The following is a 115,343-nucleotide window of genomic DNA, read 5'->3' as shown; positions in this document are numbered from 1 at the left end:
TGAGGTTTAGGAGTCGCATAGGCATAAATTGTTTTAAAATCATCAATTCCACAAAACTCACAAAACTTCTTTAGTTGCCATACCATAAAAAACCTCGCTGATGTATTCGGCTTAGTTTTCTCTAAGGCTATTTCTAATGCTTGAGCAGACATTGGTAAATCTTGAGGCAGTTTTTTTAAATGCCTCATATAATGAGTTTCCCAAGTCCGAATCCCTCGTCTATTTTGCTCGTGAGTTTTCCAAAATTCACGCTCATATTCTTGAATTAGTTCACCAATGAGTTTTCCAGAATTCTTCTGAGTTGGTAATTCTATCTTTTGTGCCTGTTTACCCAGTAACTCCGGTGTCCATTGGAATTGTTTTGTAATTAACGATAAATCCAATTCTCGTGCTTTCAAAACAGCCATTTTTACCCCGGCATCATTAGCAGGAAATCCGCAAGAAATGGTATATTGCTTATTAGGACTACCTTGTTTACCTACATCCCCAGGTCTACAAGGAAAAGTACCTTGTAAAGCAATACTTTTAGGGCTGCTAAGTTTCAATTTAATCTTGATTCTATCTAGACTTAAAGCTGCATTTGCCTGCTGTACGGAGTGTTTAATTCGCAGGTATTCCCGTTCTACCTTGGCCAATTCATCAGTTTGTTTAGCTTTCCATTGCTTCCATTTAGACGGTTCCCACTTGTCAATTGGTGTACCATCCCACTCAGATGTACGTAGATCAAAAGTAATTGCAGGCATAAGCTAGTCTCAAACACCGTCTTGGTTTGAAGATAGCTAATAACAGCCAAGAAGTAAAGTTTAATGTGCTTTCTAGTGATGTGATAATTGCCTGTGGTGTGGGTGCTGGTACTGCTTCCGAAATTGCCTTAGCCATCAAGGGGAATAAACCAATAATTTTGTTGAATAATGACCCACAAAGCCAAGCTTTCTTTCACAATTTATCGCAAATTTATACGGAATCCCTGGCAGCCATACTGGAGTCAAGAGAAAGAAATATGAACAAGATGATGAAAATGAACAACAGGTGTCTTTTACCATTTATGATGGTGGCGATCGCTAGCCTCAGCAGTTGTAGTTCAAACCCCAGCAACACAACAAATACAATATCCCCAAAACCTGCACCAAGCATGGCTCAACTACGAGCCAAAACCAATAACATTGAACCTAAAGCCGTCTCTGGTAAAACAGTAAACGTTACTCTTTATACTAGTGATGTCCAATGTCAAGAATTTGTGCCACAAAAAGTTACTGTACCTGCCACCCAATCTGTGACTAACGCTGTGGGTAAAATCATTAAGGAACAAGATACCGCCGACTTTAACCTATCCGGTTATCGTGTCAGAGTCAGGAACGGCATTGCCACAGTTGATTTAAGACTCTCACCCCAATCAAAGCGACAATTCGTCTCACTCTCTAGCTGCGAACAATTTGCCTTATTTGGCAGCCTCCGTAAAACCTTAACCAGTAATTCTCAATGGAAGATTAAAGAAGTGCGCTTCACCGAACAAGGCGAAGATATTGTACTTTAGTTATTGGTCATCGGTCATTAGTTCTTCCCCCTGCTTCTTCTCTAGCCACTGTTCAATAAGTTCCGTCACAATATCGCTCATTTGTCGCTCTTGGGACGCTGCTGCTGCTTTAAGTTGGCGATGTACTTGCTTTGGTAAATAAATAGTTGTCCGGGTATAAGCTGGGTCAGTGCTTTTGCTTTGGGAAGTCGGTTTATCTGGCGTTGACTGTGGCTGGTCTCGCTGTTGACGGCTGCGGGCAGCATCAATTAAATCATCGAAACGGCTGGTTTTTTTCTGATTATTCAAGGCATCCTACCCAATTAAGAATTATAAATTACGAATCAGTCTAATATTTCCTTTCCCACCTCGGCGTAGCATCGCCAAGCAATTTGGGCATAAGGGTCTTTAACCGCGTTGACTGGAACCCCTTCTAAAGCAGCACGTTGGAACACCGCCAAGCGACGAATTCCTGACTTAAATACAGGCAGTTCCGCATTTAAAAGAGTTGTTCTCGCTTCCTCCCCGGTTTTATTGGGATTTGGAGGTACAATATTAAGCAATATTTTATACTTAATTTTAAATTTACTAAGTAAATTAACTAGATTGAAAGTCGCAGCTAAAGCGATCGCATCTGGTGTTGTTGGTATAACTAATAAATCGCATCCTTTAGCCAAAGTTTTGAGTTCTTCTGTGTCTGGACGGGCTGGCGTGTCGATCACTATATGCTCATAAAGCCCCGCTAAACCGACCGCCTGCTTCTCATCAGCCACCTTAAAAGGTAAAGAACCTCGATTTGACCAATCTAACGCACTGCGGTTTAAATCACCATCCACCAACAGTGTGTCTGCTTTCATCTGGAGGTAAGTGGCTAAGTGCAACGCAGTCGTAGATTTACCGACACCGCCTTTAAACGCCGCTACAGTAATAATCATTTTTTATACATAAATAATACACGTTATCATAACTCGACATCTAAATGTCTGGACATTCTATTTATTTGTCGACATTTAAATGTTTGAAAATTTAAAAATTTAGATGTTTATTTATTGATATATCAGTAGTCGTAAAATATATATGCTTATATTTCATGTATAAAAATAAAGTACACAAATTATTCTAAGCAAACAGAGGGATAAACGTATAAAATATTTTAAGTGCTAGATACGTACTTTGAAGCCTGATTTCTGGTGGCAAAAAATTAAAATTGCACTTGCCACGACTGGTGTTTTTCTGGACTGCAAATGTCATATTTACATCTGTCATAAGCTAAGGTACTCATTTCTACCTTCAGTAGGGTTAATCTCCCTGGCTCAATTTATAGGATTTTGTGAGTGAGGTGAGTTTAGTAACCTCAGTAAAATTCAATACACAGGAACCGGAGATTACCATGACTTACGCTACCGATGAACGCACCCAAAGAGCCATAGAACAGTTTCGTGGCTTTGATATTGACACCCAACTAGCTCTACTGTGGTATGGCTATCTTGACCTCAAGGAACAGTTAGATTCAGAAACAAATCAACCTTCCGTACAAGATACAGCTGCGGCTTTATACGATCAGATTCGAGCCTTACCACAAGAACAACAATTACAAGCCCAACGGGATATCGCTAGTGGTGGAAACACAGATATTAGCCGCACCTACAATGCCTTGCACTCTAGCCCCAAAATAGAATTGTGGCTCAGACTCGCACGCGGTATGGAAAGCGGTGAGATTATTCAAGTCCCATCAGACTATGAACTACCCCTAGAAACCAAAAGCTTTGTTGATACAGTTAAAGCCTTAGACTTCTCACAACGCATCGATTTTACCCGCAGCATCGTTTTAGAGTGGGGCGCAAAATAGCATAACCGCAAGGGGAACCCAGTTCCCCATTTTTTAACTTCAATACTTCTCCCCCTGCTCCCCTCTGCTTCTTCCCAATCCCCATTTTGTAAAGGCATATTGCGTGAATAGACAGGTAACACCAAAAAGCTCTACAATCTGACTGATTGCGGTAAATCTACCTATTGCCCAATCAACCCAAGCATAGTAAAGATTTTCTAGCGATTCCGCTAGACGGGAAAATCACGCTATTAATATAAGTAAGTCTTAGTTAGAGAGTGACAACCAATGGACGTAAAACTAATTTTAGTTGGTTTAACCGTTATATTTACTATTTCGTGCCTATTCTTTGGGACGAAAAATGGGTTCTATGATTCAGATAACTATCATGGCAATGGCTCTGCCCATTGAAAGAAATCTGGTTGCTGAAAGTAAGCGATCAGAATTTCGGTTCCTTACAGATGCAAGAGGCAAATTCCCTGATTCCCCAGTTTAATGGCTCCCGGTTATCCAACTTTTACGAACCAGTCCGCGTTCGCAAAAGGTGTCCATCCCAATCAAAAATCCACATTCTTCAGCTTTAGGGGCGCACTACCAAAACTACCCCCAAGCTACAAAACCAAAATCTTCGTGAATCTTGGTTTTTCGGATAGGTCAATGATGAGGTTGGAGGGGAGCAGAACATGAGGAATAATTTGTCCGCATATTCCAATATTGAGACAGGGGAAGCAGCAACTGAACTAGAATGTTTTCCCTACAGCGTTCAGCACAATGATGAAGGTGTATGTTTATTAGTGCGGATGGGGCCACATCGCATCCTGTTGGATTGTGGTTTAGCGGATATTTCATCTATCCAAAAGAGTTTAACTCCATCGGTAAAGCGGGGTAATCCACCTTCACCAGCAGATTTAGTCTTGGTTACCCATGCTCACCCAGATCATGCTAGAGGCTTGCTAGCACTGCATCAAGCTTTCCCTAATTTACCTATATATGGTAGCGAAGTAACAAGCAAGCTGCTGCCTTTGAATTGGTTAGACCACAATCCCCAAGAAATTCCCCAACTGTGTCACGCCCTGCCGTTGCGATCGCCTGTAGAACTACAAGATGGATTAGTTGCCGAAATCTTCCCCTGTGGACACTTGCCAGGAGCCGTGGCAATCCTCCTCACATACACCACAGAACAGCGCTCTTACAAATTACTATATACAGGGGATTTCTTCCTATCTAACTCTCGCTTAGTGGAAGGTTTGCGGTTAGAAGAATTACGGGGTATAGATTTAAATGTGTTGATTATAGAAGGGACTTACGGCACATCCAGACACCCCCACCGCCGCAACCAAGAAAACCAACTAGCCGAGAGAATTAATCGCGCCATTAGCGATCGCTATTCTGTTGTCCTCCCTACCCCCGCCTTAGGCTTAGGACAAGAACTGTTGATGTTGTTGCGCTCCCATCACCATTTCACCGGCCGGGATTTAGATATTTGGGTTGATGGCGCTGTGGCTATTGGCTGTGATGCTTACTTGGAACTCCTACCCCACCTACCAGCATCAGTCCAAAACTTCGCCCGTCATCAACCCTTATTTTGGGATGAGCGGGTGCGTCCCCGTGTGCGGCGTTTGCAAGCCGAAAACCGCAGCATAGTAGGTAAATCGCCTTGTATTGTCCTGACAGATTCCACATCTGATTTAGAACAGTACTGTCAACCGGAAACTGGGCCTTGGCTCATCTTATTGCCAGAAAAAATTGATATAAAAGTTAATAAAAAATACTCAGCCCCCACCACAGTAGAAAGTTATCTGCTAGCTCAACACAGTGATGGGCCTGGCACTACCCAATTAATTCATAATTTACGTCCCCAGCACGTCGTTTTCGTTCACGGTTCCCCTGCGTACCTAGCAGATTTAACCTGCTTAGAAGAGTTGCAGAACCGCTATCACATCCATTCACCGGCGGCTGAGACAATGGTAGAACTACTCATTGGCGAAACCTTTTTACAACCAGCCCCCCCAGAAACAAATTATGAAGGCGAACTGACAGAGTTAGGGACAGTCATCACCATCAGCATCCCCGAAGCCATTACCGCCGATCCCCGGTGGCGACAGTTCGCCGACACTGGTTTAATCGAAGCCCGTTGGCAAGGGGAAGAACTGGTATTACGGGGATTAACCCAAAGAGAACTACTCAATCAAAATAGCGATCGCAACATCCCCCCCGAAATTGATTGCTGCGGCACTTGTCGCCATCAAAGAGGACAGCGCTGCTGGAACCCTTCCTCTCCCCTATATAACTTTAGAGTGACTTTAGAAGGTCACTGTCCGGCTTTTGAGCGATTATCCAATGGTGAATAGGGGGGTATAGGAGTATAAAGGGAATGCCTCGCTTGTAAAGGTGAAACTCTTGCTGTGACTAGGTATAGGGGTTAGGAGAAAAACCGTATTTATGAGGTATCTTGATTTAATTATTAGTTGTTTCCCCTACACCCTTACACCCTTATACCCCTACACCCCTATCTACTAAATAACGAATCCTGAGTAGGACGTGTTACTCAGGATTCAGTATGTGGTCTGTATTAAGTAGGGAGCGGGGAGAGGGATTGGATTCAGGTGGTAAGCCTCCCCCTAGCTCCCTGCCCCCCTTGCCTCTTACTCAGGATTAGAATCGGGATAATGGTTACGGATACGCTCGGCATCTGGGCAATCTTCAGTTGTGAGGGGTTCTATATTACCGCGTGGAACTGAAGCTAATTTTTGAGTAACAGCGCCGATGCTTTCGAGACGAACCATCTCTTCCCAAGAGCAAACTTCGTCTTCTTCGTCTGTTTCATAGCGTAGGGTTACTAAGTCTCCCTCTATATCGAGGATGCGGGCGCGCTCTATCCAGCGTTGCTGGTCCCGCAAGAATACACATACCTCCCGCCCGTCGCAACACAGTTGATAAATCTTGCGGTGTAGCATGTACTGCTTCTGCCTTTTTAAACAACGTAGTTAAACCTTGAAAAATCTGGGTTTTACCCCAATTAAATAACACCCTTAGGAGTTGAGAAACCTGGTTCAGAATCAGTGTGTCTTTTGACCATGCCCAGATACTTACTGATAATTTTCGGTTCTGGGAGAATATTTAGTCATAAACTTGTGGTTACTGCACCAAAATTCTATCTCTTTCAGGGTGATTCAGCTAATGTTTGTTTCATAGAAATCAAACATTTCTGGTGTCTTCCTCACCAAGTGAATGGGTTCCGGTAAGTTCTTTCTACCATTATGTAATAATAAATACTCCAAAACAAGCGATGATTCCGGTTGTTTAATTTGCCTACTTGTAATCATTAGCATTGCTGAGAAGCCTGGGGATTCGGCTTGACGTTTACCCCTACGTATTTGATCTTAACTCATTCTCAGGCTGACCTTCATGGTTTTCAACAACAAAGCCCCAATAGTTATGAGTTGAAGATTTTTATTTTATCCAGTAGCCTATTCTGCCTGTAAGAATTTGGTAGTCTTAGGGAGATTTGAAGCGTGAGAGAGATTCTATAAGGCGTTGGGAAGATGCTTCTCGTTTAATGGTTCCTGCACGAACGGCATCATACAAAGATGCTAGAGATGGCACATCTTCCGGCTGATAGCACCTAGTAGCCAGCACTTGATTGAGTAGACCCTCAGATTCAACACTGAGATAACCAGTTTGAAAAGCAGATTCAACAAGTGCGCGAATCATCTTGTTTGGGGTTGAGTAAGCATTTGGTCACCTCCAGTGTGGAACACTTTGGACTCTACCTAAATGATATAAAACAGCAATTATTAGTGATCCTCGTCAGTATTTGCTGTGATTTGGATCACATTCAAGAAAATCTAAGATACATATAATAATTACATCTTGACTCCAAAGGGTATTTGCTGAAAGAGTTATAGAAAGACACTGCTACTTAGATATTAAAATTAATAACGTAAATTTACTTAAAGGAAAAATAAAAAAGCTACTAAATAATAATTAATATTTAATTACATATCCCCTCCTGTCCTATTTCACAAAAAATTGGCGAAAATCCTCATCTTGGTTGCTCAATTGCACCCAATGTAGATTTAAAGACCGCAATTTTTCTACTAAGCGATCGCAAGCCGGGCGTTCAGTTGCATAATGTCCAGCGTCGATGAGAATTAAACCGCGATCGCGGCTTTCTTGAAACTGATGGAACTTGCAGTCAGAAGTCAGATAAGCTTCCGCACCAGTTTCGGCTACCGCCGAAATAAAACCCGCACCCGAACCACCCAACACAGCCACCCGTGAAATTATCTGCTGTAAATCCGCAGTGGGGGAAAAAATTAAATCAGGAGGAGCCAGGCGGGTTTGAATTACAGTCAATAACTCTTGTAAATTTAAAAATGGATCTAGTAACCCGACACGCCCATAACCTAGCCCCCCTTGGGTTGGGACGATGGGAGCAACATCCTTGAGTCCCAAAATTTGCGCCAAAACATCAGCCGTACCATCTTCTACTTGGTCAAAATTGGTGTGAGCGCTGTAAATACCGATATTTTTGGTAAAGGCTAACCTTGCCATATCGGCGATCGCTTCACCACGACGTAGAGATTTGGGAGGGCTGAAAATCAAAGGATGATGGGCAAAAATCAGATTAGCTTGGAGTGCGATCGCTTCCTCCATTACCGCCAAAGTTGGTGTTAGACAAACCAAAACTCTAGCCTCTTCGTGCAGTATTCCAGGTTCAATTTGCCAGCCGCAATTATCCCAACTTTCACACCAAGCCGGATTCGCCCAAGATTCAAACCAAGTAATTAAATCCGCAATTTTCATCAGTGTCTCTGTGGTTGAATATTTAATTTTAATGCTAATTGCTCACGCATCTCCTCAAAAGGCTGATTCCACACAGGAGAAGCATTCCAACTCCATGCTGGGACTGGAATCAATTTGTCTTGGGCCAGATGAGTAAATAATCGATATTCATCTTCTGGTTCGCGGGAGAAAGTAAAAGGATTACGAAAACCTGTTGCACACAACTTATAAGATTGGGAATTACCTTGATGAATCCGTTGCCGCAATTCTTCACTTTTATCTAACAAGTAGTCAAGGAAAATCAAACTAAAAGGCTCTATTGTTACACGATGAATTGGATCTTTTTGTACCCACCTTGCCCAATCAAATCCATAGGTAAAATCATGGACATAGCGAAATCTAATTTCATTCTTGCCGCCAAATAGTTCTGTTAAAGATACCATCTTTTGTCCAAAACTTTCTAGAAAATCAACAGCACCATCGTTTTCTAATAAAGCTAGTCTTAACATACTACTAACCATAAAATCAAAATCCCAGAAAATATTTCCTGGGAAATTTTTTAACTGAGCGTAGATTATGATTTCTAATGTCTTAATTAGGGCATTAATTATTTGATAATTTGTAGTTTCTTGCGTGATTTTCTGCCCCAATTCCACGAAGCTAGTTATCATTCTTTTTTGGGGATTCAAGGTTAATAAATCAACTGAAGCTTGGGTTAGTATTTCATCGAGTAATTGAAAGTTATTAATCGGTGCTATGTGCTGCTGCATCGTTATCAAACTAGCCTAAACGGCTATAAATAAATATTATTTTATATCTGTAATTACATGATGTGAAAAGATATTAAATAAATTTAACTTTCATATTGACCAAATTGGTAATTGGTAATTGGTGATTATGTGGGTTTCAAGCACCCACTGATTACAATTGCGAATTGCGAATTGGTTTGACATATCCCTAAATCTTAAGCACAGTTGGGGATCTGATCAATTTTGGCTATTGCGAGATATGCACAACTAATTCTCTGACATGACTGTGCTGACGATGTTCCCAAACATATATTCCCTGCCAAGTTCCCAACACCAAATGACCACGATTTATCGGAATATTTTCAGAAGTGTGAGTCAAAGCCGTGCGGATATGTGCCGGCATATCATCAGCACCTTCAGCATCATGAATATATTTCCCAGATTCTGGCACAAGTTTAGCCATATAATTAGCTAAATCCACAAGTACATCTGGGTCAGCATTTTCTTGAATCACTAAACTGGCAGAAGTATGGCGCAAAAATAAAGTACAAAGTCCAGTTTCCACACCAGATTCTGCAACGATAGATTCAATTTTGGCAGTAATATTGTGGAATGATTTACCGTTCGTAGAAACTCTCAGGAGTTTTTGGTAGTGAGTCATAGTTATAGATATTTTTATGAGACTAGAAATAATTAATAATAGCTTGAGCGATCGCCACATTTCCATCCTTAGCAATTGGTTGAGTTTGCTTTGGTGGTTGCAGAGGTTGTTGGAGAAAATTCCAATTACCTTGGAAGAATTCTTCTGGAGTTAAAATTTGATGGGAATTGTAATTGGCTATACCCTCTAATAACAAAGCAGCCTCCGCAAAATCATCGCGGGGAATAGTTACCAGGGGTGCATCTAGTAGAGTTGCTTCCGCAAATGTGCTAAAACCAGGCTTAGAAACAACACGCCCACAAATAGGCATAAAATCGACGGGGCGATATTTGCGGTCTTGGATTTTGATTAAATTAGGTAAGTTAGGGGCAGAATTATCAAAAACGATAAATTGCCAATCGGGAAAATTCTTCAGGTTCTCGTAGGGAATTTGTTGTAAACCCAGACCACCGAAGGTAAGTAAGATAGTTTTATTTTTGGGTGCAGTGATACCCCAAAGAGAACGGATTTCCTCAACAGAGTAACGGGGAGAACCACCAGTTAAGCCCACATCTGTAATCTTGGGGAAAGCTTGTAAAGGTTCGTGGAAGGGTAGACGAAATAACCTATCACATTGAGAATAACACCCACTAATCCAATCAGCGATCGCTACAAACTCCCCTCCCCAACTACGGTAGATAAAATCCCAGCCGAAATTACTCATCATCCAGCAAGGAATACCTGCGGCTTTAGCAAACAAAGGTGTGAGAAAAGGAATATCAGCCAATATTAAATCCACACGATTTTGGCGGATGAAATTTACTTCCGAAGCAATCAGGGAATTTTGCTGCTTTTTAATTTCCAACAACTTCGCCAAAGTTGCATCCTTATCCATCTTGAGGCTATCCGACTGCACCACACCCAAATCAAAAGCACGCTGACGATGGATAAAATCACCTTCTATATAGCACTCCAATAACCACCGAGGCGCAGTAGTCACCATAATTAAGAGAACTTCTGGACACAACTTTTGAATTGTCGCCGCGACGGAGGCTGTGCGAGTAGCATGACCAAAGCCGTGGTTTGTGATGGCTACATATAAGATCGGGCGTTTCATAAAATTATAGTTAGTAGCATTGCTTATGGAAAAAATGGTTTGCTTCCGGCTTACCAGGGGTTGAAGGGTGTTGACACCCCTTGTTTGTCTGATGTATCTTCAAAGTATATACATCAGTCAAACGATTATTGAAAAGATTTTGCGGCGGAAACACAAAATCGGGCGTATAAATCGCTAATGCAGCGTTGGGAGAAAATTATGACAACAGTTGTAGCTAAATGGGGAAACAGTTTAGCGGTTAGGATTCCTAGATCGATAGCTGAACAAGCACACGTAACTGAAGGAACAGATATCAATTTTAGTGTTGAAGGTAATAGCATAGTAATTACACCAAAGAGACGAAAAAAATATACGCTTGATGAGTTACTTGAAGGGATGACCCCTGATAATTTTCATCCAGAATTTGAAACAGGTGACGCTGTGGGGAATGAAGCTTGGTAGTGAAGCCGCCTTACTTTCCCAATAGAGGAGACATTGTTAAATTAGAGTTTGGCTCTGCACAACAGTTCACGGCTGAATCAATTCAGCGTGTATTTACCCTTCGTAATTCTGGAATGTCATTTGATGATATTGCCATAACACTAAATAACGAGCTACAACAACAAGGGCGTGAGCAAACTGGCTATCGCCCTGTTCTTGTTATATCTCCAATTAAGTACAATCAAATGGCTTCTTTAGTTTTAGCTTGTCCTATAACTACTAACGCAAAGGGGCTTAGGTTTGAAGTTCCCCTTATTGAAGGAATGAAAACAAAAGGGGTTGTGTTAGCAGATCAAATTAAAACACTAGATTGGAAAGCTAGAAAAGTAAAATTTGTTGAAAGTGTAACAGAAGATTTAATAGAAGAAGTACAAGCAAAACTCGAAACATTAATTTTATAGAAAAAACAATTGTGTTAATCCAAATAGCAAGAAAGCATTCTACTGTGTTTTTTACTGTCTACTTTCTTGACCAATAACTAATGACTAGACTGAAAACCTAGCTATAGCTTCAACTAATTGGTCTATTTCTGATTCCAGTGTTAAATAATGAACAGTTACCCGGATACAACTTGGGTCGGCAATGGTTCGGGTTAATATCTTTTGGGAATCGAGAAATTGCACCAGCTTGAGGGATGGGGTTTGGTGGAGTTGGAAAGAAACAATACCAGTTTCCGGTGGTGTATCACGTAAACATTTGACATTGGGTATCGCCGCCAAACTGCGCCACAGGTATTCGCTGTTGTGACAAATTTGCGCGTAACGTTCCTGTGGTGTTCCCCATCGCTGATGAGTGGCGATCGCTTCCTTTAACCCCAGGTATAATGGATAAGCTAGGGTAGATACTTCATACCTGCGCCCGTCTGGCTTCCAGCTTACAGGTTGGGCTTGGTTATCCACAATAATTCCATACAAACCGATGAATGTCGGGTTGAGGCTTTCTCTCACCTCTGGTCGCACATACAAACCGCCCACACCCTCAGGGCCGCATAACCATTTGTGACCAGTAAAAGCATAAAAATCTACCCCCAACTCGGTTAAATTCAGAGGTAACGCCCCAACAGACTGGGCAGCATCGACTAATAGTAAAGAGTTATTATTTCTGCATACCTCAACAATTTTATCCAAAGGTAGTACCTGTCCAGTATTCCAAAAGACATGACTAAGTACTACCAAGCGAGTATTTTTGCGGAGGTGCTGGGCGATAATTGTTGTCGGTTCGCCCTCATTTAACGTAGATTTGAGGGGACAAGTAGTAACTTCCACCCCAAAGCGGCGACTAATTTCTTGGGTAGCAGCAATTACCCCTGGGTGTTCGCAGTCCGATAGTAAAATATGGTCGCCGGCTTGCCAAGGGATGCCCCAAAGAGCGATATTACAGCCAACAGTGACATTATCTGTAAAAGTAATCGTATCAGAAGAGGCGTTTAATTCCGAGGCGATCGCTTCCCTCACAGCTTGAGTTTGTCTGGTTATCCAATTACCCGCCTCAGTCCCAAAAGGGCCGATTTGTTGGATATAAGTGAGAGATTGGGTAATAATATCCATTGCCCCTTGAGGCATCGGCCCCTGTCCACCATAGTTAAAATAGGTCTTATTAGCTAAAGCCGGGAACTGTTCCCGATGGCTGTGCAACCTAGTCTGTAAAGTAGAAATAGAAGTCATAGACAAATTAGAATTCAAAATAGTCATTAGTCCATAGTCTATAGTCAATAGTCCCCAATCCCCAATCCCCAATCCCCAATCCCCAATCCCCAATCCCCAAATGAATGCTAATTAATGCTGAACACTTGCTGCAATACCAACGCTGTAAACGCCGTCCTATTTTAGATATTCACGCTGATAGAAGCCAACGGGATGCGCCTAGTGAATTGTTGCTGAAATTGCAACAAGATAAATATGCTCATCAACACAGTATCTTGGCTAAATTTGCATATCATCAGCCAGAATATCCCAAAAGGAATTGGGAAGCAGGTCAAGCCGCCACCATAGAATTGATGCAGCGTGGAGTTGAGTATATTTATCAGGGAGTATTGTTAGCTAATTACAACGAGTTAATAGATACGGATGATACAAGATATACCTGCTTGAGTCGTCCCGATTTGTTAATCAAACAACCCGGACAGTCCAAATTTGGTGATTGGGTATATGAACCAGTGGATATAGAATTGGGTAAGCGTCCCAAACAAGAATATCAAGTAGTAACAGCCTTCCATACCCAAATTTTGGCAAAAGTACAGGAAGTTCAGCCAAAGAATGCTTGGTTGATGTTACGGGGTAAAGAGACACCGTATGCAGTAGATTTATTTAAATGGATACCCCAAATGCAGGGGATTTTACAAGAATTTACTCAAGACCTAGAATCGGAGACTGCGCCAGAAGTATTTATTGCCCGTCAAAAGTGTAATCTTTGTCTTTGGCACAGTCAATGTTATGCGATCGCTCAATCTGAACAACACCTCTCCTTGTTACCAGGCGTAACACCCATCCGTTACACCCAACTGCAAAACCTTGACATCACCAGTGTAGAATCTCTCGCCCATACCAGCCCAAATATTTTAGAAAATCTCGTAGGTTTTGATACTCAAGTTGCAGCCAAGTTAGTAGTACAAGCCCAATCAGTCGTAGAAGGACAACCACTTCTTTTACCCTTCCCACCACCCAAGGGAAATCTGGTAGTCAACTCACCCGTAGAAATATACTTTGATATTGAAGCGCAGCCAGACTTAAATTTAGATTATCTGTTAGGGGTTTTGGTCGTTAACAAACAAACCAACACCGAACAATTTTATTCTTTCGTTGCTGAAAAACCATCAGAAGAAGAATTAATTTGGCGACAGTTTCTAGACTTAGTGTGGCAATATCCCGAAGCCCCAATTTATCATTTTTGTGTGTACGAATTAGATACAGTTAAACGCCTAGCCAAGCTATACCGTACACCTTACACCTCAGTCAGCCCAGTATTATATAGATTTGTCGATATTTATGAACACCTCACCCAAAGTGTGGCTTTACCTATAGAAAGTTATGCCTTAAAAGCCATCGCGCGGTGGATGGGTTTCGAGTGGCGTGATAAAGAAGCTAGTGGTGCTAAGTGTATATATTGGTATGATCAGTGGTTAGAAACAGGCGATCGCGCCTTATTGGAAATCATTATCCGCTATAACGAAGACGACTGCCGAGCCACCCGCAAAGTTAAAGATTGGCTCGTCAACTTTGTTCAAGACAAGTATCATTTACGACGTGTGGGTTAAAAATTGGGAGTCAGGAGTTTCATTGTGTCTTAGTGGTAAAAAGAATCAACCACTAAGAGAAAAAGACCAAGCAAGAAAATATGAAAATAATTAGAAAAAACTTAAATTGGCGAACATTTATTTTTTTTACCATTGGAATTTTAATTACCAGCTTATTCTTTACAAATTTAGTTACAGACGCTGTAGAAATTAGTAGTATAGAATTTATTGGGCAAGCTACCTTACCAAAAAGACTATCTTTTCAAAATACCCCGTTAGGTGGGCTATCAGGTATCACCTATGATTATAGTAATGACCTTTATTATGCTATTTCCGATGATAGGGGACAAAAAGCACCAACGCGCTTCTACACCTTCAAAATTGATTTAAGTCAAGGTAAATTACAAGATAGTAGCGTTGTCCCTGTAGGTGTGACAACTTTATTAAATGAAAATGGTCAACCCTTTGTCCCTGGGGAAACAGATACAGAAGGAATTGCTGTCACTAAAGCAGAAACAGTATTCGTTTCTTCTGAGGGTGATGTGGGGAATTTAACTAATCCTTTTATCAAAGAATTTCCTTTATCATCAGGTAAGGTAAGTAGAAGTCTACCCATCCTCAAGAAGTTTTTACCGGATAAAAATGGTAAACAAGGTATTCGTAATAATTTAGCATTTGAAAGTTTAACAATTACACCTAATAACAAATACTTATTTACAGCTACGGAAAATGCTTTAATTCAAGATGGGGAAGCAGCACAACCTAACATTGGTAGCCCTTGCAGAATTTTGCAATATAACTTACGAAATAATCAACCAGAAAAAGAATTTCTCTACTCAACAGAACCCATATCACCTTTTTTAAATTTAACAGGTAAATTCGCCAGTGGATTAACCGATTTAATAGCATTGGATAATCATGGACACTTTGTGAGTATAGAACGTTCCTTTGCTGGTTTAGGATTTGGTGTTGCTTTATTTAAAGTTTCTCTCTCAGGTGCTGATAACATCCAAAAGATAAATAGCTTATTAACAATAAACTCTAAAAGCATCAAGCCAGTTGAGAAAGAATTACTCTTAGATTTAAGAACCTTAGATGTAGCACTAGATAACATAGAAGGCTTAACCATTGGGCCTTGGCTACCTAATGGACAAAAAGCGTTAATCCTCATTAGTGATAATAATTTTAATTCCATACAACGCAGCCAAATCCTCGCCTTCCAACTCAAAATAGAATCACCTTTTATCAGCTTATTACGGCGAATAGTAGCAAATTTTAAACTTTAAATTTCTATAAAAGACCAAACCACGAACCTAACAAAACTTTTTATTGTCAAATTCTGACCCTAATATTAGCTGTTGTCAGTAAAATTACTGTTGATTCTTGATAAATTTATTCATGCAAATCAGGGATTAAGTGAATTTCCTCATTTCTTTTGCTGAGTTATTATGTAACATAATATTTAGGAAATTTTCCATAAGATTTTGCAAAATTTTCGATAAACAAAAAACTAATTTTTAGCAGATATAGGTATATCAATAAAATCCTAAAATTTACCAAAGTTAAAGTTAAGTTTTCATTCAATAAAGCAGTTAATAGATAACCTCAAATTACCAGTTATGGTAAACCCAAAAACAGAACCAGATGTTTATATTGGAAAATTTCTAAATAATCGTTATCTAATCATAGATTTGATTGGTAAAGGGGGAATGGGGCGAGTTTATTTAGCCGAAGATGCAGCTAAAGGTGGGAAGAAAGTTGCATTAAAAATTCTCATGTTGAATTTAGTGAATCAGCATATATCTCAACGTTTTGCTAGGGAAATTTTTATTGGCGCACAATTAGGACGTAAAAGTAAAAATATCGTCCGTGTTTTAAGTTACGGTGTGACCGATGAAAAAACTCCTTTTTATGTAATGGAGTATCTCCAAGGAAAAAACTTAAAACAGATATTAAAACTTAAGCCGTTAACAATAGAAAAATTTTTAGATATTTGTTATCAAATTTGTGTGGGTCTAAAATGCGCTCACCAAGGCATTCTTCTCAAAGGTGAGATATATCCAATTGTACATAGAGATATTAAACCTGAAAATATATTTATTACGGAAAATAATAAACAAAATGAGAATGTAAAAATTCTTGATTTTGGCATTGCTAAGTTTTTAACAGAACGCAGTGGGATGACACTCACCGATTCATTTATCGGTAGTTTACCTTATTGCTCACCAGAACACATGGAAGGACGTAAACTACTTGATGTACGTTCTGATATTTATAGTTTAGGCGTGCTAATGTTTGAAATGCTCACAGCTAAACATCCATTTCAAACACAAAGTAATTCATTTGGTAATTGGTATCAAGCCCACAGATTTCAAACTCCACCTACACTTGGGGAAGTAAATAACCAATTAAAAATACCTGAAGAATTACAAGATTTAGTAATATGTTGTTTAGCCAAAGAAGTAGGCGATCGCCCACAAAATGTTCAGGAAATAATCCAAGTATTAGAACAAGTTAAACAGCAAACTGAAAATCGTAATTCTAGTAGTAATGATATTTGGGAAACCCTACCCACAGTTCAATTAGTACCTGTAACTTCTATTACTGAAAAAGAATGTTTACAGAAAACTTGGCCAAAAAGCAAACCAGTAGATTTGATTGGATTTCCCCATCTTCTCCATACAACTCAAGGTCTGATACCAACCTTTTGGGCAATGCTGCCGAAACAGGAAATAGCACAATTCTTATCCAAGAATAATAGCATTGAATTTATTAATAAAATGAATGTTTACCCAATGATATTGTGGGTAACATTACTATATGATGTTCAGCTATCTTTAATTAGATGGCTATCTTATTTTATTGATTTGCAAGAAAATAGAGGACAGAGAATAGTTAAAGCTTTAGCAGACACAGGATATTATCATCTGTTATTTTTTGCGATAGAAGAACCAACTGCTTGCGCTCAAGTGGTCACCTTAACCCTCACCGCTCAACAGCGTCAACAACTAACAGATTGGTTAACAGTTAAACAAAATATCAAATCTAATGAATTAGTTTCGGCTGAACAAGCTAGAAAAATATTGAAAACAGAATATGAAAAAATAAAGCTGGAAATATTGGAGAGTTTAGCGGTTAATACACCACAAGAACAAATGGAAATTAAGAGTTGGCTGACTAAACTAATAGATAAAGTCTTACAACTTTTTAAATATCAGTCATAAAACCAACACTTGACATTTTAAATTGTCAAAAGCGGGCATAGGAGAGGTTGTCAAAGTGAATCAAAGTGCGTTTACATCTCCACACACTACAGGACTACTGGCCAATCGTTATCAACTGCAAAAGTTGATTGGTATAGGCGGTATGGGCGAAGTTTTCTTAGCAACTGATATTCTCTTAGGAGGCGCGCCTGTTGCAATTAAATTTTTGACTCAAACTGTATGTGATCCTAAAATTCAAAAAGACTTTGCCCGCGAAGCACTCATGAGTGCAGCTCTCAGCCAAAAAAGCTTACATATTGTGAGGGCTTATGATTATGGTGTCAGTGACACAGGGAAACCATTTTATGTCATGGAATACCTCAACGGCAAAAGTTTAAAAGACTTAATTCCCTTACCTTTAAATCAGTTTGTCCATCTCACACGCCAGATTTGTTTGGGCTTACAGTGCGCCCATCAAGGTATTCAAATTGAGGGTAAGGTTTATCCCTTAGTACATCGAGATATTAAGCCAGCAAATATATTAGTTATTCCCGATCCAATCTTAGGACAATTAGTAAAAATCCTCGATTTTGGTATTGCTAAATTTTTAAATCATACAGTTACATTAAGTACAAATAGGGGATTTCATGGGACTCTACCCTACTGTTCTCCAGAGCAATTAGATGGTGAAAAATTAGATGGTCGTTCTGATATATATAGCTTGGGTGTGATCATGTTTGAAATGCTCACCGGAGCGAAACCTTGGCAACCAGAAACTGATTTATTTGGTGCTTGGTATAAAGCTCATAACTTTGAACAACCAAGAGCGATCTCCGAGGTAAAACCCCAATTAAAAATACCGCAACAACTCAACGATTTAATTATGGCTTGTCTGGAAAAAAAAGCCAGCGATCGCCCACAAAACGTAGGAGAAATATTGCAAATTATTGATGCCTTAGAACAGTCTAAATGTGCTGGATTACCTACAAATATAAGCCCTCCATCATATCCCCAATTAACATTAGCTTCTGAGGTAATAAGGGCATTAGAACAACAATGTAAAGAACTTACTTGGCCTCAAGATAAACCCAAAAAAGAGATTGTTTTCCCTCTACCATTAAACACACACCAAAAAAACCTATCCACACTCTGGCTGATGTTACCAACAAAAGAAATTCAGCAGCGTGCCAATTCTAAAATTTATAACCGTTTTATCTTTGTTACATCACCCCACCCCATGCTTTTGTGGGTGACATTACTCTACAACCAAGAACAAGAACCAAAGTGGCTACCTTGCTACCTGGATATGCAACATCCCCTCAATCGCACATTAGTACTATCCTTAGTTGAAAATGAGAGCTACCCCCTAATTTGCTTCACCCTAGAACCACCCCACAGATGTATTCAAGTCCTCAGCAGTAACATTGAAACCAGTCAACGGCAAAAGTTAAAAATTTGGGTAGAACAAAGTCAAAAACTTCCACCAACTTCTCAACCTCAGACTAGTAAAAACCTGCTCAGGCAGCAGTATAAAGAAATTCAAGCCCATATGCTTCAGCATTTGTCATCTACACGTCAGATGGAAAAATTAGCCAAGGGATGAAGTTAAGATTTATGCACCCAGATTTTCTGTTGAGACTGGGTGTAGGGGTTTTAAACATTTATACTCCCATACCCCTATACCCTTGATCTTTTTCATGCGTAAATCCTAGAAGTTCAAATCTGAGCTAAAAAGGAAATTTCATAAATAAGGTTGACAAATCCTTGGAGGTTCGTCATAATAGGGAAGTTGCCAATTAAGGGACTGTAGTTCAATTGGTTAGAGCACCGCCCTGTCACGGCGGAAGTTGCGGGTTCGAGCCCCGTCAGTCCCGTTCTAAGTTGTAATTAATGATAGCTGAGTCCTGAGTAATATAGGTATGGGACGCAGGTAATTAACTTTTCTGTAGAGTCCGTGTTTCCTAGATTGATCTCAGGACTCAGAAGCTTAAGTATTAAGCTAAATTTAATCATGCTTTGCGAGAGAGAGAAATACTGTGACTGTTAGAGTCAGAATCGCCCCTAGTCCAACAGGGAATTTACACATTGGTACAGCTAGAACAGCCGTATTTAACTGGCTGTTTGCCCGCCACCACGGCGGCACATTTATTTTACGAATTGAAGACACAGATTTAGAGCGATCGCGTCCCGAATACACGGAAAATATCATGACGGGATTGCGTTGGTTAGGGTTGAATTGGGATGAGGGGCCATTTTTCCAATCCCAACGCCTCGACCTTTATCAAAAAGCCGTAAAACAACTTTTAGATCAGGGTTTAGCCTATCGCTGCTACACCACATCAGAAGAACTAGAAGCCCTACGAGAAGGGCAAAAAGCTAAAGGTGAAGCCCCGCGTTACGACAACCGTCACCGCCACCTTACCCCAGAACAAGAAGCCGAATTTAAAGCCCAAGGACGCAGTTTTGTCATCCGCTTTAAAATCGATGATGAGCGAGAAATCGTCTGGAATGACTTAGTACGGGGTAAGATGTCTTGGCGAGGCAGTGATTTAGGCGGTGATATGGTCATCGCCCGTGCTTCCGAAAATGATACTGGTCAGCCGTTATATAATTTCGTTGTGGTGATTGATGACATCGATATGCAAATCAGTCATGTCATCCGGGGAGAAGACCACATTGCCAATACAGCCAAGCAAATTCTGCTATACGAAGCCTTTGGGGCAAAAATCCCAGAGTTCGCCCATACTCCCCTAATTTTAAATATGGAAGGGCGTAAGCTCTCCAAGCGGGATGGAGTGACTTCCATTTCTGACTTTAAGCAAATGGGTTTCACATCCGAAGGTTTAGTCAACTACATGACCTTGCTTGGTTGGTCGCCACCAGATTCTACCCAAGAAATATTTACCTTAGAAGCAGCCGCCAAAGAATTTACTTTTGAGCGGGTGAATAAAGCCGGGGCAAAATTTGACTGGGCGAAACTAGATTGGTTGAACAGTCAATATATTCACAATACCCCAGTTGATCAGTTGACTGATTTACTCATTCCCTATTGGGAAGCGGCTGGATATTCATTGGCTGGGGGACGCGATCGCCCTTGGTTAGAACAGTTGGTGGGTTTACTTAGCGCCAGCTTGACCCGGTTAACCGATGCGGTAGATATGAGCAAACTGTTTTTTACTGAGACAGTGGAATTGAGCGAAGAAGGTAGCAAACAATTGCAGCAAGAAGGTTCTAAAGCCGTGCTTGAGGCAATTATCGCCGCCTTGGAGACTCAAGCGCAACTCACAGAAACGGCTGCCCAAGACATAATTAAGCAGGTGGTGAAAGGTCAAAATGTGAAGAAAGGTTTAGTCATGCGATCGCTCAGAGTCGCCCTCACCGGTGATGTGCATGGCCCAGACTTAATTCAATCTTGGTTGCTCTTGAATCAGATTGGCTTGGATAAGCCACGCTTGAATCAGGCGATCGCAGTTAGCTAGAACGTAATGTGGTGGGCAATGCCCACCCTACGAGATAAATTACTCAGCACTGAGATTTAAAGCTTTATACTAAAAGCGGCAACAGCTAACGCGCCCCAGCCAAGCAAAAAAGCGACACCACCAAGGGGAGTGATCGCCCCTAAGATTTTAATTCCAGTTAAACTGAGGGCATACAGGCTGCCAGAAAAAATTGCTATACCGATGATGAATAACCACCCACTAGCTAATAAGGTAGTGGGTGGGGTTGGGGTACGACTGATGAGGAGAGCGACTAGCAAAAGCGCGAGGGCATGATACATTTGGTAGCGAGCGCCAGTGTCGAAGATTTCCAGCGATCGCTCACTAATTCTTTCCCGCAGGGCATGGGAAGCGAAAGCCCCGGCGGCAACGGACAAACCGCCTAAAATGGCAGCTATGCTAACAAAAATCTGCGTCATTAGATGGGGAATTAGACATCAAAATGATATGATACCGAGCCTTCCTCATTGACCTGAAAATTAGCGTTGAATTCTTTAGCTTTATAATCTAAATATTCTCTAGCAACGGTTGCAGGTAGTTGTGACTGCATCGCAAAACCTAAAACTGTGATGCGTCCTTGATTTTCTTGGATCATGTGATAAAAAACAGACTGTAGGCGATCGCTTAATTGTTGTTGAAGAGCCTTTTGGGAATTTTTGTTTTGTAAATACATTCCCACACCCAACCATATCCCCAAAATCATCGTCGGTACGCCGAAAATTACACCTTGGGTAGCAGTATTATCCAGGGCATGAAGAGCATCCCTGTTCACATACTCCTGTACCATCTCCTCATTTTCGCCCGTGGCGATGGGCTTGAGCATCGTATTTCTTTGAATTATCGCAGAGACAGATACCGTCAAAAACATGAATCCGAGTGTTAATAGCCAACCTGTAGCTAACTTTTCAGCAGTCTTCATGTTTCACTCCAGATTTACACTTTGTTTGTGATTTTAACCTCACTTTGCCAAAGGTTCCAGTAACAATTCAAAATTCAAAATTAAAGAGATTTGGTGTAATCTTTCCCTACTCCAACCCAGACTAGTGTAAACAACAATACAAAATTTCCTTCCATCCCATCACATTTATTGCCCAAATCACATTCATATTTGGACTTTTATTTAGCACTTCTAACTCATCAACGACTGTAGCACCTCTAGTTAGTTCGCTCGTAATTTCCACATCGACGAAGTATTTTCCTTGACGTGTAACAATATCTGGATCAAGCGCAACTGCGATCGCCACAGGATCAGCTAAGGTGAGACCAACAGCACCTTGCTCTCTCATGGCAACATCCAAGGCTGTCCTGTTACACTCCATCGCCAAACGCGCCCTTTCCGTGCCGAAATTCATCACTGTTTCTACTTCTGCAAAAGTCAACGCCGCATCGTGACGGCTCAACTCCCAACCGACCATTTCCATCGGCATTCCACTATGAAAGACAATCTTAGCGGCTTCTGGGTCTACCCAAATGTTATATTCAGCCGCAGGTGTGACATTACCCACTGTATTCGCTGCACCACCCATAATCACGCAACGCTGCACTAGTTGGGCAATCTCCGGCGCTTTGAGTAGTGCAGTAGCAATATTTGTCAACGGCCCCAGGGTCACCAGGGTAATTTCACCAGGGTATTGTTTGATAATGTCAATAATTACATCAGTGGCGTGTGCTGATTCTGGCTTGCTTTTTGGCTCAGGGTAGTACATATTACCCATACCATCTTTGCCGTGAAACCAATCAGCATAAAGAGATTCCCGTAGTATTGGCTTGGTGCAGCCGACATATACAGGTGTAGAGGCGTTGCATACTTGAATTGTGTATAAGGCGTTTTTGACTCCTTGCTCAACGGGGACATTTCCGTTGACGATTGTTACCGCCACAATTTCAACGTCCGGCCAATGATGCGCCATGATGAGGGCTACAGCATCATCTGAGGCGGTATCTGTGTCGATGATAAACTTACGCATTGGGGAATGGGGAATGGGTAATGGGCAGAGGGGCAGGGTGCAGGGGGAAAAGGGAAAATCTTTTTATCACCTCCCCTGCTTCTTCCCCAGTTTCCAATATCTAATTTAAGAACGTGTTGCTTCTAATATGCGGGAGAAGTAGAAACGAGTTTTAGTGAACTCTTTTCTTTGAATAGCAAAGCCGTTGCTTTCTAATATTTTGATGACATCAGCTTCACGGTGTAGATAGGCGCGGGTGGTTTTACTTGGGCCAGGAAAGAAACTGCCAATTTTCTTGAGTAAAGTCAAGGCGCAGGTTTTGGGTGCAAAACTGAGAATGATTCTAGACTGTGCCAAAGAACAGAGGTGAGAAATCATTTCATCAGCTTTTTCTTGGGGGTAGTGAATGAGTACATCCAAGCAAATAACAGTGTGATAACTACCACTCAAGGATTCCAAATCCTGCACAGCAAAAGTGGGATTTTCGGCATTTCCCAAGGTTTCTAAGGCTCTCTGCTTGCCTTCTTCCACCATTTTCTCGGAAATGTCGCTGGCGTAGACTTTAGCCCCTTCTGTCGCTAGGGGAATGCTGAGACTACCCACGCCACAGCCAGCATCACAAATGGATAACTCCGCTAAATTGCCGTCATTTTTTAGCCAGCCGATGACACTATCCACCGTTTGCTGATGACCATTGCGGATGTCGAGTTGGACTTTGTTGACTTCGCCATCGCCATAAATGCGTTTCCATCGGTCAAACCCCGTGGAATTGAAATACTCACGAACAATGGTTTTATCGTCGGCTGCGTTCATAAACTTCGATTGTTAAGGGTTCCCAATGCTTAAAATTATCATTCATAGGAACCGCCAAGAGCGATCGCTTTCACAGATTTTTTGCAATGTTGACTACAATAGCACTCGTAAAAATTGCATTTAACGAGGCAGAACGTCATCTAAACGAAGTTGCAGACCAGGCAAAAGCGGTGAGTTAATTGTTTGATTTAGTCGGTATTGTTGCTGAGTATAAGTATCTTCAACCAGCTGACAAACAGTAAATGTAGGTTGTTTAGGTTTACCAATAAACGTTACACCGCCCAAGCCTCGATAATCGACAATCCAATATTCAGGAATTCCTAAGAGGGCATATTCCTCAACCTTCCGAGCATAGTCAGTTTCCCAGTTGGTACTAACAACTTCCACCACCAGTTTAATTGAGCGTCCCGTTGTAATTACAGGTTCTCGTGTCCAAAGGGGTTCACGGTCGAGAACAGTTTCATCGAGGACTACAATATCAGGACGACGAGCTGTAGCTGTATCTGCGAAGGGATAAATTAAACAAGTGCGAGGAATAAACCAAGGGAGTTGTTCTGAGACGAGGTAGATCCCAATTTGGGTTGCCAACTTGCCACTCACCGTTTCGTGGGGGCCAGTGGGTTCCATATCAATTAATTCTCCATCTGCTAATTCATAACGGGGATTGTCTCGGTATTGACAGAGAAAATCTTCACAAGTAAGTGTTTTTGGGGAGATATGTGTCATGATGTCAATCTCCTGAGACCAAGTCCTATTAATTATAAGTTATACCAATTTGAAAAAAGAATGCGACAAATCAAACATCTGTAGAGACGCGATTCATCGCGTCTTCTTCACCCCGCAATTCATCGCGTCTTTACCCAATGATGTGTTGCAATCATCAATTGAGTTGGTATTATAAGCAATCATCAAAACAGCCCGCCCACTCCATAAAACAAGGAATGAACGGGCAACAAAAACAATTATGTTAGCGGTAGCTAGTGCTAAGTTCTAAACACCTGCGCCAGTAGCTTGACCACCTAATCTTTGTTGAATTTTGCTCTTAGCGGCTTTAAATTCGGTAGCCCATTGCTCAGTTTGTTCAGAACTGAGGTTGTTGCGAATAGCAGCAAACAAGGTGCTTTCTTCTTGACGGACGTGATCCATGACAATATCAGCCAATTGTCTAACTCTATCCTTGAATTCAGGAGCAGAGGGGCTGATAGCCTTGATTTGCTCTAACAGGCGCTTCATTTCCGATTGTTCGTCGTACAGTTCTTGGGTGTCGCCTTCACCGTAGAAAGAACGCACTCTGGGGTAGAGGACTTCTTCTTCTGCTTCGGCATGAGCAGTTAAATCCTTGTAGATTTGACCAAAATACTCTTGGATTTTTTGAGGATCATTGCTTTGTTGTAGTTCAGTAAACAAAATATTTACTTTGTTGTGATCCATGCGGATCACATCTTGGATATTCATATCTTGCTTATCAGAACCTTGGGTAACTGCGCTACCAACTGCACCACTAAATGCAGCGATCGCATCTTGAACTCGTCCCCAAATACCTTGATCTGCGTCTTGTCCGGTGAGTTCACGAACGCCCAAAATTTCTAAAATACCTTTGAGTTGTTCTTGGTGAGCGCGGTTCTCAAAGTTAACTGTGTTTAGGGGGCCAATAGCAGCCAGCACATCAGCACCCACTTTTTGGGCTGCTTTGTGAACCAGCAAACCGCTCATAACTTGTTTGTGCTTCAGCAACTCATGTTGAGCTACTTTTTCAAAGAAATTTAGTTGGGAACCTTGCATTAATTGGCGAACTTGGTCAACCATTTCGCGGACTGTTTGTCTTGGTTCTTTTTGTATACCATATTGAACAATGACAGTCTCTATAATGCCTAAGTTTTTCCGGTCATCTTCTAGAAAATCACGAATGCGATTAGAGATTTCATTATCAGTTGATTCTCTTAAAAATCTTTCCTGATTTTCAATTATTAACTCTTGAAGAAGCTTGGCATCTGCTAATTTCTCAGCAATAGCATTACGCTTTGTATCATCTAAAGTTGATACCATTCTATGTTCTCCTCAGAAAAGTAGTCGGATTCTTAACTTCTCTCAGAGTGACATAGTTCTTTGTGGACTTTCCTCCTTCCTTTGAACGATTAGCTACGTAACTCAAGATAGAAAACAAAGATTTTCTTTAGAGAAGAATACACTTCTACTTCTAGGCAGACAACAATTCAATATTTACTCCATCTCTAGATAGATAAAAATTTTATTTGAGTTGTCTAAATTGACTCAAGGATATTTAAATTTTGGGAGATTAAATAATAATGCCGGATTCCACCGGGTTAGGAGAACAAGCGCTGAATAAAGCAGCAGAAATTGGGCTTTCTAGCCAATTAGATGAAGTAGATAACTTGGATGTAAGTATCAAAACTGATCCACTAAAACTAGTTCAGGGACAGGTGGATACAGTCGAGATTAATGGTGAAGGTTTGGTTATGCAGAAAGACCTCCGAGTGGAGGAAATGAAAATGCAGGTCAATAGTGTTGCTATTAATCCTTTAAGTGCCGCATTTGGCAAGATTGAACTTACTAAACCTACAGTTGGCAGTGCGCGGGTTGTTTTAACAGAAGCAGATATTAACCGCGCCTTTAATTCTGAGTTTATTATCTCCAAAATTCAAAGTCAGAAAATCCATATTAATGGGCAACTAAAAACAGTCACACCTCAACAAATAGACTTTCGCTTACCCGGTGAGGGAAAAGTTTCCTTAAATGCCAGTATATTGTTAGAAGAAAATAGCGAACCGCAGCAAGTTGCCTTTACAGCCGAACCCCATATTAGCGCTAATGGCACAACAGTAACGCTGGAGAATGTCACCTATGGTAACAGTGAAGAAATCTCACCAGAGTTGACACAATCTTTAGTAAAACAAACGAGCGAAATTTTAAACTTAAGCAACTTCGATTTAGAAGGAATGAGCTTGCGAGTGCAGCAATTAGCAGCAGAAACAGGCAAGCTCACCTTGCAAGCCGAAGCTTATGTAGAACAAATACCCACAGATGAAAACTAGGATATTTAACTATGGAAACAACAGAAACAACTTCCTCTGGTTCCTCCGCTTCCTCTCCATTTCCGAATATTCCCCCAGTGATTGAAACGGACGATCGCGAATATCGTGATACAGGTGTCCCCAGTACAGTAGCGATCGCCGGACACCCTCTACATCCCCTCAGTGTAATTTTCCCCATAGCCTTCTTAGCAGCCGCCTTGGGTAGCGATTTCGGCTATTGGTTAACCCGCGATTACTTCTGGGCGAGGGCTTCTGTATGGTTAATTGGACTGGGTTTAGGTGGAGGTGCGATCGCCGCCGCCATAGGGTTAAGTGACTTCTTGAAAATTGAACGTGTCCGCAAACGTAACGCAGGTTGGGCGCACCTGATCCTCAACGTCTCTCTTCTCGTTCTGTCACTAGTAAATTTCCTCCTCCGCTTAGGCGACGCTGAAGCCAGAATCCTTCCTTGGGGCTTATTAATTTCCGTAATTGTCGGTACTCTAACAAGCATTTCCGGTTGGTTTGGTGCAGAACTCTCCTATCGCCACAAAATTGGCGTAGTTGGTGCAGGTAGTAGAAGATATCCCTAAATAAAAGTCACTACTCCCACTTGAAAATTTTCAGGGCTAAAATCTTGCTATTTAGCCTGAAAAATCCCTCATCCATCAACACAGCTTAAAAAACACCATCATCCTGTCTCTGCTCATTGTGGTAGCGATGGGCTTTTTATTAGCCTACTCACCAGTGGTTTAATAACTACTGGCGTGGCAAGGCTAAAATAGTGCAATAACAGAAGTGCTATCCGCCTTTATCTACGTGCATCTGCGTTTAATTACATCCAAGTCTATTGCATCATTTTAGTCGTGTCAGTCCACTACAGTGCATCTGTATTTTCTAAAATATATTGGTATTCTTGGTTGTGCCTCACTCAAACAACTGAAAAACATAGATTATGCAAAAAAGGGTTAAGGTTAAACCTAATTCCAAACAACAAAAAATTGCCGAGCAAGATGATGGGAGCCTAACTGTACATTTAAAATCCCCACCAGTAGATGGTAAAGCTAATGAAGAGTTAATCAAACTTTTAGCTGAAAAATTTGATGTGCCGAAATCCCACATCACAATTAAATCTGGTTTATCTTCCAAGCAAAAACTGATTGAGATTGAGACAGATATTTAGTGTAAATAGGTCTAGATAAGAGATAATAAAATTTAGCTATGAGTTAGTATCGATTTTCTCCAATAAGGTAACGAATACTAACTCAGTAATCCAAAATACATCTAGTGTTCTTAATTACGAATTACTTTAGCTAGTTAATAATCGTAACATAATTGTGGTTCATGAGTAATATTAATATATCCAGGTTGGGCTTTAACTCTGTCTATCCAAGCTTGAATAGCTGGAAATGGCGTTAAATCAAAACCACCTTCATCCGCGACATGGGTATAGGCAAATAAGGCAATATCAGCAATTGTGTAACGCTCATCTACGAAAAAATTATGGCATTTCAAATGATTTTCCATCACCTTGAGAGCTGCATAACCAGGTTCCCGTTTTTCTTCTAAAGCTGTACGATATTCTTCCACTTTACCTAAAATAGAAACCCAAAAACGAGATGTAGCAATATATGGTTCATGGCTATATTGTTCAAAAAATAACCACTGCATTACCTGGGCTTTTAAATAGCGGTCGTAAGGTAAAAATTCTGTATATTCGCTCAGGTAAAGCAATATAGCATTTGATTCTGCTAAATACTTCCCTGGTGCAACTTCTAAAACTGGTATTCTCCCGTTAGAATTTTTACTTAAAAATTCTGGTGTGCGACTCTCTCCCTTTAAAATATTCACTTCTGTTCGTTCAAATGGTATGCCCATTTGTGTTAATAGAAGCCGGACTTTATAGCCATTGCCTGAGGGTAAAAAATCGTACAAATGTAAGTTTTCCATGTAAAGATTATGATGCAGAATATATGGCAAATTTAGGTCTAAAATACAATATCTTACAAAATTATTTTCAAAGAACAGGATGATTCTCTGATTTATAATTTCCACATATTTAGTTATTAATTATCCGAAAAAATAAAAATAATAGTATTAATTAATTCTGAATTTAAGTGTTTTATTTGATGCAACAAGATAAAATTGAAATATGTGTGGAAGATTTACTTTAACCCAGTCACCAGAAGCATTAGCTGAGTTTTTTCATATCCAGCCACTCCTGGATTTAGAAGCTCAATATAACATTGCACCTACGCAAACTGTGGTGACAGTTTTACATAACCCTGAAAGTAATAAACGTGAATTTCAACGATTACGCTGGGGTTTGATACCTTCATGGGCTAAAGATCCAGCGATCGCCTCGAAGCTAATCAACGCCAGAGCCGAAACTCTTGCCGAAAAACCTTCTTTTCGTTCAGCATTTAAGCAGCGACGCTGTTTAGTAGTGGCTGATGGTTTTTTTGAATGGCAAAAACAGCAAGGTAAAAAACAACCCTTTTATTTCCGCCTGCAACACAGTCAACCCTTTGGCTTTGCGGGATTATGGGAGAAATGGCGAACACCTGCTGGTGAAGAAATTACCTCTTGTACAATCGTCACAACAGCAGCCAACGAACTACTGCAACCAATTCATGACCGAATGCCAGTCATCCTCGCTCCCCAAGATTACGATTTGTGGTTAGATCCGCAAGAGCAAAAGCCCCAAGCATTACAACACTTATTATCCCCCTATCCAGCCTCACAAATGACCGCCTACCCAGTGAGTACCTTAGTCAATAGTCCAAAACACAACAACCCAGAATGTATTATCCCCATCCCAGAGCAGAATAGCTCCCCAAATCAGTTAAATTAGCTTTAGGTACGGGATTAGGGGAAGCACAGACATAAGTTCCCCCACATAGCGGTACAACCATAGAAAAAAATATGCCAAGAACACAAAAAAACGATAACTTTGTTGACAAATCCTTTACTGTGATGGCGGATATTATTCTCAAGATACTGCCAACTAATAAAAAAGCTAAAGAAGCCTTTGTCTATTACCGAGATGGGATGTCAGCTCAAGCAGAAGGCGAATATGCCGAAGCACTCGAATATTACGAAGAAGCCCTCACACTAGAAGAAGACACCAACGATCGCGGTTATATTCTCTACAACATGGGGCTAATTTATGCTAGCAACGGCGACCATGATAAAGCTCTAGAACTATATCACCAGGCGATCGAACTGAATCCCCGCCTACCCCAAGCCTTAAACAACATCGCCGTAATTTACCATTACCAAGGCGAAAAAGCCAAAGAAACTGGAGATCACGACGGTGGTGAAGCGCTGTTTGACCAAGCCGCAGACTACTGGATTCGTGCCATTCGCATGGCTCCAAATAACTATATAGAAGCCCAAAACTGGCTAAAAACCACTGGACGGATGCAAATAGATGTATTCTTTTAGTCGTTAGTCATTAGTTCTTGACCACTGACCACTGACCACTGACAAAATATGATCGACCGCGAACAAGTCCGCAAAGTAGCTCTACTTGCCCGTTTAGAATTGACCCCCGAAGAAGAAGAGCAATTTACCACTCAGCTTGGAAGTATTTTAGATTACGTCGAGCAGCTCAATGAACTAGATGTGAGTAATGTACCGCCTACAGCGCGGGCAATTGATGTCAGCAATATCACCAGAGAAGATAACCTGCAACCTTATGCTGACAGAGAAGCTATCCTCAGCAGTGCGCCTGAACAAGAAGGGGAATTTTTTAAAGTACCAAAAATCCTCAATGCCGAGTAATCCACAGTTAAAAAAAGTTCTTACTTTAGTTAGAAGTCAGCGTATCTAGTAAGGGTTATTTTGCTTACTAGCAGTAGTAGTAATTCACTTTTTGGGAACTCTCAAGCTACAAGGTAATAATCTGAAAATTTCAGACTTATTGGCTGCAAGTTCGAGAGATTCCCAATTTACTTAATTTCTGCAAAATAATTCATAATCTGGCTCGCCAAAAGAATTACAAATTTTTCATCCCTGAGTTTCTAGTATTGCGGAGTTAATTTATTCATAATAACAACAACAACACGTTCGCCTTTATGGCATGAAAAACAAGGGAGAAAAACAATTATGGGGCTATTTGACCAAATTCTCGGCGCTGTTAGCAATCCCAATCAACAAGGCAGTTTAGGTCAACTGGGAAACATCATTAACACTGTCAATCAACTAAGTAATCAAACTGGCACAAATCCTTCGACAATGCAATCTGTCGTGGGTGTAGTAGGTAACTATGTACGTTCCGCTTTACAACAAAAGCAAGCCACAGAAGGTAATGAAGCAACCCAAGCATTAGTTAATGAATATGCCGGTACCTCTTCTAATCCTCAGGCAGTTAATTCTCTATTTTCTCCTAACATACAACAACAGGTAGCACAGGTAGCATCCCAACACACAGGTTTAGATGCTGGTACAATTCAGCAACTATTGCCAGTCATAGTACCTTTAGTATTGAATTTTTTGCAATCCGGCGCTAACGCTCAACATCCTCAAGGTGCTGGAAATTCTGTTTTAAATTCTTTCTTGGATGCAGATGGAGACGGTGATGTAGATATCGCTGATGCTATGCAGTTAATGAGCCGATATGTTGGTAGATAGTAAAATTAGTGGATTTGTCAGAGACAATTTATCAAGTAAATCTAAGTAGGGTTTTCTGAGTGTATAATAATACAAGTTTATCCAAACTCTACTTAATTCTTGATTCATGAGAATTGAAAAGCCCCTGGAAAACATATCTTATCAATCAAGGTCTTTTATACAATTTTCCTACTTTTGATAGTATTAACTATTCTTTTGATAGAGTTTTCAGTAAAAAGTAGTCAGTACCATCTTAAGTGTTAATTTGATATTTATTATATGAATAAATCACAAGATAAAGAGAAAAAATATTTCCTCGAATATCTCTCTCTGGCACCAGTTCTTGCTGTTATATCCATATCAGTTGCCTTTTCTACATGGGCAATTTTTAACTATATTTTTCCCGATCTTCTTTTCCATCCTCTACCATAAGGAGTTTTAGGGAAACACCTTCCCTAATAAATTTTGTATATGTCTTCCCAAAAGTTTTCTGACGCTCATCAGCATAATTTACATAGTCGTATTCCAGCAGAAATTAATTTTATTGCCTGAGAAAATTTTAGTTTTTCTCACAAGTGTATCTGTAACCTAATTTTTCAATCATCCAATCTTCACCTTATAAAGATATTTTGTGAGCTTCAGGTAATTTCCACCAAGGAAGTTGAGGGTATTCGTGATGTTCCTTGTGGTAGCCGAAGTGATAACAAGTAACAAAAGACCAAAAAAGAGGTAATGGGATACTGCGCGCACAATGGGGGTTAGTATAACCACCTTCTAGCTTTTTATGAGGCAAAAATGTACCAAAATAAAATAGTTGTACTGAACTTAAAATAGAAGGTATCATCCAAAATATAATTAAATTATTTTCTGGTATATGCACCAGATTTTTAAGTCCATGAAAAATCATCACTAATCCGAAAATTTGCGTCCATCGCCAATAAGACTTCATAAAATGTAGATACCAAAGAAAGAAGTTTTGGGGATGACCATTGTAATAATCAGGGTCTAAATCAGTACCAGGATGTCCGTGGTGTAACCAATGTTTTTTCAATAAATCTTTATAAGGGAGTAGTCCATACAAGATTAGAGTGAGCTTACCTATAAAATTATTTATTCTGGGATTTTTGGGATAAACTACGCCGTGCATGGCATCATGAGCAGTAATAAATAAACCTGTATATAAGAAGGTCTGCCAAAGCATGGCTATACCTAATAAGCTCTTATGAATTATGGATGTATCTATTGAGAGTAATAAGATTAAACTAATTGCCCATAAAAATAAGATAAAGCAGGCAATAAATATACCCTTATTAATATTTTTATCATCTCTGATTGTCGATGACAATAACACCAGTTTTTCTGAATGCAGAGATGATGGTTGACACTGAACCATGCTCTTACCCCGTTATACCTTTTAATGAATTACCAGTGGAATTTTGCAAGTATTAAAGGTAATGATTTTACTTTTAACTTCGTTTAGTTTGAAGTTAAAAATCAAGTTTTTACTCACTTTTTGGCAAAATTAACAGTTACCAAAAAATTATTTATTTATCTTGCATTTCCTAGTATTACACAATATTAACAATTTGTTACATTCTGAGGGTGGAAAATTTTTCTGGTACAATTCTCTATCTGGAGTCTTATATAAAGTTTGGCTAATTGTGTTCCATCTGCTTGCTCTAGTTGGTAATGGGTAATCGCTAAGAGAGAATTGTTTTTCCCATTACTCATCCCACAGATGTTACAAGCATTCAAATTGTTATGAGAATTTAAAAGGGAATATTAGATTTCCCTCACCCTTCAGACTACGGCGGAAAAGCAAGTCCTATTTAACCTGAAGATGTAGTGTCCTGTAAGGTAGGGGTTGACTACAGACAATATTTATACATAAATTTTTCTGTAGTGGTACATAAATGCTCATTTAAATGAGACAAGGTTTGTTCAGCGATCGCTCTGGGTACACCTCCATAGTATGCTTGAGCGATCGCACCTGTAATACAGGCGATGGTATCGCTATCACCACCAAGGGAAACGGCATTGCGAATTGCATCTTCAAAGTCCGAGGATTCTAAAAAGGCAATAATCGCTGGGGGAACGGAACCTGGACAGGTAGCATCATATTGGTAGGCAGGTCTGATTTGTTCTAGAGTTTGGTCTAGGTTGTAACCAAAGTTACTTTGAATGTAGGATTTAATCTCTGCTTTATCCCAGCCTGTCCTAGCGAGGAAGATGGCGGATGCTGTAGCTTGTGCGCCTTTTATCCCTTCTGGGTGGTTATGGGTAACTTCTGCACTACCTTTAGCTTGTTGCAAGACAGTGTTTAAATCTGGGAAGGCAAAGGCAATAGGACTGACGCGCATAGCTGCACCATTACCAAAACTATTGTATGGTTGGGTGCTGTTAGATTTAGCCCAGTTACTAAAGTTCCGTCCATAGCCGGCATATAGGTAGCGACGATAGTACCACTTAAATTGGTCAATGTATTTACTGCTCGGAGGAAATTGATCAGTGTTGAGGATCACATCTGCTACCGCCACAGTTAGCACCGTATCATCAGTGAAGCGACTCTGCCTGCTAAACAAGGGAAAATCTTTCGTTTTGATACTGTTTCCCTCATAAACTGAACCAATGATGTCACCTGCGATCGCACCCAACATATTATCTTTCACTTAGTAATCTTAGGCTGGTTTTTTAGGTGCAATATAGACTACCTCGTTAACTCACCTAAGTAATTCCTCAGAATTACTTTATCACCATCTTTATCTTTTTGCTTTTCGTTGTTGAGCTTTCATGGTCGGATTCATCCACATTTCTAAACGGCTCAGAACTTGAGAAGCTAAAAGTGTTAAACATAAATAAACTATAGCGACAGCCGCATAAATTTCAAAAGCACGATAGTTGTCTGCAACAATCAATTGCCCTTTGCGGAATAACTCTTCAAATCCAATTACAGCAACTAAGCTCGTATCTTTTAACAAACTGATAAACTCATTACCCAAAGGTGGTAACATTCGCCGGAAGGCTTGGGGAAAAATTACCAAACGCATTGTCAACCAAGGATTTAAACCTAAGGATTTAGCTGCTTCTGTTTGTCCAGTTTCTATTGATTGAATACCAGCACGGACAATTTCAGCAATGTAGGCGGCTGCATTTACACTTAAGGCAATAACTCCAGCCACCCAACGGTCAAAGTTAAAGGTAAAACCAAGTTGTTGAGCAAGTGCTGGTATTCCAAAATAAATCATAAAAATTTGGACTAGCAGAGGTGTTCCCCGGAAAAAATCTACGTAAGCTCTAGCGAATAAACGTGCAGGGGTAAACTGGGAAAGACGAGTCAGGGCAATTAAAGTACCACAGATTAAACCCAATACCGTAGATAAAATTGTCAGTTGTATGGTGACTAATGCACCTTGTAATAAAGTCGGGAGAAACTGTAATATGAGGTTAATTGAGCCAGATTTATGAGTATTAGTTTGATTTTCATAGAGTGATTTATCTGGTAATGATGGGGGTTCTACCTTAAACCATTTTTGGTAAATTTGGGAATATGAACCATCTGCTAGCACCCGATTTAAACCATCATTAATTAGTGCTAAATAAGGTGAATTTTGGGCTGTAGCGATACCATAATATTCTTCTGTTAGCAACTTTTCGACAACTTTAATTCCTTGTAAATTGCCTGTGTTAATGGCATATAAAGTTACAGGCGCATCATTGATGACTGCATCTACATTGTTATTAAGTAATTCTTGTAGAGCTAGGGGGGCAGAATCAAAGCTACGAATTTGCGCCCCTGGAATACTTTTGGCTTTTCCTGCGCCAGTTGTGCCAATCTGCACGGCGATTTTTTTATTTTTGAGACTGTCAAAGCCTGTAATATCTTCATTGCTGGAGCGAATAGCGATCGCTAACCCTGCTTTAAAATAAGGACGAGAGAACGCAACGGTTTCTGCCCGTTCGGCGGTGATGGTGATGGAACTAATCGCCGCGTCTACAGTTCTACTTTGCAAGGCGGGGATAATCCCATCAAAAGGCAGACTTTGGAAATTTACTTTCAAATTAGCAGCAGAGGCGATCGCATTCATCAAATCTATAGAAAAACCCTGTAAATTTCCCCCTTGTGCTGTAAACTCAAAAGGTGGAAAGGCTGGTTCTGTTGCTATCCGTAGAGTTTTTCCCTGACTTAAATTGCCACTACAACCAGTCAGAAACAAACAAATTAAGCTCAACACCAGACACCAACGTCCAAAAACCCGCTTACTCATCCAACTTCTCCCCTGTTATAACAATGGTGATTATCAGACATTTTGATGAGATATGTCAGTTAACAGAAATTGGTGTTGGGAATTGGCAGCATCAGGAAATGGCCCTGATTGGCTGTGTGTAGTAGAAGTGACCCCTGAAAGCATACCGCAACTTGAGGCTGTAATTTCTCAATTATCCCTACCATCATTTACATACATTCCGGTGCATGACCATGACTGTTATCACCTGTTTGTAAATGAATCTCATGCCGAAGCATTTAAGGCAAACTTAGAAGGAAAAAACCCGGTAAATATCTGGATTTACCACTCCATAGAAATTCATAGTCATATCATCAAGATTGAATGTGGATATGGCGGCTACCCAGACAGTGTTTACCACACCATAGAAACATCTTTTTTACTAGATTTATGTAACAACCCAAATATTGCGATCGCACAATGGCATCTATACGCTGGTGGTATGGGTTATGATTACATCACCGTTAAAGCAGGTAAAACCTCTGGGGAACTCCAGCAGTACATAATTGGTTAAAGATATTCACGCAAGAAATCAAAGGGATCATCTTCCCAGCAAGGTTCGGGTATCATCAACTGCAAATTAACATTGATATCAGCTTCCAGTTCATCTATATCATCTCTATCAAACATTTCTAATAAAGCCTTCCAGTCGCGTTCCTTCAGAGAAGTAAATACTGGAGCGTAAATCTGAGGATTGATTGGATAATTCACAAACAAAATCTGAGTTGAAGGGTGCAAAGAATAGGTTTGAAGACTGGTAAGCATTCATATTCTAGCTTGAACCAGGATATTCTCATATATGCAAATTTTCGTAGTAGATTGCACCTATTACATGATGAAGCAGTCAACAGTTAACTGTCAACTGTCAACTAATTCCAGACCAAACACTTCTGCAAAAGCCTGGACAACATGAACTCGTACTTCCTCACAAGTAATTCCTGGTATCCATTGGGCTAAACTGCCAACAGGCTTATCAGTAATGCCACAAGGGACTATTCGGCTAAAGCCTGTCATATCAGGACAGACATTTAAAGCAAAACCGTGCATGGTAATCCAACGACTAACTTTAATGCCGATGGCTGCAACTTTCCTCCCTTCTAACCAAACCCCAGTCAAAGATGGCAGGCGATCGCCTTTTAAGTCGTAAACTGCTAGTACACGGATGATAACTTCTTCTAATTGTCGCAAGTACCAGTGCAAATCTTGGCGATGGCGGTGCAGATTTAAAATCGGATACCCCACTAATTGACCTGGACAGTGGTAAGTAACTTCTCCGCCCCGTTCAATTCGATGTATCTCAAACTCACTTTGATTAGGGTCAAATTTGAGAAATTCTAGACTACTGCCTTGCCCCAAAGTGTAGACTGGCGGATGTTCCAGTAATATCAGTACATCCTCTAGATTAGGGTAATCGATGCGTTGGCGCAAGAGCGATCGCTGCCATGCGTGAGCTGCCAAATATGGCATTAATCCTTTGTTATATAACAAACAATTGTTCTCTGGGGGTTTATTACTACGGATCATGCCAAAAATCAACAGGTTTTACAACTAAATATATTTCAACTCACAGCTTCTGAGTCAACAATTGTCAAGCTTTGCAAAGGATTTTAAAGGAACATCAAGGGAATCAGCCATCGCAAATACAAAGTGCTAGTTTGAATATATAACCACATCAGGTGTTGGGAGGAATTCTCTACAATAAGCATCATGCCAAGTTCAAAAGAACAAATACACTGGCTGATGAATCTAAAACGAGTGATTTGCATCTACAGCAGTTGTGTAATCCATCATCAAGAGAGCAAACTTCTTTTAACAAACCAAAAGTAACTACTATCAAGTTATGTAAAGTTTGTTTTGATGAAGCAGGAAGTCAAAACAGCCATTGCTTATAATACCTTATTTGAGAAAGATATGTGCTTATCCAATTGTCTAGCGAACATTTGGTAACTCAGAAATCAGGTAAAAGATGCAGAAAACTTTAGAACAAGCTAGCCGTATATAAGAAAGTTCACATTTGGTATTGGTGCAATAAATAGAACTTACCGCAGTCTCTTTTCATACAAAAACACCATCACATCAAATATTGTGCTATTGAGCGGGAGAGTTTACATGAAGCTTGTCATCCACGGCAAAAATATAGAAATTACCGATGCGATTCGAGAATATGTGCATCAGAAAATTGAAAAGGCGGTTAATCACTTTCAGAACATCACCAATGAAGTGGATGTCCATTTAAGCGTGGCGCGCAATCCCCGGATTAATACCAGGCAAGCGGCTGAAGTCACCATCTATGCAAATGGTAGCGTCATCCGTGCGGAGGAAAGCAGCGAAAATTTATACGCAAGCATTGATCTAGTAGCAGACAAGATTTCCCGACAACTGCGTAAATATAAAGAAAGAAAACAAGATCAGAAAACTCAAGCTCAACCAACTACCGAAACCATCGTACCAGAAACAGTAGTTGCAGATTTAATCGGCGATCGCACTCCCGAACTCCCCGAAGAAGTCGTCCGCACCAAATATTTTTCCATGCCCCCCATGACCGTTACCGAAGCCTTAGAGCAGTTGCAACTAGTGGGGCATGACTTTTATATGTTCCATAACGCCGAAACAGGAGAAATCAACGTTATTTATGAACGCAACCACGGCGGCTATGGTGTGATTCAACCCCGAAATAATAACGGACATACCAACGGTAAAAATGGCAAAGCTCATCATGTCGTGATGCCGGAAAAGTCTCATAGTAGGTAAGGGACTGGGGACTGGGGACTGGGAGAGCAGGGGAGCAGGGGAAGCAGGGGAGGCAGGTGGTAAATTTCATCACCGATACCCAATCCCCAATCCCCAATCCCCAATCCCCTATTTACTCGCCAACTGTTGCAGAGTTTTCAACGCTTCCTCGACGTGTCCTTGGAAGTTGAACATGGAATCAAAAACGTACTGCACTACTCCCTGTTGGTCGATGACGTAAGTAACGCGACCGGGAAACAAACCAAAAGCGGCTGTTGCGCCGTATAGTTTGCGTACTTGGTCGCCTTTGTCGCTCAACAAAGTAAAAGGTAAATTGTATTTAGAAGCAAATTTTTGGTGAGATTCGTTAGAGTCACCACTGACACCAATAATTTCCGCCCCAGCAGTTTGAAAAACTTCATAGCGATCGCGGAAAGCACAAGATTCTGCTGTACATCCTGGTGTATCATCCTTAGGATAAAAGTACAGCACCACAGCCTTTTTACCCCGAAAATCACTCAGGCTCACCGATGAGCCATTTTGTGCAGGTAAAGTAAAATCAGGCGCAGAGTCTCCAACTTTAACTGGCATATAAAATTAATAAACTATACATTTCTTTATATTCTAGGACTATTTGTCAGAGCGATAGTGCAAGCACTGACAAGTCAGTTCATCTTTCCTAAATAGGCTTTTGACTGGGTACACCAACAGCACGGGGAAAATTAGCTGGTGTTTTAGCTACTTTCCGTAAGTAAAGACAGTGGCGAACGCTGTTAGTTAAGGGAGTAGTAAAGTTGTCTATTAATTCAACTGTGCCACCTAACTGCTGCGCTGCATTTTCCACAGATGTAGTTTCTTCTTCAGTCCAAGTACCACGATAAATTACAGCCAAACCACCTAACTTTAGTAAAGGTAAAGTATATTCTGCACAAGGCGAAGCAGTGCCGACCGCACGAATCAAAGCAACATCATATTGTTCTCGATGCTGTGGTTGTTGACCAATTTCTTCTGCCCTACTAACCAGAGTTTTGGCATTAGTTAGAGCTAGTTCGCTCAAGATAGTGTCGATAAAAGTAATCTTTTTGCGCGTTGAATCCACCAGCGTAATTGTAGAATTAGAGGCAATAATTGCCACGGGAACACCAGGAAACCCAGCACCAGTGCCAATATCAATAACAGATGCACCCAGTTGAAGAGAAGAGATTAATTGTTGCTGTGGTGCAACTCCTCGCAGCGAATCCCAAAGATGTTTTTCCCAAAACTCTTGAGGTTCAGTGATGCGAGTTAAGTTTAACTGGCGATTACCTTCCAGAATTAACTCATAAAGCTGCTGAAATCGCGCCTGTTGAGAGTCTGTTGGTTGCCAATTGAGAGTTTGCTGCCAAATTTCAGCCATTTCTGGCAATAAGTTCGTCATTAGTCAGTTGTCAGTTGTCATTAGTCAGTGGTCAGTATATCTCTTCCCCCTGCCTCCTCAACTGGTGCAAGAAAATAAATACCAACTGACTGATAAACAGTCCTGAAAATTTCGCTGATTTTTTTGCGTTTTGTGGCATAAATTTAGTGAATGCGGGCGATATGTATATAGCAGCATTGATCACTGGGGATTGAACTATGACTAACACTACCAACCAGCTAGACGATTTCGCCATCACACTACCAATTACTCAAGCAGCTCGATTTGCTGCCCAGGAGTTCGCCAACAGACAGCCTAATTCCCAAAAAGCCGAGCAAGTTAGGCTCAATACTTTGGCTGTGTCAGTGGTAAATGATTATTTGCAAATGATGGAAGTTCCGACTAATTTGATCGCTAGTGACAGTTGGAACCCATTAATGCAGTTATGTGGAGATGTAGCTGATCTAGAAGTTCCCTCAGTTGGTCGTTTAGAGTGCCGTCCTGTTCAGATGCATGAGCAGGTATGTTCTGTTCCCCCAGAAACTTGGGACGAAAGAGTCGGTTATGTAATTGTACAGGTTGATGAAACCAATACAGAAGCTAAATTACTAGGTTTTACTAAAAAAGTTAATCAAGAAACATTACCTCTAAATCAACTACAACCTATAGAAGCATTGATCGATCGCCTAGAGCAACTGAAAACTTCTCCTGTGGATGCTTTGGTGAATTTGAGTCAGTGGTTTGTCGGGCAGTGTGAAGCTGGTTGGCAAACAGTAGAAACTTTGTGGAACTCGCTGGAAGCTAAACCGGCTTATGGCTTTCGTAGTCCTGTAAGCACTCCAGATACAGCTTTTAATCAAGCAGAAGCCGTTACCAGACGGGCAAAACTCATTGATTTGGGGATCAAAATAGTTGACCAACCAGTGATGTTGATTGTGGAAATTGCACCTGAAGCTAACGGACAAACTAGTGTCCGTCTGCAACTACACTCCACAGGTAATCAAATACATCTACCGGCAGGAGTAAAACTGACAGTAATAGACACCTCCGGCGCAGTATTTCTAGAAGCTCAAGCCAGGAGTGCTGACAACTACCTACAACTACAATTTCGTGGGGAAATTCAGGAACAGTTCAGCGTTCAGGTCGCATTAGATGATATGAGTATTACAGAGAGCTTTGTAATTTAAAGCAACCAGATTTTTACTATGTAATTGGTAATAAGTAAATACCAATAAGTAACTAAATTATTTATATGTAGGAACTTCAAGTAAACTGGGCTGGAATTGCTGATTTGTAAAAAATTGAGTAAATCAGAACTCCAGTGGTGGGGAATCGGAGCAAAACGGCAGTCATGGCAAAGTTAGTAGTACTAAAATTTGGAGATGGTAGTTTTGAGCAAGGGTTTACCGTAACTCTTCAGATTGGTGAAGAAAGCGATCGCCCATCGACGGAAATCACAGGTAAACTCCCACCATGTCCCGAAATCTTACTTTACTACTCTCGCTGGCAGTCCAGCTATCTACAGCTTGGTAATGGTTATCGTCTAGATGCTGACAAAATCCAAGTTACAAATGTGTCGGTAACTCAAGATTGTCATGAGTTAGCCTTAATTGTCCGCGCTCGCTTTAATACTTGGCTGCAAGCACAAGAGTTTCGACCCTTACGGGAAAAATGGCTGGAGAAATTACAGCCCACCGATGAAATCAGAGTAATTTTACAATCAGAAAATAGCCACTTACAAAGATTGCCTTGGCATATCTGGGATTTACTGGAACGCTATCCCAAGGCAGAAATTGCCCTCTCCTCACCCAGCTATGAGCTAATTCATAAACGCCGAACTTCCAGTCCAACTGTGAATATTTTGGCAATTGTCGGTAATAGTCAGGGAATTGATACCCAAGCAGACCAAGCAATGCTGCAAAATTGTCCCAATGCGGACGTTAGCTTTTTAGTAGAACCACAACGCAAAGAATTAACAGATTATCTGTGGGGAAAAAGCTGGGATATTTTATTTTTCGCGGGACACAGTTCTAGTCAGGGAGATGATGGAATTGGGCGAATCTACCTCAATCAAACTGATAGCCTCAGCATTGGTGAATTAAAATATGCCCTGAAACAAGCGATAGAAAGGGGTTTACAACTAGCAATTTTCAACTCTTGTGATGGATTGGGACTGGCAAAAGAACTAGCTGATTTAAACATTCCCCAGATTATCGTCATGCGCGAACCTGTTCCCGATCAGGTAGCCCAAGAGTTTTTGAAATATTTTCTCCTCAGCTTTGCTAATGGTGAATCTTTATACCAAGCAGTCCGGCACGCACGGGAGCGATTGCAAGGATTAGAAGATAGATTTCCCTGTGCAACTTGGCTACCAGTAATTTGTCAAAATCCTGCTCAAAAGCCACTCACTTGGGAGGAACTCACAGAACCACCAACCCAACCAATATTTAATGATGTCCCACCAGTCTCTAAAAAACGCGGATTAAAAAGGACTATATTTTCGAGTTTGCTAGTGACCGCCGCCGTTTATGGATTAAGGTTTTTGGGCGCTTTACAAACTGGAGAACTGCAAGCATTTGATCAGATGATGCGATCGCGTCCCGATGAAGGCCCCGATCCCCGGATATTAATCGTCACCATTGACGATGAAGATTTAGCTCATCAGCGCCGTAACAACGAGTACTTAAAAGGAACTTCGATATCAGAGAAATCACTGAATTTGCTCCTAGCAAGGATATCCCAGTATCAACCAAAAGCTATTGGCTTGGATATTTATCGTGATTTCCATGCCGAACAACCAGAGTTAATCTCTCGACTACGACAGACTGAGAATTTAATTGGTATATGCAAGGGCAGTGATACCAGCGAGAATATTAAAGGCATCGAATCACCACCAGAAATTCCCCAAGAACGCCTGGGATTTAGTGATTTTGTTCACGATGATGATGGTGTAGTACGGCGACATCTCCTGTTTATGAGTCAAGAAACAGCCTCGTTATGTTCTGCGTCCTATGCCTTCAGTTCTCAATTGGCATTTCGCTATCTATCATCCTTAGGCATTCAACCAAAATTCACCTCTGGAGAAGTCATCAAAAATTTAAAGTTGGGTGATACCGTACTGCATCGTCTTTCATCTCGCATGGGAGCCTATCAAAATATTGATGCCAATGGTGGTCAAATCTTACTAAACTATCGCGCTGCCAAGAAAATCGCCGAACAGGTGACACTTACCCAGCTTTTATCTAGTCCTATCAATCCCAACGCTATTAAAGACCGGATTATACTCATTGGTGTGGTAGCCAGAGGCGACTTCCCCGACTATTGGGCTACACCATACGGCCATCTTCTAGACGAGCAAATGCCCGGAGTGATGGTACAAGCTCACATGGTTAGCCAGATTATTAGTGCTGTTTTAGATGGACGGTCTTTGTTGAGGGTTTGGCTACCTGGGTTAGAAATAGCCTGGATTGGAGTTTGGGCTGGATTGGGAGGGTTTCTCGCTTGGCAATGGCGTTTGCTCCCTCATCTAGCATTAGCAGTTGGTATTAGTTCTAGTGTTTTGTATTTATTATGTCTGAGTCTGCTAGTTTGGGGCTTTTGGGTTCCCTTTGTCCCATCAGCTTTATCCCTAGTATCAACTGTTACCGTAGTTACAATTCAAAATTCCAAGTTTCTCAAGGAAGAGGGGGGATAGGAAGCAGGGGGCAGGGAGCAGGGGAAGACAACTGACAACTGACTAATGACAACTGACTAATTTGAATTTGGTTTTACATACTATGTCTACTTTAAAACCGATCCAACTATTATTGGCCTTAACTATTGGCTACACAAGTTTATTAAGTGCAAATTCCTGGGTATTAGCAACAACACCTGTTAACCCACATAACAATAACAATATAAGTACTGCTCACAAAAAAACTACTTTTACTCAACCACCTCTACCTAGTTCAGAACGTCGTCCTGGTGGGCGTGTTCGTGGTGGTGCTAAACGGGGTACTTGCCCATCAGTTGAACCTCAACTCACAGCTTTAGTACCATTCACTCAAGATGCTCCCACAGTCACCAATGTTTGGGGATTGACAACAAAGGCACATCCGACATTCTTGTTTTATGTGCCGTATGCCAAAGATTCTGCCTATCCGACGGAATTTGTTTTGCAAGACCAGGATACAAATATTATTTACCAAAAAGCGATCGCCCTACCTGACAAGCCAGGAATTATTAGCGTTTCTCTGCCTGCGGATGCTGTCGGTTTAGCTGTAGATAAGCAATATCGCTGGTTTTTTACCGTAGAGTGCGACCAACAAAAGCCAGCACCCCCAATTTATGTTGAAGGAGTCGTTCAAAGAGTCCAGCTTAAACCCGAAACTACCAAGCAACTAGAAACAGCATCACCATTACAACAAGTAGCCATCTACGCGGAAAATGGTATTTGGTTCGAGGCGGCCAACACACTGTTTCAGATGCTGCAAAAAAATCCTCAAGACCCAGCAATGCAAGAACGTTGGCGGAAATTACTCACTAGTATTAGCTTGGATGACGTTGTAGCCAAACCAATGATTTCTCGTAAACTTCAGTAGGGGATTGGGGAGGAATCAATTCAAAATTCAAAGTTCAAAATTCAACAATTCCCCCCTGCCTCCCCTGCTTCCCTACTCCCCCTCACTCCTTCAACCTGGGATGCTGGGGACGGCAAGGGCTACCCCAGCAAACCTGCCCAGTCGGCATACTAGTAAAAACGCTGCTGCGAGCGCCAATCACTGCGTTAGCTCCTATTTGCACCCCTGGCGCGATGAAACAATCTGTAGCGACCCAAGCACCGTTACCAATGGTAATCCCTGCTACCTTTAGTCTGAATGTCGGGTCTTGGATATCATGGCTACCTGTACAGAGGTAACTTTTCTGGGAAATTACGCAGTGTTGACCGATGTGAATCTCATCTAGACTGTAGAAAACTACATCATCGCCAACCCAACTGTAATCTCCGATGGTGACTTTCCAGGGAAAGGTAAAACGCGCAGTTGGACGAACCACCACACCTTTACCAATCCGCGCACCAAACAGACGTAATATCCAACAACGGATGTTACTAGAAAAATGGGGAGTCAGAGGAAATGCGATCGCCTGCACCAACCACCATAACAAAATATACCAAGCTGAACGCCCCCGATCAAACCAAGATTGGTCATACTGGCGTAAATCTACAAAGGGTTTGTCGTTAGTCATTAGTCAACAGTCATCTCCCCCGCATCTTCTAAGTTGTAGATTTCTCGATTTCTTGGGTGAGAGATGGCGGGATAGGATTAGATGTATTTGCAGTATTTAATGTACCACCACAATTACGTAATTCGTAGAGTTTAACGCCAATTTGATATTCATATTGACTGAGCAGCCTGCCATAAATATATCCGGCTCGACCATCTAAAAAACCTAAGCGAATAACGTAGAACAAAATAAACCTTAAAAGTGGCTTAAATGGCAGACGTACCCAGACTCTCTTGAGAAAGCGCTTGCGTTGTACGGCTTCACCAAATAAATTGGCTCCAATAGTATCGCTATCATCTTGACCTGTAATCAGGTTGTAATAAACGCGAGCTTCCCAATTGGAATAACGATTGTGTCTTTCTAACCAGTGGTAAATGTCGCGGAAATCTTCATGAAGCATATCTTCTTTGAGATAACCAACTTTGCCCTGCATGACAACGTGTTCATGGACTTCGTTATCACCAGTATTTGGTACATCTTCGGTATGCAGATTTTCGTAGCGACCTAACTTATGCTTAAATAACCGCAGATTCCAATCAGGATATTTGCCACCGTAGCGAATCCACTTACCTAAGAAAAATACACGACGATTGAGATAGTAACCTGTATATTCTTCTGTTTTGATGACTTGGGCAATTTCATCCCACAATTCATTGGGAATACGTTCATCACAGTCTACAATTAATACCCACTCGTTGCGAAATGGCAAGTTATCTAAAGACCAATTTTTCTTTTTCGGCCAGCGTCCATTAAAGTAGAACTGTACTAGATTTACACCGTAGTTTTTGGCAATTTCAATGCTCTTATCAGTACTTTGAGAATCTACAATAAATATCTCATCTGCTCTTTGTAGGCTATCAAGACAGGCTGGCAGATTAGCCTGTTCATTTTTGGCAGGAATGAGTACAGAAACGGGAACTTTAGAAGACATATATAATTTAGTTTAAGGGACTATTGACTACCTTTATTATTAGCTGTAAACAGCAGACCTTGAAGGACAGCATTTAAGTAACCTATTTGACCATAAGCATATACCAAGTTATCAAAACGTTCTGCTGGATTAGAAAAATATCGGAATGCTTTATACAAGCCACGCGCTAACCGTTCCCCACCCCTTGATAACTGTCCAACACCGGCTTTCCCTGATAGTTGTTCTCGATAACACTCACTAATTCCTTGCCACCAACCCCGATTTAAAAACCAGGAGCGATTGAGGCGTTCTGGCGCAACGTTGTGAGCAACCAAAGCTTCTGGAAGATAAGCAACTTGCCAACCCCCTGTGAGCGCTAGTTCTGTCATTTGTAGTTCCTCATTGGATAGGAGGTTTTTGCCGACGCGACCAAGATGAGGGTCAAAACCTCCAATTTCTTCGAGAAAGGTACGGCGGATAGAGTAATTCAATCCCCTTGGTGTTAAGCCTGGTTGCTGAATGTAAACCACTTTGTCCCCTAAGTCATAGGCTCCCAAGTTGCCTGCTAACCCAGAAGATAACCACCTTGGTGGCTGGGTATCTGGAGGCCATAGGAGGGTGACTTTACCACCAGCGATCGCTAGTTGAGGATAGTTTTGATAAGCAGCGTACAATACTTGTAACCAGTGAGTACTAGCAACTGCATCATCATCCAAGTAAGCCAGAATTTCGGCGCTGGCAAATTTAGCACCAGTGTTTCTGGCTACAGATAAGCCAATGGTGGGTTCAAAGACATACTTTAAACGAGAATCACTGGATCTTTGCTCGACTACTTCACGGGTGCGATCGCTAGATCCGTTGTCTATGACCACAACTTCAAACTCACCAGCAAAATCTTGCACTAACAAGCTATCAATCGCTGCACCTAGATAGGTATCTCGATTGTGTGTACAGATAATGGCAGAGATTTGCGGATCTGGCATGGTTATGGGTGGTGGATTTTACGTTCGCTCGTAATTTGTAATTCGTAATTAATCTAACTCGAAGTAAGTCGTATTGATGATTATTGAGCCGCTAATCAATCTTAAATTTTGCCCTTAACTACTGAAACTTAATCTATACTTAGCTTTCCTCCTTACCAACCGCGTTTTTGCGGAAATAATGTTATGAGTTCAGGTTTGTTGAATGTGACTATGTAAAACTACGAGGGTTTCAGCTAATTGACTGAGGCGAGTTTCCAGATATTGCTTGCGTCCCAAAAATTGACGTAATTTTTGGTAACGGGCGATCGCCATACTCACACTAGCCAACTGATCTGCTGGACATGGCCGCGACCAAACTCTACCAGAATTATCCAGCCCACAAAGATGATAACCAGTGCGGGGAGTTTGATGAGGTACTTTCCCATCATTAGCACAAATTTCTTCTACGTAATTCATGAGGCGATCAACTTCTGCGTGGCGTAACGTAGCAGTACCAACAGCTTCAGCTTCCCCAGGATTGGATTCTAACCAACCATTAACAATAGGCCCTTCTAAGTAAATATCTTGGATTTGTTGTAGTATATTGTGTAGTTCTTGCTGCCAACCAGAAACGATTTCCTGAATTTCTTGCAGCATATTTATCGCCAACGCCGGGTTTGCGCCGTGGCGATGACTACTGAAGGTAGGTGTCTTAAATTTTGGCAAGCTTGGTGTTTTGCCTAGCCCCTCCTGTGCCGGAAAAGTCTGCACAGAACTATGGTGGGGAAATAAATTCTGTTCAGGAGAATGGTCAAACTGGGTATCTATGTCCAGATTCTGTGTCTGTTCTGGGCTGTTACTTTCACTTTCGGCTGTGTCTTTACCTGCAACACTAATCCTAAAAGATAGTGGGCGTTTTGTAGAATCACTTACTTCTATCGCCGCAGTGTCCTTTGTTCCCAAATCATGTAAAGTTGCTTCAATGCGTTTTATGCCTGCTTTCATTTACCTATTCCTCAAATCTACGTTCCCCAAAGCTATATTAATAATTCAAAATGGGGGTGTTAAGATTTTTTAGCTTGTGCCAATTTTGGCATAAATAATGCTGGTGATAATTTTATCTCTTAAAAGTTATTTATTTACACTAAATTTTCTTAATGTAAGGGGTATGGGGGTTTAGGTTTATGGGTGTATAAAACCCTTATACCATTTCACTAAAATTGTGATACAAATCCGAACCCAGAAACCTTTGCAAAATATAGGTTTCTTAATTTTGAATTTTGAATTTTGAATTTTGAATTGGTATTACACCCTTCCGAAAAGAAAATTAATCCGATAAATCAATTGGGGAAACAACTTTGGGACAAGTGATCTTAATTACGGGGCCGGCTAGGTCTGGAAAAAGTGAATGGGCAGAGATTTGGGCAAGAGAGTCAGGGAAGACGGTGATTTACGTGGCTACAGCAACCAGTAACCCGGATGATGCAGAATGGCAAGAACGTATTCAACAACATCAAAACCGCCGTCCTCAAGATTGGATAACCCTAGAAGTTCCAACTACATTATCTATGACTCTGGCAGATACCAAGGCTAACAGTTGTGTTTTGGTAGATTCTCTGGGAACTTGGGTAGCGAATCTTTTAGAACAAGATGAAGTTAGTTGGGCAAGCACTGTAGCAGAATTTTTGGTAACAGTACAGCTAGTTGCGGCTGATATGGTTTTTGTGGCGGAAGAAACTGGTTGGGGCATAGTGCCAGCATACCCTTTAGGAAGGAAATTCCGCGATCGCCTTGGTGCTTTAGTCCGCCAATTAGGTGGGATGTGCGATAGCGTTTACTTAGTCACTGGCGGTTATGCTCTCAATCTCACCGCTTTGGCAACACGATTACCAGACTCAACAGATTACGAATGATTAAGTATTAATTAATAAATATTAAGAGAACTTGATTATTATTTTGCTGTGCAAAGTCAGACACTTTCTTAATAGAAAATTAAGTAGTTAGTCTGCAAAATTCCTAATACCGATTGTAAGATCGTGGTATGGCAACCAAAGAAGAAGTGAAAACATATCTTGCCTACTGGTTTCAGTTGGGTAAGAAAGTAGTGGTCGGTAATGAGGGGACACACTTGTTGCCTCAACCTATATTCCAAGGCGATCGCTATAGTCAAGAATTTGAAGACTGTTGGCAAAAGATTCTCTCACCATCAACTGGTGACTGTTATCTCGAAGGGACGGAAGAAACTATTGCCGAGCTGCTAACCCCCGGATGGGACATGATAGCTTGTGGTCGTTGCGCCATGCCAGTACCGATGCGTAATCTCGGTATGCCTCCATTATCCTGTCCCTGTGGTAGTTTACCAGGTTGGCCGAATACTGAACTACCCACACCACGATCCCCAATCAGTAACCAAGAGCAATTAAAAGTAATCCGGAATCGGCTTTTAGGGAAATTGTCTACTGCTAGGCAATGAATTAATCAGGGTAATGGGTAAAGTCTTCTTCACAATTACCAATCACCCATTACCAATTACTTATTGAGCGGTTCTATAAGGGGACTGGTAAGTACAAGAACGCTGACCAAAGAGAGTATAACGGTTATCGCGGACTTGGGCATAAACGCGATCGCCTACCCATTTCACCCCCGGTAAAGCTCGATAAGCATCGACAAAAATACTACCAAGGGGCAATAAACGACCAATTTCTTCGGCTGCGTCGCTTCCTTGCCAACGTCGTTGCGGCTCCTTAGCATCAATTAAAATTACTCCTAGTTCACAACCTTGGGGCGTAATTTCCCATTGAGCGATCGCCTGCTCATCCTGCATAGGGATATAATGGAAAATCTTGCCTTGGTCTAAGGTTTCTAGCAATTTTACTAAAGTAACGCAGAGATTACAATTGCCATCATAGATAACGTAGTAACTTATTGAACTCATAACTATTTCTGTATTGATTTAAGTATTAAGTACACAAAGTATTTTAATATAGTATTAATTCAGTAAATTTCAGTTAAATTGCCAATTGCTTTGACTAACTTAATTTTTGGCGCATACTGAATATACTGTTACACCAAAACCCAAAACCTTGGGGTGAGAATGATGTCGGAAGAGAAAATCTTAAGTGTTGATTTTACTCAAGAAGATGCCTATACAGAAATTCTACCGCGATCGCCCCTGGTTTCTAGTTATCATGCCCAATGGCAAGGTCTACGGTTAGATGTTCACCAACAGCCTGGCCATGAAACTCCAGAACACAGCCCACAGCAACACGTCCTCACTGTTAGCTTAGACCAGCAAATAGTCCGTTTAGAGCGCATACTTGATGGGCGTTTGCAGTATGAGAATATAGCTAAGGGCGATGTGGCAATCATTCCTGCCCAAACTCATCACATATCACGCTGGCAATCAGAAACAAAATTTTTAGTCCTCAGTGTAGAACCAGCTTTTTTTACACGTATGGTGATAGAAGCTGGAGATTTACAGAAAATTGAAATAAAACCTCGTTTTGCTGCACCAGATCCCTTAGTTCAACAAATTGGGCTAGCACTTCAAACAGAACTAGAATCTGAGCATAAAGGTAGCAGCATTTACATTGAGTCTCTAACAACCACGCTGTGTATTCACCTACTCAAACACTATTGCGTAACAGGTGGAACAATCCTTGACGACCATCATCATAAAGGACTTTCACACTGGAAACTCAGGCAAGCAATTTCCTACATTCATGAAAACCTTGACCAAGATTTGACTTTGGTCGATATTTCCACAGCAGTAGGAATGAGTATGTATTACTTTTCGCGCCAATTTAAGCAATCAACAGGTTTTGCACCACATCAGTATGTTATGAATTGCCGAATTGAACGCGCAAAAAAGTTACTGGGTAGCACTAACAAAACCATAGAGCAAATATGCACCCAAGTCGGCTTTCAAAGCCAAAGCCACTTCACAAATGTATTTCGTAAACTCATGGGTATTACACCCAGGGTATACAGGGAACAAGTCAAGACTTAATCGGGGCTTGGGCGCGTTGCATCAATGCGGGATGATTTCTATCACGCAGAGACGCAGAGAGGATAAAGAGTTTGAAATTTCATGTTGTTTCAATCCCTAATAGGGATTATATGGTGTTGCAACAAAGATCCTTGTCTAAATCGTTTCAGGAAATAGGTTTCAATCCCTAATAGGGATTATATGGTGTTGCAACTACCGTCTGGTCTAGACTCCATGCCCTAGTCGTTGGTTTCAATCCCTAATAGGGATTATATGGTGTTGCAACTTTTAGGAGGGATAACGCAATAACCGAAATCAAGTTTCAATCCCTAATAGGGATTATATGGTGTTGCAACCTTATAGCTGTGCGAGTTGTGTATGAAATCAATGATGTTTCAATCCCTAATAGGGATTATATGGTGTTGCAACTCTTAAAAAGGAGCTTCGTCGGTTGGGTCTTTACTTGTTTCAATCCCTAATAGGGATTATATGGTGTTGCAACCAAGCTGGTAGAGACTGGTTATTAGGTAAAATAGGTCTTTACTTGTTTCAATCCCTAATAGGGATTATATGGTGTTGCAACCGGTCTTGGTCGGGTTGCACTCCTGCATTGCCCGGTTTCAATCCCTAATAGGGATTATATGGTGTTGCAACTTCACCCACACTTGCCCCATCCCGCAAAAAGCTTGTTTCAATCCCTAATAGGGATTATATGGTGTTGCAACGGCTAGTTACAGAAGTATTGCTGTATTTGGTTTTCAAGGTTCAGTTGCGTTAATCTGTGGCAAAGATAACTTTTCAGACCTTGGGTTGTCAAGAGGAACAATGGGAATAAATTCTGGAAATTAGTCATAGCAAGGTTTTCAGAATTTGCGTCAACCCTTGGAAGGTGTCAACTACATTCAAATGTATAGAGGATAAGGCATTCAGCCATAAAAATTGAGGTTAACGGGAAAACACCTATAGGTTGACGCTAGCTCGTTGTTTCCGTAGAATTTTCTGATTCCAAACTGAATATGGCGGACAAGCCAAGATTTTGTGTTCTAAAATTCTATCTTTGCAGCCAATAACAAGCTAACTTTGTCACTACTTAAGGGCTTGGAGAACAAATATCCTTGGGCTTGGTCACACTTTAATAACTGTAGTTGTACCAACTGGTTTACTGTTTCTACACCTTCAGCCACTACACTCATTTCCAAATTACTAGCAAGTGTGACAATAGCACGGATAATTGCCAATTGCTCACTATCGCTATCAATTCGCTTCGTAAAAGAACGGTCAATCTTTAAAATATCAATGGGAAAACAATGTAAATAAGCTAAAGATGAATAACCTGTACCAAAGTCATCAATACACAACTGAATCCCTAGAGTTTTTAATTGTTGAAGAATGGTAGCAGCTTGTCCAGGACTAGCCATAATAGCGCTTTCTGTAATTTCTAGCTTGATGCTGCTAGGGTCTAGGTCAAATTCTTGTAATAGTTGCTCAATCTCCTCAACTAAATATGGTTGGGAAAACTGTTTACCGGAAAGATTGACGTTTATACTCAAATGTTGGAACTCAGGAAACTCTAAATGCCATTGTTTTAATTGTTGGCAAGATTCCCGCAAAACAAACTGACCAATCTGAATAATCAATCCAGTTTCTTCGGCTACAGGAATAAACTCGACTGGTGAGATTAGTCCTCTTTCTGGGTGTTGCCAGCGAACTAGTGCTTCAAATCCGGTAATTTTACCTGTGGCTACTGAGACAATGGGTTGGTAAACAACATACAACTCTTGCCTAGCGATCGCCCAACGTAAATCAGTTTCTAACTGCAACAGAGCTACTGCTCGGTCATACATAGTAGAATCAAATACTATGTGCCAAGCTTTACCTTGCTCCTTGGCGCAATAAAGCGCAGTATCAGCGTCTCGTAACAAATCTGCGGCTTGGACATAATCATTTGTGCTTAAAGCAATGCCAATACTGACAGTTGTAAATACTTCATATCCGCTCAAGTTAAATGGTAACTTGAGTGCCTGATGAATTTTCTCAGCGATACGGGTTGCATCATCGATAGATTGAATGTGAGATAGTAAAATTGTGAACTCATCCCCACCCAAACGAGCCAGAGTATCTTCTGGCTGTAAGCAACTTTGTAAGCGTTGAGCAAAACTCACTAGTAGCTGATCACCCACTAAGTGGCTCAAACTATCATTCACAACTTTAAAACGGTCAAGATCCAAAAATAATACAGCAAATAAATCATTTGGGGATTCTTTCGCCTGATCGATGGTTTGCGCTAACCGATCCATAAACAAAACTCGGTTGGGCAGCCCAGTCAGGTCATCGTAAAAAGCATGGTAGACTAGCTTCTCTTCCATGTTTTTCCGCTCAGTAATATCTGTGGCAACACCTTCAATCCGAATTGGCTGACCAACAGCGTCATAAATCACATGACTATGGTTATAAAGCCAGCGCACCTGTCCATCTTGCCGGAGGATTCTGTATTCTAGTTCGTGGCTACCATTCGCCAGTAATGGTTTGATTGATTGACTCACCCTTTGCTGGTCTTCTGGGTGAATCAGATCAAACCACAGCTTTGGGTTATCGTAAAATTCACAAACAGAACGACCGTAAACTTGAACTACAGCAGAATTGAGATAAAGCATCTCAAACGTATCTGCTGCAATTGACCAAATTACAGCTTCCAGGGAATTTAAAATTCCGTCTAAACGTTCCTTGCTTTCTTGCAATGAAGCTTCTGCTTGTTTGCGTAAGCGCAGCTCGTCGTAGACATCGCTAATATTAGTCAACATTCCCAACGCGCCAGTATAGTTTCTTTGCTCATCGAATAACGGCGTACAGGAAATAATTGCCCATAAGTCTGAGCCATCTTTGCAACGGAATTTAAATTTGTGTTTCTCCTGAATGCCTTGCCGACGTTGTGATAATAAGTCTTGAGCCATATCCAAGCCTTCAGCATCCATAAAGGAAAACAAGCTTGCACCCAGCATTTCTTCAATTGTGTAACCCAACATAGTCGCCATCTGTTGATTGACGAAGGTAGTTTCGTTATTTTGATTGAGTAGCCAAATTCCCTCACTGGCCGTTTCTACAATGCGACGATACTGTTCTTTTTGCTGTTGTAATGTCTCTAATACCTGTAGGTGTTGAGTTATATCGTTTTGAACGCCAATAAAATGAGTTAACTGCTCACAACTATCAAACACAGGTGCAATGTAGAGTTCATTCCAAAATTCAGTGCCATCTTTACGGAAATTTTTGATGATGACATGGCATTCTTTCTTTTCTCGAAGAGCAGAACGTAACTCCCAAAGACCAGGCTGATCTGTTTCATTAGTTTGTAAAAATCGGCAGTTTTGCCCAATAACTTCACCGGCAGAGTAGCCAGTCATGGTTTCAAAAGCTTGATTTACATAGATAATTGGATTATCTGGTTGATTGGCATCTGTCAACACAATCCCATTACTAATAGTAGCTAACACCTGTTCCATCAAATTTGAGGGAGCAGTCCAGGGACTATGTTCTATCGTAGGTAATCGCCGGCTATCACTCGTATGAGCAATCAAATGGCTAAGTTCTAGTTTTCCTAATGTATCTTTTTGTTGTTCCTCACTAGTTCCCGTGACGGTATTTACATCTGTAAATACTAAGAATGCTGCTCGTTTATGCTCATAATTAACCAGTTTGCCAGAAATTATTGCTAAAAAAGGTGTTTTATCGCTGCTTTTAATTTCTAGCACCAAGTTACTGATAAAATCGCCCTTTGCTAACTTGCTATTTAACTGAGTCCATAAATCTGAATCAGCCAAAAAATCGGGGATTAGTTGCTGAAATACCGGGTTATCAATCAGCTTGTTTTTAAATAAAATTTGATGGCTTTCTAAACCAATAATTGCTACGGGAAATGGGTTGATTTCAGCTAATAAATTAATTATTTCTTGCAAGTCTAATATGGAGTTTTCATAAGACTGAAATTCTGGTGTAAAGCCTGAATTTGCAGCCTCGCATTCACTGATAGAATCTTTTATTGGCGTTGAAAAGCCTTTGCTTTTCTGAAGATTCAGATGATTTTTGTACACTTTGCCACGCGTAAAAACCATTGTCAGATTTTTGTAAATTGCTGAGGAAGTTTAATTAGAAAACCCACTTCTGTAAAAGGCTCTGACACTTTATTTGATAGTGTTTGTACGCTTGTACGCCAGCGATCTAGAATAGCGGTAATTGCTTATTCAGTCTTGTATAAATAATAACTATTCCTGCAAATCATAAAATGTTTTCACTGAGAAATAATCTTTGATCATCTATGCGAAACTAAAAGCTACATAGTTGTTCGGGGCTAATTATACAGTGATTGCTGAACACTAAATTGTTAATTGTCAAAGCAAATTATTTAACTCTTGTTAATTTTACTCCTTTTGATAGATGCGGTCAGATTTTTTACCGAAACTTTATATATAACTGTAACATTTCTTCAAAAATATGAGCTAAAAACCCAGGGAGTGATTTTTCCCAAGTAGTACATTACAGGATGGGTAAGCCATTTCATAGTCGCAATAAAGTGCTAACTACACAACCTCAAAACTAACTTAGCGAAGTCATAGGGAATAGGAATTGACTAGTTTAAATCTCTTACAAAATCGTTATCGTTTAATAAATTTGATGAGTCGAGGGGGATTTTGCCAAACCTATTTTGCGGTGGATGAATGTCAATCTCCGCCAGTCCCGTATGTTGTGCAAAAATTACATGATAATGAGCAATTATTAGATTCTTTTCAGCAAAAAGCTCAATATATTGAGCAATTAAGCCAAAATTCACAGCTACCAACTTTATTAGCTTATTTTCGGGATCAAGATAACTATTATTTTGTGCAGGAATTTATTGCGGGTGCTAGTTTAGCGCAGGTGGTTCAAGAAGAAGGCGCTTTCCATGAAACTCAAGTCTGGCAACTTTTAACTAATTTATTGCCAATCCTGAAATTGATGAGCGATCGCCAATTGATCCACGGTGATATTAAACCAGAAAACATTATCCGACAATTGACACCGGATTCTACAAATTTGGTATTGGTGGATTTTGGTCATGTGCAGATTGTCTCCAGGACTGACCAAATAACTGATGTACAGGGTGTTGGTAGTCCTGAGTATGCTGCACCAGAACAAATCACAGGTCAAGCAGTATTCGCCAGCGACCTTTATAGCTTGGGGGTGACCTGCATCCACTTACTTACCCTGGTGTCGCCCTTTGATTTATTCGATATTGCTAACGATTGTTGGGTGTGGCAACAATACCTGACAACTAAGATAAGCGATCGCCTAACCAAAATACTCAACAAACTTATCCAAAAATCAGTTCATCAACGCTTTCAATCAGCAGATGAAGTGATGCAGGTAATGGGTATAGAAGGCAAAATACTACATTACCCACCCCCACCGTCCCCGTGGCAATGCCTACATACTCTCACAGGATATAGTACTAACTCCCTAGCCATTAGCCCTGACGGGAATAAACTGGCTAGTGGTGGTGATGACAAAATCATCAGATTGTGGGAATTAAATACGCAAAAATTACTCGCCTGTTTCTCAGGACATTCTCAGGCTGTCACCTCAGTAAGTTTTAGTCCCCAGGGCGAAATTTTAGCCACGGCTAGCGACGATAAAACTATCAAATTGTGGCATCTGCCAACATCTAGTGAAGTTTTCACCTTAAATGGACATACAAACCCTGTCAAATCTGTAAGTTTTAGCCCTAATGGGCAAATTCTCGCTAGTGGGAGTTGGGACAAGCAAGTCAAACTGTGGGATGTCACCACTGGTAAAGAAATTTATGCCCTCAAAGCACACCAATTACAAGTGAGTGCAGTAGCATTTAGTCCCCAGGGAGAGATTCTAGCCAGCGCCAGTTTTGACAGAACAATTCGCCTATGGCAGATAACACAAAACCACCCAAGATATACCTTAATCAAAACACTTTCAGGACATACAAGGGCGGTTTTGGCGATCGCATTTAGCCCAGATGGCAAAATTTTGGCAACAGGCAGCGATGACAATACTATAAAATTGTGGGATATCAACACTGGTCAGCTAATTGCCACTCTTTTAGGCCATTCCTGGTCTGTAGTTGCAGTGACTTTCACCGCCGATAACAAAACACTGATTAGTGCCAGTTGGGATAAAACCATTAAGTTGTGGAAGGTAAGCACAACAGAGGAAATTGTGACTCTTGCCAGTCATTTAGACTCAGTGTGTGCTGTTGCTGTTAACCCTGTTACCCAAGTGATTGCTAGTAGCAGCAGGGACAAGACCATCAAATTGTGGCAACTTGTAATACAGCAAAATTGAATTGCAAGAGTAAGGATTGCTGAGTACTAAGTACTCAGTAACAATACTACCCTTTACCCTAAAGTTTTTGATAATCGGTTAGTGTATGAAGGCTTAGCGCCTTCCTGCACTAGTGTGATGAAATCAAGCGCTACCTGTAAAGGTAACTTCAGGAAATTTTAACTGAGCCTCTGCCATCGGACGGTTTCTGCCTTCCTCTTGCCAGTAGTTAATCACTTCTGTTGCCTTATTGAGCAATTCGACGCGATCTAAATCACTGATCCAGTGTTTGGATTCGAGTTCTTTTTTCAACTCTTCCCAAGCATCATTACGAGGCCAGAAGAAATACTTAGTCAGAGGACTAGTACCTTTGCCTACCACCTGATCAACAGCCAGCGCAACGTTCTCGTCTAGCCAAAGAATTTTTAAAATAAACTTGGTCAATCACACCTCCGGCCAATATCCGGGTACTAAATTAATTAAGTTTGCGATCGCTTATTTTAACGCAATACCTTACCAGTTGACCAAACTAGTACCGTAAGGGGGAATTAAAAATTAAAAATTAAAAATTAAAAATGAATATATAGTAAGGGTTTCGTTGATTTGGAATAGGTAGTTTATTACGCTGATCTGTACTAGTGTGGCAACTTAAAAACACAGGTGAAGGTAGGGAATGGGGGAAGAGTGTAGATAATGGTGGTGGTTCTATAGTGGGGAGAGGAACCAATGACAACTGACAACTAACAACTGACCAATTATGTTTAATCGCAGTCGTCGCAATCTTGCCAGTTGGTTCACCCTCGCAATGGGGGGTATTTTAGTTGTGTTTGCGGCGGCGGTCTATTATGTGAAGGTCATAGATGAGTTAGAAGAACTAGATCAATTACTGTATAAAAAAACTACCGTGATGGCGGCGAGTGTGAGGACAGATCTGGACAATCGTCAACGCAGGGTAGATTTGGACAAAGTACCTCTGTTGGGAACGAAGGTAGAGCCACTGTCAGATAGTCAATTAGTGTATGCAGGTTGGTATGATGAGCAGAAGCGACTAGTGCAGTTTTTTGGTGAAACTCCGAGCGATCGCCTGTTAGTTGCTAGTGGATTTAATACTATTAAAATTCATAGGGAGTTATGGTTACGTCGGGTAACTTTGCCTGTTTACCAGGATGGCTTATTAATTGGCTATATGCAGGCTGCAATGCCATTGACAGAGACGGAAGGTGCTTTAGCGGAGTTTCGGCTTGTTTTGGCTATTTCAGTCCCCATTACTTTAGGAATTATTGCTTTGACTGGTTGGTGGCTGGGGGGAGTGGCGATGCAACCAATTCGCCAAAGTTACGATTATCTCCAAAGGTTTACGGCTGATGCTTCCCATGAATTGCGATCGCCTCTATCTGCTATTGTCAGTAATGCCCAGTATGGCTTACTAACAAAGTCTACTGACCCAGAAACCCAACGTCAGCGCCTACAAAAGATTTTTGATATTGCCCAGTCAATGAGTATCCTGGTCAATGATTTGTTATTTTTAGCACGTTATCAAGGGCGCATACCCATCGAATCTTTGCAAACCGTTGACCTAAAAATTTTACTTTTGCAAATCCAAGATGATTTTCTTCCCCATCCAGAAACGCAACACATCAAGTTACTTTTCACACTACCAAATCATCATGTCAGCGTTCTTGGTGATGCTAATCTACTCCGTCAAGCAGTCATCAATTTACTGAGTAATGCTTGTAAATATACTCCTGAAGGTGGTCAGGTGGAGTTACAGTTATTTACTCAGTCAAATTGGGCTGTAATTCAAGTTGTAGATAATGGTATTGGCATTCCTCAAGATGATGTACCATACATTTTTGAACGATTTTATCGGGTAGATAAAAAGCGTTCTCGTAAGACTGGTGGGTTTGGGTTGGGATTAGCTATTACCCAACAAATCATCCAATCTCATGGCGGTAAGATTAATGTTCACAGTGCAGTAAATCAAGGTGCAACTTTTCAAGTGTTATTACCTCTGAAATAGAGTTATCAAGTATTAGCGTAAGCAATAGTACTAAGCAGGGCATTTTCCGCTTGTCGTGAGTCTAGGCGAGTGTGTTGAACAACAATCGGCACATTTGATTGAATCACACTGGCAAAATCAGTATCATGCGGAATCGGTGCTGGGTCATTCAGGTCATTAAAGCGGACGTGTTTAGTGCGGCGTGCAGGTACTGTCAACCGATAAGGCCCTACTGGCTCTTTGTCGCTATAGTAAATTGTGATTTCTACATGAGCATCTTCGTCGCCAGCATTGAGGATGCACACGGTCTCATGGCTGATGAACTGAGGTTCCGGCCCGTTACCGTAGGGGGGAATATAACCTTCAGCGATCGCCCAGCAAGTACGTCCAATTGATAAACTCATTTAATACCCCCTAATATCAAACTCTTCTGCGTGATTGTTGCCGTCGTGAGTTAGCAAATAATGTAATATTTTCTACAAACTGTAAAGTATTTTCCGCAAAGCGATCGCCAGTAGTTTGGCGGGAATCATTGAGATTACGTAAGCCGTGTAAATCCAGAAAACTAAATCCAACCTTGGAGAAAAAGGGCAGTAGACAAAACAAAAATGTATCTATAGTTTGATTTATCCAGCCAAAACCACTAGGGCCAATAATCCAGACTATTGGGTAGCCTATCCAAAGCACTGTAAAATAAGTAACAAGCTTATCGTATAAGTTCGCTAGTTCTGAACTTTGAGTTCTGGTTTTGGCGCGCAATGGATTCCAAATACCCCAAAGAATAATGAGAAAAGCGCAAACCCCGCAGATATACCATAGATATCTCACCCAATCGCGCTCAGATAAATCTGCGATTAACCCAGAGGTAATTACAACTATCTGGGTACTCATCAAAAAACCAATGAGTGTCCAATCTTTTTTGATAAACTGCATCGCTGTCCAAGAAAGAGATAGCAGTAATAATGGTGTTGTCACCATCCAATCAATATAACGGGCATAGTGGGCAATTTGCCCAGCCGCTTCAACTTTACCTTGGTCTATTGCCATTGCCATATAGGCTAGTCCCGACCAAATGGGAATAAACATCGCCACAAGGTATTCGTACTGGGGAACACCGCGCGGATTTCGACTAAGTGACCAAAAGTGCAATGCACCAATTGTCATTCCCGCAACATAAATCCAGTGTAAAAGACTCTCCAAATTCATAGGGCAATTTTAAAAAGGTAAAATTAGATATAAAACAATGTAAAAGAAGCAGGAATATAACTGGGGTTATAAAAATAAAAAAACACTAATTAATTTTTCATGAAATGAAAATATTTATATGATGTTTCATCTATCATGGGAAATAATTAAGTTCTTCTCAAGATATAAATAGTGTTTTTTGTAGCCAGTTAATCGCCTTATTACGATTAGTGTTGAGCATGACAAAAAAATGTGACTAGAAAGTGACACATCTAGCTAAAATTGAAATTTAGCTGAAACTTACCATCTAACAATTTTGGATATTAGATATTGGTTTGACCCCACAGATGAATCTGGGTGCTTATCCCATCACGGAGCAATTGGTCATTTTATATTCACATTTCCACGGCAAACTGAAAATATTATGTTTGTCAGTAAAATGGCATAAATAATTAACTGTTTAAACCTACAACAAGACATTTATAAATCTTGTATAGGACTGGTATTTGATTTCTGAAATATACCTGGGTATCATGCTTGTGGTGGGCAATGCCCACCCTACAGATACTTAAGATAATTTTAATAATCAAATCAGATTTCTATATTAATTTTAAATTAAAGAAAATATGTCAACAGAAAAAATCTATCATCTTTTCCGGCTTTGGTGCAAAATCACTTTATCAACATTCGTGGGTTTGAATGCGTTGGCGTTGTTGCTGCTTGTATTGTTGTCTGTGTTGAGAGTGCCTTCTTTCAATATTGGGAATGATGCTTTATGGTTATTGCGTTGGCAGTATGAACAGAGTACTGGTTTTGTGATTGTCTTTAATCCTTGGATTTTACTTACTATTGCGGCTGTTATAGGTTTTGTAGGAGTCTACTTGAGACGAAATTCTCAACAGCATAGGAGACGGACAAAATGAAACTGGGGCAATGGTTAGGATTATTGGCACTGGTTATTTCACTTTATATCCTTTGGGAAATTCGTCAGTTAGTACTGCTGTTGTTTACTTCTGTAGTATTGGCAGTAGCAATTAATCAGCTGGTTTTGCGGTTGCAGTTGGCTGGAATTAAACGTATTTGGGCAGTCCTTTTAAGTGTGGCTATTGTGGTTACATTTTTAGTTAGCGCTTTCTTGTTGATTTTGCCGCCATTTATCGAGGAGTTCCGGCAACTCTTGGTGCTTTTACCAACTGGTATAAATCAAATTCAACAGGGTATAAACTGGTTAGAAGAACGTCTTGTAGATAGTTATTTACCAGAAATTCCCGATATCGATAGGCTACTTGAACAGCTACAGCCTTGGGTTACGAGTTTAACACAACAGGCGATCGCTTTATTTTCTACTTCGGTAACGGCACTGTTAGAAACCTTACTCGTCATAGTACTAACTTTAATGTTGCTGGCGAATCCCCAACCATACCGCAGAGTTTTTATCCGGTTTTTTCCTAACTTTTATCGCCATAGGGTGGATGAAATTCTCACGCGTTGCGCGACAGGTTTGGGTAATTGGACAGTTGGCGCTTTGATGGAAATGTTATTTATTGGTATCCTCAGTGGACTAGGGCTATGGATTTTACAAGTACCATTAGCATTAGCTCACGCAGTTTTAGCAGGCTTACTCAACTTTATTCCCAATATTGGCCCAACTTTGAGCGTATTTTTGCCAATGGCGATCGCTTTTCTGGATGCGCCGTGGAAAGCTTTGGCAGTCTTAATTTTATATCTTGTGATTCAAAATGTTGAAAGTTATTGGCTCACGCCAACAATCATGGCAAAACAAGTAGCGCTGTTACCTGCTGTTACCTTAACAGCGCAAATTGTCTTTGTTACTCTTTTTGGTGCGTTAGGATTACTGTTGGCTTTACCACTAGCTGTAGTGGCCAAGACTTGGATACAAGAAGTGTTATTTAAGGATATTTTGGATAAGTGGCAACCAAGTAATTCCTCTACTTTTGATTGAGAGCTTTGTGAAAAGTGCATTGCACCGCTTAACTTAAATAACAATGACAATTTGGCTTTTCAATTAATGATTCAACCAAAGCATTGAGGGCAGTAGCAGCCAGTAATCCTCCACCTATAGTTCCCTCAATAGTGATAAAAGGTGATGTTTGTTGCATTAATTGTCTTTTGGCGGCGGGAGCATGGCTGAAGCCAATGGGCATTCCGATAACTAGTGAAGGTTGAATTTTTTGCTGGTTAATCAGGGTGCAGACTTCTAAAAGTACAGAAGGCGCGTAACCAATCACCACTATGCAGCCTTGACTCACTTTGGCTAATCTCTCGCGCCATTGTTGATGCTGCCAAAATTCTTTTTCTGCCTCGATGGCTGTGTTGATATGGGGGTTATCAATTAAGGTGGTGACTTTACAGCCTAAATGAACTAACCTTGTTTGATCGATCGCCGCCGCAATGGTGGGGATATCAACAACAATCTCACAAGCAGAGGAAAGAGCTTGACGACTAGCGGCGATCGCGTTCTTACTCACCCTCATAAAAGACACCAAACTCACATCACCACAAGCCAAAACTAACTGAGAAATCAGGTGTTGTTCGATTTCCGATCGCTCGGATAAATCAGGTAAGATATGTTGCAAAGATTCGGCAAATACTTCTGGGTGGGTATGTACCTCTGCATCTAAACCATGCCAAAGTTCTGCTAACCCCCCTAAGCCAACTTGCGTTTCCACCTCTAATAATTTGAGTTGTGCCAGTACTTCCGCCTGCATAATTTGACAATGGCGATCGCGCCCCAATAATCCCTCTAAGGCCGACGCTGTTTGTCGCAGCTGGGCGATTTGCTGCATAACTGAGCGATATTGTTGTTGTAACTGTGCCATAAAATTGGCATTGGTGTCTGCTTCTGGCTCCATCTCCAAAATGTGGCGGATGTGGTTAAGTTGGAACCCTTGCTGCTTCAAGGCGACAATCCTCTGCAACCTGATGACATCTTGTTGGGTGTAGAGACGGTAATTGCTAGGCGATCGCTCTGGCTGGGGTAACAACCCTAGCTCATGGTAGTGTCGCACCATCCGGGGAGTAATCCCGCCGCCTACGGCTTGGGTGAGTTCTTTAATCGTTAAGCAACCAGAATTCATAATTTACGCCACCTTGTTCTCTACGCTTCTCAGCCTCTGCGTGATTCATATATTCCCCATATGCTTGACATTAACATCAATGTCAAGGTTTAGGGTAAAGGTATTCCTGACTTGTGCAACTCTCATGCTTTACCCCCAACGTATTCACCAATTCACCAAAGAACACACCGACACCTTAGCAGCCCTGCTTTGTGGGGTGCTGTTATTTTTCGGGTGGTTCGCTTTGCATTTGGGTTGGTTGGGTTTCGCGTTGCTGCTGTTACCTGCGGCTTATGTGATTGGTGGTTATGAAAGCGCCCGTGAGGGACTGACGACGCTAATTAAGGAAAAAGAACTGGATGTAGATTTGCTGATGATTGTTGCAGCCCTTGGTGCAGCAAGTTTGGGTTTGTGGCGGAGAGAATATCATTTAATTATTGATGGGGCAATTTTGATTCTCATCTTTGCTATCAGTGGTGCATTGGAAGGTTATGCCATGCGTCACACCGAGAGGAGTATTCGCAGTTTGATGAGTTTGACACCGGATACAGCCACAATTGTCAATCAAACTGGGGAAGAAACTATTCCTATCAGTCAGTTACAAGTGGGGGATGAGATTGTTGTTAAGCCGGGTGAGTTGATTCCTACTGATGCTGTGATTGTGTCTGGTTACAGCACCATCAATCAAGCGGCGATTACCGGGGAATCTTTACCTGTAGAAAAGACGGTAGGCGAGGAAGTTTTTGCTGGGACACTTAATGGTTATGGGGCGTTGACATTAAAGGTACACAAACCAGCCGCCAGTAGTTTGATTCAACGGGTAATTCGCTTGGTAGAACAAGCACAAACAGAAGCGCCTCCCTCCCAACAGTTTATTGAAGTTTTTGAAAGGGGATATGCCAGGGTAATTGTGATTGCGGGCATATTATTAGCAACTTTACCGCCATTTATTTGGGGTTGGGACTGGGAAACAACCATTTACCGTGCTTTAACTTTTTTGGTTGTGGCTTCTCCCTGTGCGCTGATGGCGGCAATTATGCCTACATTATTATCGGGTATTGCCAATGGCGCAAGACAGGGGATTTTGTTTAAAAATGGCGCACAATTGGAGAACATTGGTAAAGTTAGAGCGATCGCCTTTGATAAAACTGGTACTCTCACTACAGGACAAGTCCAGGTGTCTCAGGTGATTGCTGCTAGTAATTACACAGGGGCAAGTGTTTTAAAAGTAGCAGCAGCCTTAGAGGCATCCTCAGAACATCCCATTGCTCAAGCCATTGTCCAGGCGGCTGGTAATTTAAACTGGGTACGTGCAACGGAGGTACAAGCGATACCAGGACAAGGAATTGTGGGTACTGCTGATGAGCAACAAGTCATTGTAGGGAATGCAGCTTTTGTCCAGAAGTATGTAGATAAGTTACCACAGGAATTACTAGAGGTAGCGCCATCGTTGGAAGATGAGGGGAAAACGGTGGTTTGGGTAGCCCAAGGGGAAAGTAATGGGGATGAGTATCAGGTAATAGGTATAATTGCCATTGCAGATATGATTAGACCAGAAGCGGCTGCGACTATTACCAGGTTGCGGAAATCGGGTATAGAACAAATTGTGATGATTACGGGAGATAATCAACGCACGGCTGAGAGTGTGGCTCAAGCGGTAGGGATTGACCAAGTATTTGCCGAACTTTTACCTGAAGATAAGTTAGATGTAATTCGCAGCTTGCAGCAAAAGTATCAAATCGTGGCGATGGTGGGGGATGGAATTAATGATGCACCAGCTTTGGCTCAAGCATCTGTAGGAATTGCAATGGGTGTTGCTGGTAGTGATGTGGCTTTGGAAACAGCAGATATTGTATTGATGGCTGATAAATTAGAGAAAATTGCTGCGGCTATGGAATTGGGCAGGCGATCGCATCGCATTATCAAGCAAAATATAGTTGTAGCCTTGGGGTTTATTGCTTTATTGTTAATTGGTAATTTTCTTGGCAATATCAACTTACCCATCGGCGTAATTGGTCATGAGGGTTCGACAGTATTAGTTACCTTGAGTGGTTTACGATTGTTGAAGTAAACGAGGAATCTGATTGTTAGTTTCATTTACGAAGTGGCCTGATTGCACTAAAAGGGGAGTAGTGGTGAAAAAAGTAGCTGTGTTTGGCAATACTGGAGGTGGTAAATCAACGTTAAGCAAGAGACTATCCCAAATCACTGGTTTGCCGCTTTATCCCTTGGATAAGATTAAATATCAATCAGGGGGTGCTGAGGTTCCGCAGGAAGAATATAAGCGCACGCATCAGCAAATTTTAGCTACTGACCGATGGATTATTGACGGGTTCGGTTGCATGGAAACCCTCTGGCTACGACTGGAAGAGGCGGATACTCTAATTTTTATCGATCTACCGCTATATGTGCATTTTTTGTGGGTAACTAAACGACTAATCACAGGTTACTTGAGACCGCCTGAAGGATGGCCGGAAAACAGCCCTATTTTGAAGGGGTCGCTTAATAGCTACCGCGTGCTTTGGTTATGTCACAAAGGTTTGACTCCAAGATATCGGGAGTATCTCAAGCAGGCTAAAAACACCAAGAGCATTTATCACCTATGCTCAAGTGAACAGATTTGGCAATTTTTTAAATCAATTGAAAATTAAATGAACTCTCCCATTTAAATGTTGATTAGTTGATTAATGGCAGGATGATAGTAAACGTTGTACCAACCCCAACCTCACTATTGACGATAATTTCGCCGCCGTGAGCATCAACACATTTTTTGACTATAGCTAGTCCTAAGCCAGTACCTGCAATTCCTCCTACATTTTCTCCACGATGGAATGATTGAAATAGTTGTTTCTGGTCTTCCTGGGAAATACCAATTCCGCAATCTTGAATCTTAAACATAACTGCGTTATTTTGGGCAGTTAATTCAAAGTGGATTATACCGCCGGGAAGGGAATACTTAATGGCGTTGCCTAGTACATTACCTAAAATGTGACGCAGCAAGGTTTCATCTAATAAAGCTTCGTCAAATGATTTATTGCAGGTAAAAATTACAGTCAAATGCTTCTCGCCTATAGTTAATTGCGCTTCTGCTACTAATTGGCGACAGAATGCTTCCAAATCTATAGAGATAAGTTCACACTGGAGTTTACCTGATTCAGCTTTGCCTATTAATGACACTTCATCTAATAGTTGTGCCATATTTTTAATGGCGGAACGAATCATTTGTAAATGAGAACGTTTTTTCTCCTTAGTTAATTTGTCTTCGTTATTTTGCAACAACCCAGCCGCTAACAAAATAGTATTTAGGGGATTACGGATGTCATGGGAGAGCATGGAAACAAACTCAGATTTAAACTGGTTGATTTCTTGCGCTTTCACCAATTCAGCCGTGCGTTCTTCCACCCGGTTTTCTAGGGTTGTATTCATGGTGCGTAATGTTTCTAATGCTTGCTTACGCTCAATTGCATAAAATACAGCACGAACCAATACATTAACATTTACCTGTCGCTTGACTAAATAATCTTGCGCTCCTTGTCTGACTGCTTCAATTGCTAAGTCTTCATCGTTAGTATTTGTCAAGACAACTATTGGTACACTAGGAACCCGTCCTATCAATATAGGTAAAGATGATAACCCTTGGCTATCCGGTAGGGTGAGGTCTAACAAAATCACATCGTAGCTGGTCTGTTTTAGTTCATTGAGTGCTTCCTGTAATCGCTTCACATGAACCAGAACAAATTGTTTGGACTCAGCTTGATGCAAATATTCCTGTAATAACCTGGCTTCTGCGAGGCTATCCTCAATTAATAAAATCCTGACTGAGTGTCCAACCATAATTTTCTGGTTTTACCCCCTTGTAATTGGTGATTGGGGAGTAATCAATTCAAAATTCAAAATTCAAAATTCAAAATTTAATAATTTTCTCCCCTGCTCCTCTGCGTCTTCATCTCCCTTACTCAGGTGGTAGAGTGACGGTAGAGAGCCAAAACTCTTCAATTCCTTTGACGATTTGGAAGAGCTGGGTGAGGTTACGGGATTTGGTGATGTAGCAGTTTACGTGTAGGTCGTAGCTGTGAAAAATATCGTCTTCGTTTCTGGATGTTGTCAAAACTACTACTGGTATCCTTTTGAGTGCGGGGTCAGCTTTGATTTCCGCCAGTACTTCTCTACCATCTTTTCTAGGTAGGTTTAAATCCAAGAGAATTAGGTCTGGACGCGGTGCATGGGTATACTCTCCCTCTTGGCGCAGATAGGCCATTGCGTCCATACCATCTCTAACTGTTACCACTTCGTGTGGCAATTGGCTATTTTTAAAGGCTTCTTGGATAAGGCGGATATCGGCTTTATTATCCTCAACTAAAAAGATTGTTCTGTGTTTTTCTTCCGTTTCTACGCTCACGCTCTCGACCTCCAACTGGTATCGTAAAGTAGAAGGTAGCACCTTCACCAAGTTGTGACTCTACCCAGATTCGTCCCCGGTGACATTCGATAATTTTCTTACAGATTGCTAGACCCATGCCTGTACCATGATACTCGTCCCGTGTGTGTAAGCGTTGGAAAATTACGAAAATGCGATCACTAAATTGGGGGTCAATCCCAATCCCGTTATCTCTAACTGAGAATAGCCATTCGTCTTCTAGTCTTTCTGCACCTATATGAATTTGTGGCGCTTCCTCACTGCGGAATTTAATGGCGTTGGCTATCAAATTCTGGAATAGCTGCATGAGTTGGGTACTACCAGCCATGACGGTTGGTAAGGGGTCGTGAGTAATGTTTGCGCCTGTTTCGGCGATGCGTTGGCGCAAGTTACCCAAAGCTTTGTCTAATGCTTTTTCTACTTCTGTTAGTTGAAAAGCGATCGCTTGTGTATCTACTTTAGAATACGCCAAAACGTCATCGATTAACGTCTGCATCAAGCTCACACCCTCGACGGCAAAGGTGATAAACTCGTTGGCATCTGCATCTAGTTGATCTTGATAGCGCATCTCCAACAACTGCACGTAATTCGCTACTTGATTGAGCGGTTCTTGTAAGTCATGGGATGCAACATAAGCAAATTTTTTCAGTTCGGCGTTGGAACGTTCTAAATCGTGCGCTAACTGCGCCAGTTCATCGGCTTGGCGTAGAACGATATTCACAATTGCTTTCCGCAATTCTAAGGCGGCTCTAATTTCCACATATCGCCAAGGTAGAGAGGTGAGGCGGACTGTTTCTTTCCACAGTTCAAAGGATTTGCGCGGACAGAGGCGCACATTCCCATCTAACTTATTAACTTCAAAGGGTTGATTAGGATCACCACCCCAGTTTACAGTTTGAATTACTTCCGGTCGAAACCACAAAACATAATTACGTTGGGAAATAGGAATCGCTAACAAACCACTGGCGACATTTTTATATCTTTCCGCATCTGGATAAACTTGCGGTAAGGAATCCGTGTAGAAAACTTCTTCCTCGACGTTATTCTTCAACCACTGGACTAAGAAAACTAAATCTTCTGCTTTGGGAGTCTCACCAATTAATGTACAATGGTCGCCAAAACATACAGCCGCACCTTGAGCGCTGGTTAAATCTAGAAGACTCGGCTGATGTTTAATTAAACCATCAACAAAGTTATCTTCTTGGGACATATATTCAACCAAGAGTGATTGAATATGGGTCAGATTCATTCGATAATCGTAATCTTCTGTTTCCTCTCTGGCGGAGATTTCCGCAAATATCACCCGTCCCAAAAATTCGCAGGCTTTCCGCAATTCATAGGAAACATATTTGGCTGACAGGTGATGACAAGCAATTAATCCCCAAAGCTTATTGTCCTTAATTAACGAGATAGTTAAGGAAGCACCGACACCCATATTATGTAGATATTCCAGGTGACAGTTAGCCGCACTTCTGAGAATTGAGTTAGTTAAATCAACCGGGCGATCGCTCACTGGGTTCAAAGCGGGTATCATCTGTATAGCCTGAGCCTGAGCATTGGGAATCACCCGGATGGAATTAGAAATAAATAATTTTCTGGCTGGTTTAGGAATATCTGATTCTGGATAGTGGAGTCCTAAGTATGGCTCTAGGCTGTCTAGTTTTTCTTCCGCGATGACTGAACCATGTCCATCATCATCGAATTTATATAACATTACCCGATCAAAATCGGTGACTTTTCGGACTTCTTGGACAATTATCTGACAAAAATCCCGCAAATTTGCTGTTTTCTGCAACTGATTAATTGAAGCTTTCGCCAAATGATAAAAGCTTAAAAACGGGATATTTTCTTGAGTAATTGCTGGTTCTAACTCCAGAATCAAAAAGCCTTCCGTATTGCGATGGAAAACCGCATCAAATACTGCGTAATCATCCCCCTTCTTTCTAATCCAAATTTTTGTAGGGTTAATAAATTCCAGATTCCCAGAAGATAAGCCTGATTGAATCCGTTCTATTTGAAAGGAATCGAGTAAATCTTCTAATTTTTTCTGTAATATATTTTCAGCATTGATACCCAAAATACCCCAGGTATTATTGCTCACTTGTAATATTTTCAGACCCGGTTCTTCCAAAACTAAAAGCACACCATGTGGTTGAATTTGCCCGGAAAGATGAATTGGCGCTTCCTTTAAACTAGTAACATTAATATTTTGTGATTCTACGTCTATTCTCATAAAAAGCCTCTTTGATTCCCTAGAATAATCAAAATTAGAGTTGATATATTTTTTAACCTCAGGAATTAATTATTTACATTCCTTAATTGAAGGCATTACTAATTACTAACTACAAATTACTTACTGCTTGCGCTAACAGTCTAACAGTCGTTAAAGATACATAGAGATAAGAAATGTAAAAAAGCGGTGATTGATTAAACCGTATATATTTAGTGATGTAAACAAAATCTGAATTCTAATTATTGTTCAGTTTGGTAGGGTGCGTCAGAGCGATATAACCTAACTATACTCAGAAATTATTCATACTGACGCACCCTACATTTGGATATTTTTTACTCTGTAAGTCCCTTATGTCAGGAATAAAAAATTTATCTAAATTTTTTATTTTGCATTACCCAAATGGGTAAACTATTCATTTGCGATCGCACTATTTTGAATCAACCGTTTTTGTAAAGCAACAACTACAGCTTGATGGCGATCGCTAACCTCTAGTTTGTGTAGAATAGCATGAACATGAACTCTAACTGTTCCAGGGGTAATGTACAGTACCGTAGCAATTTCTTGATTCGTTTTCCCCTTAGCTAATAAAGCTAAAATTTCTAATTCACGTCCAGTTAAAGGGTGATCAGATTTTGGGAAATTTTGTTCTGGCGGTTGAGACTGGCTAGACTCAATAGAAGAGCGAATTTCCCTCGTTGCAGTTTCATCCCACCAAGAAGCCCCAGCCGCGACAGAACGCAGTGCCAATACTAATTTTTCGGCGATAATTCCTTTGAGACAATATCCTTGAGCGCCTGCTTCAATTAATTTAGAAATTAACGGTTTTTGGGAATGGGAAGTCAAAACTAAAATTGGTAGTTGAGGATTTTGCTGCTTAATTTGTTTACAAGCTTCTATTCCCCCCAACCCTGGTAATCCTACATCTAATAACACCACATCCAGAGAGTTTTGCTTGATTAAATCAAGGGCTGTTTCACCATCTTCAGCCTCAGCAATAATTTCTAAGCCTGCTTCTTGTTGTAATCGCACCCGCAAGCCTAAGCGAAAGAGTTCATCATCTTCAACCAACAGAATTTTTACCGGGTTAGAAGCCATCTGACGCAGATAAAGAGGGCTGAAATGGGAGAAAAGGCAATTTGAATGCAAACATAGCACCCGTAGGAACTCTATTCTCTGCCCAAATTATACCGTTATGAGCTGCAATAATTTGTCGAGATAAATAAAGTCCTAAACCTGAACCTTTGGCTTGGCGTTCACTATGGCCTTGATAAAATCGTTCAAATAAATGAGGAAACTGTTCTGCTTGAATACCTGCGCCAGTATCGGAAATTTTTACTACTTGATAGGAAGCTTGGGTTTCCAATACAACCTCTACACGATCGCCCCGCCGAGAATGATTGATAGCATTGACTAGGAGATTATACAACACCCGTTGCAATTGCAGAGGATCACCGTTTACCCACAGCGATCGCCGCCAATCAGAGTCACCATAATTAAACGATATATGAACTCGCCGACTAGCAGCCAAATCAATTAGTGTACTCGCTGCTTCTTCTGCCAAAGTGGTTAAATCCACAGGAATTAAATTGAGCTGTAAACCTTCTGTATCATTGCGATAGATATCTAATAAAGTTTCTAGGAGTTGTAGAGAAGTTTGATGGCTGCGGATAATTGTGGCTAACACCGGCTGCTGTGCTGATGATACCGCACCAAATTTTTCTTGTTGAACAGCTTTGAGAGTTTCAATAGCACCCAAAAGCGGTGTTTTCAAATCGTGGGTGAGAGTAGAAGCAAAATCTTCCCGCAGTCTGACTAATTCTTCCTGTGATTCTAATTTGGCACGGGTGAGGGCGATCGCCTCTTGAGAACGACGCAGGCGATCGCTTAAAATCCCTGTTACAATTAAGGACATACAAGCGATCATCCGACTAGCAACTGTAGGAAACCTAATCACTTCATTATTTGGAAAACCAAGATTAAGAATTGTTAAAAATACAGCAATAAATGTCGTCAATAAAGTTGCTATACGTCCAAACCAGTGATTAGCTAACAGAATTGGCCCAGTATAAAGATATCCAAATACATATTCTGTTGGCGTAGAAAACTCCATAGAAATCACTGTGATCAATAGCCCTAAGATGACTGAGGCTTTTACCAAAAATGAGTTTTGGGATAGTAATTTAGTTCGCCGGGATAGCATTTATATTAATTCGTAATTTGGCTATAAAACTAATATTTGATTCATGAAAAAAAGTCAGTATACCTCTACCTAACTTGCTTACTGTTTCCTACCTAAGCAAATAATTTCCAGAATTAAATCAGGTTCCTATATATTCATAAATTATACAAAACTTCGCGTTTAGAAGATATATAAACACTGATATAGATTTACGACTAAACACTATATATAAAAAATAAATAAATTTTATATTTTTCTATCCCTTGATTTCTGCAACAAACAAAACAATTATGTAAGTAATATTACGTTTTACCAATTCAAAACACCAATGTTACAAGGTTGGACACAAATCGCCTTAACGCTACTGATTGTAGTAGCCATTACTCCTGTCTTCGGGCGATACATGGCGCGTATTTATCAAGAACAACGCACTGTCTTTGACCCACTTCTGAATCCAGTTGAGCGATTAATTTATGTCTTAATTGGTGTTCAAACTAGAGAAAATATGACGGGTTGGCAATATGCACGAGCCATTTTGTATAGCAATCTCGTGATGGGATTGTTTGTGTTTTTGCTGATGATGAATCAGGGATGGTTGCCCCTAAATCCTACAAATATAGGTGCGCCAACTTGGGATACAGCGCTACATACAGCTATATCCTTTATTACCAATACCAACCAACAGCACTACTCAGGAGAAACCTCCCTCAGCTATGGTAGTCAAATGTTTGGGCTGGGTTATCATATGTTCACCTCAGCAGCAACAGGACTGGCTGTAGCCATTACCTTTATTCGCGGGTTGACAGGTAGACCATTGGGTAATTTTTACGTAGACCTAACCCGCACCATAACCAGGATTTTGCTACCTATTTGTATTGTGGGTGGTATTGCGCTCATGGCTGCGGGCGTGCCAGAAACATTGGCAGGGCCGATTGTATTACCCACCATAGAAAATCCTAACATTAGTCAGGCGATCGCTCGCGGCCCTGTTGCCCACTACGAAATTATCAAAGAACTGGGAGAGAACGGCGGCGGCTTTTTTGCCATCAACTCGGCACATCCATTTGAGAATCCCAACGGGTTTTCCAACTTAATTGAGATTATGGCGATGTTGTCGATTCCCACTGCCTTGATTTACACCTACGGCTTATTTGCCAACAACATTAAACAAGCTTGGCTAGTCTATGGCATGGTAGGCGTAATTTATCTAGCTTTTATTATCATCACTGCTATTGGTGAATATAACGGCAACCCAGATGTAAACGCACTATTGGGGAGCATACAACCGAACTTAGAAGGTAAAGAAGTCCGGTTTGGTTGGGCGCAATCTGCACTGTTTACCGTCAGTACAACCGCCACCATGTGCGGTGCTATCAACAGTTTGCACGATTCATTCATGCCCAACGGGGGTTTTGTCACCCTGTCAAATATGTTCCTACAAATTGTCTGGGGTGGGCAAGGAACCGGAACAGCTTACTTGTTCGCTTACCTAATTTTGGCAGTATTTGTCACAGGTTTGATGGTAGGACGTACACCCGAATTTCTCGGACGCAAAATCGAAAAACGCGAAGTAGTGCTGGCAAGCTTTCTCATTCTCTTAGTCCACCCCATAGCCATCATGATTCCATCAGCCATCACCTTGGCTTTCAGCGAACAGTTAGCAGGAATCAGCAACCCAGGTTTTCACGGCTTCGCTCAAGTGATTTATGAATACGCTTCCGCCGCCGCTAACAACGGTTCAGGATTTGAAGGACTAGGAGATAGTCAAGCATCCCCATTGGCGATCGCCTCTGGCGCACAACCAACAATCACAGGCTTATGGTGGAACCTCAGCACCTCCTTTAGTCTCCTAGCAGGGCGTTATATCCCCATCATCGGCTTGCTATTCCTGGCCGATAGTATCTGCCGTAAACAACAAGTTTCCTTCACATCTGGGACATTGCGAACCGACACAGGACTATTCACAGGGGTAACAGCCGGTGTCATTTTAATCCTCGGCGCACTGACATTCTTTCCTTTACTAGCATTCGGCCCCATTGGTGAAGCGTTTTGGATTGGTAATGGGTAATTTGTCAACTCTCACCCAACTTTATGCGATCGCCATCTCGTCTACCTCATGAAACTCGTGACTCGCGCCAACGTACTCCTAAAACAGATATGCGAGGACTCTACCAAAGAGCTATTAAAGAATCATTTGTTAAACTCCACCCCAAAATAGCCGTTAGAAACCCTGTAATGTTTATTGTTTGGGTGGGGACAATTGTGACATTTCTCGTCACTCTTAACCCCAATCTCTTCGGAACAGTACAGGCAAATATCAACCAACAACGTCTACTCAACGGGTTGATTACCTTAATTTTGTTTTTCACAGTCTTATTTGCCAACTTTGCTGAAGCCGTAGCGGAAGGACGAGGTAAAGCACAAGCAGATAGTTTAAAAGCTACCCGTTCCGATACCATCGCCTGGAAAGTCTTACCCAATGGTTCTCTAGAAAAAATTGGTTCTACACAACTGCGACGAGGCGATGTAATCAAGGTAGTAGCTAATGATATGATTCCCGGCGATGGGGAAGTTATACAGGGTATTGGTTCAGTGGATGAGTCAGCAATTACAGGCGAATCTGCCCCTGTCCTTAAGCAACCAGGTACAGATATTGCCAGTTCTGTCACTGGAGGAACACGCTTACTCTCAGATGAATTAATAATTCGGATTACGGCTGATCCTGGTCAGGGTTTTATTGACCGGATGATTTCCCTTGTAGAAGGGGCAGAACGTTCTAAAACTCCGAATGAGATTGCTTTGACGGTATTGTTAGCTGTATTAACCCAGGTTTTCTTAATCGTAGTGGCAACCATGCCTTCTTTTGTGAACTATATTGCTAACTTTATCAGCACTGCATTTGGGGCAGAGGCAGCAAACAGTTTACGCGCAGGTGCAAGTATCGCTATTCTGATTTCTCTATTAGTAGCTTTGATTCCCACAACTATTGGCGGTTTGCTTAGTGCCATTGGTATCGCCGGGATGGATAGGGTAGCTCAATTTAACGTCATCGCTACCTCTGGACGAGCAGTGGAAGCCTGCGGTGATATCAATAGTTTAGTTTTAGATAAAACAGGTACTATCACCTTCGGAAACCGTATGGCTGATGAGTTTATTCCTGTGAATAGCTACACAGTCGAAGATGTGGCGAGAATTGCGAAATTAGCCAGTCTGTTTGATGAAACTCCAGAAGGCAAATCAATTGTCAAACTTGCAGAAAAATACAAAATTCTGGCAGATGTTAATCTTAACCAAGCAGAAGGTGTGGAATTTTCCGCCAAAACTCGCATGAGTGGCACGAATTTACCCAACGGGAAGCAAGTCCGTAAAGGTGCAGTAGATGCGATTAAGGGCTTTATCCGTTCTCGCGGTGGTTCTATTCCTAGTGATGTCGATGTAGCCTATGAGCGCGTTTCCCTGTTGGGGGGTACACCTTTAGCTGTCTGTCAAGATAACGAAATTTTTGGAGTCATCTATCTTAAAGATATTGTCAAATCCGGTTTGCGAGAAAGGTTTGAGCAACTGCGGCGGATGGGTGTCAAGACAATTATGCTCACAGGGGACAATCACATTACCGCTAGTGTAATTGCACAAGAAGCAGGGGTTGATGATTTCATTGCCGAAGCAACACCAGAAGACAAGATTGATGTAATTCGCAACGAACAATCTCAGGGTAAGTTAGTCGCCATGACTGGGGATGGTACTAATGATGCCCCAGCCTTGGCTCAAGCTAACGTGGGTTTGGCAATGAACTCTGGGACGCAAGCCGCCAAAGAAGCCGCTAATATGGTGGATTTGGATTCTGACCCCACTAAATTAATTGATTTAGTCACTATTGGTAAACAGTTGTTGATTACTCGTGGCGCTTTGACAACTTTCTCAATTGCTAATGACATCGCCAAATATTTTGCCATTCTGCCTACTATCTTTGGGGCGGCTGGTATTGGTGCGCTGAATATTATGGGTTTAAAAAGCGCCCAATCTGCTATTATTTCGGCGCTGATTTATAACGCTCTGATTATTCCGGCATTAATTCCTTTGGCGCTTCAGGGTGTGAAGTTTAGATCACTAACGGCAGACCAATTATTAAGACGGAACATCTTTATTTATGGTCTTGGTGGTATTATTGCGCCTTTTATTGCCATCAAATTAATTGATGTGATTTTGCCTTTTTCTTAGTAGGGGAAACGCAGAGGGGCGCGGAGTTTTTCTTGAGGAATAGAGATATGAGAAGGTCTTTGATTTTTGGTGGGCGTAGATTGCCTTTGTCTATCTTTTTGGGGATGTGTTTTAACCTTGTGGTTGCACCTGTTGTTTATGCGGCTACTGGTGATGAGTTTTCCCGTACACAGGCTTGGGCTTTGGGGCTTTTAGGAGTAGTGACGTTGAGTCTGTCTATTTATCTATTTTTTGTGATGTTTATACCGGAGAAGTTCTAATGAGTTTTGCACGCGAAGCTAGCAGGGCAATTCGTTCTAGTTTTGTACTCTGGGTAATTGCTGCTGTGATTTATCCTTTTTTTATGATTGCTGTTGGACAGATTGTATTTCCCCATCAGGCAAACGGTAGTTTAGTTAGGGATAGTCGGGGTCAAGTTTTGGGTTCGACTTTAATTGGTCAACCTTTTACTAGCGATCGCTATTTTAACTCTCGTCCTAGTACCACTGTCTACAGCACGGCTAACCCAAACAAAGATGATAATCTAGTTTTACAAACAGGAATTTCTGGTGCTAGTAATTTGGCTCCCAGTAACCCCCAATTAATAGAACGTATCAAAGATGAAGACTTAAATCGGTTGCAAACATCTGGTATCCAACCAACTGCCGATTTAGTCTATACTTCTGGTTCCAGCCTTGACCCCCACATTACCCCTGAAGCTGCCAGAGCGCAAGTTTCCCGTATAGCCAAAGTGCGCCAACTCCCACCCCAACAGCTAGAAACTTTGATTACTCAAAATACTGATAGTCGATTTCTGGGCATTTTTGGTGAACCGGGGGTTAATGTTTTGCAATTGAATCTAGCCTTGGATGAGTTAAAGCCAACATAATTCATCTGTAATAGTTGAGAATTCCCTAGTTGCTTGAACAAACTGGGGATTTTTCCTTCTACACCCAAGATTTAAACCACATCCGCATTTTGTAACCCTCAGGAGAAAGGGGTAAACCTAAATAAACGGGGAGCCAAAAAATAAGCGCAGCAATAATTACAAAGGAAATCGTCACACCGACGAGCCGCAATGGGCGATAATAACTACGCAGACATTGATCAACAAACCAGGCGATCGCTAAAAATGCAAACACTACACCTGTCATGTAATGATAGATAAAAACGCACCGTGACACTATCGTCCAAGGTAATAAATTGATAGCGTAATTCCAGACTATATATAAAGAAATCCAAGTATCAACAGAAAGTTTTGCTGGCAAAGATAAGCGCCTTTCTTTTACCAAAGGAATCATCACTTTTGCTATCAGCATCCCCAGCAAAAATAATAATGCAGCAACACCAAACCACCATAAGAAAGGATTACCCATTGCATGAACATCATAAATCACTTTCCCGGCACCACTAGGCAAAGGCGGCCCTAAAACGGGTAATGGATCATTAACACTTTGAGCCGTTTGATAATAATATGCCATTGGCCGAATCATCAAAGGCCATTTATACCAAGCAGCGCAGTAAGGATGTACTTGAGCCGTATTACCGTCAAGACGTTCGTGAAAGCCTAATATTTCTTGATGTACTTGAATAAATCCATATTTAGGATTTATTTGTAGATGTGGTATCCAAATCAAACTATAAATTACAGTGGGGATAATCCCTAAGAAAAATATAATTTGTCCAATATTGATTTGTGTTATATTATATAGTGAAGTCTGAAGGCTAATAGGTTCTACATCAGCAGAATTATCTCTTGGTTGATATTCAGATGTAATGAATTGCCAAACCCAAGCTATACTCCAAATTAAATAAATACCTACTAAATAAAATAAACCATTCCATTTTGTGGCGATTGAACAACCAAAAGCCATACCAGCTATGACTAAATATAAATTACGTCTCTGCTTTTGACTAGCTAATGCTAATAAAAATAACCATTGCCCCAATAAGCCAAATATGACGATATAAATATTGATGAGGGCATAACGAGATTCTACAATAAACAAACCGTCAAGAGCAGTAAATAAACCAGCAATTAAAGCAAAGCTGCGTCGATAACTGATGTGATAAGCGATATTGGCAATAATTAGCGGAATAAATGAGCCAGATAGAGCATTAACCCAACGATAACTCCAAGGAGAGCGCAATGCACCAGTTAATCCGTTTACGCCCTCTTGCCAAAAAGGAATATAGCTACTCAGCCACATTCCCATAGCAATCATATATTTGCCTAAAGGTGGATGAGCATCGAAAAATGGTATGTAGTTGAGATAGTTGTGACCAAATTTAGCGTAGTAAATTTCATCAAATACGAGAGTATTAAATCTATCTAGTCCCCAAAACCTTAAAGACAGTGATAGCAAGAATATACCGACCAAGCCAATTCGATACCAATTTTTAGTCATTAGTAATTAGTCATTAGTTATTAGGTATTACGCTAATTTTCGGTGCATCGTGACTAAAGCATAAATAATGAGGATAGCAATTAAATCCGTAAATCAGCATAGCTTGTTATGCTTCTGTTGCATACTTTGTCACCCATCCGAATAAACAAACACATTCAAAGACGCAGAAGAGTTCAAGTTCGCAGGTAATCATTTTTAGGATTATTTGTCAATGAATAACCTAAATGATTTACAGATAAGCAGTTTCCTCAAACGAGGATTGATCCCTGAAGAGTAGACGATTCAATAGTTACAGCTTTTTGTCAAGTCAATCATCTGAGTAAAGTGTAAATTTTTTTTAATTTATGCAAACTTTTGTGATAGTTTGGACACAGGAGCAAAACTGTATCTTCTGAAACTTTTTGCTTCGCCTCTTGTCAGGTAAAAACTTAGCTAGGTAGCTCTCTGTATGGCAATTACTATCGATTCCGCCCGTCGTATCTTCCCTAACACATTACAGGCTGATGCAGTGCCAGCGCTGACTGCACGATTCAACCAACTCAGTGCAGAAGATCAACTGGCATGGACATGGTTCGCTTTCTTAGAGATGGGCAAAACTATTACTGTTGCAGCGCCTGGTGCAGCTAGTATGCAGTTTGCGGAAGGTATCCTCAAGCAAATCAAGGAAATGACCTTTGAGGAACAAACTCAGGTTATGTGCGACCTGGCAAACCACACAGATACGCCCATTTGCCGCACCTATGCTACTTGGTCGCCTAATATCAAGTTAGGTTTTTGGAATCAACTGGGAGAATGGATGGAGCAAGGTGCCGTTGCGCCAATTCCTGCTGGCTATCAGCTTTCAGCCAATGCTAATGCAGTATTGGAAACCCTGAAAAGTCTGGATCAAGGACAACAGATTACCGTCCTCCGCAGTTCCGTTGTAGATATGGGATTTGATGCAGCTAAACTAGACGGCTACACAAGAGTTGCTGAACCATTAGTTGCACCTAAAGATATTTCCCAGCGTGTTCAAGTCACCATTGAGGGAATTAATAATTCCACTGTGTTGAATTACATGAACAACTTGAACGCCAATGACTTTGATGAACTGATCAAGTTGTTCGTGGAGGATGGAGCTTTGCAGCCTCCCTTCCAAAGACCAATCGTTGGTAAGGATGCAATTCTGCGGTTCTTCCGTGAAGAATGCCAGAACCTCAACTTGCTTCCAGAGCGCGGTGTGGCTGAACCCGCAGACGATGGCTATACTCAGGTGAAAGTGACAGGTAAAGTTCAGACCCCTTGGTTTGGTGCAGCAGTAGGGATGAACATGGCTTGGCGCTTCTTGCTCAACCCCCAAGGTAAAATCTTCTTCGTAGCTATTGACTTGTTAGCCTCTCCCAAAGAACTTTTGAACTTGGTTCGCTAAAGGAAAATAACAAAACAACTAAATAGCTGATTATCGCGGTGAGCGCTCTCTTAACGAAGGGCGCTCAATTATTCTGAGCAAACGCAATTAATTAATACAAGTTTAAGATTGAGTCATGTACGTGAGTGAAGCCGAGTGGAGTGATATTGAAAAGACGATAGCTCGAACAGCCTTTGATCAAGCCTACAAACGAGAGATTGAGGCTTTGCTCAAACAGGTTCAAAAAGAAGCCAGCACACTTGTAGAGTTGGACGAGCTTTGGCAATTACACGATTTCTTGAGTGCTAGAAGGCATGAAATCGAGGGCAAGTATGACTACCAATACTCGGCTCTGTTGTTTGTCTTTGCTGGGTTAGTCAAAGACGGCTGGCTTCATGTCAACGAACTGGAAGGGTTATCTAAAGACAAGCTTTCCAAAGTGTCAGCCTTGGCTAGGATGTAAGACGAGTGCTGAGTCAGCAATTCTATAATTTTGTAGGCTTGCCTACTCTTCGAGAACGCTACGCGAACCCGTAGGGTATTTTGAATTGATTTACCTCCTACCTCAGCTTTGCTGTTCCACCTTAGCTATTTCCAGCATCGTTTTTAATACAGAGTCGGGATTGAGACTAATAGAATCAATTCCTTCTTCTACCAAAAACTGGGCAAATTCCGGGTAATCGCTTGGTGCTTGCCCACAGATGCCGATTTTGCGGCGTTGTTTTTTTGCAGAGGCGATCGCCATTTTCACCATTTGTTTCACAGCTGGGCTACGTTCGTCAAATAGTCGAGCGACTAAAGCTGAATCTCTATCTAATCCTAGTGTCAGCTGAGTCAGGTCGTTGGAACCAATGGAGAAACCGTCGAACACCTCTGCAAACTGTTCGGCCAAGATGACGTTACTTGGTAACTCGCACATTACATAAACCTGCAAGTCGTTAACACCTTGCTTTAAACCATGTTTCGCCATCTCTGCTAAAACCAAACGTCCCTCCTCTGGTGTGCGACAGAAAGGAATCATGGGAATAACGTTAGTTAACCCCATTTCATCCCGCACCCGCTTGATAGCATGGCATTCTAAAGCAAAACCTTCTCTATAACCTGGATCGTAATAACGTGCAGCCCCCCGCCAGCCCAGCATCGGGTTTTCTTCATCTGGTTCAAATTGGGAACCCCCTGCAAGGTTGCGATATTCATTACTCTTAAAATCGGACATTCGCACAATCACAGGTTTGGGATAAAAGGCGGCGGCAATTCTGCCCACACCTTGGGCTAATTTATCTACAAAATATTGGGGTTTATCGTCATACATGGCGGTGATAGCCGCAACTTTGGCTTTTTGTTCTGCATCCGCTAAATTGTCGTAGTGAATCAACGCCAAGGGATGGACTTGGATTTGGTTAGCAATGATAAACTCCGTCCTGGCTAAACCAACACCATCATTAGGAATTGCCGATAAACTAAACGCTTCTTGGGGATTACCCACATTCATCAAGATTTGGGTATGGGTGCGGGGTAAGTTTTCTAAGAGAACTTCTTTCACTTGAAAAGGTAATAACCCAGGATAGACTTTACCTTCTTCACCCTCCGCACAAGAAACCGTCACCTCTTGACCAGTTGTTAATACTTGCGTGGCTTTACCACAACCAACGATCGCCGGCACACCCAATTCCCGTGCGATAATGGCCGCATGACAAGTACGACCACCAGAATTGGTAATAATTGCACTGGCACGTTTCATAATTGGTTCCCAATCAGGGTCAGTTCTCTCTGTCACCAGCACCTCCCCAGCCTGAAATTCTTCTATTTGTTTGGCATCTAAAATTACCCGCGCTTTCCCTTGGCTAATCGCTTCACCAATGGCGCGTCCAGTGACTAGGGGGATGAGTGATAAATTCTGCGTTTTCTCCCCAGTCCCCAGCCCCAACCGATAACTCCGCAACACATTCCCATTCTTCTGGGACTGCACCGTTTCTGGACGGGCTTGCACTACAAAAAGTTGGTTGGTAATGCCATCTTTTGCCCATTCAATATCCATTGGGGTGTAACTACCGTGGGCTTGAGAATAATGGTCTTCAATTAAACAAGCCCAATGAGCTAGTTGTAAAATATCTGCGTCACTGAGAGCAAATTTATTTTGTTCTACTATTGATACTGGTTCATTTTTAGTAGATTGGGAGCCTTCATCATAGACCATTCTTAATTCTTTACTGCCCAATTTTTTATCAATAATTGGTTTAAATCCTGTTTTTAATGTCGGCTTAAATACACAATATTCATCTGGATTAACTGTCCCTTGGACAACGTTTTCGCCTAAACCATAGGCGGCTGTAATTAAGGCTGCATCTTTAAAACCTGTTTCTGTATCAATAGAGAACATCACCCCAGAGGTGGCTAGGTCAGAACGTACCATTTTCTGTACACCCACAGCCAAGGCGACGCTAAAGTGATCAAATCCTTTAGTATGGCGATAGGAAATGGCGCGGTCTGTAAATAGGGAAGCAAAGCATTTATGACAAGCTGCTAATACTGCTTCTGCACCAACTACGTTGAGATATGTTTCTTGTTGTCCAGCAAAACTCGCATCAGGTAAGTCTTCGGCGGTAGCGCTGGAACGGACGGCGACATCTGTATCAGGATTGTACTGCTTACACAAACTTTCATAAGCAGAGGCGATCGCCTGTTGTAATTCTAAAGGAAATGGGGTGTGCATGAGGAGCGATCGGGCTTTGAGTCCCCGTTCTTGTAAATTTCTCACATCCTCCACATCTAAATCTGCAAACAGTTCCCGTAACTTGGCTTCTAACCCAGCCGATTGGATGAAATAACGATAAGCGTAAGCAGTAGTAGCAAATCCTGTCGGTACGTTCACGCCTTTGGGTGTCAGTTGTTGAATCATTTCCCCCAATGAGGCATTTTTACCACCCACTAAGGCAATATCTTTAATGCCAACTTTATCAAGCCAGAGAACCAACGATTCCTCTTGAGAAAATTTTGCCAAAGTGTTTTGAGATACTGTCACCATCAGTATTACCTCCCTGAATTAATGCTTTGGTTATGGAGAATTAGTTTTTTGTTGCATTTATTTTTTTTCTTTTGGCGGTCAGACAGAACGCCATCGCAGCACCATAAACACGATCAATACTGTTTATACTTCCCTGTGTGCTTAATAATTCCTTTGGGATCACCATAGCAAAAAAAAATAGATTTTGGTTTCTCACACCATGTCTTCAAGATTCGTAAACAAACCAAAACTATTGTTCCAGTATCCCCACAGATACTTATATTTTTGTAATAATCAAATCTCTTTCTTAAGTAAGTAGTCCGTCAAACCACAAAACTATCTTAGTTAAGAAAGATGAACTAAAATCCTCCCTCCTCATTCCTTCAGCATAATTGGCTATTCCCGACTCCAAATTTTTATGCTGTCCTACTTATATCTTTGGGTATTTGCTTCCAGAACCAGCAGTTGTTTAAACTTTTTATCTTGAAATTTATTTAATAAATTATCTCCGACGAAAGTTTATATATAACCACAGTTACGGATATCATATATGACGTAGAAGGAGATATTAGGTGACAAAAATGATGGGAAATCAACAAATAACCTATCCACTAGCTCCACTCAGTCTGAACAAAGATGAACTAAGTATGATTCGTAATCGCCGTGCTGTCAGGCGTTTACGCATGGAACAAAATTTTGCTTACTGGATATTTAGAACTGTGACAATTTCCTCTATCGTTGGTGCTGTATTGTTCGGTATAGGTGCCATAACTTGTTGGAAATTAGAGATGAATAGTCAACCAATTCCCACCATCAATAACAGACAAGATTGGCAAACAAAAAAGCACGTATGTTTGGGTTGGATGCTCTTTGCTATTTCTAGTTTTCTTGCTAGTGCTTCATTAGCTAAAAAGTCTGATGGGTTGACAGCAGTTGAATAAGTTTCATTAGCTAACTTAGGCAATAAGAGACTATTTATAAAATCAATCGGACTCACCCATGAAAACGAAAAATCAAGGGTGTAAGGGAGAGTTATTGTACAAGTCCTTTCCCCTACACCCCATCCAACACCTGAAGCTTGTGAGAAATGCGAGCCTTACACCCATACACCCAGTCCCAACAGAAAATCTGGGTGCGTAAGTCCTCATAACAATCCTATTAAATATTTTTAAGCGCAGACTACACCGAAAAAAAACAACTTGGTTGCGTTAGGGAGATATGATATTTTGTAATGGTCGATACTCATCAATTCCAATAATTATGATAAATAATTTGATTGGTTAATCTTGTAAACTACATTTAGTTTTACCGGGAAAAATAATAATTAAAAACTCATCTATATAAATCAAACTAAATCAACAAATATCAGGAAACCTCTATATTAATAATTACAGAAAAATATCGAATCTCGAAAGCAAGATTAGAAAAATTTTAGCAATAATTGAAAAGACAAGATATACTCTTGATTTGTAAACTAGACTTTATCATTCACCTTTAGGTAGATTGGCGAAAATATAAAAACAGTATATTTTGGGTGAGCTAACACAAAGCTATTTATGGAGACTCATGCTAAATAAGTAAATTCCATGGCCTACATATTTATCCTTGTGACAATGTTTAGTTAATTAGTTCTTAGGTTCGCTGTAAACCATGTCATCCTCTGAGCCTCAAACTGATTTTAGAGATAATCTTCCCCAGGAACCCCCTGAGCCACCACCAAAACAACGGCGGTGGCTCAGGTTATTGTTGGCTGCCATCCTCTTATTAGGGGGTGGAACAGCGATAGTTTGGCGGTTACTGACTCCGAGCGATCGCCCACCCGCCACTGCTGAGGCTCAACCGCCAGGCGTAAGAGTAAAAACATCACCAGTACAAGTCGGCACTATTGAAGAAAGCACAGATTTTGTGGCTAGCTTAGAGTCACGGCGTTCCGTCACTCTCCAACCAAGAGTACAGGGTCAAGTGACCCAGATATTTGTGAGATCGGGAGATGCGATCGCCTCTGGTGCAGCCGTGATTCAAATCGACCCCAGACAGCAACAAGCAGCCGTTATCAGTAACGATGCAGCCACCCAAGCTAGCAAAGCACAGCTAGAAAACGCTAATGCTACCCTCAAATCCTTAGAAGCGGAAAGATTATCTAATGTTGCTGATGTGCGATTGAATCAGCAAGAGTACGACAGGTATGCTTCTTTAGCTGACCAAGGGGCTGTATCTCGGCAAACCAAAGATCAGTATGCCAACAGACTAGCTACAGCACGAGCCAATCTCAACGCCATAGAATCTAGGATTCAAGCCCAAAAAGCTAGTATCGCCCAAGCACAAAAATCAGTGCAGCAAGCCCAGGCTAATACTGACGAGCAACAAGTCCAACTCCAGTTCTATCGAATTACTGCCCCCTTTGAAGGCACTGTCGGCAATATCCCCGTTAAAATTGGTGATTTTGTCAATAGTTCCACACCACTACTAACCATTACTCAAAACCGACCCTTGGAGGTTAATATCTCTGTACCTCTAGAACGAGGGCCCCAATTACGTCAGGGAATGCCTGTAGAGATTATGAACACCCAAGGTCAAACACTGGGTACTAGTAGGGTATTTTTCATTGCTCCTAATGCCAGTAACGAAACCCAATCAATTCTGGTAAAAGCCTTATATAACAACTCAAATGGTCAACTAAGGGCAGATCAGCTAGTGAGAGCTAGAGTTATTTGGAATCAACGTACAGGCGTTTTAATTCCGATTACAGCAGTCACACGCATCGCCGGGGAAACTTTTGTCTATGTAACCCAAACGGAAAAAACGCCCCAAGGAACCTCCCAACTAGTTGCACGGCAAAAACGCGTGCAGTTGGGTGATATCAGAGGGAATAATTACCAAATCATCAAGGGATTACAGCCAACAGACACAATTGTCACCTCAGGGCTGCTGAATCTCCGTGATGGCGTTCCTATTGTTCCTGAATCTTAGTGTCGGGGACTAGGTACTAGGTACTGGGAGAAGAAGATAAATCTTACTTCCAATCCCTAATCCCTAATCCCTAATCCCCATTCCCTAATCCCTAATCCCCATTCCCCAATGTTTGTTGACTTCTTTATCAGGCGACCTGTATTTACAAGTGTCTGCGCCATTATCATTTTGCTAGTAGGCGCAATCAGTATACCTACGCTGCCTACCGATCGCTATCCTGAAATTAGCCCCACACAAATTGTTGTTAATGCTAACTATACTGGAGCCAGTGCGGAAGTCGTAGAAAATACGGTGACAAATATCTTGGAGCGCCAAATCAATGGCGTTCAAGGTATGAAGTACATGACATCTAGCAGTAGTAACGATGGTACTAGCACTATTACCATCACCTTTGACCCATCACGGGACAAAGATATTGCCGCCGTTGATGTCCAAAACCGCGTGTCCATTGCCCAGCCCCAGTTACCAGAGGCTGTACAACGTACTGGGGTCACAGTCAGCAAACAATCTAACAATATCCTGTTAGCGATGGGGCTGTATAGCGAACAACAGGAATATAACACCGTATTTTTAAGTAACTACGCCGACCAATATATAGTAGATGCCCTGAAAAGGCTTGATGGTGTAGGCGAGGCGCGGATTTTTGGTGAACGGCGCTATGCTATGCGATTGTGGCTTGACCCGAATCGTCTAGCCAGTCGCAAGTTGACGGCTCAAGATGTGATTGATGCCATCAACGAACAAAACATACAGGTAGGGGTGGGGCAAATCGGACAGCAGCCTTCCCTACCAGACCAGATGTATCAAATAGACTTACAGGCTCGCGGCAGACTCTCCGAAGCAACGGAATTTGCCGACATGGTAATTAAGACTGGAAGCGATGGCACACTCATCAAGCTCAAAGATGTGGGTCGGGCAGAATTAGGGGCGGAAAATTATAGTTCTTTTCTGCGATTCCGAGGTAATGAGGGTGTGGGTATAGGGATATTCCCTACCCCAGGTAGTAATGCCTTAGAAGTATCCAAAGCAGTGAAAACCGAAATGGCTCGGTTAGCGCAAAGCTTTCCTCCAGGGTTGAAATATCAGGTGGCGTTTGATACAACCCTGTTTGTGGAGGAATCCCTTGCAGAAGTGGTCAAGACATTGATAGAAGCGCTGATTCTAGTTGTCTTGGTAATTTTTATCTTCTTGCAGGACTGGCGTACAACCCTGATTCCGGTAATTACCATTCCCCTAACTTTGATTGGGACTTTTGCCTTTATTAAGGTTTTTGGATTTTCCATTAACACCTTAACTTTGTTTGGTCTGACATTAGCTACGGGGTTAGTGGTGGACGATGCAATTATTGTGGTGGAAAACATCTCCCGGTTAATTGAGCAAGAGGGAATGTCACCCCGTCAGGCTGCATCCGAGTCCATGCGGGAACTATTTGGGGCTGTAATTGCCACTTCCTTAGTGTTGATGGCGGTATTTGTTCCCGTTGCCTTCTTCCCAGGTACTACAGGACAGATTTATAAACAGTTTGCCCTGACCATTGCCTTTTCGATGGTCATCTCCACCTTTTTGGCTCTGACACTCACACCTTCCCTTTCAGCCTTATTGCTACGTCGGGGACAGCGCCCCCGTGGTTGGTTAGGCAAGATTTTTCACCAGGTAAATAGGTTTTTGGATTGGATGCGCCGGGGATATGAGCGATCGCTTAATTTTCTCGTGAAGGTTAGGGCGATCGTTGTCTTATTATTCCTCGCTTCTATAGCCTTAACAGGCTGGGTTTATCTCAGCGTACCCACAGCATTTATTCCTGAAGAAGACCAAGGCTATTTCATCACGATCATCCAAGGGCCAGAAGGAGTTTCTCTTAACTACACCAGCAATGTCATGGCTCAGGTGGAAAAAGAAATCCTCAAATTGCCAGAAGTTACAGGTACTTTTGCCATTGGTGGCTTTAGTTTTAGTGGTAACAGTGCCAACAGTGGGGTAATTTTTACTACTCTCCAGCCTTGGGATGAGCGCCAACAACCAGGACAATCAGCACCAGAAATTATTGGTAAGTTGGCAGGAGTCTTCTCCAACATCACCGAAGCCAGAATTTTCCCCGTTAGTCCTCCACCCATTGATGGTTTAGGAAGTTTCGGCGGTTTTCAATTTGAACTGCAAGATAGAGCAGGTAACACTGGCTTAGAAAATTTGCTGCAAGTCATGGGAGAAATCATGATGCGCGGTAATCAGACTCCTGGTTTACAAGGTGTATTTAGTACTTTTAGTGCTAACACACCCCAGATGTTAATTGACATCGACCGCAACAAAGCCAAAGCTTTACAAGTTGATGTAGACGAAGTATTTAACACTCTGCAATCTTACTTGGGTTCCAGGTACGTCAACGATTTTAATTTCCAACAAAGAACTTACCGGGTTTACGTACAAGCAGATGCTCAATTCCGTTCTAACCCTGAGGATATTGGTAAGTTATATGTCCGCTCTGCCAACGATCAAATGATTTCCCTGAGTAATCTAGTGACAATTACTCCGGCGACTGGAGCGCAAACAATCAACCACTACAACCTATTCCGTTCAATTACCATCAACGGTGCGGCTGCGCCTGGTTATAGTTCTGGTCAAGCAACTACAGCTATGGAAAAATTAGCAAAAGAAGTTTTACCCGCCAGTATGGGTTACGAATGGTCGGGGATAACTGCGGAAGAACAAGAATCAGGAGGTCAAGCGCCCCTGATTTTTGGACTAGGCTTAGTCTTTGTTTTTCTCGTGTTGGCAGCTCAATATGAGAACTACGTTGACCCATTAATTATTATGCTGTCAGTTCCCCTAGCTATTTTGGGAGCCTTATCGGCTCAGTGGCTGCGGGGTCTGAGTAATGACGTATTTTGCCAAGTAGGTCTAGTCATGTTGATTGGTTTGGCAAGTAAAAACGCCATTTTGATTGTGGAATTTGCCAATCAACTGCGCGAAGGGGGTTTGCCAATTATCAAAGCCACCGTGCAAGCATCACAAGAAAGGTTGCGACCTATTCTCATGACTTCCCTATCTTTCATTCTTGGTGTCTGGCCATTAATCAATCCCATAGGCGCGGGTGCAGCTAGTAGAAAATCTCTCGGTACAGCCGTGGTGGGGGGAATGATTGTCTCAACTGTATTGAGTTTGTTTGTTGTGCCTATTCTGTACATCGTGATTAGTAAAATCCGCGATCGCTTTAGACCCAATTCCCCACACCTACCGCTAGATTCTGCCCATGATGACAAAATTCCCTCAACTAGTCATAGATGAGGCAGAGGGGGACAGGGGGAGAACTTACTCCCAGAGTTTCGCCCAATCCCCGGTCTCCCTAATTTGTTAATGAATCTTTCGGAGGAGTAGACGTTTCTCCAGTTGTCTCTGGGGTGGTTTCTGAGCTTGAGAGGTCAAATTGAACTTCCCAACCCAAATATTTTTTGACAAACGAGTTAGCCCACTGAAAAGCTAGTATTAAAGGCCAGAACAGAATTTTTAGAAATAAACCTACTACCTCATTCACATTGGGCTGTTTAACTTCTAGCCATTTGCGAAAATGAAAACCACTTTGAAAACCTATACCCCAAATCCAAAATATCAGGGCAACCAAGGAAACAAATAAAAAGACAATCAGAGCGATCGCCTGTTTTAACAGTTTCCAAGTCTTCGCAACGGCTTGTTGGTAAACAACAGCCGTATCCTGTTGTGAGAGAGTTTCCCATAATTGTGTCGCCTGCTCTTGCACAGGATTGATCTGCACATAAGCATCATTCCTGTTGTAAAGAATTGGCATGATATTATTCTGGGAGTTCTGATTTTGCTCAACTACAGACTCTTGCATAAAAGCTAATGTTGTCCTCCTAAATATGAGAACATGGGTTTATCATATTGCAAATTTTACTTCTAAATTTAGATTAAAACTTCAGATCATAAATTTTCTAAAAATATCCCAGTCAATTTTATTCACTAATCACAAAACACGTAAATTTGTAAGACTTTTTATGAAGTAATATCAACATTCAATTAGGCTAAATCAAATGATGACGCTTGATGCAAATGCTCAAACCCTGCAATATGCGCTTGATTACCTTGCTAGGGTGATTCAGTGGCGGATCACTTCATCTTTTCACAATCAGGAACAGCAAGCAATTACCATTCCTCAGCCACCCCATGATTTATTAACAGCAGAAACACCTCTAACTCAATTTATCTGCAAGCATCAATTAAATACTGCTGAACAACTGACTCTGTTGATAGCCTTAGCACCCCATTTACAGGCAGATTTTTTTGATCAACTCATCACCTCCCAGTTACCGCAAGCAGGCGATTATCCCCAAATTGGCGGTTGGCGGGGAAAGTCCCATCGGGGATTTTTGCCCACTGGTGAGACAATACTATTTATAGTGGCAGGAAATCAGTTTAGCGATCGCTTTCGTCTCCAGCAACTCTTTCATAATGAGCATCTGTTTGTCCGTGAACGAGTGCTATACCTAGAGCCACCAGCCGATGGTGAGCCTCTCATGAGTGGTAAACTCATCATCACCCAAGACTATATAGATTTGTTTACTCAAGGTCACTTTTCTTCCCCTCAATTCAGTATCAACTTTCCTGCTCAACGCATCTCGACAGAAATGGAATGGGAAGATTTAGTACTCAATACACAGACCTTAGATCAGATTCATGACCTCAAAGCCTGGATAACCCACGGTTCCACCATCCTTTATGATTGGGGAATGAAAAGAAAACTTAAGCTAGGCTATCGGGCTTTATTTCACGGCCCCCCTGGTACAGGTAAAACACTCACCGCTAGTCTTCTAGGCAAGTATACAAACAAAGAAGTTTACAAAATCGACCTGTCAATGGTGGTATCCAAGTTTATTGGTGAAACCGAAAAAAACTTGGCTAATCTCTTCGCTAAAGCTGAGAGTAAAGATTGGATTTTATTCTTTGATGAGGCTGATGCTCTATTTAGCAAACGTACAAATGTGCGTGATGCTCACGACAAATACGCCAACCAAGAAGTTAGTTACCTATTACAGCGTGTGGAAAACTACGATGGATTAGTTATCCTCTCTTCTAACTTCAAGAGCAACATTGATGACGCTTTTATCCGTCGCTTTCAAGCAATAATTCATTTTCCCCTACCCAGTTCTAAAGAGCGATTGCAAATATGGCAAATGGCTTTTCCATTCCAGGTCGAGCTAGCTGAGGTAGTCAACCTCTGGGAACTTGCAACCACCTATGAACTGAGTGGAGCCGACATTATGAATGTGGTACAGTATTGCTGCCTGCAAACCCTCAAGCGAGGTGATACCGTGATTCACCAAGAGGATTTGCAAGCCGCTATCAAGCGAGAGTTTGGTAAAGCCGGGAAGATTGTTTAAGGAAGAGATATGTCACAATTTTGATTCAGCGAAAGCCATAAACTGCAATAATCGTTTTCTTGTTTGTCGCTTAAGTCTTATTTCCACTAGCGTTGTGGTAAATGGATAGAAAAATTTGATCTCTTTCTGCTGCAAAATATGAGAAATATCTAGCTCTAAATCGGTAATAGAATCAAAATTTTCTGCACTAGAAGCATATCCTGTATAACGCACATACTCTGAATTTGATGACGCAACAATACGTATCTGCAAATTTTGCAAATTTTTAGTCTTTGTGATGTCTACATGAAAACAGCGTAGACTCTTATCTTGTGCATATACGTGAACATCTACACCAAAATCTTCAATTCGTTTCCATTGGTTGTTTTGTGCTGTTGCCAATTCAATATAGTAATCAGGGATTGGCTCATCATTATCATCTATCGCCCGAATGATAAACTGTTGCCATTCTGCATTCTCGGAATCATTTGGTGATAGGGTCTTTAAAGTTGTCTGATGCCAAATATTAATATCTTGTTCAGATGTAAATTGTAATGCCTGAAATACTGACTCTACCAAGTCTGAACTAGGATCACCCATAATTCTGCCGTGGTTATGATCCTTAACTCTCACTGCATGGGCAATACCACTATTTTTCCAGGGTGAGATAGATAATTTATCTTCAGGTTGCTGTTTAGTAAAATCTATAGTTATTTTACGTGTTCTCAGTTCACATCCAGCCCACCTGACAACACCATCTGTACCATCAAGCGGTACACCAACTCTATTTGTGATTCTTCCAAGAAAGTTATTTATTAATGATGATTGAAAGAACTGTTGTGTTCCACAGAAGGTAAATACAAAAGGTGTATCACTATCTGAACCGTAAAATGTGGTTTCACCTAGTAAATCTTTATGCGCCAAATCCCAACTGAACTTACTACCTAATTCCAACGCATCTAATATGCGAGTTCCTGCTTCTAAAAAGTCTGGCCCCCACTCTCTGTTTCCTTTAAACAGCGCACCTAAAAAACTGCGGCCTTTGTGGGCAATAGGAGAACCAAAAGTGGCTGGTGCTAATCCAATCAAGTGCTGGAGTCGATAATAACCTTGGCTAGAGTATTTCGCCAACCAAGCACGAATCACCAACATTCCAGTTGAGTGAACGATCGCATCGAAGGTTCTGTTATTACCTAATTTCTCCGCTAAAGCTTGATCTAGTCCTTCAGCAATATCTTCAATGTTAATCTCATTAGATAGGGATACATATTTACAAATATGAATAATCTTGACATCATAATTATTTTCTTGAAACTTTTTTATCCACGTTTGAAAAGAGTTCCCCGTATCAGAGTAACCGTGGAGCATAACAACTGGATTTTTGGGAGTTGCATCTGACATAAGCTTATTTACAGGTAGTAGATGTCATTAATTTTGAAAAATATCCACCCACAAGGATGGCATTAAACTAGCTCACAAATAAATGACACATCCAGCACCACAAGTTAAACAGCCAATCCTTGCTCTAGCTCCTCATTATCTCAGGTTTAATTTATAACTAGGGGTAACTTTGAAAAACTTTGTCTAAATTTCCCTAAATTGTGACAAAATTGTCACACTCAGCGCTTCTGGTTTAATTTTTAATAATTGAGTAAAATTTTATACGTAGGCTAACGCTCATATTTCTAACTATGTGAAGAAATTTAACAGCGTTGCAACTTACAGATAAATTCTTGGCTTAGGTAGATAACTCTGATATTAGGTAAGAAATAGTTACAGCGAATATCGCTAACAAGACAGGAATGATAGTGCTAACCTCTATTTTTCTGTGCTTAATGATTTCAATTAATGACACTGGTACAATTAAAGGCCAGAAAACTGTTGTAATTAAACACATGACAAGAGTTAAAAACTTATCTTCTGGGGAAGACGTAGGATGGCGCAGGGAAAATCTCACCCAGTTGCTAAAAAAATAGCAAGTCATGAGTAAGTAACTAATCCATAGAGTTAATTGTATTTGATTCATAATCAAGGCTCTGGGAAACAAATTTGATTATTCCTCCAAAATAACTTGGTCGAATTAATTACACAACGGATTTAATAGCAAAAAAATCAAAAATTAACAGCAAATATAAATACCTATTCACGAAATGGATTGGGTTAAAATATGAAATGAGCGCTGGGTACAAATACTAGCCCTAAAGCACTAGGCAATTGTGAATTGCGTTGGCGTTAGCCTCGCCGCAGGCTATTGCGAATTGATTTAATGCTCATATTGGAATTAAAATCAAAAAAAGCAAGCGTCATGTACTGACGCTTGGGTAAAAGAGTTATGGATGATCATGAATCTTGGGAATGATTCTGAGGAAATAGGTAGGCGATCGCCGCCCAACCAGATGCAGTGAGTAAACTCACCAAAAATGTAGCCAGAACAAAATTAAACATACCAACTATCTACAAAGCCTCCGTAGTGAAGGTGTCGGCTGTGTAGTTTTAACTTAGCAGTTGGATATGACGGGGATACAACCAGATTGTGACGATGATTTGTAAGTTTTACCTTTGTGACAGTAAGCTAATGCGCGGCTAAATTGTACAACTACTAACAAGGACTGTTAACTGTTAACCGTTAACCGTTGACTGTCAACAGCCCTCACGATGGATTGTGCAACTTAAAAGCAGAATAGCTTATGAGGGTATCGGGATTGAGTTCAAACCCTTAATTGTGTAATGGCAATGTTACCTGTAAAACAAACATCCACATCACTCCCTGGTGTGCGTTCACGCTTGCCATATTCACCCACATAATAAAAATCGTCACCATCAATGCGATAGTTGGCTGGTAGAGGTTTAGTGCAAGGCTGACAAAACACCAACTCTGGTTGGGTTTCCCCTGGTTGTAGATGGGGTAAATTGACATTCCAAAAGTATCCCGGTTCTAAAGGACGGTGCAGTAATTCCTCTAAAACTTCTGCCGTCCATTTAGCAGCTAGTTCCCAATCAAAATTTTGCTTGGCTTTACGATAGTGAGAAATAGCAACCCCGGCAATACCGTGCATAGCAGCTTCTCGGACAGCCGCAACAGTGCCAGAAATGTAAGCATCAACTCCCAAGTTACCACCAGCGTTGATACCTGACAAAACAAACTTGACATCCTGTGAAATTTGTGTAATTGCAATTCTGATACAATCGGCAGGAGTACCAGCGATCGCATACTCACTATCAGAACGTCTCTGGAGATTAATTGGCCGAGTAGTAGTAACTTGATGACCACAACCTGATTGATGGTCTCTAGGTGCAGCAACGATAAAGTTTTTGCCACTGACAGCTTGAGCTAAGGCTTTAATCCCCGGTGCATCAATACCGTCATCGTTAGTTAAGATTATGGTCATGAATCAATTCAAAATACCCTACGGGAAGCTAAAGCTACAAAATTCAAAATTCAAAATTAATGATTAGTCAACAGTTAACAGTCATTACTTTTATAACCTCCATGCTCCCTGCCTTCTTCATACATCTACAGGATGTTGTCCATAATACGGTAAAGCTTCCGACCAGTTAGGGCGCTTACCTTGTTGCCATTCTAAATTAGCAAGCTCCAAAATACTTGTCACCGTTGCTGCTAAATCGACTTTGGCTTCTACTAACTGGTAATCACTTTGCCAGTTAGCTAGAATCTCCTGCCATGCTTGTGGTGTAAATACTGTATCAGGTAATAAAGTTGTTAATTCATTACCATGCAAAGAAGACTGATAAATCGCGCCAAAAATCTGACCTCTTTGAGCCGGCATTTCCACTGCAAGAGCTTTTGTTTGTTGATTTTTACCGACTTCTGCCCAAGCCACTGCGGCTAAGGTAGAAATTGCAAACACAGGAATATTTAACTGTTGCCCTAAAGTGCGAGCCAGGACAACACCAATACGAGTTCCCGTATAACCTCCAGGCCCTTTGGCAACTGCAATAAAAGCCAAGTCTGCCCAAGTTTGGGGGGCGATAAATTCTACTAAATATTGATGTATATAACTAGATAAATCTCGCCCTAAATTCCACACTTGGGAGCGAGTTTCGCCAGCAAAGTTACTAATTGCTAGCCCCAATTCTGGGGTAGTAGTGTGGAGGGATAAACCGTATTTTGTTGATTTGAGGTCTTCTATTTGCGTAGTCAAAGTAAATTAGTATAGAGCTACTACCTTATTTTTGAGTTATGTGTAGTAGCGCGTCAACCTGAAAGCCTAGCAAGCGCCAAATCAAACTATCCTTTTCCTCTGATTGACAAATTAATCAAGTCGGGACTAACTCACCCGGACGCAACTTCGACCACTTGCCCATTTCTGACTTAAAGCTGAGACAACCAACAACATCCCATTCCATTTCAATCACATCATCTTTGGTGCGAATGTTAACGTTGATGGAGGGTTCATTAGGGTCAAAATCTGGGGTTTCAGTTAAATGGGGTTGTTGGTGTTGTGCTTCTACGGCATTATAAGTTACACAACGGTCTACATAGTGGCAGTTTACGCAAATACACATAATAGAACCAACTCCAAGTCCTTTATTGTTAATCTAGCTTAAGCTAAAGCATTCAGCACCAGTTACTGGTTAGAGTTTTATTACAATGTCTGGATTTGTTCCTTCTACCCTAGCATCTGAAAATTGGCCTTTTAGCCTGGAATGGTTGCCACAACCTGCTTATATGGTTGGTGGTGCGGTGCGGGATGCCATGCTAGGTAGAAGTCGAGAATATCTGGATCTAGATTTTGTGATACCATCGGACGCTGTGAAAGTAGCTAGAACGATCGCTCATCGTTACCAAGCTGGTTTTGTTTTACTCGATCCGGTGCGGCGAATTGCGCGGGTGGTATTTCCCCAGGCTACAGCCGACTTTGCTCAACAGGAAGGGGATAGTTTAGAGACTGATCTGCATAGAAGGGATTTTACAGTTAATGCGATCGCCTACAATCCCCACACCCAAGAAATCATCGACCCCCTCAACGGTTATGCTGACTTACAGGCGGGTGTGTTGCGGATGATAGCCAAAGCTAACCTCAAAGACGACCCTTTACGTTTATTACGAGCTTACCGCCAAGCCGCTCAACTAGGCTTTACTATTGAACCGACAACCCAAGCCGCTATTCGTGATTTAGCATCACATCTGTGTCAAGTCGCCGCCGAACGAGTGCGAGTAGAAATTGGCTATTTACTTGCTAGTCCTCAAGGTCATACTTGGATGGCAATTGCTGAGAATGATGGTTTACTCAAGCAATTCTTCCCAAATACCACACCTGAAAGCTTTCGTAAATTAGCGGTAGTTGATGAAGTCGCTGATTTATTGGCAAAACAGTGGCCGCAACTAGGTGTGGAACTGCAAGGATACGTCCGGGAAACAGTAAAAACCACTTGGCTAAGTATTGCCAAACTCGCTTGTCTAGTCCACCCTGATCCAAGTGTTGCAGAAATCGAGCTGCAAAAACTCACCTACAGTCGCGCCGAGATTCGCGCTGTAACTACGGCTGTGAAACTATTTCCCCAGCTAAAAACAGCTAATACCTTGCGAGAACAGTACTTTGTGTTTCAAGAAGCAGGTATGGTATTTGCAGCGATCGCTGTTTTAGCTTTAGTACAAGATATCCTGGTAGAGGCGATGTCTGGCGACAATCGGCTATCCGCTTACTCTCCATTGATCACCCGCTACCTTAACCCTGATGATCTGGTCGCTCATCCCACTCAGCTAGTAAGTGGTAAAAATCTAATGATAGCACTCGATCTTCCCCCCTCGCCACTGGTGGGAGAATTACTAACAGAGATTGCGATCGCCAGAATTGAGGGGAAAGTGACAACAACAGAAGCAGCGATCGCCTTTGCTAGACAGCTACTTGAAGGTTAGAAATTGGTTTTTCATTGATATATTTCGCAAATTTGGCTATCTTGCCAGGTTTATAAATCTTTACTGATCTGTGAAAAAATCACTATTCAAGTCCGGTTAATTACTTACAATATGGTTGGTTGAAATGGTCATGGGTAATTAGTAATGGGTAACTAGGGTGATACGCACCTAAATCAAATATTCTTGCGTCAGGGCTGTCCATAGTCAAGACTCCAGAGTCAAAGGCTAGCTTGGACTGTGGACTGTGGACTTTGGACTTTTGACAACCTGAGTGCGAAATATACATTAAATGCGTAATAGCTTATTACTGGTTACTAATGACCAAGGCCACGGGTATGATAGGTGTTCAACCGGACACGATATAATCTCTAGTCTCTATGCTCATGAAAGTTATATTTTAGTTAACTATGAAACTTTACTATTGCAAGTATCCAGAAGGTAGGCAAAATTTTGGAGATGCGCTGAATCCTTGGTTGTGGGAAAAACTGATTCCTGGAATCTTAGATGATGATGCCAATTGCGCTTTTGTGGGAATTGGAACGCTCATTAACGACGCACTCCCACGCCGTACCCCCCAGGCAAAATTGCGAGTTATTTTTAGCACAGGCGCAGGCTACGAAAAAGCTACCCCTGTGATTGATGAGTCTTACCATATCTACTGTGTACGAGGGCCAATCTCAGCAGAAAAACTGGGTTTGAGTAGCGATTTAGCGGTTACAGATGGCGCACTCTTGCTACGTAAATTAATAGATCACAGTTCCGTTCCCAAAAAATATAAATTCTCCTATATGCCTCACTATAATTTTGCGGGAGATGGTTGGCAGAGAGTTTGTGATCAATTGGGTTTTGGCTACATCAGTCCAGCTTGGGAAATTGAAGATATTTTGACACGCATTCGTCAAACAGAAGTTCTGGTTTGTGAAGCCATGCACGGAGCGATTGTTGCAGATACCCTACGAGTACCGTGGATTCCAGTCAGCACCCATCCCTCGATTCTGCCCCTCAAGTGGCAAGATTGGTGTGCTTCTATGAAACTTGAGTATCAGTCTTACTCCCTGAGTCACTTTTATCAACCCCGTTTTTCTACAGGTGGATGGGCGAATAACAAGACTACTAATAAGTTAGATAATCTCCTGACTCCAGCCCGAAAATTGCAGGACTGGCTACGACAGCAAAAAACCGCACGGGAACTGTCTAGTTTAGTGAAAGTAGCCAAACCTCACCTGAGCAGCGATGCTCGGATTGAAGAGATGTTATCCCGATTAGAAGGCTGTTTGGAGCAGTTTAAACTGGATTTTGCTCAAGGTAAGTTCAAGATTTAACTGTCAGTTGTCAGTTGTTAGTTGTCAGTGATTCCTCTCACTGCGCCCTACCCTCCACTACTAAGTGGGCTATTCTACGTCATCGCTACCGAAAGTCACACAAGGACTATCAATTTCTTGGGATGGTTGGAAGGAATTGCAGAAAATGACAACGGCACAGTTTACCCCTAATTCTTCCGGGTGAACACAGGCGATCGCTCCTTCTACCTTGGCGTGAAAAGCACAATCGTGGCAAATAATCTGACTCAAAGTGCGTAAAGAGTTCATTGAGTCAGACATAAGCCAAAATTTTGGTAATTTATTTATATTTTACCAAAAGTCTCACCGTTCGCGGAATAGAATTCGACTAAGAGGAATTATCCACAAGATTGCTACAAGTATCAGGTGAAAGCCCAAGTAAACTCATGATTTTCACAGCACTTTTTTGTCACAGCATCATTGTTATTAGTTTGACCAGGTTTGGTTAATCAAAACAGGTTTCTGTTGAGGCATTAATTGTTTGCCAAATTTGGCGTAGAGAGCTGGAATAACTAATAAAGTCAAAGCTGTAGATGTAAATAAACCGCCTAAAACGACAATTGCTAAGAGTTGTAGAATTTCATTTCCAGCCCCACTAGCGATCGCCAAAGGCAGCATCCCTAGTGTGGAAGTAAGTGCGGTCATCAGAATGGCGTTCACTCGTTCCGGAGAACCGTTGACAATCACATCTTTAAGGAGCATTCCCTGAGCAAACTTATTGTTATAGTTGTCTACCAACAACAAGCCATCGCGGACAGCAACGCCAAATAGGGTAATAAATCCAAAATGGAACTCACTAACATAAAAGGTTTCATAACACTCCTCACAATAGATACTGAATTAAACAAAAGTTCTCCATAGTTTGCCAAAGGACAGATGAAATCCAGGTGCAATTGCAGATGTTTTTGTAAAGGCTGTGGAGGTGAAGTCGCAACACTATAAATCTGTGGCTACAAAGGTATGCTCAAACAGGGGACTACCAATCCAAGCCGAATCTTCCCAACACAACAAAAGCCAAAATAACTGACTGGGAAAAGTTTAGCCAGTTTGCAGTGATGCACGGGGATAAGACACAAGCTCAAATGGCACAACTGTGGTCTATTGCTATACTAGGAACGATATAGACTTCATCGCCTAAGCAAGCTCGACGACTTTTACTGGTAATTACAGCCGTATGGACAGATTTGAAAATATATCAGTGAGAGGCTTTCGCCGCTTTCGACAAATTGACCTTGAGATGAGAGATCTTATTGTCATGATTGGGGCGAATGGAGCAGGAAAAACTTCGTTTTTGGATGTTCTTTCAACACTAGCTGCTTCAGCCAATGGCAAGTTGCAAGAAACGTTGCAATCTAAAGGTGGATTAAATGAGATTTTAACCAGAGGCAAAGCGCAGGAGCTTGAAATTGAAGTTTCCATGAGAGTCCCACAAGAGCAACCTTTGAAGTATGGTTTAACCTTGTCTCCTAAAGGACTATCTTACGAAATTAGAAACGAAACTTTAACACAGCAACGAAATCCAAACAAGTCTGAACCGTTTAAATATATTGAATCGCATGGATTAGATATCAAATATTTTCAGGAAGGTAGTGGGCTTTTAAGACCAAATTGGGAACATAATCCGCTTGAAACATCACTCTCTCAAGTTCCTAAAATGTATCGTGAACCTGAGAACTTGAGAAAAAGTCTTGCTTCTTGCACTTACTATGGAGCGCTTGATGTTTCTGAGAAAAGCCCGATTCGCTTGCCTCAGCCAATGCGCCCTGCCAAGCTACCTGGTGCAAGTGGTGAAGACTTAGTTTCCTGTCTCTATGATCTTCGGGAAACAGATGGAGATCGTTTTGAAATGGTAGAGGATGTTGTTTCTACAGCATTTCCAGATTTTGAGAGGTTAAACTTCCCTCCTGTCGCCGCCGGAACTATTTCCATGACTTGGACAGACAGAAACTTTTCTCAACCCATATATGTGCATGAATTATCAGAAGGAACGCTACGTTTCCTTTGGCTAGTGACCCTTTTACAAAGCCAGAGTTTAACAACAATTACTTTACTAGATGAGCCAGAAGTTAGCTTGCATCCTGAGCTTTTGAGACATTTAGTTTATTGGATGAGAGAAGCTTCAAAATATACACAGCTTATAGTAGCAACCCATTCAGATCGACTCATTAGGTTTCTTGAACCACATGAAGTTTTAATTTGTGATCTTGAGGAAGGTGAGGCAAGAATGACTTGGGCAGATACGCTTGATTTAGATAAATGGTTAGAAGACTACAGCCTTGATCAAGTTTGGGCGATGAATTTAATGGGTGGTCGCCCATGAAAATTGCCATCTTAGTTGAAGGGGCTACTGAGGTAGCTTTTAGAGAAGAACTACGTAAGTTTCTCCAAACTCGTTTAGGACAACAAATGCCAAAGCTCAAGTTTATTCCGCAAAACGGTCGAATTCCTAAAGAAGAAAAACTCAGGCGTGTAGTTGAAAATTTACTGACCGGTAATAGTGTTTATGATGCTGTAATTGCTCTCACAGACGTGTATACAGGAACTAAAGATTTTCAAGATGCAGCTGATGCTAAAGCCCAAATGATGAAGTGGGCTGGTAACAACCCCAAATTTTATCCTCACACAGCACTGCATGACTTTGAAGCATGGCTCCTCCCGTACTGGAAAACTATCCAATCCTTAGCAAAACATAACCGCTCTGCTCCTAGTGGTTCTCCTGAAACTGTAAATCACCAGCAACCGCCTTCCTACCATCTTAAAGAAATTTTCAAATCAGGAGGAAGGCAAGATTATAACAAGCCCATTCATGGCAAAAAAATTTTGGAGAAAAATGATTTGATAGTTGCCATTCAAGCTTGTCCAGAACTGAAAGCTTTTATAAACCAAATTATTTCTCTTTGTGATGAAAGCAAAGTAATTGCTTAACCCTTGCATTAAGGCGATGCGAATTTTACTGGTGGAAGATGAAGCAGAATACCCATCAGCAATCCACTTGCCTGCTGTGTGGTGTTATGGCTATGAGCTAGGGTGTTAACTTTGTACCATTTTAGGTGTTCAAAATTCATGCAAAATATATGCCAGTATTTCTAATCAAGGGGGCTACGCACAGCCTTACCACCCCGATTCAGAACATGAGTATAGGTATAAAAAATCACGAAGAAATCTGGCATAATACCCAGGCAGGGATGTAAAAAAGAAGTTTTCCGTATATTCAGACAGGAGTTCGTTGTAATGCTTGATATATTAGGATTGACAAAAAATTATACGGAAACTTTCCGTATAATAATATAGTTATGTGGCTCAATTCTGGGTAGGGTAGCAGTTTAAAGGCTATCTGTGAGTATCCAAAATTTAGACGATATTGTTTTGTAGTATTTTGTACTATGCTTGGCGAAGTTCACAGATTTTTGTTGCGACATCAAAATGCACATTGAAGCATACACCCCCCATCATCTTGAGGCTGTTGTTCGGCTTTCGCTTCGGGCATGGACTCCGGTCTTTGATTCACTTCAGAGCGTTATGAATGCTGATGTATATCAGGCGTTCTATCCCAATCAATGGCAAGTGAGTCAGCAAAAATCTGTTGAGGATGTCTGTGCTGCGGAAGACACGAATGTATGGGTTGCGATCGATGAAGGCTCTACTGTGGGCTTTGTCGCTATGAAACTACACTCAGAAGACAGTATGGGTGAAATCTACATGGTTGCTGTCGATCCAGATTTTCAAGGTCATGGCATTGGCAGCGCTTTGATAGAATTTGCTTTAGATCAGATGAAAGATGCTGGGATGTCTATTGCGATGGTTGAGACGGCAGGTGATCCTGGTCATGCTCCAGCACGTCACACTTATGAGAAGGCAGGTTTTGAGCTTTTCCCAGTGGCTAGATACTTTAAGGCGCTTTAAGTATGGACTGGAGTCTCAAGGTTGTCTTTGTTCTGTGGCTAGTCAATGGCGATCGCCGCATAACAACCCGGCTGGAGCGGACTGTTGGGAGATATTGGTAGTGATACATAAGACTTCAGCCAACTAACAAAGATATGCCCAGAGGTGGGTTGGTCATCTATTTGGTTAAAATGTAAAGAGAATAATTATGCCTACTTCAATCCAATATCCATATCTATGCAAATTACCCTTAACCTTGATGAATCGCTTCTCAACGAAGCTTTTCAACTGACTAACCTCACCACCCAAGAAGAACTGATGAATCTTGCTCTACAAGAATTCGTGAGATCGCGCCGTAAGAAAAACCTTCTCGACCTTGCGGGACAGATTCAATTTGCCCCAGATTTTGATTATAAAGCCCTACGTGAAACTCGTTATGTTGCTGATTGATACATCTGTATGGATCAGCGTCTTCCGTAATCGTAGTGGTCAAGTTCGCCAGCAACTTGAAACCCTGGTTGCGAATCGGCAGAACTCACTCGGTTCACCCAGCTTGAATTGTTGCAAGGTAGTCTGAATGAGCAAGAGTGGACTCTCCTCTCTACTTATCTTGAAGCACAAGACTACGTTGAACTAACACCTTCTTCGTGGCGAGAGGCTGCACGTATCTACTACGACTTGCGCCGCCAAGGGCTTACCGTTCGTAGTCCAATCGATTGCTGTATTGCTCAAGTGACACTGGAAAATAATTTACTTTTGATCCATGATGATCGTGACTTCGAGACCATTACTCAAGTGCGATATCTTCAACACCTTCGTTTTCAGCCTTGAATCCTCTAATTGTACTTAAGGGTTATTGGTAAGGTAAGCCAGCTAACACTGCGTTGGTGCGGACGGAGCAGAAATTGTCGGTGAGAGTTCAAGCTTGTCTGCCGCCGCACAAATTCACTGTTATACGGCTTGAGTCCTCTGTGGAGAAACAGTTGTAGTGCTATTCATTAGACTTCAGAACTATGTCAGCTTTCGACGAATGTTAAAGGCGATGTTAAATTCTGAGTAAAGTTTATCCAAATTCAGTAAAAAAGATGGTGAACTCTGAAGGGTTAGCTAGCACGGGTGTTCAAGCAATGAATACTGAGCAAATAGAGTTATATGAGCGAATTCAAGCATTTTCGTTAGACAAACCAGATGCTCCGTTATCATTTAGCAAACGACTGGCAAGAGATAATGGCTGGTCATTGCAGTACGCTCGGCAAACCATTGAGGAGTACAAGAAGTTCGCTTTTTTGGCTGTAGCAGCAGGGCATCCAGTTACCCCTTCAGACCAAGTAGACCAAGTTTGGCATCTGCATTTGACCTATACGCGATCATATTGGGAAGAGTTCTGCTCACAGGTTTTGCAAACACCGTTGCATCATGATCCAACTCTTGGCGGAGAGGCTGAAAATCAAAAATTTGATGATTGGTATAGCGAGACTTTGGAGAGCTACGAACGATTTTTTGAAGTAAAACCTCCATTAGAGATTTGGTCTACACCAAAGGATCGTTTTGGGCGCGATTTATATTTTGTGCGCGTCAACACTCAACAAAATTGGGTATTGGCAAAGCTGCAAGTTCAAAAAGCAGCAACAACAAGTACCGCTATTCTTTTCGCTTTGATATTAAGCGGTTGTTATATAGGCAATTTTGAAAACAATATCGATCCATTTACAGGGGCTATACTCGCCGTTATTTGTATTGCGGCAGCATTTGGCGTTATACGATTTCTTGTAGGGATAGTAGATTTGATGAAGAATCCTTCACTCCCTCGTATCAGAGGAGGTTGGGGCGGCAGTGGTTGTGGATCTGCTGGCTGCGGGGGTTGGGGTAGTGGATGGGGATGGGGCGATTCTAGTGGTCATAGTTCTGGTGAGTCTGATGGCAATGATGGCGGCAGTGATTGCGGAGGTGGAGGTTGCGGAGGCTGTGGAGGTGGAGGCTGTGGAGGTGAATAGCCGTATAACAATTCACTTGGAGCGAACTAAAGGAAGCCTCTGGATCTGACTCAGTAAATTAATCAGTTGCGATCGCATGACCCTGAAGTTCATCAAGTCCGAAACTAGCACCAATCAGAGGACTATAAAAAAACTGAGGATTGGAGACTAGGTAAATTTTTCTCCCATACCTCAGCCCTTCGGGTTCGCAGTCGCTTATGGGGGAAACCCCCAAGACCGCGCTGTCTCACCCCGCGCCCCTCTGAATTAAATAGTCCGAGAGAATTGTTTGTCTTGATTGTGGTGATAAATATCAAAGACAACAGCGATATTCCTTACTAGTAATCTACCGATTTCTGTTACTTGGATGTGTTTGCTGGAAAGACTAACTAATCCATCAGCCGCTAATGGTTTTAAAGCTGCAATTTCTTGAGAGAAATATTCATCAAAATTAATGTGATATTTGTCCTCAATCTCTTGTTTATGCAGATAAAAGTTAGACATGATACACATAATCACATCCCGTCTGAGAATATCATCGGTTGTGAGTTTGATACCCTTGCTCACAGGTAAAGCATCACCAGCAACGGCTTGATAATATTCTTTTAACTGCTTGTGATTCTGCACATAAGCATCATGCAGCATACTAATAGATGTCGCACCAAAGCCGAAAAGTTCTGTACCGGCGTGGGTGGTGTAACCTTGGAAGTTGCGCTGGAGGGTGTGGTTACGTTGGGCGATCGCTAACTCATCGTTATGTTTGGCAAAATGATCCATCCCGATAAATAGGTACTGGCTATTAGTCAGTTCCTCAATAGTCATTTTTAAAATTTCCAGCTTTTCCTGCGGTTGGGGTAACGCCTCCAGGGGAATATTTTTCTGGGCTGGCTTCAACCAAGGAACGTAGGCAAAGTTAAAAACTACAATGCGATCGGGGTCTAATGCAACGGTTTTTTTCACCGTCTCCCGAAATGTTTGCAAGGTTTGATGGGGTAAACCATAAATTAGGTCTACATTTACACTATCAAATTTAGCAGCTTTAATCCAACTCATGACATTCACTAGCAGTTCTTCCGGTTGGATGCGGTTGACAGCTTTTTGTACTTGGCTATTAAAATCCTGAATACCAAAACTAATCCGATTAAAACCAATCTCACGCAAAAAGGAGATGTAATTTTGATCAACGTAGCGGGGGTTAATCTCAACAGATATTTCTGCCTGTGGATCAATATTGAAGTGGCGATGAATATGTTTCCACAAAAATTCTACTTGGTCACAATCTAAGTAATTAGGTGTCCCACCACCCCAGTGAACTTGCAATACTTTTCTATCTGGATCAATCAAGTTACTTGTATGCTTGATTTCTCTCACCAGATGCTCTAAGTATGGTTTAGCAATATTTTTGTTGTTGGAAATGACCGTATTACAACCGCAAAAATAACAGGAACTCTGACAAAAGGGAATGTGGAAATACAACGATATGGGCGATTTTCTGTGATTTGAGGCGGCGATCGCACTTTGATAATCGGCGGCGCTGAATCCTTCAGTTAACTGTGTAGCGGGTGGATAACTGGTATATCTAGGTGCAGGAGTGTCATATTTTTTGATCATGTCTAGATCAAACTTGACACCAGGTAAGACAAAAACCATCAAAACCTCCAAGGTACTGCAACCACACCATGCCGCTACGTGGAAGTCAAAATACCCTATGGGAAGCGCAAGCGCTACAAAATTCAACAACACCTATCGACTGAGTTATGGGAATTTTGCCTAATGATATTTTGATTTCCGTCATAACTGACTAGTGGTCGGTTATATGGGTATAGGGGACAAGCAATTTGTTTTTCGACGCACAGCAAATTGCTAATAAAAGCTTTATGCTCTAGCTGCTTCTTAGTTTAGATATCAACGCTAGACCGTGATGTGTTGATTGAACTAAATGAAGGGATTAGGGTCTAGGGATTGGGGACTGGGGGAAATTTTTATCTAATCTTTCTCCCCCATTTTTTCCTTGCTTCAAGATGCTGCTGCTTCGGTGCTACCTGGGTTGAGGGTGCTAGTCAAGCTATTAAATACTACTTGACCGAGAGCTTTAATTAAATTACCTTCTAGGTCTGTAGCCATTTGCATATTGAACTGGAAAGCGCTATTGGCTTCTGCAACAATTCTATCTGCTGTGGCATCGTCAACGGGTACAGAGTCCAATGCCTGACGATACTGGTCTTTGAAGGCTTTTTTGTCAGGGATTTGCTCAAAGTTATAGAAGGATGTACCCTCGTAGCCAGAGAGCTTTAAGGTTGACTGAGCAATTTTTTGCAACATCTGACCGCCAGAAAGGTCGCCCATGTAGCGGGTGTAGGTATGACCAATTAATAAAGCGGGTGCAGTGGCAGAAAGCTCTCGAATATGCTTGATATAAGCTTGAGCGCTAGCTGAGGGGGCGATGAGGCTACGCCATTCACTACCATAGTAAAATACCATGTCTTTTTCTAAAGAGGCTAGGCGATTCAGTTCTGGGAAGTAAATCGGGGCGATCGCCGGATTGTTGGCATGGCTTTGAATCGCTGCTTCTAATTCACTGTAGACGAAATACAAGTTGCTTAAAAATTTGGCGAAGCTTTCTCTATCGACAACGCCTTTCAAAAAACATTTCATGAATCCCACGTTTTCTGCTGCTGTGTGAGCTTTTTGAGTGCCAGCGCGCAGTTTAACAGCTAGATTGCTACTCATTTTTGCTTCCTTGTTATTCAAACGCCAGATTTTTAGGCAGTCACATTCATCAACTTTGGATGGCTACCAGAGTTGTGAAGATTGTTATTCTAGGTTTAGAGAGGCTGTGCATTAATCTGTCCGGCAATTACCACTGCCCAGATAGATCCAGACTATTTTTAGCCCCAAAATCATTTAACTATTAATGATTGTATAACTATATGGCTATTAATATTTTTTTATATTTCCCTTAATCTCACGTAATAAAGTAAATACGCATCATGAACTGCACACAACAGGAGGAAATGGCGACTCAGCACTTTCAAGGTGGCTAATAAAAGCATCAATTCCGGCAACAAAATTTTCGATCTTCTCTATGTAACTCAGTATTGCATTAGTTAAAAGAATTACTCGTTGCCACATGGATACAGTATTTTCTAGACTAAAATATCGATACCACTTTGAAAGGTCTATTGACGATAAAAACTAATACAGTATCAGGTGTTGTTAATTATTTATGATCCGGAAAAGGAGGCTATTGTACAATGGATAAATTAGTAAAATATCAAGAATTAGTTAAAACATTGTTGACTAACTACGCCAGTGATGATGTCTCAGACCAAGATGTTGAAGTTCAACTAATTTTAGACACAGAACGTAATCATTATCAATGGATGAATGTAGGTTGGCAAGGATTGAATCGTATTTATCGATGCGTGATTCATTTTGATATTAAAGATGGAAAAATATGGCTACAACAGAATTTAACTGATCGCAATCCAGCAGAGGAATTAGTGATGATGGGAGTACCACGGGAAGATATTGTCCTGGGTTTGCAAGCTCCTTATAAACGTCAGTATACAGATTACGGTGTCGCCTAAGCTGAGTATAATTTATGCAGGTTGTATCAGAGATGGAAGAAATGGGGAAAGAATAATAATTACCTCCTTCCCCATCACATTTAGGACTGCTGATTAATGACTGTCGCCGATTGTGAATTCAAGCGTTCTAAAATATCCAGAACTTCTTGTTCAAAAGCCACTTGAGCGCGATTGGTTTTACCACCAACATATAAGCGATCGCCTTTTTGTAACGCCCAAATTTGTGAGTGAGAAAAGTAACTCATCACTACACCCAGCATCAGGATACCAAAGCCAGTGTAAACAATGGGAATACCAGGGTCGGCTTTAATTTGTAAGCCAGTACTACCAACTACATCTAAAACTTTGAGTGTCACACCATTTACTTGAGTAGACATCCCTGCACGTACAGTATCAACTAGCTTACCCTGGGCATCATAGATTAACACCATACCTTGCAAGTCTTTCGCTAACAGGGAAACGCCCTCACTCAAATCTGGTTTTGTCGGAATCCATGTTCCCCAAATCCGCCCTTGTCCGTTAGTATTCAAAAGTGCCATTGGTAGCTGAAAGATGGGGCTTTTGTTGAGGCGGACACGAACACCAGAAATACCCCAATCAGTTTGGTAGAAAGTTACGCCATGATAACGCAGAGGTTGGTTGACGAAAATCTTTTTGTGGTCAACTTCCTGTCCCTGATTATCTAAGACAGACATATCTGAGTAAAATTGGTCAATTCCACCTTTAGGAGTGTAGTCAATCCAAAAACGATTAACACGTACAGACCAGTCTTGGGGAAATTGTCCGGCTGCTAATGGTCCTGCATCGATAATATTTTTTACCTGGAAGGTTTCGCCACTGGGAACCATTTCTTGGGCAATAAATCCTGTCATTGCGCCCCAAATTGACCCCAAGAGGATGGTGACGATACCTATATGCACAATGATAGGGCCGATGCGCCCGACTATTCCCTTACGAGCGTAGAGAATATCGTCTTTTTCTTGAAAAATTTTATAACGGCGATTTTGTAATATTTGGCTTAAGGAATTGACAGAACCAGCGTCTAGTTCTGCACTTAAAGCGAGTTTTTGAAATTGGCGTGGTTCTTCGTAATACTTCCAGCGTTGGGCAGTTTTTAAGGCTGGTAACTGACGGGTAAAAGTACAAGCGGTCAGACTAGTCCCGAATAAAACTAATAAGGAGAGAAACCACCAAGTCCGATAAACATGATCTAACCCCACCACTTGGATCACCTTCCAAGTGAGGAAACCGAATAAGGCGGGGTGTTCTGGGTAGTTAGATTGATAAAATGCTGGTGATTGCCCTTGCTCAATCACAGTACCAGAGATACTGAAGAGAGCAATGATTAATAATAGAGCGATCGCTAAACGTAAATCTGTCAGTACAGGTAAAAACTCTCGCCGCAAAAATTTTCCTGGTAGTGACCACCAAGGGGATGCTGTGGGGGCTGAATTGTCTGTAGTCATTGCTTAAAAACTGCCTAGAGGAATCCGAGAAATTAGAGAAAATACGCCAAATCCTACCAATAATGCACCGCTAACTGGATTTATCCAACCAGACCAACGCCGCAATTCCAGCAACTTTTTAATTGATGCTGTGAAAGTACCCGCCAAAATCAAGGGGGTTACATAGCCTGCTGTATAGGAAATCAACAAAACGGCGCCTAAAATTAAATCTTGCGTGTTGGCTACCCAACCCAGTAGACTGGCTAACACAGGAGTACTACAGGGGGAGGCGACCAAGCCGAAAGTTAACCCAATACCGTAGGAACGCACCCCTGGAGGCAAGTCTTGGGAAATCCAATTAGTATCGCCAAAAGATGGCAGTTGCAGAGGTAAGGCTTCTAGTAAGTTTAGCCCCATTAAGATAGCAATGATACTGACAATAATCGGTAAACCAATACCTATCTGACCGTAGACTTTGCCAACCATTGCAGCCGCCACGCCTAGTCCTGCTAGGGTAGTCGCCAATCCCAAGGCAAACCAAGTTGATTGGGCTGCTGCTTGCCAACGACTTTTGGCTTCGTAACCACCGATGTAGCCAATAGTAATTGGCAGCATGGAAAGCATACAGGGTGTGAGGCTAGTGAGTAACCCTGCGGCAAAAATGATCCCAATACTCAGCAAACTCAGGTGTGTCAGTTGGTAAGAGACAAGGGTGTTAGCAAATTTTTCTAGCTGGTAAATTTGGGTTTGCAGAGTCTCTAACATGGGGGATTAATGAGGGCGAAATGCTTAATCTGCTTGCATTTTAGCTTATTTTGGACTGCGGCGTTGGGGTGAATTCAGAAGAATTCTTAGAAGCTCCGTACCTTTAGGTCGGAGTGATGTCACTCTTTTCTTATCGTGAGCAATCAGACAAACATCAATCAACTTGAGGGATAATTTCAAGTTGATTGATGTTTGTCTTCATAGTGAGAAAACTTGGTATTCAGCCAACTGGTTCACCGTTAACGTCGAGAACCTACAAGCCCTATGGAATCGCATTAGTTGATCACCAACTTGAGTGTCTAGAATAGGCAATGGGTAAGGCAATGTGTACCGTTGTTTCCTGTTGATAGACACTGGAAATTGAGAATAATCCCCCATAACTTTCGACGGTTTGTTTGGCAAGCTTTAAGCCCATGCCTATACCTTGCTGTTCATAAGTTTTGCGTTCAAACTGCATAAAAGCGCCGATTTTAGATATCTGTTCTGCTGTCATCCCCCGTCCGAAATCATGAATGTAGACATTTAACATTCCTGCTACTATCTGACTACTGATTTTAATGGTTGTCCCTCTCCGGGAAAATTTGAGCGCATTATCAACTAATTCATGGATGATAATCGTTAGATATCGAGCCGAGATTGACACCTCAGCTTCCTCAATTGCAAACATGAGATCGTCGCGGCGATTAACACTGGGAGCATGAGATTGCAAAATTGCTTCAATTGCTGCTATGGAAAAGTGGGTTGACTCAGATGCAATGTTTTGCTGTTGGTTTGTTGATAATTCCAGTTCTAAATAGGTCAGCAATTGTTTGATTAATCTTTCTAGGTTACGGGCAGATAAATCTACCCAGCCTAAAAGTTCCTGGATTTCAGCAGTGTCCATGTTCTCAATATTTGCCATGAGTATGCTGATGCTTCCAACGATACCATTTAGTGGTGTATTGAGTTCATGGGGTAAAGTAGCAGCTAAATTGCCGCGCAGTTCATCAAGTGTGCTTTCCAAGACTTTGATGGTGCTGGTTTGGAGATTTGATAAAGTTTGGATTTTGTCATACTGTTGCTTAATCCTCAGCATGGAATGCAGGCGCGCCCTCAGTTCCAGAGCATTGATAGGTTTACTAATGAAGTCATCGGCACCTGATTGTAAGCAGCGTGCAAGGTCTTCTTTGGCGGTGAGGGCTGTTACCATAATGATTGGCACTGGCTGCCATTGGGGCATGGCTTTAATTCGCTGGCACACTTCTATCCCATCCATTCCCGGCATCATCACATCTAGCAAAATCAGGTCTGGCTGAAATAAGTTGAGGGAGGCGATCGCCTCTTGACCACTAGCAACATAATGTAGTGTATAGTCTTGCTCACTTAAGAGGGTTTCAATAACATCAAAGTTATCTGGGAGATCGTCAATTACGAGAATAGAGGGCAGATTCATTTTTTTGTTGTAATTAAAAGCTGTTGAATAGTGGTCGCCAGTTGCTTGAGCTTCACGGGTTTAGTTAGGTAGTCATTGGCTCCGGCTTGTAAACAGCGATCGCGATCGCCAGTCATTGCCAGCGCCGTGAGTGCCACAATGGGAATATTCACTAACTGAGGATCAAGGCGAATCTGTCGGATTGCCTCTAGACCGTCGATTCCCGGCATTTGGATATCCATCAAAATCAAGTCGGGCTGGTGAATTGTGGCCAGTTCTATGGCTTGTTGACCATTTGTTGCCAACAAAATGTCATAGCCTTTGGCGCTGAGGTAGCTAGAAAATGTTTTGATATTGGCTTTATTATCTTCTGCTAGCAATATCACAGGGGCAAGGCTTACGGCTTCATCAGCAGTGGGGGAGTCCAGTTCTGGAGTAGGGGTAGTTAATAAATCTCGAATCAAGTCCGGTGATGCGGGAGTACTGGGAATACAAGGTAGTTCAATCGTGAAGCAGCTGCCTATACCTAGTTCACTAGTTAAGCCCACCCTACCACCGTGGAGTTCGACAATTTTCTTCACCAATGCCAGTCCCAACCCTGTACCCTCATATTGACGATTTAAAGCGCTATCGATTTGGATGAAGGGCTGAAATAGCTTGTTGATATTCTCTTGCATAATGCCGATGCCTGTATCGATCACGGCAATTTGCAGGAAGTTCTGCACAGTGGATATATCGGGGGAAAGTTGAGTAACTTCTAGGGAAATGCGTCCTGCCTCAGGCGTGAATTTGACCGCATTGTTGAGCAGGTTAATTAACACCTGACGAATCCGGCGTTCATCGACGAACAAGTCAGGTAAATTGAAGGGAATTTTGATTTCCACCTGAATCCGTTTTTGCAATGCCTGCTGTTTGATAAACACCAGACTGGATTCACACAGATTAGCTACTGAAATTGTGGTGCAATCCAGTTTGATCTGTCCGGCTTCAATTTTTGCCACATCGAGAATATCGTTGATCAAATCCAGTAAATGAGAGCTGCTACGCTCAATGGTTTCTAAAGCTTTGAATTGTTTATTATTGATCATGCCAAAAACTCCTTCTTGTAACCCTTCGGTCATGCCGAGAATGGCATTGAGGGGTGTACGAAGTTCGTGGCTCATGTTAGCCAAGAATTCATCTTTGAGACGAGTGGCACGGGCGAGTTCTTGGTTAGAAATTGCCAGTTGTTGATTGCTTTGGGTAAGCTTTAGTTCTGCCTGATGTCTTTCGGCAAGTTCTTGCTGTAATTGCTCAACCAGACTTGCTTGTTGAATGGCGATCGCTAACTGGGTGGCAAGTTGTTGTGTAAAATCAATTTCTGACTGTTGCCAGTGGCGAGTTGTCGCGCACTGATGGATGCACAGCAAACCCCACAACTCAGCACCGCAAAGTAACGGCATAATCACATTGGCACGCACATGAAACTGAGCCAAGATATCAGTGTGACAGGTTGTCATGTCACTGTGATAAATATCATCAACCACATAAGACCTACCCAAAGCATAGAGAGAGGAATAGTTTTCTCCAAAGCAGTGGTCGTGTACCCGAATTGCTATCACTGAGGGAAATTCTTTGACGACAGATTCAGCTACAAATTCGCCGTCATTAAAGTTGGATTCGGGATAGAACTTGAAAATGCCCACCCGATCAGCCTGAATCACTTGGCAGATTTCTTGGCAAGCGATGTCAAAAATGGTCTGGAGGTCTAGAGATTGACGAATCCTCTGGGTGATTTCTCGTAGCAGTTTCTCCCTTTCTACCTGTTGGCGAATAATTTCCTCAGATTTTTTGCGATCGCTAATATCAAAGTGGACTCCAATCATTTTCTGAGGATTACCCTCAGCATCTCGCACCACCACCCCATAGGCTTTGATGAAGTGGATGCTGCCATCAGGATGTATAACACGAAATTCAGTATCGTATTCTGCCTGTCCTAAAATTGCTTGCTGGACTAATACTTCAATATTGGCACGGTCATCGGGATGTAGCCTATTTGCCCAGGTGTCGTAGACTAAACGGGAATCAGATGTTTTGGTGACACCATAGAGTTCGTACATCCGCTCATCCCAAAAGATGTTATTCTCTACAATGTCCCAGTCCCAACAGCCGATAGCCCCTGATTTGAGAGATATAGACAAGCGATCCGATGTTTTCTGGAGTTGGGCTTCTCGTGCTTGGAGTTCAGCCGTGCGTTCTTCAATTTTGGCTTCTAGGTTTTGACTGAGGGTAATATAACGCTGTTCACTCCCTCGCAGTTGATCTGACCTTTGCTGAAGGGCGATTAATTGCTCCTGCAATTTTTGGTGGGTAGTAGCTTGGTGAATGGCGATGGCCAGATGTACAGATAACCCTTGCAGCAGTTCAACTTCTTCAGTTTGCCACTCGCGGGGGTGTTGGCTTTCGCTGACATTGAGCAAACCCCATAATTCATCGCCACACAGCAGGGGTACCAAAATTTTGGCTCGCGTCTGGAGGCGGATCAGGAACTCCCGGTGACAGTCTGTCATTTCTATAGTGTAGATATCTGGGACGACACGAATCCGCCCCTGGCGATAAATCTCCGCAGAGTGTTGCTGAAAGCAGAGTTCCTCAATCCGTTCGCCCAGCAGTGATGTGGAAGATGTGGTAGATTCTGCCATGACGATACTTTCCCACTCTGTTTCAAAATACCAAATGTTGACGCGATCGCAACCCAGCAATTGCCGCACCTGCTCCACAGTTGTGTCCAGAATGGTTTGTAAACTTAGAGAAGAGCGAATTTGTCTGGAGATATCAGACACTATTTGTTCCCGGCCCGCCTTAGCCTTGAGACTAGCTGTCCGGTCTGCAACTAGCTGCTCTAGTTCAACAGTGCGATTTTCCAGCAGTTGAACCTTCTCTGTCTCTAACCTCACCACCTTTTCTTCCAACATCTGGGCCAGTTTGTATACCTCTAAGGGGTTAAGGGCTTGTAGTAAACTACTTTGGGTAACGATGCCTAATAACTCCCCCTGATCTCCTGTCACTGCCAACCGGCGAATCAAACGCTGCTCCATGATCTGCTGCACGAACCGCAGAGAATCGTCTGGTCTCACGGCAAAAATCGGCGAACTCATCACCGTCTGAACCTGACAGGTTTCCAGATTCAAGCCTAATGCCTGAAACTGGACAATATCCCGCTCGGTGACAATTCCCACCGGAATTTCCTGGGGTTTGTCTTGAAACTGTCCCAGTTGCACAATCATGACAGAACTGACGCGATTCTCTGTCATCTGTTGGGCGATCGCCAACATCGAA

At 41.6% G+C, this 115,343-nt stretch carries 104 protein-coding genes, 1 tRNA gene, 3 pseudogenes and 1 CRISPR repeat array (2 of these 109 running past the window's edge); of the genes and pseudogenes, 54 read left to right on the top strand and 54 right to left on the bottom strand.

Going from position 1 to position 115,343, the window contains the following annotated elements; genetic code table 11:
* On the bottom strand, positions 1-743 hold the 5' portion of the coding sequence (locus tag ACN222_RS16135) for an integrase (protein ID WP_010997375.1). 712 nt of this gene lie to the left of the window's left edge; the window shows 743 of its 1,455 coding nt (coding positions 1-743); its start codon is at positions 741-743; its stop codon lies off the left edge, out of view.
* Between the two features lie 65 nt (positions 744-808).
* Here ACN222_RS16135 and ACN222_RS16130 point away from each other — a divergent pair.
* Both ACN222_RS16130 and ACN222_RS16125 read left to right on the top strand, forming a co-directional pair.
* Positions 809-925, top strand: a pseudogene (locus tag ACN222_RS16130) (hypothetical protein); the annotation flags it as partial.
* Positions 926-1,012: 87 nt separating this feature from the next.
* Complete coding sequence (locus tag ACN222_RS16125; protein WP_201799701.1) at positions 1,013-1,534, top strand: GerMN domain-containing protein; 522 nt, start codon at positions 1,013-1,015, stop codon at positions 1,532-1,534.
* Here the strand turns inward: ACN222_RS16125 and ACN222_RS16120 are convergent, their stop codons facing one another.
* Entirely contained in the window at positions 1,535-1,822 is a 288-nt protein-coding gene (locus ACN222_RS16120; protein WP_044521694.1) for a CopG family transcriptional regulator, read from the bottom strand.
* 35 nt (positions 1,823-1,857) lie between these two features.
* Positions 1,858-2,448 carry a ParA family protein gene (locus ACN222_RS16115; protein WP_010997373.1) on the bottom strand — a complete coding sequence of 197 codons (591 nt, stop codon included), beginning with the start codon at positions 2,446-2,448 and terminating at the stop codon, positions 1,858-1,860.
* A 455-nt stretch (positions 2,449-2,903) separates the two neighbouring features.
* Between ACN222_RS16115 and ACN222_RS16110 the strand changes: the two genes are divergently transcribed.
* The gene (locus ACN222_RS16110) at positions 2,904-3,362 is read left to right on the top strand and encodes an orange carotenoid protein N-terminal domain-containing protein (RefSeq protein ID WP_044521691.1); all 459 of its coding nucleotides are present in this window, start codon (positions 2,904-2,906) and stop codon (positions 3,360-3,362) included.
* A 662-nt stretch (positions 3,363-4,024) separates the two neighbouring features.
* Positions 4,025-5,692: an MBL fold metallo-hydrolase gene (locus ACN222_RS16105; RefSeq protein ID WP_010997371.1), complete on the top strand. Its 1,668-nt coding sequence runs from the start codon at positions 4,025-4,027 to the stop codon at positions 5,690-5,692.
* A 294-nt stretch (positions 5,693-5,986) separates the two neighbouring features.
* Here ACN222_RS16105 and ACN222_RS16100 read toward each other — a convergent pair whose 3' ends face one another.
* The 6 genes from ACN222_RS16100 to ACN222_RS16075 all read right to left on the bottom strand — a co-directional run bounded on the left by ACN222_RS16100 (position 5,987) and on the right by ACN222_RS16075 (position 10,635).
* The gene (locus ACN222_RS16100) at positions 5,987-6,298 is read right to left on the bottom strand and encodes a DUF6679 family protein (protein WP_010997370.1); all 312 of its coding nucleotides are present in this window, start codon (positions 6,296-6,298) and stop codon (positions 5,987-5,989) included.
* 541 nt (positions 6,299-6,839) lie between these two features.
* The gene (locus tag ACN222_RS16095; RefSeq protein ID WP_010997368.1) at positions 6,840-7,055 is read right to left on the bottom strand and encodes a hypothetical protein; all 216 of its coding nucleotides are present in this window, start codon (positions 7,053-7,055) and stop codon (positions 6,840-6,842) included.
* 303 nt (positions 7,056-7,358) lie between these two features.
* On the bottom strand, positions 7,359-8,150 hold the full coding sequence (locus ACN222_RS16090) for a Nif3-like dinuclear metal center hexameric protein (RefSeq protein ID WP_010997367.1): 792 nt from the start codon (positions 8,148-8,150) through the stop codon (positions 7,359-7,361).
* A complete protein-coding gene (locus ACN222_RS16085; RefSeq protein ID WP_010997366.1) occupies positions 8,150-8,899 on the bottom strand; it encodes a hypothetical protein in 750 nt (249 codons plus the stop codon). Before ACN222_RS16085 ends, ACN222_RS16090 begins: the two co-directional genes overlap by 1 nt.
* A 226-nt stretch (positions 8,900-9,125) precedes the next feature.
* On the bottom strand, positions 9,126-9,539 hold the full coding sequence (locus tag ACN222_RS16080) for a secondary thiamine-phosphate synthase enzyme YjbQ (protein ID WP_044521678.1): 414 nt from the start codon (positions 9,537-9,539) through the stop codon (positions 9,126-9,128).
* Positions 9,540-9,561: 22 nt separating this feature from the next.
* The gene (locus ACN222_RS16075) at positions 9,562-10,635 is read right to left on the bottom strand and encodes a hypothetical protein (RefSeq protein ID WP_010997364.1); all 1,074 of its coding nucleotides are present in this window, start codon (positions 10,633-10,635) and stop codon (positions 9,562-9,564) included.
* A gap of 198 nt (positions 10,636-10,833) precedes the next feature.
* On the opposite strand from ACN222_RS16075, the gene ACN222_RS16070 reads away from it, so the two are divergent.
* Both ACN222_RS16070 and ACN222_RS16065 read left to right on the top strand, forming a co-directional pair.
* Positions 10,834-11,076: an AbrB/MazE/SpoVT family DNA-binding domain-containing protein gene (locus tag ACN222_RS16070; protein WP_010997363.1), complete on the top strand. Its 243-nt coding sequence runs from the start codon at positions 10,834-10,836 to the stop codon at positions 11,074-11,076.
* Positions 11,076-11,516: a type II toxin-antitoxin system PemK/MazF family toxin gene (locus tag ACN222_RS16065; RefSeq protein ID WP_010997362.1), complete on the top strand. Its 441-nt coding sequence runs from the start codon at positions 11,076-11,078 to the stop codon at positions 11,514-11,516. The genes ACN222_RS16070 and ACN222_RS16065 overlap by 1 nt, the downstream gene beginning before the upstream one ends.
* 84 nt (positions 11,517-11,600) lie before the next feature.
* On the opposite strand, the gene ACN222_RS16060 is transcribed toward ACN222_RS16065, so the two are convergent.
* Positions 11,601-12,779 (bottom strand): aminotransferase class V-fold PLP-dependent enzyme, encoded by a 1,179-nt coding sequence (locus tag ACN222_RS16060; protein WP_044523110.1) that lies wholly within the window; start codon positions 12,777-12,779, stop codon positions 11,601-11,603.
* A 104-nt stretch (positions 12,780-12,883) separates the two neighbouring features.
* Here ACN222_RS16060 and ACN222_RS16055 point away from each other — a divergent pair, with 104 nt between their 5' ends.
* The 6 genes from ACN222_RS16055 (at position 12,884) to gltX (ending at position 21,029) form a co-directional block, all read left to right on the top strand.
* Positions 12,884-14,368: a TM0106 family RecB-like putative nuclease gene (locus ACN222_RS16055; RefSeq protein WP_010997360.1), complete on the top strand. Its 1,485-nt coding sequence runs from the start codon at positions 12,884-12,886 to the stop codon at positions 14,366-14,368.
* Positions 14,369-14,448: 80 nt separating this feature from the next.
* Complete coding sequence (locus ACN222_RS16050) at positions 14,449-15,633, top strand: esterase-like activity of phytase family protein (protein ID WP_010997359.1); 1,185 nt, start codon at positions 14,449-14,451, stop codon at positions 15,631-15,633.
* Between the two features lie 333 nt (positions 15,634-15,966).
* On the top strand, positions 15,967-17,571 hold the full coding sequence (locus ACN222_RS16045; RefSeq protein WP_010997358.1) for a serine/threonine protein kinase: 1,605 nt from the start codon (positions 15,967-15,969) through the stop codon (positions 17,569-17,571).
* A gap of 55 nt (positions 17,572-17,626) precedes the next feature.
* The gene (locus ACN222_RS16040; RefSeq protein WP_010997357.1) at positions 17,627-19,153 is read left to right on the top strand and encodes a serine/threonine protein kinase; all 1,527 of its coding nucleotides are present in this window, start codon (positions 17,627-17,629) and stop codon (positions 19,151-19,153) included.
* A gap of 197 nt (positions 19,154-19,350) precedes the next feature.
* Positions 19,351-19,424, top strand: a tRNA-Asp gene (locus tag ACN222_RS16035).
* Between the two features lie 162 nt (positions 19,425-19,586).
* On the top strand, positions 19,587-21,029 hold the full coding sequence (gltX, locus tag ACN222_RS16030) for a glutamate--tRNA ligase (RefSeq protein ID WP_010997356.1): 1,443 nt from the start codon (positions 19,587-19,589) through the stop codon (positions 21,027-21,029).
* A gap of 56 nt (positions 21,030-21,085) precedes the next feature.
* Here gltX and ACN222_RS16025 read toward each other — a convergent pair whose 3' ends face one another.
* The 6 genes from ACN222_RS16025 to ACN222_RS16000 all read right to left on the bottom strand — a co-directional run bounded on the left by ACN222_RS16025 (position 21,086) and on the right by ACN222_RS16000 (position 25,852).
* Positions 21,086-21,466, bottom strand: a complete 381-nt coding sequence (locus tag ACN222_RS16025; RefSeq protein WP_010997355.1) for a DUF423 domain-containing protein — start codon at positions 21,464-21,466, stop codon at positions 21,086-21,088.
* Between the two features lie 11 nt (positions 21,467-21,477).
* Positions 21,478-21,966, bottom strand: coding sequence for a hypothetical protein (locus ACN222_RS16020; RefSeq protein WP_010997354.1), 489 nt, complete (start codon positions 21,964-21,966; stop codon positions 21,478-21,480).
* 121 nt (positions 21,967-22,087) lie between these two features.
* Positions 22,088-23,014 carry a nucleoside hydrolase gene (locus tag ACN222_RS16015; protein WP_044521676.1) on the bottom strand — a complete coding sequence of 309 codons (927 nt, stop codon included), beginning with the start codon at positions 23,012-23,014 and terminating at the stop codon, positions 22,088-22,090.
* Between the two features lie 105 nt (positions 23,015-23,119).
* The gene (bchM, locus tag ACN222_RS16010; RefSeq protein ID WP_010997352.1) at positions 23,120-23,806 is read right to left on the bottom strand and encodes a magnesium protoporphyrin IX methyltransferase; all 687 of its coding nucleotides are present in this window, start codon (positions 23,804-23,806) and stop codon (positions 23,120-23,122) included.
* A 120-nt stretch (positions 23,807-23,926) separates the two neighbouring features.
* On the bottom strand, positions 23,927-24,532 hold the full coding sequence (locus ACN222_RS16005; protein ID WP_010997351.1) for a Uma2 family endonuclease: 606 nt from the start codon (positions 24,530-24,532) through the stop codon (positions 23,927-23,929).
* A 264-nt stretch (positions 24,533-24,796) separates the two neighbouring features.
* Positions 24,797-25,852 carry a hemerythrin domain-containing protein gene (locus tag ACN222_RS16000; protein WP_010997350.1) on the bottom strand — a complete coding sequence of 352 codons (1,056 nt, stop codon included), beginning with the start codon at positions 25,850-25,852 and terminating at the stop codon, positions 24,797-24,799.
* A 260-nt stretch (positions 25,853-26,112) separates the two neighbouring features.
* On the opposite strand from ACN222_RS16000, the gene ACN222_RS15995 reads away from it, so the two are divergent.
* The 3 genes from ACN222_RS15995 to ACN222_RS15985 all read left to right on the top strand — a co-directional run bounded on the left by ACN222_RS15995 (position 26,113) and on the right by ACN222_RS15985 (position 28,021).
* Complete coding sequence (locus ACN222_RS15995; protein ID WP_010997349.1) at positions 26,113-26,859, top strand: DUF2993 domain-containing protein; 747 nt, start codon at positions 26,113-26,115, stop codon at positions 26,857-26,859.
* 11 nt (positions 26,860-26,870) lie between these two features.
* Entirely contained in the window at positions 26,871-27,431 is a 561-nt protein-coding gene (locus tag ACN222_RS15990; RefSeq protein ID WP_010997348.1) for a DUF2231 domain-containing protein, read from the top strand.
* 362 nt (positions 27,432-27,793) lie between these two features.
* Positions 27,794-28,021 (top strand): DUF167 domain-containing protein, encoded by a 228-nt coding sequence (locus ACN222_RS15985; RefSeq protein WP_010997347.1) that lies wholly within the window; start codon positions 27,794-27,796, stop codon positions 28,019-28,021.
* A 134-nt stretch (positions 28,022-28,155) separates the two neighbouring features.
* On the opposite strand, the gene ACN222_RS15980 is transcribed toward ACN222_RS15985, so the two are convergent.
* Positions 28,156-28,788 (bottom strand): glutathione S-transferase family protein, encoded by a 633-nt coding sequence (locus ACN222_RS15980; protein ID WP_044521674.1) that lies wholly within the window; start codon positions 28,786-28,788, stop codon positions 28,156-28,158.
* A gap of 202 nt (positions 28,789-28,990) precedes the next feature.
* Between ACN222_RS15980 and ACN222_RS15975 the strand changes: the two genes are divergently transcribed.
* The 5 genes from ACN222_RS15975 (at position 28,991) to ACN222_RS15955 (ending at position 31,884) form a co-directional block, all read left to right on the top strand.
* Complete coding sequence (locus tag ACN222_RS15975) at positions 28,991-29,692, top strand: SOS response-associated peptidase (protein WP_010997345.1); 702 nt, start codon at positions 28,991-28,993, stop codon at positions 29,690-29,692.
* A 71-nt stretch (positions 29,693-29,763) separates the two neighbouring features.
* The gene (locus ACN222_RS15970) at positions 29,764-30,285 is read left to right on the top strand and encodes a photosystem I assembly protein Ycf3 (protein ID WP_010997344.1); all 522 of its coding nucleotides are present in this window, start codon (positions 29,764-29,766) and stop codon (positions 30,283-30,285) included.
* Positions 30,286-30,333: 48 nt separating this feature from the next.
* On the top strand, positions 30,334-30,624 hold the full coding sequence (gene gatC / locus ACN222_RS15965; protein ID WP_010997343.1) for an Asp-tRNA(Asn)/Glu-tRNA(Gln) amidotransferase subunit GatC: 291 nt from the start codon (positions 30,334-30,336) through the stop codon (positions 30,622-30,624).
* Between the two features lie 324 nt (positions 30,625-30,948).
* The gene (locus tag ACN222_RS15960) at positions 30,949-31,473 is read left to right on the top strand and encodes a DUF937 domain-containing protein (protein ID WP_010997342.1); all 525 of its coding nucleotides are present in this window, start codon (positions 30,949-30,951) and stop codon (positions 31,471-31,473) included.
* Between the two features lie 258 nt (positions 31,474-31,731).
* The gene (locus ACN222_RS15955; RefSeq protein WP_010997341.1) at positions 31,732-31,884 is read left to right on the top strand and encodes a PsaJ asl3190; all 153 of its coding nucleotides are present in this window, start codon (positions 31,732-31,734) and stop codon (positions 31,882-31,884) included.
* Positions 31,885-32,068: 184 nt separating this feature from the next.
* Here the strand turns inward: ACN222_RS15955 and crtW are convergent, their stop codons facing one another.
* From crtW to ACN222_RS15940, 3 genes are all read right to left on the bottom strand, one after another.
* Entirely contained in the window at positions 32,069-32,845 is a 777-nt protein-coding gene (gene crtW / locus ACN222_RS15950) for a beta-carotene ketolase CrtW (RefSeq protein WP_010997340.1), read from the bottom strand.
* Between the two features lie 475 nt (positions 32,846-33,320).
* Positions 33,321-34,109: an ADP-ribosylglycohydrolase family protein gene (locus ACN222_RS15945; RefSeq protein ID WP_044521670.1), complete on the bottom strand. Its 789-nt coding sequence runs from the start codon at positions 34,107-34,109 to the stop codon at positions 33,321-33,323.
* Between the two features lie 102 nt (positions 34,110-34,211).
* A complete protein-coding gene (locus ACN222_RS15940) occupies positions 34,212-35,717 on the bottom strand; it encodes an ABC transporter permease subunit (RefSeq protein ID WP_010997338.1) in 1,506 nt (501 codons plus the stop codon).
* 52 nt (positions 35,718-35,769) lie between these two features.
* Between ACN222_RS15940 and ACN222_RS15935 the strand changes: the two genes are divergently transcribed.
* Positions 35,770-36,249, top strand: a complete 480-nt coding sequence (locus tag ACN222_RS15935; RefSeq protein WP_231865468.1) for a hypothetical protein — start codon at positions 35,770-35,772, stop codon at positions 36,247-36,249.
* On the opposite strand, the gene ACN222_RS15930 is transcribed toward ACN222_RS15935, so the two are convergent.
* Both ACN222_RS15930 and lipB read right to left on the bottom strand, forming a co-directional pair.
* Positions 36,246-36,446 carry a hypothetical protein gene (locus ACN222_RS15930; RefSeq protein ID WP_231865467.1) on the bottom strand — a complete coding sequence of 67 codons (201 nt, stop codon included), beginning with the start codon at positions 36,444-36,446 and terminating at the stop codon, positions 36,246-36,248. The two genes, ACN222_RS15935 and ACN222_RS15930, sit on opposite strands and share 4 nt — an antisense overlap.
* A gap of 147 nt (positions 36,447-36,593) precedes the next feature.
* Positions 36,594-37,259 carry a lipoyl(octanoyl) transferase LipB gene (lipB, locus tag ACN222_RS15925; protein WP_010997336.1) on the bottom strand — a complete coding sequence of 222 codons (666 nt, stop codon included), beginning with the start codon at positions 37,257-37,259 and terminating at the stop codon, positions 36,594-36,596.
* 585 nt (positions 37,260-37,844) lie between these two features.
* Between lipB and hpf the strand changes: the two genes are divergently transcribed.
* Positions 37,845-38,486: a ribosome hibernation-promoting factor, HPF/YfiA family gene (gene hpf / locus ACN222_RS15920; RefSeq protein ID WP_010997335.1), complete on the top strand. Its 642-nt coding sequence runs from the start codon at positions 37,845-37,847 to the stop codon at positions 38,484-38,486.
* 108 nt (positions 38,487-38,594) lie between these two features.
* On the opposite strand, the gene ACN222_RS15915 is transcribed toward hpf, so the two are convergent.
* Together ACN222_RS15915 and rsmG are read right to left on the bottom strand one after the other, a co-directional pair.
* The gene (locus ACN222_RS15915) at positions 38,595-39,056 is read right to left on the bottom strand and encodes a peroxiredoxin (protein WP_010997334.1); all 462 of its coding nucleotides are present in this window, start codon (positions 39,054-39,056) and stop codon (positions 38,595-38,597) included.
* A gap of 88 nt (positions 39,057-39,144) precedes the next feature.
* On the bottom strand, positions 39,145-39,882 hold the full coding sequence (gene rsmG, locus ACN222_RS15910; protein ID WP_010997333.1) for a 16S rRNA (guanine(527)-N(7))-methyltransferase RsmG: 738 nt from the start codon (positions 39,880-39,882) through the stop codon (positions 39,145-39,147).
* A 197-nt stretch (positions 39,883-40,079) separates the two neighbouring features.
* Here rsmG and ACN222_RS15905 point away from each other — a divergent pair, with 197 nt between their 5' ends.
* The 3 genes from ACN222_RS15905 to ACN222_RS15895 all read left to right on the top strand — a co-directional run bounded on the left by ACN222_RS15905 (position 40,080) and on the right by ACN222_RS15895 (position 44,441).
* Entirely contained in the window at positions 40,080-41,048 is a 969-nt protein-coding gene (locus ACN222_RS15905) for a DUF1822 family protein (RefSeq protein ID WP_010997332.1), read from the top strand.
* Positions 41,049-41,212: 164 nt separating this feature from the next.
* On the top strand, positions 41,213-43,555 hold the full coding sequence (locus tag ACN222_RS15900) for a CHASE2 domain-containing protein (RefSeq protein ID WP_044521666.1): 2,343 nt from the start codon (positions 41,213-41,215) through the stop codon (positions 43,553-43,555).
* A gap of 82 nt (positions 43,556-43,637) precedes the next feature.
* Complete coding sequence (locus tag ACN222_RS15895) at positions 43,638-44,441, top strand: DUF928 domain-containing protein (protein WP_010997330.1); 804 nt, start codon at positions 43,638-43,640, stop codon at positions 44,439-44,441.
* An 82-nt stretch (positions 44,442-44,523) separates the two neighbouring features.
* Here ACN222_RS15895 and hpsU read toward each other — a convergent pair whose 3' ends face one another.
* The 4 genes from hpsU to ACN222_RS15875 all read right to left on the bottom strand — a co-directional run bounded on the left by hpsU (position 44,524) and on the right by ACN222_RS15875 (position 48,003).
* Entirely contained in the window at positions 44,524-45,087 is a 564-nt protein-coding gene (gene hpsU, locus ACN222_RS15890) for a hormogonium polysaccharide biosynthesis acetyltransferase HpsU (protein WP_010997329.1), read from the bottom strand.
* 28 nt (positions 45,088-45,115) lie between these two features.
* Positions 45,116-46,057, bottom strand: coding sequence for a glycosyltransferase family 2 protein (locus tag ACN222_RS15885; protein WP_010997328.1), 942 nt, complete (start codon positions 46,055-46,057; stop codon positions 45,116-45,118).
* 20 nt (positions 46,058-46,077) lie between these two features.
* The gene (locus ACN222_RS15880; RefSeq protein WP_010997327.1) at positions 46,078-47,019 is read right to left on the bottom strand and encodes a glycosyltransferase; all 942 of its coding nucleotides are present in this window, start codon (positions 47,017-47,019) and stop codon (positions 46,078-46,080) included.
* Positions 47,020-47,208: 189 nt separating this feature from the next.
* Complete coding sequence (locus ACN222_RS15875; protein WP_010997326.1) at positions 47,209-48,003, bottom strand: hypothetical protein; 795 nt, start codon at positions 48,001-48,003, stop codon at positions 47,209-47,211.
* 353 nt (positions 48,004-48,356) lie between these two features.
* Between ACN222_RS15875 and cobU the strand changes: the two genes are divergently transcribed.
* Positions 48,357-48,911 (top strand): bifunctional adenosylcobinamide kinase/adenosylcobinamide-phosphate guanylyltransferase, encoded by a 555-nt coding sequence (gene cobU, locus ACN222_RS15870; protein WP_044521660.1) that lies wholly within the window; start codon positions 48,357-48,359, stop codon positions 48,909-48,911.
* Positions 48,912-49,039: 128 nt separating this feature from the next.
* Entirely contained in the window at positions 49,040-49,471 is a 432-nt protein-coding gene (locus ACN222_RS15865) for a hypothetical protein (protein ID WP_010997324.1), read from the top strand.
* Between the two features lie 60 nt (positions 49,472-49,531).
* On the opposite strand, the gene ACN222_RS15860 is transcribed toward ACN222_RS15865, so the two are convergent.
* Positions 49,532-49,924: a thiol-disulfide oxidoreductase DCC family protein gene (locus ACN222_RS15860; protein ID WP_044523109.1), complete on the bottom strand. Its 393-nt coding sequence runs from the start codon at positions 49,922-49,924 to the stop codon at positions 49,532-49,534.
* A gap of 171 nt (positions 49,925-50,095) precedes the next feature.
* Between ACN222_RS15860 and ACN222_RS15855 the strand changes: the two genes are divergently transcribed.
* The gene (locus ACN222_RS15855) at positions 50,096-51,007 is read left to right on the top strand and encodes an AraC family transcriptional regulator (protein WP_044521656.1); all 912 of its coding nucleotides are present in this window, start codon (positions 50,096-50,098) and stop codon (positions 51,005-51,007) included.
* An 86-nt stretch (positions 51,008-51,093) separates the two neighbouring features.
* Positions 51,094-51,711: direct repeats of the CRISPR family, unit length 37 nt; unit sequence GTTTCAATCCCTAATAGGGATTATATGGTGTTGCAAC.
* Positions 51,712-52,029: 318 nt separating this feature from the next.
* On the opposite strand, the gene ACN222_RS15850 is transcribed toward ACN222_RS15855, so the two are convergent.
* Entirely contained in the window at positions 52,030-55,095 is a 3,066-nt protein-coding gene (locus ACN222_RS15850) for an EAL and GGDEF domain-containing protein (protein WP_010997321.1), read from the bottom strand.
* A gap of 559 nt (positions 55,096-55,654) precedes the next feature.
* Between ACN222_RS15850 and ACN222_RS15845 the strand changes: the two genes are divergently transcribed.
* Positions 55,655-57,334, top strand: a complete 1,680-nt coding sequence (locus ACN222_RS15845; protein ID WP_010997320.1) for a serine/threonine-protein kinase — start codon at positions 55,655-55,657, stop codon at positions 57,332-57,334.
* A 123-nt stretch (positions 57,335-57,457) separates the two neighbouring features.
* Here the strand turns inward: ACN222_RS15845 and ACN222_RS15840 are convergent, their stop codons facing one another.
* Entirely contained in the window at positions 57,458-57,757 is a 300-nt protein-coding gene (locus ACN222_RS15840; RefSeq protein WP_044521654.1) for a 30S ribosomal protein PSRP-3, read from the bottom strand.
* A gap of 313 nt (positions 57,758-58,070) precedes the next feature.
* On the opposite strand from ACN222_RS15840, the gene ACN222_RS15835 reads away from it, so the two are divergent.
* Complete coding sequence (locus ACN222_RS15835) at positions 58,071-59,333, top strand: sensor histidine kinase (protein ID WP_010997318.1); 1,263 nt, start codon at positions 58,071-58,073, stop codon at positions 59,331-59,333.
* A 5-nt stretch (positions 59,334-59,338) separates the two neighbouring features.
* Here ACN222_RS15835 and ACN222_RS15830 read toward each other — a convergent pair whose 3' ends face one another.
* Together ACN222_RS15830 and ACN222_RS15825 are read right to left on the bottom strand one after the other, a co-directional pair.
* Entirely contained in the window at positions 59,339-59,716 is a 378-nt protein-coding gene (locus ACN222_RS15830; RefSeq protein ID WP_010997317.1) for a sensory rhodopsin transducer, read from the bottom strand.
* A 16-nt stretch (positions 59,717-59,732) separates the two neighbouring features.
* Positions 59,733-60,518, bottom strand: a complete 786-nt coding sequence (locus ACN222_RS15825) for a bacteriorhodopsin (protein WP_010997316.1) — start codon at positions 60,516-60,518, stop codon at positions 59,733-59,735.
* Between the two features lie 605 nt (positions 60,519-61,123).
* Here ACN222_RS15825 and ACN222_RS15820 point away from each other — a divergent pair.
* Together ACN222_RS15820 and ACN222_RS15815 are read left to right on the top strand one after the other, a co-directional pair.
* Positions 61,124-61,420, top strand: a complete 297-nt coding sequence (locus tag ACN222_RS15820) for a hypothetical protein (RefSeq protein WP_010997315.1) — start codon at positions 61,124-61,126, stop codon at positions 61,418-61,420.
* Positions 61,417-62,460 carry an AI-2E family transporter gene (locus ACN222_RS15815; protein WP_010997314.1) on the top strand — a complete coding sequence of 348 codons (1,044 nt, stop codon included), beginning with the start codon at positions 61,417-61,419 and terminating at the stop codon, positions 62,458-62,460. The genes ACN222_RS15820 and ACN222_RS15815 overlap by 4 nt, the downstream gene beginning before the upstream one ends.
* Positions 62,461-62,488: 28 nt before the next feature.
* On the opposite strand, the gene ACN222_RS15810 is transcribed toward ACN222_RS15815, so the two are convergent.
* Complete coding sequence (locus ACN222_RS15810; protein ID WP_010997313.1) at positions 62,489-63,595, bottom strand: precorrin-8X methylmutase; 1,107 nt, start codon at positions 63,593-63,595, stop codon at positions 62,489-62,491.
* A gap of 124 nt (positions 63,596-63,719) precedes the next feature.
* Between ACN222_RS15810 and ACN222_RS15805 the strand changes: the two genes are divergently transcribed.
* Together ACN222_RS15805 and ACN222_RS15800 are read left to right on the top strand one after the other, a co-directional pair.
* On the top strand, positions 63,720-65,645 hold the full coding sequence (locus tag ACN222_RS15805; protein WP_044521650.1) for a heavy metal translocating P-type ATPase: 1,926 nt from the start codon (positions 63,720-63,722) through the stop codon (positions 65,643-65,645).
* 64 nt (positions 65,646-65,709) lie between these two features.
* A complete protein-coding gene (locus ACN222_RS15800) occupies positions 65,710-66,225 on the top strand; it encodes a hypothetical protein (protein ID WP_010997311.1) in 516 nt (171 codons plus the stop codon).
* A gap of 25 nt (positions 66,226-66,250) precedes the next feature.
* Here ACN222_RS15800 and ACN222_RS15795 read toward each other — a convergent pair whose 3' ends face one another.
* From ACN222_RS15795 to ACN222_RS15775, 5 genes are all read right to left on the bottom strand, one after another.
* Positions 66,251-67,408, bottom strand: a complete 1,158-nt coding sequence (locus ACN222_RS15795) for an ATP-binding protein (protein ID WP_010997310.1) — start codon at positions 67,406-67,408, stop codon at positions 66,251-66,253.
* Positions 67,409-67,526: 118 nt separating this feature from the next.
* A complete protein-coding gene (locus tag ACN222_RS15790) occupies positions 67,527-67,973 on the bottom strand; it encodes a response regulator (RefSeq protein WP_010997309.1) in 447 nt (148 codons plus the stop codon).
* On the bottom strand, positions 67,927-70,224 hold the full coding sequence (locus ACN222_RS15785; protein ID WP_010997308.1) for a sensor histidine kinase: 2,298 nt from the start codon (positions 70,222-70,224) through the stop codon (positions 67,927-67,929). Before ACN222_RS15785 ends, ACN222_RS15790 begins: the two co-directional genes overlap by 47 nt.
* A 408-nt stretch (positions 70,225-70,632) precedes the next feature.
* Positions 70,633-71,319 carry a response regulator transcription factor gene (locus ACN222_RS15780; protein WP_010997307.1) on the bottom strand — a complete coding sequence of 229 codons (687 nt, stop codon included), beginning with the start codon at positions 71,317-71,319 and terminating at the stop codon, positions 70,633-70,635.
* The gene (locus ACN222_RS15775; RefSeq protein WP_044521642.1) at positions 71,309-72,424 is read right to left on the bottom strand and encodes a sensor histidine kinase; all 1,116 of its coding nucleotides are present in this window, start codon (positions 72,422-72,424) and stop codon (positions 71,309-71,311) included. Before ACN222_RS15775 ends, ACN222_RS15780 begins: the two co-directional genes overlap by 11 nt.
* A gap of 307 nt (positions 72,425-72,731) precedes the next feature.
* Here ACN222_RS15775 and kdpA point away from each other — a divergent pair, with 307 nt between their 5' ends.
* From kdpA to kdpC, 4 genes are read left to right on the top strand one after another with little or no spacing between them, the layout of a single operon-like run.
* The gene (gene kdpA, locus ACN222_RS15770) at positions 72,732-74,471 is read left to right on the top strand and encodes a potassium-transporting ATPase subunit KdpA (RefSeq protein ID WP_010997305.1); all 1,740 of its coding nucleotides are present in this window, start codon (positions 72,732-72,734) and stop codon (positions 74,469-74,471) included.
* A gap of 23 nt (positions 74,472-74,494) precedes the next feature.
* On the top strand, positions 74,495-76,621 hold the full coding sequence (kdpB, locus tag ACN222_RS15765; protein WP_010997304.1) for a potassium-transporting ATPase subunit KdpB: 2,127 nt from the start codon (positions 74,495-74,497) through the stop codon (positions 76,619-76,621).
* 47 nt (positions 76,622-76,668) lie between these two features.
* Complete coding sequence (locus tag ACN222_RS15760) at positions 76,669-76,881, top strand: potassium-transporting ATPase subunit F (protein ID WP_010997303.1); 213 nt, start codon at positions 76,669-76,671, stop codon at positions 76,879-76,881.
* Entirely contained in the window at positions 76,881-77,489 is a 609-nt protein-coding gene (gene kdpC, locus ACN222_RS15755; protein ID WP_010997302.1) for a K(+)-transporting ATPase subunit C, read from the top strand. The genes ACN222_RS15760 and kdpC overlap by 1 nt, the downstream gene beginning before the upstream one ends.
* A gap of 58 nt (positions 77,490-77,547) precedes the next feature.
* Here the strand turns inward: kdpC and ACN222_RS15750 are convergent, their stop codons facing one another.
* A complete protein-coding gene (locus ACN222_RS15750) occupies positions 77,548-79,008 on the bottom strand; it encodes a dolichyl-phosphate-mannose--protein mannosyltransferase (RefSeq protein WP_010997301.1) in 1,461 nt (486 codons plus the stop codon).
* A 448-nt stretch (positions 79,009-79,456) separates the two neighbouring features.
* Here ACN222_RS15750 and ACN222_RS15745 point away from each other — a divergent pair, with 448 nt between their 5' ends.
* Together ACN222_RS15745 and ACN222_RS15740 are read left to right on the top strand one after the other, a co-directional pair.
* Positions 79,457-80,416, top strand: a complete 960-nt coding sequence (locus tag ACN222_RS15745; RefSeq protein ID WP_010997300.1) for an orange carotenoid-binding protein — start codon at positions 79,457-79,459, stop codon at positions 80,414-80,416.
* 115 nt (positions 80,417-80,531) lie between these two features.
* Entirely contained in the window at positions 80,532-80,858 is a 327-nt protein-coding gene (locus ACN222_RS15740; RefSeq protein WP_010997299.1) for a hypothetical protein, read from the top strand.
* A gap of 102 nt (positions 80,859-80,960) precedes the next feature.
* Here the strand turns inward: ACN222_RS15740 and ppsA are convergent, their stop codons facing one another.
* The gene (gene ppsA, locus ACN222_RS15735; protein WP_096637162.1) at positions 80,961-83,420 is read right to left on the bottom strand and encodes a phosphoenolpyruvate synthase; all 2,460 of its coding nucleotides are present in this window, start codon (positions 83,418-83,420) and stop codon (positions 80,961-80,963) included.
* Positions 83,421-83,980: 560 nt separating this feature from the next.
* Between ppsA and ACN222_RS15730 the strand changes: the two genes are divergently transcribed.
* The 3 genes from ACN222_RS15730 (at position 83,981) to ACN222_RS15720 (ending at position 89,651) form a co-directional block, all read left to right on the top strand.
* Positions 83,981-84,340 carry a hypothetical protein gene (locus ACN222_RS15730; protein WP_044521637.1) on the top strand — a complete coding sequence of 120 codons (360 nt, stop codon included), beginning with the start codon at positions 83,981-83,983 and terminating at the stop codon, positions 84,338-84,340.
* A 709-nt stretch (positions 84,341-85,049) separates the two neighbouring features.
* Complete coding sequence (locus tag ACN222_RS15725) at positions 85,050-86,369, top strand: efflux RND transporter periplasmic adaptor subunit (protein WP_010997295.1); 1,320 nt, start codon at positions 85,050-85,052, stop codon at positions 86,367-86,369.
* 108 nt (positions 86,370-86,477) lie between these two features.
* On the top strand, positions 86,478-89,651 hold the full coding sequence (locus tag ACN222_RS15720) for an efflux RND transporter permease subunit (RefSeq protein ID WP_010997294.1): 3,174 nt from the start codon (positions 86,478-86,480) through the stop codon (positions 89,649-89,651).
* 58 nt (positions 89,652-89,709) lie between these two features.
* Here ACN222_RS15720 and ACN222_RS15715 read toward each other — a convergent pair whose 3' ends face one another.
* The gene (locus ACN222_RS15715; protein ID WP_010997293.1) at positions 89,710-90,216 is read right to left on the bottom strand and encodes a hypothetical protein; all 507 of its coding nucleotides are present in this window, start codon (positions 90,214-90,216) and stop codon (positions 89,710-89,712) included.
* Between the two features lie 196 nt (positions 90,217-90,412).
* Here ACN222_RS15715 and ACN222_RS15710 point away from each other — a divergent pair, with 196 nt between their 5' ends.
* Complete coding sequence (locus ACN222_RS15710) at positions 90,413-91,759, top strand: ATP-binding protein (protein ID WP_010997292.1); 1,347 nt, start codon at positions 90,413-90,415, stop codon at positions 91,757-91,759.
* 12 nt (positions 91,760-91,771) lie between these two features.
* Here the strand turns inward: ACN222_RS15710 and ACN222_RS15705 are convergent, their stop codons facing one another.
* From ACN222_RS15705 to ACN222_RS15690, 4 genes are all read right to left on the bottom strand, one after another.
* Positions 91,772-93,139, bottom strand: coding sequence for a lipase family alpha/beta hydrolase (locus tag ACN222_RS15705; RefSeq protein WP_010997291.1), 1,368 nt, complete (start codon positions 93,137-93,139; stop codon positions 91,772-91,774).
* A gap of 1,307 nt (positions 93,140-94,446) precedes the next feature.
* Positions 94,447-95,127: a 5'/3'-nucleotidase SurE gene (gene surE, locus ACN222_RS15700; RefSeq protein ID WP_010997290.1), complete on the bottom strand. Its 681-nt coding sequence runs from the start codon at positions 95,125-95,127 to the stop codon at positions 94,447-94,449.
* A gap of 117 nt (positions 95,128-95,244) precedes the next feature.
* The gene (tsaB, locus tag ACN222_RS15695) at positions 95,245-95,901 is read right to left on the bottom strand and encodes a tRNA (adenosine(37)-N6)-threonylcarbamoyltransferase complex dimerization subunit type 1 TsaB (RefSeq protein WP_044521636.1); all 657 of its coding nucleotides are present in this window, start codon (positions 95,899-95,901) and stop codon (positions 95,245-95,247) included.
* A gap of 115 nt (positions 95,902-96,016) precedes the next feature.
* Positions 96,017-96,265: a Ycf34 family protein gene (locus tag ACN222_RS15690; RefSeq protein ID WP_010997288.1), complete on the bottom strand. Its 249-nt coding sequence runs from the start codon at positions 96,263-96,265 to the stop codon at positions 96,017-96,019.
* 85 nt (positions 96,266-96,350) lie between these two features.
* Between ACN222_RS15690 and ACN222_RS15685 the strand changes: the two genes are divergently transcribed.
* Both ACN222_RS15685 and ACN222_RS15680 read left to right on the top strand, forming a co-directional pair.
* Positions 96,351-97,619 carry a CCA tRNA nucleotidyltransferase gene (locus tag ACN222_RS15685; RefSeq protein WP_010997287.1) on the top strand — a complete coding sequence of 423 codons (1,269 nt, stop codon included), beginning with the start codon at positions 96,351-96,353 and terminating at the stop codon, positions 97,617-97,619.
* 407 nt (positions 97,620-98,026) lie between these two features.
* Positions 98,027-98,941 carry a polysaccharide pyruvyl transferase family protein gene (locus ACN222_RS15680; protein ID WP_010997286.1) on the top strand — a complete coding sequence of 305 codons (915 nt, stop codon included), beginning with the start codon at positions 98,027-98,029 and terminating at the stop codon, positions 98,939-98,941.
* A 69-nt stretch (positions 98,942-99,010) separates the two neighbouring features.
* Here ACN222_RS15680 and ACN222_RS15675 read toward each other — a convergent pair whose 3' ends face one another.
* Positions 99,011-99,220, bottom strand: a complete 210-nt coding sequence (locus ACN222_RS15675; RefSeq protein WP_010997285.1) for a hypothetical protein — start codon at positions 99,218-99,220, stop codon at positions 99,011-99,013.
* 165 nt (positions 99,221-99,385) lie between these two features.
* Positions 99,386-99,742, bottom strand: a pseudogene (locus ACN222_RS15670) (efflux RND transporter permease subunit); the annotation flags it as partial.
* A 143-nt stretch (positions 99,743-99,885) separates the two neighbouring features.
* Between ACN222_RS15670 and ACN222_RS15665 the strand changes: the two are divergent.
* The 7 genes and pseudogenes from ACN222_RS15665 to ACN222_RS15635 form a co-directional block, all read left to right on the top strand.
* A pseudogene (locus ACN222_RS15665) lies at positions 99,886-100,056 on the top strand (IS630 family transposase); the annotation flags it as partial.
* 77 nt (positions 100,057-100,133) lie between these two features.
* Positions 100,134-101,279 carry an AAA family ATPase gene (locus tag ACN222_RS15660; protein ID WP_010997283.1) on the top strand — a complete coding sequence of 382 codons (1,146 nt, stop codon included), beginning with the start codon at positions 100,134-100,136 and terminating at the stop codon, positions 101,277-101,279.
* Positions 101,276-101,884: a DUF4276 family protein gene (locus ACN222_RS15655; RefSeq protein WP_010997282.1), complete on the top strand. Its 609-nt coding sequence runs from the start codon at positions 101,276-101,278 to the stop codon at positions 101,882-101,884. The genes ACN222_RS15660 and ACN222_RS15655 overlap by 4 nt, the downstream gene beginning before the upstream one ends.
* Positions 101,885-102,382: 498 nt before the next feature.
* Entirely contained in the window at positions 102,383-102,862 is a 480-nt protein-coding gene (locus ACN222_RS15650; protein ID WP_010997281.1) for a GNAT family N-acetyltransferase, read from the top strand.
* A gap of 216 nt (positions 102,863-103,078) precedes the next feature.
* Positions 103,079-103,291: a type II toxin-antitoxin system VapB family antitoxin gene (locus ACN222_RS15645; protein WP_044521634.1), complete on the top strand. Its 213-nt coding sequence runs from the start codon at positions 103,079-103,081 to the stop codon at positions 103,289-103,291.
* Positions 103,292-103,399: 108 nt separating this feature from the next.
* Positions 103,400-103,672: a PIN domain-containing protein gene (locus tag ACN222_RS15640; protein ID WP_010997279.1), complete on the top strand. Its 273-nt coding sequence runs from the start codon at positions 103,400-103,402 to the stop codon at positions 103,670-103,672.
* Positions 103,673-103,926: 254 nt separating this feature from the next.
* Positions 103,927-104,835, top strand: a complete 909-nt coding sequence (locus ACN222_RS15635) for a glycine-rich domain-containing protein (protein ID WP_010997278.1) — start codon at positions 103,927-103,929, stop codon at positions 104,833-104,835.
* A gap of 246 nt (positions 104,836-105,081) precedes the next feature.
* On the opposite strand, the gene hemN is transcribed toward ACN222_RS15635, so the two are convergent.
* Both hemN and ACN222_RS15625 read right to left on the bottom strand, forming a co-directional pair.
* Positions 105,082-106,464 (bottom strand): oxygen-independent coproporphyrinogen III oxidase, encoded by a 1,383-nt coding sequence (gene hemN / locus ACN222_RS15630; RefSeq protein WP_010997277.1) that lies wholly within the window; start codon positions 106,462-106,464, stop codon positions 105,082-105,084.
* A gap of 366 nt (positions 106,465-106,830) precedes the next feature.
* Complete coding sequence (locus ACN222_RS15625) at positions 106,831-107,544, bottom strand: heme oxygenase (biliverdin-producing) (RefSeq protein ID WP_010997276.1); 714 nt, start codon at positions 107,542-107,544, stop codon at positions 106,831-106,833.
* A 524-nt stretch (positions 107,545-108,068) separates the two neighbouring features.
* Here ACN222_RS15625 and ACN222_RS15620 point away from each other — a divergent pair.
* Positions 108,069-108,404, top strand: coding sequence for a XisI protein (locus ACN222_RS15620; protein WP_010997275.1), 336 nt, complete (start codon positions 108,069-108,071; stop codon positions 108,402-108,404).
* Positions 108,405-108,484: 80 nt separating this feature from the next.
* On the opposite strand, the gene ACN222_RS15615 is transcribed toward ACN222_RS15620, so the two are convergent.
* The 4 genes from ACN222_RS15615 to ACN222_RS15600 form a co-directional block, all read right to left on the bottom strand.
* Positions 108,485-109,870 carry a cytochrome c biogenesis protein gene (locus tag ACN222_RS15615; protein WP_010997274.1) on the bottom strand — a complete coding sequence of 462 codons (1,386 nt, stop codon included), beginning with the start codon at positions 109,868-109,870 and terminating at the stop codon, positions 108,485-108,487.
* Between the two features lie 3 nt (positions 109,871-109,873).
* Entirely contained in the window at positions 109,874-110,614 is a 741-nt protein-coding gene (locus ACN222_RS15610) for a cytochrome c biogenesis protein CcdA (RefSeq protein WP_010997273.1), read from the bottom strand.
* Positions 110,615-110,897: 283 nt separating this feature from the next.
* Entirely contained in the window at positions 110,898-112,046 is a 1,149-nt protein-coding gene (locus ACN222_RS15605; RefSeq protein ID WP_010997272.1) for a hybrid sensor histidine kinase/response regulator, read from the bottom strand.
* Positions 112,043-115,343: the 3' portion of a GAF domain-containing protein gene (locus tag ACN222_RS15600; protein WP_044521632.1), read on the bottom strand. 524 nt of this gene lie beyond the right edge of the window; only the last 3,301 of its 3,825 coding nucleotides appear in the window; its start codon lies beyond the right edge, outside the window; its stop codon occupies positions 112,043-112,045. The genes ACN222_RS15605 and ACN222_RS15600 overlap by 4 nt, the downstream gene beginning before the upstream one ends.

The sequence above is a fragment of the Anabaena sp. FACHB-595 genome (assembly GCF_048568275.1).
GTDB lineage: Bacteria > Cyanobacteriota > Cyanobacteriia > Cyanobacteriales > Nostocaceae > Trichormus.
Note: the sequence above shows the minus strand (reverse complement) of the source record. Positions and strands in the feature narration are given on the sequence as shown.

Excerpts from the sequence above, each read along its gene's own strand:
- ACN222_RS16125 (WP_201799701.1), top strand. The coding sequence starts at position 1,013 with ATGAAAATGAACAACAGGTGTCTTTTACCATTTATGATGGTGGCGATC.
- ACN222_RS16115 (WP_010997373.1), bottom strand. The coding sequence starts at position 2,448 with ATGATTATTACTGTAGCGGCGTTTAAAGGCGGTGTCGGTAAATCTACG.
- ACN222_RS16110 (WP_044521691.1), top strand. The coding sequence starts at position 2,904 with ATGACTTACGCTACCGATGAACGCACCCAAAGAGCCATAGAACAGTTT.
- ACN222_RS16105 (WP_010997371.1), top strand. The coding sequence starts at position 4,025 with ATGAGGAATAATTTGTCCGCATATTCCAATATTGAGACAGGGGAAGCA.
- ACN222_RS16100 (WP_010997370.1), bottom strand. The coding sequence starts at position 6,298 with ATGCTACACCGCAAGATTTATCAACTGTGTTGCGACGGGCGGGAGGTA.
- ACN222_RS16095 (WP_010997368.1), bottom strand. The coding sequence starts at position 7,055 with ATGATTCGCGCACTTGTTGAATCTGCTTTTCAAACTGGTTATCTCAGT.
- ACN222_RS16090 (WP_010997367.1), bottom strand. The coding sequence starts at position 8,150 with ATGAAAATTGCGGATTTAATTACTTGGTTTGAATCTTGGGCGAATCCG.
- ACN222_RS16085 (WP_010997366.1), bottom strand. The coding sequence starts at position 8,899 with ATGCAGCAGCACATAGCACCGATTAATAACTTTCAATTACTCGATGAA.
- ACN222_RS16080 (WP_044521678.1), bottom strand. The coding sequence starts at position 9,539 with ATGACTCACTACCAAAAACTCCTGAGAGTTTCTACGAACGGTAAATCA.
- ACN222_RS16075 (WP_010997364.1), bottom strand. The coding sequence starts at position 10,635 with ATGAAACGCCCGATCTTATATGTAGCCATCACAAACCACGGCTTTGGT.
- ACN222_RS16070 (WP_010997363.1), top strand. The coding sequence starts at position 10,834 with ATGACAACAGTTGTAGCTAAATGGGGAAACAGTTTAGCGGTTAGGATT.
- ACN222_RS16060 (WP_044523110.1), bottom strand. The coding sequence starts at position 12,779 with ATGACTTCTATTTCTACTTTACAGACTAGGTTGCACAGCCATCGGGAA.
- ACN222_RS16055 (WP_010997360.1), top strand. The coding sequence starts at position 12,884 with ATGCTAATTAATGCTGAACACTTGCTGCAATACCAACGCTGTAAACGC.
- ACN222_RS16050 (WP_010997359.1), top strand. The coding sequence starts at position 14,449 with ATGAAAATAATTAGAAAAAACTTAAATTGGCGAACATTTATTTTTTTT.
- ACN222_RS16045 (WP_010997358.1), top strand. The coding sequence starts at position 15,967 with ATGGTAAACCCAAAAACAGAACCAGATGTTTATATTGGAAAATTTCTA.
- ACN222_RS16025 (WP_010997355.1), bottom strand. The coding sequence starts at position 21,466 with ATGACGCAGATTTTTGTTAGCATAGCTGCCATTTTAGGCGGTTTGTCC.
- ACN222_RS16020 (WP_010997354.1), bottom strand. The coding sequence starts at position 21,966 with ATGAAGACTGCTGAAAAGTTAGCTACAGGTTGGCTATTAACACTCGGA.
- ACN222_RS16015 (WP_044521676.1), bottom strand. The coding sequence starts at position 23,014 with ATGCGTAAGTTTATCATCGACACAGATACCGCCTCAGATGATGCTGTA.
- bchM (WP_010997352.1), bottom strand. The coding sequence starts at position 23,806 with ATGAACGCAGCCGACGATAAAACCATTGTTCGTGAGTATTTCAATTCC.
- ACN222_RS16005 (WP_010997351.1), bottom strand. The coding sequence starts at position 24,532 with ATGACACATATCTCCCCAAAAACACTTACTTGTGAAGATTTTCTCTGT.
- ACN222_RS16000 (WP_010997350.1), bottom strand. The coding sequence starts at position 25,852 with ATGGTATCAACTTTAGATGATACAAAGCGTAATGCTATTGCTGAGAAA.
- ACN222_RS15995 (WP_010997349.1), top strand. The coding sequence starts at position 26,113 with ATGCCGGATTCCACCGGGTTAGGAGAACAAGCGCTGAATAAAGCAGCA.
- ACN222_RS15990 (WP_010997348.1), top strand. The coding sequence starts at position 26,871 with ATGGAAACAACAGAAACAACTTCCTCTGGTTCCTCCGCTTCCTCTCCA.
- ACN222_RS15985 (WP_010997347.1), top strand. The coding sequence starts at position 27,794 with ATGCAAAAAAGGGTTAAGGTTAAACCTAATTCCAAACAACAAAAAATT.
- ACN222_RS15980 (WP_044521674.1), bottom strand. The coding sequence starts at position 28,788 with ATGGAAAACTTACATTTGTACGATTTTTTACCCTCAGGCAATGGCTAT.
- ACN222_RS15975 (WP_010997345.1), top strand. The coding sequence starts at position 28,991 with ATGTGTGGAAGATTTACTTTAACCCAGTCACCAGAAGCATTAGCTGAG.
- ACN222_RS15970 (WP_010997344.1), top strand. The coding sequence starts at position 29,764 with ATGCCAAGAACACAAAAAAACGATAACTTTGTTGACAAATCCTTTACT.
- gatC (WP_010997343.1), top strand. The coding sequence starts at position 30,334 with ATGATCGACCGCGAACAAGTCCGCAAAGTAGCTCTACTTGCCCGTTTA.
- ACN222_RS15960 (WP_010997342.1), top strand. The coding sequence starts at position 30,949 with ATGGGGCTATTTGACCAAATTCTCGGCGCTGTTAGCAATCCCAATCAA.
- ACN222_RS15955 (WP_010997341.1), top strand. The coding sequence starts at position 31,732 with ATGAATAAATCACAAGATAAAGAGAAAAAATATTTCCTCGAATATCTC.
- crtW (WP_010997340.1), bottom strand. The coding sequence starts at position 32,845 with ATGGTTCAGTGTCAACCATCATCTCTGCATTCAGAAAAACTGGTGTTA.
- ACN222_RS15945 (WP_044521670.1), bottom strand. The coding sequence starts at position 34,109 with ATGTTGGGTGCGATCGCAGGTGACATCATTGGTTCAGTTTATGAGGGA.
- ACN222_RS15940 (WP_010997338.1), bottom strand. The coding sequence starts at position 35,717 with ATGAGTAAGCGGGTTTTTGGACGTTGGTGTCTGGTGTTGAGCTTAATT.
- ACN222_RS15935 (WP_231865468.1), top strand. The coding sequence starts at position 35,770 with ATGTCAGTTAACAGAAATTGGTGTTGGGAATTGGCAGCATCAGGAAAT.
- lipB (WP_010997336.1), bottom strand. The coding sequence starts at position 37,259 with ATGATCCGTAGTAATAAACCCCCAGAGAACAATTGTTTGTTATATAAC.
- hpf (WP_010997335.1), top strand. The coding sequence starts at position 37,845 with ATGAAGCTTGTCATCCACGGCAAAAATATAGAAATTACCGATGCGATT.
- ACN222_RS15915 (WP_010997334.1), bottom strand. The coding sequence starts at position 39,056 with ATGCCAGTTAAAGTTGGAGACTCTGCGCCTGATTTTACTTTACCTGCA.
- rsmG (WP_010997333.1), bottom strand. The coding sequence starts at position 39,882 with ATGACGAACTTATTGCCAGAAATGGCTGAAATTTGGCAGCAAACTCTC.
- ACN222_RS15905 (WP_010997332.1), top strand. The coding sequence starts at position 40,080 with ATGACTAACACTACCAACCAGCTAGACGATTTCGCCATCACACTACCA.
- ACN222_RS15900 (WP_044521666.1), top strand. The coding sequence starts at position 41,213 with ATGGCAAAGTTAGTAGTACTAAAATTTGGAGATGGTAGTTTTGAGCAA.
- ACN222_RS15895 (WP_010997330.1), top strand. The coding sequence starts at position 43,638 with ATGTCTACTTTAAAACCGATCCAACTATTATTGGCCTTAACTATTGGC.
- hpsU (WP_010997329.1), bottom strand. The coding sequence starts at position 45,087 with ATGACTAACGACAAACCCTTTGTAGATTTACGCCAGTATGACCAATCT.
- ACN222_RS15885 (WP_010997328.1), bottom strand. The coding sequence starts at position 46,057 with ATGTCTTCTAAAGTTCCCGTTTCTGTACTCATTCCTGCCAAAAATGAA.
- ACN222_RS15880 (WP_010997327.1), bottom strand. The coding sequence starts at position 47,019 with ATGCCAGATCCGCAAATCTCTGCCATTATCTGTACACACAATCGAGAT.
- ACN222_RS15875 (WP_010997326.1), bottom strand. The coding sequence starts at position 48,003 with ATGAAAGCAGGCATAAAACGCATTGAAGCAACTTTACATGATTTGGGA.
- ACN222_RS15865 (WP_010997324.1), top strand. The coding sequence starts at position 49,040 with ATGGCAACCAAAGAAGAAGTGAAAACATATCTTGCCTACTGGTTTCAG.
- ACN222_RS15855 (WP_044521656.1), top strand. The coding sequence starts at position 50,096 with ATGTCGGAAGAGAAAATCTTAAGTGTTGATTTTACTCAAGAAGATGCC.
- ACN222_RS15850 (WP_010997321.1), bottom strand. The coding sequence starts at position 55,095 with ATGGTTTTTACGCGTGGCAAAGTGTACAAAAATCATCTGAATCTTCAG.
- ACN222_RS15845 (WP_010997320.1), top strand. The coding sequence starts at position 55,655 with ATGAGTCGAGGGGGATTTTGCCAAACCTATTTTGCGGTGGATGAATGT.
- ACN222_RS15835 (WP_010997318.1), top strand. The coding sequence starts at position 58,071 with ATGTTTAATCGCAGTCGTCGCAATCTTGCCAGTTGGTTCACCCTCGCA.
- ACN222_RS15830 (WP_010997317.1), bottom strand. The coding sequence starts at position 59,716 with ATGAGTTTATCAATTGGACGTACTTGCTGGGCGATCGCTGAAGGTTAT.
- ACN222_RS15825 (WP_010997316.1), bottom strand. The coding sequence starts at position 60,518 with ATGAATTTGGAGAGTCTTTTACACTGGATTTATGTTGCGGGAATGACA.
- ACN222_RS15820 (WP_010997315.1), top strand. The coding sequence starts at position 61,124 with ATGTCAACAGAAAAAATCTATCATCTTTTCCGGCTTTGGTGCAAAATC.
- ACN222_RS15815 (WP_010997314.1), top strand. The coding sequence starts at position 61,417 with ATGAAACTGGGGCAATGGTTAGGATTATTGGCACTGGTTATTTCACTT.
- ACN222_RS15810 (WP_010997313.1), bottom strand. The coding sequence starts at position 63,595 with ATGAATTCTGGTTGCTTAACGATTAAAGAACTCACCCAAGCCGTAGGC.
- ACN222_RS15805 (WP_044521650.1), top strand. The coding sequence starts at position 63,720 with ATGCTTTACCCCCAACGTATTCACCAATTCACCAAAGAACACACCGAC.
- ACN222_RS15795 (WP_010997310.1), bottom strand. The coding sequence starts at position 67,408 with ATGGTTGGACACTCAGTCAGGATTTTATTAATTGAGGATAGCCTCGCA.
- ACN222_RS15785 (WP_010997308.1), bottom strand. The coding sequence starts at position 70,224 with ATGAGAATAGACGTAGAATCACAAAATATTAATGTTACTAGTTTAAAG.
- ACN222_RS15780 (WP_010997307.1), bottom strand. The coding sequence starts at position 71,319 with ATGGCTTCTAACCCGGTAAAAATTCTGTTGGTTGAAGATGATGAACTC.
- ACN222_RS15775 (WP_044521642.1), bottom strand. The coding sequence starts at position 72,424 with ATGCTATCCCGGCGAACTAAATTACTATCCCAAAACTCATTTTTGGTA.
- kdpA (WP_010997305.1), top strand. The coding sequence starts at position 72,732 with ATGTTACAAGGTTGGACACAAATCGCCTTAACGCTACTGATTGTAGTA.
- kdpB (WP_010997304.1), top strand. The coding sequence starts at position 74,495 with ATGCGATCGCCATCTCGTCTACCTCATGAAACTCGTGACTCGCGCCAA.
- ACN222_RS15760 (WP_010997303.1), top strand. The coding sequence starts at position 76,669 with ATGAGAAGGTCTTTGATTTTTGGTGGGCGTAGATTGCCTTTGTCTATC.
- kdpC (WP_010997302.1), top strand. The coding sequence starts at position 76,881 with ATGAGTTTTGCACGCGAAGCTAGCAGGGCAATTCGTTCTAGTTTTGTA.
- ACN222_RS15750 (WP_010997301.1), bottom strand. The coding sequence starts at position 79,008 with ATGACTAAAAATTGGTATCGAATTGGCTTGGTCGGTATATTCTTGCTA.
- ACN222_RS15745 (WP_010997300.1), top strand. The coding sequence starts at position 79,457 with ATGGCAATTACTATCGATTCCGCCCGTCGTATCTTCCCTAACACATTA.
- ACN222_RS15740 (WP_010997299.1), top strand. The coding sequence starts at position 80,532 with ATGTACGTGAGTGAAGCCGAGTGGAGTGATATTGAAAAGACGATAGCT.
- ppsA (WP_096637162.1), bottom strand. The coding sequence starts at position 83,420 with ATGGTGACAGTATCTCAAAACACTTTGGCAAAATTTTCTCAAGAGGAA.
- ACN222_RS15730 (WP_044521637.1), top strand. The coding sequence starts at position 83,981 with ATGATGGGAAATCAACAAATAACCTATCCACTAGCTCCACTCAGTCTG.
- ACN222_RS15725 (WP_010997295.1), top strand. The coding sequence starts at position 85,050 with ATGTCATCCTCTGAGCCTCAAACTGATTTTAGAGATAATCTTCCCCAG.
- ACN222_RS15720 (WP_010997294.1), top strand. The coding sequence starts at position 86,478 with ATGTTTGTTGACTTCTTTATCAGGCGACCTGTATTTACAAGTGTCTGC.
- ACN222_RS15715 (WP_010997293.1), bottom strand. The coding sequence starts at position 90,216 with ATGCAAGAGTCTGTAGTTGAGCAAAATCAGAACTCCCAGAATAATATC.
- ACN222_RS15710 (WP_010997292.1), top strand. The coding sequence starts at position 90,413 with ATGATGACGCTTGATGCAAATGCTCAAACCCTGCAATATGCGCTTGAT.
- ACN222_RS15705 (WP_010997291.1), bottom strand. The coding sequence starts at position 93,139 with ATGTCAGATGCAACTCCCAAAAATCCAGTTGTTATGCTCCACGGTTAC.
- surE (WP_010997290.1), bottom strand. The coding sequence starts at position 95,127 with ATGACCATAATCTTAACTAACGATGACGGTATTGATGCACCGGGGATT.
- ACN222_RS15690 (WP_010997288.1), bottom strand. The coding sequence starts at position 96,265 with ATGTGTATTTGCGTAAACTGCCACTATGTAGACCGTTGTGTAACTTAT.
- ACN222_RS15685 (WP_010997287.1), top strand. The coding sequence starts at position 96,351 with ATGTCTGGATTTGTTCCTTCTACCCTAGCATCTGAAAATTGGCCTTTT.
- ACN222_RS15680 (WP_010997286.1), top strand. The coding sequence starts at position 98,027 with ATGAAACTTTACTATTGCAAGTATCCAGAAGGTAGGCAAAATTTTGGA.
- ACN222_RS15675 (WP_010997285.1), bottom strand. The coding sequence starts at position 99,220 with ATGTCTGACTCAATGAACTCTTTACGCACTTTGAGTCAGATTATTTGC.
- ACN222_RS15660 (WP_010997283.1), top strand. The coding sequence starts at position 100,134 with ATGGACAGATTTGAAAATATATCAGTGAGAGGCTTTCGCCGCTTTCGA.
- ACN222_RS15655 (WP_010997282.1), top strand. The coding sequence starts at position 101,276 with ATGAAAATTGCCATCTTAGTTGAAGGGGCTACTGAGGTAGCTTTTAGA.
- ACN222_RS15650 (WP_010997281.1), top strand. The coding sequence starts at position 102,383 with ATGCACATTGAAGCATACACCCCCCATCATCTTGAGGCTGTTGTTCGG.
- ACN222_RS15645 (WP_044521634.1), top strand. The coding sequence starts at position 103,079 with ATGCAAATTACCCTTAACCTTGATGAATCGCTTCTCAACGAAGCTTTT.
- ACN222_RS15635 (WP_010997278.1), top strand. The coding sequence starts at position 103,927 with ATGGTGAACTCTGAAGGGTTAGCTAGCACGGGTGTTCAAGCAATGAAT.
- hemN (WP_010997277.1), bottom strand. The coding sequence starts at position 106,464 with ATGGTTTTTGTCTTACCTGGTGTCAAGTTTGATCTAGACATGATCAAA.
- ACN222_RS15625 (WP_010997276.1), bottom strand. The coding sequence starts at position 107,544 with ATGAGTAGCAATCTAGCTGTTAAACTGCGCGCTGGCACTCAAAAAGCT.
- ACN222_RS15620 (WP_010997275.1), top strand. The coding sequence starts at position 108,069 with ATGGATAAATTAGTAAAATATCAAGAATTAGTTAAAACATTGTTGACT.
- ACN222_RS15615 (WP_010997274.1), bottom strand. The coding sequence starts at position 109,870 with ATGACTACAGACAATTCAGCCCCCACAGCATCCCCTTGGTGGTCACTA.
- ACN222_RS15610 (WP_010997273.1), bottom strand. The coding sequence starts at position 110,614 with ATGTTAGAGACTCTGCAAACCCAAATTTACCAGCTAGAAAAATTTGCT.
- ACN222_RS15605 (WP_010997272.1), bottom strand. The coding sequence starts at position 112,046 with ATGAATCTGCCCTCTATTCTCGTAATTGACGATCTCCCAGATAACTTT.